Consider the following 111,435-nt stretch of genomic DNA (forward strand, 5'->3'; position numbering starts at 1 on the left):
GGCTTGCCCCGCGTTGGGCTGCGCAGCGGCCCCAAACCTGACACTCCGTTCTAACTGAACGAACGCGGCGCCCTTACTGGGGCTGCTACGCAGCCCAACGCGGGGCAAGCCCGCTCGCCACAGGGTTAGCTCACCAGACTGCGCAACGCACTGATCTGCGGGATCTCCGCCCGGCGCATATACACCCGCAGCGGCTCGGTGATGTTGATGCGGTCGTCGATGTTCTGGTCCAGCAGCAACTGGATGCGCTCGCGAGACAGGGTCATGGTCTGCTCCGGGGCCGGCAGCCAGACGAATTCGGCGGTGGGAATGATGCCGTCATCGGCCACGTCCATGCCGAAGGAATCTTCGCTGAAACGTACGATGTAGTGGCCGGTCTTGCGATTGAGGCCAACAAAACCGTGGAGTTGGTCGGCGGCCTGGCAGATAAGCTCGGAGGTGATGCGCATGGTAAACCTCACTGAAAAGTCCCACAGGGACTGGAAAGATGGTTTACACGCGTGGCGGAAAGCGCCGCCCTCTAATGGGGCAGCTTCGGCCAAGAATACTGCAATGCCTGGAAAAAAAACCGAGAAAATTGAAGCCTGCGCACGTTAATGTCGGTTTGGTGATAGCGCCTTTCGCAATCAATTGTTAAAAAGGAGGCCTTCTCAAAGCTACCTACACGAAAGGACTTCGCATATGCCTGTCACGTTTACCAAGAGTGCCCTGCTGCTCGCTCTGATGCTCGGCCTCGGCCAGGCACAGGCGCAAGACCCGATCAGCCCGGCTGAATTGGCGACAAACGAAGGCATTCCGTATCCGGCCGTGATCGCCCACCGTGGCGCGTCCTACGACGCACCGGAATCCACTGCTGCCGCCTACAAGATCGCCCGCGACCTGGGTGCCGACTACCTGGAAATGGACCTGCAACGCAGCAAGGACGGCGTGTTGTTCGCCCTGCACGACAACAACCTGCAGCGCACCACCGACGTGGCCACCAAGTTCCCGGATCGCAAGGACGCCCCGGCCAACGAGTTCACCTGGAAAGAACTGCAAACCCTCGACGCCGGCAGTTGGTTCAACGCTGCCTACCCGGACCGTGCGCGCCCAGGTTTCGTCGGCCTGAAAATCCAGAGCCTGGACGACATCATCAAGATCGCCGAGGGCAACCCGCAGCACAAACCCGGCCTGTACATCGAGACCAAGGAGCCTAAGCAATTCCCGGGCATCGAAGCCGACCTGAAGAACAAGCTGCTCGACAAAGGCTGGCTGAGCTCCGCCGGCTCCAAGCTGGGCAAGAGCAACACTGGCGTCGGCCAGGGCAAGGGTCGCGTGGTGCTGCAAACCTTCGAAGTGGCCAGCCTGAAAGAACTGCAGAGAGAAATGCCGAACACCCCGAAAATCCTGCTGCTGTGGGTGGGTCAAGGCAGCATCGAGCCGAAAAACAAGCAGACGTTCGCGGAGTCCGGTGAAACCACCAAGGCCGCCTACTACGCCAAGCAAGAGCCGAAAGACGCCGCCGAGTTCGAAAAATGGGTCGACGAAGCCAAAAACCTCGGCGCCATCGGTACCGGCCCATCCGCTGAGCTGACCAACCACGGCGACCAAAGCTATTCGGACCTGGTCAAGCCAGAGATGAACAAGCTGACCCACGACAAAGGCCTGCTGGTGCACGTCTACACTGTGGACGAGCCGGTGGACTTCGACAAAGTGATGAAGGCCGGCGTCGATGGCATCTTCACCAACCGCGCCGCCGAACTGCTGAAGTTCTACAAGCGCTGGCCGTCGTCCAGCGTGCAGGACCTGCTGAACGACTATAAGTACTGAGTGAAGGCCGAATGGTCAGGCCGCCTGTGGTTGGGGCGTGACTACGGCCTGATCCTCGGCGAGCTGGGGCGCACCGCGCCCCATGCGCACTACGCTCATCAGTTGATGATCTCCAAGGGTTCACCGATCACGGTCAGCCTTGATGGCCACGTCACAACGGCCCATCGCCTGTTTATCCCTTCGCGACAAACCCACGCCATTCTTGAAACGCAAGGTGAGGTTTCGGTGCTGTACGCCGAACCGGCCGTGTTTGATATCGCCCCTTTGTTGCACAAGGACTTATCCCTGGAGGCATTGCGTCGACTCCCTCGGCGCAGCCTGGGTGATCCGCGGCTGGAGCGCGCCCTCGCCGCGCTGGATCAACAACTCAACGGCAAAGTGTCAGCCCAGGCCCTGGCCCAGGCCGCGCACCTGTCATTGAGCCAATTGGAGCGTCTGTTCGCCCACCAACTCGGCTTACCCGTGCGTCGCCTGGTAGTGTGGCGAAGGCTGCGCGTCGCCCTGCAACTGGCGCTCGCAGGCGGCACGTTGACCGAGGCCGCCCACGGTGCGGGGTTTGCCGATTCGGCGCATTTTTCGCGGACCATGAAGCAGCTGTTTGGCGTCACGGCAGCCGCCTCATTGCGCCAGTTGGATGTTCAACTGTTAACGTAAATCGTCCGGCAGTGACGGCTCCTTGCTCAAGCCAACCGCCTTGAAGGGATCACGCAACTGCGCCCCATAGTCCACCGGAAAGTCCGGCCGACTGCCAATCCCCAGATCCCCCGGCCCCATGCGATAGCGTTCGCGGTAATACGCCGTGCCCAGCAGCCAATCCCACAGGTTGAAGAACAAACCGAAATTCACATCCCCGGCGCGGCCATATTTCATGTGGTGAAACCGATGCACCGGCGCCCAGGCGAACACCCAGCGTAACGGCCCCAGGCGCATGTCCACATTGGAATGCTGCAACAGCAATTGCAAGGCAATAGCCAACGCCAGCAACTGCGCCACCTCCAGGGGAATGCCCAGCAGGATCAATGGCAACAACCCCGCCGTGGCTTCCAGCATCTGGTGCAATGGATGCTTCATCAGCCCGTTGAAACCATACAACCGCTGCACGCTGTGATGCACCGCATGCAGTCGCCACAGCGGCCGGATGCGATGGCTGGCGTAATGCATCAAGGTGATACCGGCATCGGCCAGCACGATGGCCATCAGCAGTTGTTCCCACAACGGCCAGCCACGCGGCCAAATGCCTTCGAACGCCAACAGCGCCGTGAGCCCTGGCAGGATCAACAAGCCCACCGCGTTCAGGCTTTCGTTGACCAGGGCGTGCAACGTGTCACGTCGACGATCGCCCAGGCTGCGATTCCACTCTGGTTCATAGGGCAACCATTGTTCTGTCAGGAATGACACCCCGACCGCAATCACGAACAGCAGAATCAAGCTGTCCGGCTGCCAAAGCCCACACGCAATGAACCCCAGCAGGAATGCAGGCGCATAGAGCCAACTCACTAACCGTTTCATGCCGAATCTCCCTTTAAGTGAGCCCCCAGCATGAAATCCCCCGCGCCTGGCGGATTGAACAAACTGCGCAACCGTTTGAATTAATTAAGGGTGAATTAAGTTGCGCTGGTTAACCTGATCCCACTTAAACAGCTCACCTGAGAAGGACACACACCATGAAAACCTTGACCGCTTTGTTCGCCGCTACTGCCCTGACCCTGACCGCCGGCCTGGCCCAGGCCGATGTTCGCCCGGACCAGATTGAAGGCCTGCTCAAGTCCGGTGCGGTAATGCCTTTCGAAAAACTCAACGCCGCCGCCCTGGCCAAACACGCGGGCGCCACCATCAACGACACCGAGTTGGACCATAACAACAGCGGCGTACTGGTCTACGAAGTGGACCTGACCGACACCGCCGGCAAGAAGTTCGAAGTGAAGCTCGATGCCAAGACCGGTGCTGTGCTGGAAGACAAGATCGACAGTTGAGTCACCGCTTCACTCATAGCCGCGCGCCTTCGGGTAGCGCGGCTTTTTTGTGCCCGCGCATAGGAAATTTCCCTACTTAACGAATGAAATTACACCTACAACCCACAAGGTCGCTAAAATCCCACTCATTGGCCGGGGCATAACGCTCACCACCTTCCGGATCGAGAGTGCTGCATGGGGCAAAAAGCCGCCGACATCGCCACCATTGGCCGCATCAGTGCCGTCCCCGCGATGCTCAAGGTCATCAGCGACATGACCGGACTGCGCTTTGCCGCCGTAGCGCGGGTGACCGACGACACCTGGACCGCCTGCGCCGTATTCGACCAACTGGACTTCGGCCTCGGTGTGGGCGGCGAACTGGACCTCACCACCACGATCTGCCACGAAATTCGCGGCTCCCATGTGTCCGTGGTGATCGACAAGGCCAGCGAAGACCCGCTCTACCACGACCACCACACCCCGCGCCTCTACCAATTCGAAAGCTACATTTCTGTGCCGGTGTTCCGCACCGACGGCAGGTTCTTCGGCACTATCTGCGCCCTCGACCCCAACCCGGCCCACCTGCGCAGCAGCAGCATCCAGTCGACCATGGAGTCATTTGCCCGGGTCCTGTCCCTGCAGATCGAAGCCGAGGAAGCCGCGCTTCACACCCAAGCGCAATTGCAGGAAGAGCGCGGCACCGCCGAACTGCGCGAGCAATTCATTGCCGTGCTCGGCCACGACCTGCGCAACCCGCTGTTTGCGATCAACTTCGGTGCCGAGCGGCTGCTGCGCAAATTCCCCGAACCGGCCACCGACACCCTCGTACGCCATATCCTCGCCAGCGGTCGCCGCGCCGCGCAGTTGGTCGAAGACTTGCTGGACTTTGCCCGTGGCCGCCTGGGCAGCGGTATCCCGCTGAACATCAGCGATTGCCTGGGTTTGCAGGAGGCCTTGCTGCATGTGGTCTCGGAAGTGCAAAGCGTGCACCCGCAACGGCTGATCCACGCGGACATCGGCGACCTGCAGGGCGTAAGTGGCGACCGCGACCGCCTGGCACAGTTGCTCTCCAACCTGGTCGCGAATGCCGTCCACCATGGCTGTCACGATGGGCCGGTGGAAGTCACGGCAAAGATCGAGCAAGGTCATTTCAACCTGACGGTCAAGAACCCGGGGCAAATCGACGCACTGGCCTTGCCCCGCCTGTTCGAGCCCTACTCACGCCCCGCCAAGGAAACACCCCAGGCCGGCTTGGGACTGGGGTTGTATATCGTCAAGCAGATTGCCGACGCCCATGGCGGTGAATTGAGCGTCTCCACCACCGCCGAGCACGGCACTGTATTTACGTTCCGCCTGTCAACGGCCTGATCAAGCGCCCTGGCGGGCCGTCAACTCAGTAAACGGTCACAGAACTGTCAAATCTCCTTGCAATGATTTGCGCATGCGAACCTGTAAAATCTCCTACGGGCGCTTCTCCTGCGAGCCCTCATGAACCACAGCATTGACCACAGCCACCAGGACTCCGACCTGTTTGGCTTGCTTTACGGTTTCCGTTTTCGCCCCGGTGAAAAGGGTGAGCAGATAGATTCGGCGGCGGCGCTCCAGGCGCTACGCCAACCGGGCGACCCGGAAGAATTCCTGTGGCTGCACCTGAACCTCGCCCACGCCGCGTGCGAGCGCTGGATGCAGGCCCACCTGGACCTGCCGGAAGAGTTCTTCGAAGCCCTGCATGAAGGCTCGCGTTCCACGCGCATCGAACACGTCGACTCGGCCTTGCTGGCGGTGGTCAACGACGTGGTGTTCAACTTCAGCAGCATGGTCTCGTCGGATATTTCCACGCTGTGGGTCTGCGCCCGCAGCCGCCTGTTGATCAGCGCGCGCCTGCAACCGCTGCACTCGGTAGACAAGTTGCGCTCGTCGGTAAAGGCCGGCGAAAGCTTTCGTTCGCCGCTGGCGTTGCTCGTGCATTTACTGCGCGACCAGGGTGAAGTGCTGACGCAGATCGTGCGCAAGACCAGCATCAGCGTCGACCATATCGAAGACCAGTTGCTGTCCTCGCGCCTGTCCACCAACCGCGCCGAACTCGGCGCCGCACGCCGGGTGCTGGTGCGCCTGCAACGCCTGCTGGCGCTGGAGCCGGGCTCGCTGCTGCGCCTGCTCAACCGGCCGCCGCAGTGGTTGCAAAAGGAAGACGTGAAGGAGCTGCGCAAATCCACCGAGGAGTTTGCGTTGATCATCAACGACCTGATGGCCCTGGGTGAACGCATCAAGTTGTTGCAGGAAGAAATCGCCGCCAACCTCAACGAGCAAAGCAACCGCACGCTGTTCACCCTGACCGTGGTGACAGTGCTGGCATTGCCCATCAACATCATCGCCGGTTTTTTCGGCATGAACGTGGGCGGTGTGCCGCTTTCCCAGGACCCGGAAGGCTTCTGGATTCTGGTGGCGCTCGTCGCGACCTTCACGTTGATTGCCGGGCGCTGGGCCTTCAGAAAGCGCAAGGATTACTGACCAGCGGCCAGCTCAATCACCTAAACACTGATGTATGGCAGCATCTCTGTAACATTCTGCAATGACTATGAACGACATCCTCATCACACTGGATGCTCCGGCATGGCCACCCCTTCCCTGACTGCCTCCACCCACGCCTCACCTGCAGACCCCAAACCCAGGCTGGACAAGAAACCCGGCCTGGTGACGGTGATCATCTTCTTCGCCGTGCTCGCCATGGGCCTGTTGTTCACCGCCTACAGCCTGATGCACGACATGCACGAAATGGGCGCCCAGCTCACCACCTGGACGCCTTTTCTGCTGCTGGGTGTAGCGCTGTTGATCGCCTTGGGGTTCGAGTTCGTCAACGGCTTCCACGACACCGCCAACGCCGTGGCGACCGTGATCTACACCAATTCGCTGCCGCCACATTTTGCGGTGGTGTGGTCGGGCTTTTTCAACTTCCTCGGCGTGCTGCTCTCCAGCGGTGCGGTGGCGTTTGGCATCATTGCGTTGCTCCCGGTTGAGTTGATTTTGCAGGTGGGCTCATCGGCCGGTTTCGCGATGATCTTCGCCCTGTTGATCGCAGCGATCCTGTGGAACCTCGGCACCTGGTGGCTGGGTTTGCCGGCATCGTCGTCCCACACGCTGATCGGCTCGATCATCGGCGTCGGCGTGGCGAATGCCTTGATGCACGGGCGTGACGGCACCAGCGGCGTGGACTGGAGCCAGGCAATCAAGATCGGTTACGCCTTGCTGCTGTCGCCACTGATCGGCTTTGCCTTTGCGGCCATGCTGTTACTGGCACTGCGCGCGTTCGTCAAGAACCGCGCGCTGTACAAGGCACCAAAAGGCGACACCCCGCCGCCGTGGTGGATCCGCGGCATGCTGATCGCCACCTGCACCGGCGTGTCCTTCGCCCACGGTTCCAACGACGGGCAGAAAGGCATGGGCCTGATCATGCTGATCCTGGTCGGCACCCTGCCGATGGCCTACGCGCTGAACCGCACCATGCCCGCCGAGCAGTCGCTGCAGTTCGCGGCGGTGGCCGAAGTGACCCAAGTGGCGCTGGTGAAAAGCGCGCCGCAGGCACTGACCGGCGACCCGCGCCCGATCCTCTCGACCTACGTGCGCACCAAGGAAGCCACCCCGGAACTGGTCCCCGCCCTCGCCGCCCTGGCCGGGCAGATCGGTGATGAAGTCAAAGGCTACGGTTCCCTGGCCAAAGTACCTGCTGAAGCCGTGGGCAACGTGCGCAATGACATGTACCTGACCAGCGAAACCATCCGCCTGATGGACAAGGGCAAAGTCGGCAATTTCGACGCAGATACCCAAGGCAAGCTGCAACTGTTCAAGCAACAGATCGACAGTTCCACGCGCTTCATTCCTCTCTGGGTGAAAATCGCCGTGGCCATCGCCCTGGGACTGGGCACCATGGTCGGCTGGAAGCGCATCGTGGTGACTGTGGGCGAGAAGATCGGCAAGACCCACCTGACTTACGCCCAGGGCGCCTCGGCGGAAATGGTGGCGATGCTGACGATTGGCGCGGCGGATATGTATGGGTTGCCGGTGTCGACAACGCATGTGCTGTCGTCCGGTGTGGCGGGGACGATGGTGGCGAATGGTGGGGGGTTGCAGATGCGCACGATCCGCAATCTGGCGATGGCGTGGGTGCTCACATTACCGGCTGCGATTTTGCTGTCAGGCAGCCTCTACTGGTTGTTCACCAAACTTTTCTGACACAACACAGCGCAAAAATGTGGGAGCGGGCTTGCTCGCGAATGCGGAGTGTCAGTCACTGGAGATGTTGACTGAACTACCGCATTCGCGAGCAAGCCCGCTCCCACATTTGGATTTTTATTTCTTCAGTGGTTGAAGAGTCCAGCCATCGCGTTGACCCGCTTCTTGTACACCCGCCGCGCCTCCAACGCCTCCTCCAGCGTCACCGCCACAAACCCCGCCCGCTGGTTCGGCTGCATCTGGCCGATCAAGTCCAGGTCGGCGCTGATCACCGTGCCGATCATCGCGTAGCCACCGCCCGACACCGCATCCCGGTGCAACACAATCGGCTCCAATCCCGCCGGCACCTGGATCGAACCGATCGGGTAGCAACTGTCGACGATGTTCGACGGATCCGACCCCGCGCCAAACGGCTGCTCCCGTGGCTGGAAACTCAAGGCACTACCGCCCTTGAAGCGATAGCCGATACGGTCGGCTTCGGAACCCACGGTCCACGGCTCGGCAAAGAAGCTGCTCTTGGCCGCCTCCGTCAGGCGCTCGTAATACAGCCCCGGCACTACACGCAGGGTCACATCACCGCCCACTGATCGGCGCAGCGCCATCGGCAAACTGTTGCCCGCCCGGCCCGTGCCATTGGCTTCACCGATGGGCAGTTCATCACCTTCCTGCAAGCGCCGCCCGTGGAACCCGCCGAGGGCGCCGAGGGTGTAAGTCGAGCGACTGCCCAGCACCAACGGCACGTCAATCCCGCCGGCCACCGCGAGGTAGGTCCGTGCGCCCGCCTTGGGAAACTCGAAGCGCAAGACCTGCCCGGCGCGCACCTGAAATGCGGTGTCCTGGTGCACCACTTCACCGTCCAGGCGCGGCGACATCAAGGCGCCGCTGAGGGCCACCAGCGCGTCCTGCTGAAACTCCAGTTCGGGGCCGATCAGCGTGCATTCCAGGCCCGCCGCGCCGACTGGATTGCCGACCAGGTGGTTGGCCGCACTCAACGCGTATTGATCCAATGCACCCGACGGCGGGATGCCCAGGTGGTAATAGCCTTCGCGGCCAAGGTCCTGCACGGAGGTGGCGAGGCCGGGTTTGAGGACCTTGATCATGCCAGCGCCTCCTGCAGGGATTTCGGATAACCGATGGGGTCGGCGAGAAAGGCATCGAGGGAAAATTCCACAGGGCGGATGCGCAGGTCGAAACGTCCTGCGTCGACTTCGGCAACGGCCAGGTCGTAGGCCTCACGGTCCATGGGTTTGAACTGCACGATATCGCCAGGACGGAAGAACACCATGTGTTCCTTGAAGTACGCCAGTTGCTGCGCCGGGTCGTAGATCGGCGCCGGGGTCACGCCAAACATCTGGTAACCGCCGGCACCGCGTACCGAGTAGATGCAGCCAAAACAGCCGCCATGGCCGAGGGTGAGTTTCGGCGTGTCAGTGCGCGGTCGCAGGTACTTGGGCACCTGCAATTGCCGCTCGCGCTCGACCATCTGGAACATGAACGGCAGGCCCGCCACGAATCCGACCATCGATACAAACCACGGCGCACCACTGTGGGCGGCGATGAACGCCTCCACATCGGCCAGCCCGTTGATGCGCGCGGCGTACTCCAGGTCCGTACCGCTGGGGTCTTGGTGGCGGTCGCGAAAACGCATCAGGGTTTCGTGGGTCCACGGGTCGTTGTACAGCACCGGGATTTCGATGATGCGCGTGTGCAAGGTGCGTTCAGCCACAGCTTGGGCTTCGGCAGTCTGCACCGCATCGAGCAGCACATGCGGGGCGATGCGGTCGGGGTCGAAGCGAATCTGGAACGACGCATTGGCCAGGCACACATCCAGCACGCCTTCCAGCGCCAGGCGCTCCACGGCACGGGTCACCGCCATGCCTTTGAAAAAGGCCTCCAGGGACATGCTGTCGCTGACCTCGGCAAACAGGTGTTCATCACCGCCGAAGCTGTAGCGGATGGGAGATGTTTCAGCCATGTCTGTTCCTCTTGGAATCATTGTAGAAAGGCAGGCGAAAAAAATTAAGGAATCGTTTTTATTGGGGTGTTTTGACGGTGATGCCCGCTCGGTCCAACGCTTCGCGGGTGGCCTCTACCAGCTCCAGCGCACCCGGCGTGTCGCTGTGCAGGCAGATGGAATCGAATTCAATAAACAGGTCTTCGCCTTCCACGGTTCGCACCAGCCCGCTCTGACAAGCCCGTAGGACGCGCGCCGCCACCGTCGCCGGATCCAGTGCTCGCACATTGCGGGTAAACACGATGGAGCCGGTCAGATCGTACTCACGGTCGGCATAAAATTCCCGCACCACCGGCTGCCCCAGCTCCTTGGCCACGCGCCAGATCACCGAGTTGGGCATGCAGTACAACAGCAGCGTCGGCTCGATGATTTGCAGGTTTTGCACCAGCAGCCGCGCGGCTTCTTCATCGCGGGCCAGGTGCATGTAGAGCGCGCCATGGGGCTTGATGTGTTGCAGGGTTACGCCTTGGGCGCGGGCGATTTCCCGCAGGGCGCCGAGCTGGTAGAGCATGTCGTCCACCAGTTCCTGGGCCGGTGCGTTGATGTGGCGACGGCCAAAACCGACCAGGTCCCGAAACCCCGGATGCGCGCCGATGGCCACGCCCAGTTGCTTGGCGCGCTCGACCGTACGACGCATGGTGCCGGGGTCACCGGCATGGAAGCCGGTGGCGATGTTGGCCGAGCTGATGTAGGCCATCAGCTCCGCGTCGACGCCATCGCCGATGGTCCAGGGGCCGAAACCTTCGCCCATGTCCGAGTTGAAATCCACTGCCTGCATCCGAGTCGCTCCGCCTAAGTGATGGAGGAAAAGTAGGCTGCGGCTTGACCCCTTGGGAAGATCTATTATCAGATGGCCCATCTTCTGAAAAACAGATATCGCTATGTCCCTGACCTTGCGCCAAATTCGTTACTTCGTCGCCACCGCCGAAATCGGTCAGATTTCCCAGGCAGCCATCCACCTGAACATCTCGCAATCGGCGGTGACCACGGCGATCAAGGAGCTGGAGGCGATGCTCGGCGTACAGCTGTTCGTGCGATCGGCCCAAGGCATGAACCTGACCGACGCGGGCCGGCATTTTCTCAACCGTGCCTACGTGATCCTGCGCAGTGTCGATGACGCGCTGAACAGCCCGCTGCCCGACTACCGCGCCCGCGGCGTGCTGCGCCTGGCGGCCAGTTATACGGTGCTCGGCTACTTCCTGCCGCACCACCTGCAACGCATGGAGCACTGGCATCCGGACGTAACCATCGAAGTGTTCGAGCAGGAACGCCAGGCCATCGAACAGGGGTTGCTCGACGGCCAATTCGACATGGCGGTGGTACTCACCGCCAACCTCACTCACCCGGATATCGTTTCGGAGATTCTGTTCAATTCGGAGCGCCGCTTGTGGCTGCCCAGTCATCATCCCCTGTGCGAACGCGGCGCCGTGAGCTTGGCCGACGTAGCCCAGGAACCCTACATCCTGCTCACCGTCGACGAGGCCGAACACAGCGCCATGCGTTATTGGGAACAGGCCGGGCAGACGCCCAAGGTGCGCCTGCGCACCAGTTCGGTGGAGGCGGTGCGCAGCATGGTCGCCAATGGCAGCGGCGTGGCGATCCTATCGGACCTGGTGCACAGGCCCTGGTCCCTGGAAGGCAAGCGTATCGAAACGCTCACCGTCACCGACCCGGTCACGCCGATGAGTGTGGGCCTCGCCTGGCACCGCGAGCGTGCATTTACCCCGGCGATGCAGGCGGTGCGCGATTACTTCCACGACGCGTTCCTGGCACCGCAGCAGTTGTCGGCGCGGCGTTAGAGCTGGGCTTGCAACGTCACTGCCAGCCACTCCATGAACACCCGAACACGTTGCGGCAAATGGCGTTGGCCGGCGTACAACATCGACACGTCCAGCGCCGGCGCCGGGTACTCCGGCAACACGCTCACCAGTTCGCCTCGTGCCAATAATTCGCGGATACCGAGTAACGGCACCTGGGTAATGCCGAAACCGCCCAGGCAGGCCGCTTGGTAGGCATCGGTGCTGTTGACCGTGACCCGTCCGGCCATCGGCACGCGGTGCACCTTGTTGCCCTGCTGGTATTCAAACCCTGCCGAGCGTGAACCCAACGGCCGCACGTAATGCACCAACTGATGCTGCGCCAGGTCCGCCAGGGTCATCGGCGTACCATAGCGCTGCAAGTAGGCCGGGCTCACGCAGTTGACCATCGGCATGCTGCAGATTTTGCGAGCAACCACTGTTTGATCAGGCTGGGCACCGACGCGCAGCACGCAGTCAAAACCTTCGGCGATCAGGTCCACTTGGCGGTCGGAACTGCTGATTTCCAGGTCGATCAGCGGATGCGCGTCCATAAACGCCGGCAGACGCGGCAGGATCAATTCCCGCGCCATCACGTTGGGCATGTCCACGCGAATGCGTCCGGTCAGTTGCGCCTCATCCTGGCGAAACAACCCTTCCAACTCTTCCATGTGCGCCAGCAAGTCCTTGCTGCGCTCATACAGCACACGGCCATCCTGGGTCGCCTGCACTTTGCGCGTGGTGCGTTGCAGCAAACGCGTGCCGAGCAATTCCTCCAGCGCCTGCACATGCTCGGACACGGTAGAACGCGGCAGCCCCAGGCTCTCGCCCGCCTGGGTAAAACTCGACAGTTCAGTGACGCGCACGAAGGTGCGCAGCAGCTCAAGTTTGTTCATGGGATTGTTCGCCTTATCCGGCCAGTGATTCCGGTATAGCGCTGTTTATCACGTTATGGGCGAATAAATACACTCGCTGCCACTGATCACCTGAGAGGACTGCACCATGACCCGTAAAATCGCACTTATCACCGGCGCCAGCCGTGGCCTGGGCAAAAGCGCCGCGTTGCACCTGGCGGCACAGGGCGTTGACATCATCGGCACTTACCACAGCGCGGCGGCTGAGGCCCAGGCCGTGGTCGAGCAGGTTCAAGCACTGGGTGGCCGCGCCGCCATGCTGCAACTGGATGTGAGCCAGAGTGGCAGCTTCGATGGCTTTGTCGGTGAAGTCGGCCGCTTGCTCAAGGATGTATTTGCACAGGATCACTTCAACTTTCTGATCAACAACGCCGGCATCGGCGCCCACGCCAGCTTTGCCGAGACCACCGAAGCGCAGTTCGACCAACTGGTGGCGATTCACTTCAAGGCGCCGTTTTTCCTCACGCAAAAACTGCTGCCGCTGATCAGCGATGGCGGGCGCATCATCAATATTTCCAGCGGCCTGGCGCGGTTCAGCCTGCCGGGGTATGCGGCGTATGCGTCGATGAAAGGTGCCGTGGAAGTGCTGTCGCGATACCAGGCCAAAGAGTTGGGCTCACGCGGGATCACCGTGAACACCCTGGCCCCGGGTGCGATTGCCACTGATTTCAGCGGCGGCACAGTGCGCGACAACCCGGATGTGAATGCAATGGTGGCCAACAATACCGCCTTGGGCCGCGCCGGTTTGCCCGACGACATCGGCGGCGCGATTTCCACCTTGCTCGCCGATGGCAGCAACTGGATCACCGGCCAGCGTATCGAAGCTTCCGGCGGCATGTTTCTCTGATTTCGCACATCTCCTGTAGGAGCGAGCTTGCTCGCGAAAAACCTGAGAACACCACGTTTATCCAGGTACCCCGCGTTATCGTTAACGCTCTTCGCGAGCAAGCTCGCTCCTACAGCGGGTAGTGTTTCTGTTGAGGATTTTTTCCCGAATCACGTCATACCCCCAGTGATACACATAGGTGTACGGCAGGAAAAACAGCAGTACACCGATGTCGAGCATGAACGCCTGGACCAGGCTGATATTCAGCCACATCGCGATCAATGGCACGGCGACAATAATCAGCCCGCCTTCGAACATCAACGCATGAAGCACCCGCGTCCACCCGCCGTCGGCCAGTTGCAAGCGAACTTTCAAGCGGTCGAACAAGCTGTTGAAAATGATGTTCCAGGTCAGCGCCAGCAGGCTCAGACCCAAGGTCACCGCGCCCATTTCCAGCGCCGGCCGCCCGGTGATCCAGACCAGCAGTGGTGTACAGATCAACAACGCCAGGCCTTCAAAACCCAGGGCTTGGCAAACACGTTCAGTAATCGACTTGGTGGGGTGCATGACCCTTCTCCGTGAGTGACGATGGTTGCCATGATTACCCTTTGAATCGATACTTCATAACTAATAACCATCGATCAAGGCGATAGTCATGGCCTCCCACGAAGTGCTGCAAGCGTTTGTCCAGGCCGCGACCCAAGGCTCCTTTTCTGCCGCAGCGCGCAAGCTGGGCAAGAGCCAGTCCACTGTCAGTGCGGCAGTGGCGAGCCTGGAGATTGACCTGGATGTGGTGCTGTTCGACCGCAGCAGCCGCAAGCCGACACTGACCCCCGCCGGGCAGGTGCTGCTGCAGCGCGCCGAGCAGGTGCTGGAGGCCAGCAGCCGTCTGGAGTTGGCGGCGAGCCAGTTGGCCCAGGGGTTGGAGCCGAAGGTGACCATCGCCATGTCAGACACCTACCAGTCGGAACGTTTTGAGCTTGCGCTCAAGGCGTTCGAAAAACGCTACCCGGACCTTGAGCTGGAATGGCTGATCGCCGAGTGCGAAGACCTGATCGCCCTGGTGCAGAGCGGCCGCGCACAGATTGCCTTGATCGAAGCCCAGGAGGTTTACCCGCCCGACCTGACGCGCTCGCCTGTGGCCGAACGCACGGAAATCGCACTGTTCGTCGCGCCCACCCACGCTTTGACCCGCGTCGAAAACATCGACCCGCACGCCTTGCAGCAACACCGTGAACTGCGCCTGGGGAGCATCATCAGCCCCAACGAAACGCGCACGTCGGGCCGTGTATGGTCGGCGCCGAGTTTTCTGATGTTGATGGAGATGGCTCAACTCGGCTTCGGCTGGGCGGAGTTGCCGCGCTGGTTGGTGGAGCGTTTTGGTAATGCCGGGCTGGTTGAACTCAACGTCCGAGGTTGGCCACGCTCGGTGGCGGTGGATGCGCTGTGGTCGCGGCAATATCCACCAGGGCCGGCGGGAAGCTGGATGCTGAGCCAGATGCTCGAGTAACCCTACAGGGTTATGCGGCCGACAACTGCGGCGGGCGGTGGGTCTGGAAATACTCGTGCAGCGCACGTAATGCGGGCGACTCCAAGGCTTGCGCAGCGAAACACAAGCCCACCCGACGCGTGGGGGCCGGTAAATGCCACTCCCGAATCACCACACCGGCCCGCTCCGCCGCCAGCGACTGCGGCAACATCGCCACACCCACACCCGCCGCGACCATATGCAACGCCTGGGTCAGCGAACCGGCATGCCCGGCCACCGCTTGCGGCGAGCGACCGTACAAGGCCATCAAGCGCTGATGGGAATCGTGCTGCGGGCAGGTGATCCAGTCTTCAATCGGTGCCCAGGCCTGCTCCCTGCCCGGCTGCGCCATGGGATGCGCCGCAGGCAACACCATCACGTAGGACTCTTCCCAAAGCGGCAGGAACAACTCGTCCTCGCAGCACATTTCCTCCACGGCCAGGCGCCCTTCGCCTTCGCAGCCTTCCTGCAAGGTCAGCAGCAAACCCGGCAGGCCTTGGTGCGCCATGCGCAGGAAGGTTTCGATCTGGCTGTCGGCAATATCGCCTTCCACCCCCAGTTCCAGGGCGATGCGATTTTCGCGTCCGCGAAACAGGCGGCTCAACGCCTCGGCTTCAGCCACCATGCGCCGCGCCTGAGGGTATAGCACCCGCGCCTCGGCACTCACTTCCACACCCCGTGGCTGACGCACAAACAACGCCACGCCCAGTTCGTCTTCCAACTGCTTGATCGTCACCGACAAAGTCGGCTGGCTGATAAACAAACGCTGGGCTGCCGCAGTGATATTGCGCTCTTCAAAGACCGCGAGAAATGCCTTGAGGTGACGAACATCCATAGCTGAATCCGATGGCTGACAGAGAAATAAGGCATTTTTCAGCCTTTGAGACGGCAAATATACTGCGACCACGATTCAGTTATCGATTTTTCTTATTTCAGGAGTTCATGCATGAGCAAGCCATTGATCATCATCACCGGCGCCAGCTCCGGTATCGGCGAAGCCACCGCCCGCCTGTTGTCAGCCGCCGGCCACCCGCTGTTGTTGCTGGCGCGTCGCATTGATCGCCTCAACGATCTGGGCCTGCCGAACACCTTGAACCGTGGCGTCGACATCACCGACCGCGCCGCCCTGGTCGCCGCCGTGCAAGAAGCCGAAGCCCGGTTCGGCCCAGCCGATGCGCTGATCAACAATGCCGGCGTAATGCTGCTGGGCGCAGTCAGCGAGCAAGACCCGGCGCAGTGGGAACAGATGCTGGATGTGAACGTAAAAGGCCTGCTCAACGGCATCCACGCCGTGGCCGGCAGCATGGTTGCGCGCCGAGGCGGCACCATCATCAACGTCAGCTCGGTGGCCGGGCGCAAGACCTTCCCGAATCATGTGGCGTATGTCGGCACCAAGTTCGCGGTACACGGGATTTCGGAAAACCTGCGCGAAGAATTGTCGCCAAGCAACGTGCGCGTCATCACCATTGCCCCAGGTGCGGTGGAAACCGAACTGCTCAGCCACACCACCGATGAGGCGATCAAGACCGGCTATCAGGCGTGGAAACAGGACATGGGCGGCACCGTACTCAGCGCCGATGACGTGGCCTCGGCAATTGCCTATGCCTACCAGCAGCCGCAGCATGTGTGCATTCGCGAGATCGTATTGGCGGCAACGCGTCAGCAGCCTTGATTCAGCGTTCAGCCAGACGCTTTTCGATAAACCTGCGTTCGGGTGCTTGTTGGGCCAAGGCCAGCGCCCGTTCGTAGGCGACTCGCGCCTCTTCGACACGACCCAATTGCCGGTAAAACTCCCCGCACGCCGAGTGCGCCAGGTGGTAATCCAGCAACTCGCCGCGCGCCAGAATCCCTTCTACCTGCTGCAATCCCGCCAAGGGTCCATCGCGCATGGCCAGCGCTACGGCGCGGTTCAGTTCGATCACGGCTGACGGCATCATCCTGAGCAACACATCGTAGAGCCCGACGATCTGCGGCCAGTCGGTTTCACCCGCACTGGGCGCTTCGGCGTGCACCGCCGCAATTGCGGCTTGCAGGCAATAGGGACCAAAGCCCCGTGTGCTCAATGCGTGCTCTACCAGTGCGCAGCCTTCGTCGATCATGGACACATCCCACCGCGAGCGGTCCTGTTCATCCAGCAACACCAACTCCCCACTGGCCGTGGTGCGCGCCGAGCGGCGGGATTCGTGCAGCAGCATCAACGCCAGCAAGCCCATGACTTCCGGTTCGGGCAGCAACTCCATCAACAATCGGCCCAGTCGAATGGCCTCACGGGTCAAATCCTCGCGAGTCAGATCGGCCCCCATGGACGCCGAATACCCCTCGTTGAACACCAGGTAAATCACCCGCAACACGCTGTCCAGCCGCTCGGGCAATTCGTCTCGGGATGGCACTTGATAGGGGATCTTCGCCTCGCGGATCTTGCCCTTGGCCCGCACGATACGCTGGGCAATGGTGGTCGGCGTGGCCAGGAACGCCCGGGCGATTTCTTCGGTGGTGAGCTCGCAGATCTCGCGCAAGGTCAACGCCGCCTGGGCATCGGCCGCCAACGCGGGATGGCAGCAGGTGAAGATCAGGCGCAGCCGGTCATCTTCCAAGTCTTCGTCACTCCAATCAGCCGCTTCCAGCGCGTCGGCCTGCTCCTGCAGCAACGGGGTGAACCGCGCCTGGCGGCGCAGACGGTCGATGGCCTTGAAGCGCCCGGTCGACACCAGCCAGGCGCGCGGATTGTTCGGCACACCGTCTAGCGGCCAACGCTGTACTGCGACGAAAAACGCTTCGTGCAGGGCTTCTTCGGCCAGGTCGAAATCACCCAGCAAGCGAATCAGCGTCGCGAGGACTCGGCGTGATTCGCTGCGGTAAATGGCCTCGACCGACCGGGTCAATCGGGCATGCCCTGGGTCACCAGGGTGACCAGCCGATCCAGGCTCTGGCCCCAGCCGTCATGAAAGCCCATGGCTTCGTGGGCCTGCTTGTCTTCGGCACTCCAGTGCATGGCGCGGGCGGTGTAACGCGTCTTGCCGTCGACCTCTTCGAAGGTGACTTCGGCGCTCATGAACGGCTTGCCCGAGGGTATCCAGCCGGGCATGAAGGCGTCGGTAAACACCAGCCGATTGGGCGCATCGATTTCCAGAAACACACCCTGGGTCGGGTACTCTGCGCCGTCGGGCGCACGCATCAAGGTGCGAAACAGGCCGCCGACCCACAGGTTCATTTCGCATTCGGGGGTGGTCATGCCGTGGGGGCCCCACCATTGCTGGAGCAAGGCGGGTTCGGTCCAGGCACGGAACACGCGGCTGGGCGGTGCATCGATCACACGGCTGATGGACAATTCAAACTCGGCAGGTTGCGTAGACATGGGGTAAACCTCTTGAGTCTTAGGATTGTTGTGTTCAGAGATTCAATTCACGCACGGGGCGCACTTCCACACTGCCGACCCGGGCGGCCGGAATGCCGCCGGCCACTTGGATCGCCTCATTTAAATCACGGGCCTCGATCAGGTAGAACCCGGCGAGCTGCTCCTTGGTCTCGGCAAACGGCCCGTCGGTGATCGACAACTTGCCATTGCGCATGCGCACGGTGGTGGCAGTGCTCACCGGCTCCAACGGCTCGGCAGCCAGCATGCGACCGCTGGCCTGAACGGACTGCGCATAGGCGAAGCACTCCGGGTCTGCCGGGCTGTCCGGCGAGGTGTGCAGCACCTGTTCGTTGCTGTAGATCAGGCAGAGGTATTTCATGAGCTTCTCCGTTTTCGGACGACTGACTATAGATCGTGCTGGTCAAGGTTTCAGGTCGAACAGACCAGCGCCGGTTTCCATGTCGAACGGCGCGGACCAATGCTCATGCACCACTTTCCATTGGCCATCGATGCGTTGATAACCGGCACTGACGCGCATCCAGCAGGTCTTGAGCACGCCGTCCGGCCCGGTGCCGCCACAGTGGGCCAGCCAATGGGCAAAGGCGCTGTCTGCTCCGGCAACGATATGCAGCTCATGAAAGTCGAAAACGCCGGGGCCAGGGCAGAATTCCATGCAGGCCTGCCAATGCGCCTGGTAGGCGGCCTTGCCCTTGAATTGCAGGGCGCCAACGGCGTCGAACGCGACGATATCGTCGGCGTAAAAGCTGACAATCTGCTCGACATCCTTGACGGTGACAGCGTGTTTCCATTGTTCGATCAGGGTGTTGATGGCAGTGCTCATGGCGATACTCCTTGGGGTAGAAAACATCACGAAAGACACCCTTAGTCGAATGACTCATCGGCAAATCGACAGCCGTTTAAAAATAATTTCGCCCCCAACAAACCCGATAGAATCCACGCATCTTTGTAGGATTTCGGATACACCCCCGATGGAAACCCGCCTCGCCCGTTATGAGACGTTGAGCCTTGTGCAGAAACAGCAACTCGACACCCTGCAAGTGCATCCCGAGCAACTGGCCTATTCCGGCGATATCTACTGCGCGCTGAACAGCCTGCTGATCAATCCCCATCCCGATGCCATCAAAGGCTTTGCCCTGCTCGCCGACGAAACGCCCGTGGCCTTCCTGCTGCTCAAACGCCCGCCTTGCCTGCCCCACTGGGCGAATGAACACAGCGCGACCTTGCATGCGTTGCAGGTGGATCGGTATCAGCAAGGGCGTGGGTTTGGCAAAGCCTGCCTGCAAGCGCTGCCCGCAGCGGCATTGCAAGCGTGGCCGCAGATCAAGGGACTGGAGTTGTCGGTGGATGCGGACAATGTGGCGGCGATGAGGCTGTATCTGGGGGCTGGGTGGGTGGATGGCGGAGAGGCGTATAAGGGGCGGATTGGGTATGAGCGGAGGTTGAGGTGGGCCTTTGGTCAGGGCGACCTTGACAGAGCACAAATGTAACGTATACATAACTTATGACTGACAAAGTAATGAATACGTGACATGGATATTTCTGTAATCACTCAACGACTTGGCACCCAACTGCGCACCCTGCGACTCAATCGCGGCTATAAACAGGCCGATTTGGCGAAGTTGGCCGGGATTACCCGGCAAAAACTGATTGAAATCGAGAAAGGCAGCCTTTCGGTGTCGATGAGTGCCTATGCGCGAGTGGTTGCCGCGCTAGGCAGTGAATTCAAATTAGTACCTGTCACCATGCCGACCCTGGAGGAACTGGAGGACTTGTTCAATGAATAGCCCCCACTTACGCGTTCATACCCCCCAAGGCGAAAGCGGCAGTGTTTTGATGAGTGCCAACGACTATCTGTTTCGCTACGGCGAGAACACGCTGGCGCAAAGCGCAGTCAGCCTGTCGATGCCAGTCCGCGCAGAAGAATACCGTCGGCGAGAACTTCACCCGATTTTCCAGATGAATCTGCCGGAAGGCTACGTTCTCGAGCAACTACGCAACCGCCTCGCCAAGACCGTCAAAGTAGACCCGATGCTGCTCTTGGCGCTCTCGGGTAGCAGCGCACCGATCGGCCGGGTGTTCGTATCGTCAGATCAAATAAACGAGCTGATCCATCGCAACAGCCCTCCCACGACCGGAGAAAACCTCGACGAAATTCTCGCCTGGGACGGCGTGGAAGATCTGTTCGTCGAACTGGTAGATCGCTACATCCTGCGAGCAGGCATTTCTGGCGTGCAGCCCAAGGTGCTGGTGCCGGAAAAACCACAAACACCCGAACAGAAATTCACCTCGAAAACCAACGACCTGATTATCAAAAGCGGGCGCGAAGAGTTTCCGGGGCTAGCCATTAACGAATACCTCTGCATGTCCATTGCCCGTGATGCAGGACTGCCGGTGCCACCGTTTTACCTGTCAAAAAATCATAAGTTGTTCATCATGCGACGCTTTGACCGGGACGAGCACCTCAACCCACTGGGTTTTGAGGACATGACCACGCTGATGGGCCTGTCAGCCGAGCAAAAGTACACCAAGAGTTATGCGGCCATCGCCAAGGCTGTCCGCGTGTTCTGCGCCCCGGCAAACCAGCGCGCTTCGCTCGATCAATTATTCGATAGCGTGGCGCTGAGCTGCATCGTGGGTAACGGCGATGCACATCTGAAAAACTTCGGCGTGCTCTACAGCGATCCGGTGATATCGGACACGCGATTGGCACCCGCTTACGACATCGTGAACACGACTGCCTATATTCCCGAAGACTCGTTGGCGCTGGATCTGAGCGGAAACAAATCTCTGTTCGCCTCACGCCTGGGCATCCTCGAATTTGCCAGAACGTGCGAAATAGAAAATCCCGAAACGCGCATCCAGGCATTGCTCCAGACCCTGGAAGTAACGCTCAAGCGCGAAGACGATTACTGCCGCCTAGCCCCTGACGTGGCGAAAGCCATTCGGCAATCCGCGCAGGGTTATCAACACAGCTTTGGCGGCTGAACACGCGCCTGCATTCATCCAAGGACAAGGTGACTCCCATGCTGACAACCCTCGAACAACTCGAAGCGCTCTACGGCCTCCCCCACGAGCGCGCCGTACGCAAGGAAATCCCGTTTCTCAATGAGGACTACCAGTCGATGGTGCGGGCTTCACCACTGGTGGTGGTGAGTTCGTCCGGGCCCGACGGTATCGACGGTTCGCCACGCGGGGATGTGCCGGGGTTCGTGCGGATTGTGGATGAGCGCACCTTGGCAATTCCCGATCGGCCGGGGAACAACCGCTTGGATACCTTGCGCAATCTGGTGCAGGACCCGCGAATTGCGCTGCTGTTCATCATTCCGGGGATTGGCGAGACGTTGCGCGTTAATGGCCGGGCGCAGATTTCAATCGAGCCTGAACTGCTGGAGAGTTTTGCGGTGAATGGCAAGCCGGCGCGGTCGGTGATTCTGGTGCAGGTGGAGGCCGCGTATTTCCATTGTTCCAAGGCGTTTGTGCGCTCGGACTGCTGGAACCCCGAGAAGCATCTGGACCGCTCGGAATTACCGTCGGCCGGCGCGTTTCACAAACGGCTCAATGATGGGCAGTTTGACGCCGAGGCCTATGACCGGGAGATGCCGGAGCGGGTCCGAAGCACGCTGTATTGATACATCGGTAGGAGCCGGCTTGCCGGCTCCTTTGAGGGTCGTCAGCCTCTTTCGCCCACCGGCAACCAGATCTCCACGGTCCCGGTCCCCTTGCTCACGTCAAAGTCCGCGCTGTAGCGCTCGAAATCCGCGCCCATCACCTTGTAGCCCGAATGCGGCAGCCATTCGAACATGATGCGCTCGTAGGTTTGCTCAAGCGCCTGCACCGGCCCGTAATGGGGGAACACGGCATAGTTGAGCGGTGGGATTTCGATGCATTCGAAGTTGCCTGGCACATCGGCTTTGGTCGGGACTTCGACACCGGCCATGTAGTCGAATTCGCCATGCTTGGGGTTGTGGCAAACGCCATAGGTCACACCGCCCACACGCTTCTTGATGTCCTTGATGCAGGTGTCGAACAACTCCCACAGTTTGGGGATATCGCCCACGGTGGCCTTCGAATAACGCCCTTGCACCCCGGCGATCACCAGGGCTTTACCGGCTTCCATGCGTGGCTCTAACGGTTGTTTTGTCTGCTGATCCATACGAACAGTCTCCTTCTTATGAGGGAACAAACCCGCATCGAGTATAGGGGCATATCCGCACTGGACTCCATGCAGAAAATTTTCCTAGGCATCTGGACAACGGGCCATCATCGACCGTATTGTCTGCCCCGCAGGCCACCGCAGTGGCCGACGTCGCTCGGACGGTTCCGGGCGCTTACGTACTCTCGAGGCAACAATGGCAGACCAAGGTTCGCCGCGCCGCTTTGCGCGCATAGATCGACTCCCCCCTTACGTTTTCAATATCACGGCCGAGCTGAAGATGGCTGCGCGTCGGCGCGGCGAAGACATCATCGACCTGAGCATGGGCAACCCTGACGGCGCCACGCCGCAGCACATTGTCGAAAAACTCGTGCAAGTCGCCCAGCGTGAAGACACCCACGGTTACTCCACCTCCAAAGGCATTCCGCGTCTGCGCCGGGCGATTTCGCGCTGGTACAAGGACCGTTATGAAGTGGATATCGACCCCGAGTCGGAAGCCATCGTCACCATCGGTTCCAAGGAAGGCCTTGCGCACTTGATGCTGGCCACCCTGGACCAGGGCGACACCGTGCTGGTGCCCAACCCGAGCTACCCGATTCACATCTACGGTGCGGTGATTGCCGGCGCCCAGGTGCGCTCGGTGCCGCTGGTGCCGGGCGTGGACTTTTTCGCCGAGCTGGAACGAGCAATTCGCGGCTCGATCCCCAAGCCGAAGATGATGATCCTGGGCTTTCCGTCCAACCCGACCGCGCAGTGCGTGGAACTGGACTTCTTCGAACGTGTGATCGCGCTGGCCAAGCAGTACGACGTGCTGGTGATCCACGACCTGGCCTACGCCGACATCGTCTACGACGGCTGGAAAGCCCCGTCGATCATGCAAGTGCCGGGCGCCAAGGACATCGCGGTGGAGTTTTTCACCCTGTCCAAGAGCTACAACATGGCCGGCTGGCGCATCGGTTTCATGGTGGGCAACCCGGAACTCGTCAACGCCCTGGCACGCATCAAGAGCTACCACGACTACGGCACCTTTACGCCGCTGCAAGTCGCCGCCATTGCTGCACTGGAAGGCGACCAGCAGTGCGTGAAAGACATCGCCGAACAGTACCGCCAGCGCCGCAACGTGCTGGTCAAGGGCCTGCATGAGCTGGGCTGGATGGTCGAAAATCCAAAGGCGTCGATGTACGTCTGGGCGAAGATTCCCGAAGCATATGCCGCCATGGGTTCGCTGGAATTTGCCAAAAAGCTGCTGCTGGAGGCCAAGGTGTGTGTGTCGCCGGGGATTGGTTTTGGCGAGTATGGCGATGACCATGTGCGCTTTGCGCTGATCGAGAACCAGGACCGGATCCGCCAGGCGGTGCGGGGGATTCGCGGGATGTTCAGGGCGGATGGATTGCTGCCCAAGACCGGAGTCTGACTGTGAGCTGTAATGGGGCATCCGTGCCCCATTATCTTGGAAGACTAACTCACAACAAATTTTCGCTGGACCGAACCTGAAACCACCGGAAAAGAAACATACGCCCTGATGTTTTTTGCGCCCGGGGTCATAACGACGCTGAGTGACCAACTCTGCCCGGTAGCGGTGACAACCCCCAGCGTACCTGTCGAGTCCTCGACTGTTATCGTCGCACCAGACAGGGGTACTGCCCCGGAGATGGTGACGGGGCTGGTGACAGTCGCATCGACTTCCGGTTTATCGATTCTAGGTGGCAGTACCTGCGTGGGTTCGTTTTTCTCGGTCATGACCATTTCCTTTTCTGAATCACTTTTGGGGTATCCATTCCCTCATATTCAGATAAAGCCCGAACCTGTGAAAAGTAACAGTTACGACAAACGGTACTCACGGTCGCGGTCAAACCACCAATGACAACAACATGATAAAGATCAACGCCACGACGGACAGAATCGTCTCCATCGCCGTCCACGTCTTGAACGTCTCAGCCACCGTCATGTTGAAGTACTGCTTCACCAGCCAGAACCCCGCATCGTTGACGTGAGACAGGATCAACGAACCCGCGCCCGTCGCTAACACCAGCAGCTCACGGTTAACGCCCGGAATCATCCCCACCACCGGCACCACAATGCCCGCGCCAGTAATGGTCGCCACCGTGGCCGAACCGGTTGCCACACGAATCACCGCCGCCACCAGCCACGCCAACAATATCGGGTTGATCTGCGCGTTCACCGCCATATGGCCAATCACATCCCCGACGCCGCTGGTCACCAGCATCTGCTTGAAGCCACCGCCGGCACCAATGATCAGGATGATCGCAGCGGTCGGCGCCAAGCTGGCGTCGAGCAACTTGAGGATCTGCTTGGAATGGATGCCCTGGCGATGGCCAAAGGTGTACAGCGACAGCAGCAGCGCCAGCAACAGGGCAGAGATCGGGTGACCGATCATGTCCATCCAGTTGCGCACGATGTGGCCGTCCGGCAAGCCGATATCAGCGAAGGTTTTGAGCAGCATCAGGAACACCGGCAGCAGCACAGTAATCAGGGTGATGCTGAAGCTCGGCAGGTTCTTGTGTTCCGACTCACGGGCCAGTTGGTCGACCAGTTCCTGGGACGGGTTGCCCGGAATGTACTTGGCGATGAACGTACCGAAGATCGGGCCGGCGATGATGGCGGTCGGCAGTGCGACGATCAGGCCGTAGAGGATGGTCTTGCCGATGTCCGCGCCAAACACGCCGATGGCCAGCAGCGGGCCCGGATGCGGTGGCACCAGGCCGTGTACTGCCGAGAGGCCGGCCAGCAGCGGAATGCCGATCTTGATCAGCGACACGCCGGTGCGGCGCGCCACGATAAACACCAGCGGGATCAGCAACACAAAGCCGATCTCGAAGAACAGCGGGATGCCCACCAGGAACGCGGCAAACATCATGGCCCACTGGACCTTCTCTTTGCCGAAGGCGCGGATCAGGGTCTGGGCGATCTGATCGGCACCGCCGGATTCGGCCATCATCTTGCCGAGCATCGTGCCCAGCGCGAGGATGATGCCGACAAAGCCGAGCACCCCGCCGAAGCCGTCCTGGAACGCCTTGATGATCTTGTCCACGGGCATGCCCGAGGTCAGGCCGAGGAAGCCGGCCGCGATGATCAGTGCAATAAACGGATGCACCTTGAACTTGGTGATCAGAACGATCAACCCGATGATAGTGACCACTGCATCAAGCAGCAGGTAGGACTCGTGGGACATGCCAAACATGGGGGGGTCTCTCCTGTTTGTTGTTGTTATTAAAGCGGGTGTTGAATTTCCTGCCGGGGATAGCGCTATCTTTTCCGGCAAAAAATTAATGAGTAGGTTCAAAGCCGTGTTGCAGCCACCAGGCGTTGGTCTGCTCGGCCAGTTCCTCGACGCTGTCTTCACTGGCGTTCAGAGCCAGGGTCAGCGGTTCACCTTTGGGCGATTCAAGGGTGGCAAACTGGCTGTCGATGAGGCTGGCTGGCATGAAATGGCCGGGGCGATGGGACACACGGTCGGCGGCCACGGCGCGGGTCAGCTCCAAAAAGACAAACCCCAGGCCCGGCGCGGCTTCGCGCAGGTGGTCGCGGTATTTCTTTTTCAGGGCGGAACAGGTGAGCACGGGATGCTCGCCCGCTTTGAGCGAACGGCGCAGTTCATCGCAGAGGATGTCGAGCCAGCCGGCGCGGTCGTCGTCGTTGAGGGGGTGGCCGGCGCTCATCTTTTCGATATTGGCGGCAGGGTGAAAGCTGTCGCCTTCAATGGCGGTGGCACCGTTCAGGCGGCACAGGGCCTCGCTGACGCTGGACTTGCCACAGCCGGAAACACCCATGATGACCAGGGCGGTAACAGGTTGACTCATGAAACACCTCAGGACGCAGATAGCGCTACCTTTGCACGCTGTAAGGCTAGTGCAAAAACAGGCTTTTCCCGCGCCGTCTTGTCTTTTTTTATGGAGTGACGCGTGCATCCGCTCCAACGCTTTGAACAGGATCAGGCAACCCTTTGTTCAAGAATTTGCAGCCTTTTGGAGACAGCGCTACCTTAGTGCCTCGATTTTTGTTTGGCAAGCCGCCTGATGACCTCCAAGAACGATAAAAAATTGCGCACCACGGGTCGCCCGACCCTTAACGAAGTCGCCCGCCTGGCCGGCGTCAGCCCGATTACCGCCTCCCGCGCCCTGCGCGGTATCAGCACGGTGGCCACCGAACTGGTGGAAAAAGTGCAGCAGGCCGCCGCCGAACTCAACTACGTGGTCAACCCCGCCGCCCGCGCCCTGGCCTCAGCCCAGAGCCATTCGGTGGTGGTGTTGGTGCCGTCGCTGTCCAACCTGCTGTTTATCGAAACCCTCGAAGCCATCCATCAGGTGCTGCGGCCCAAGGGCTTCGAAGTGCTGATCGGCAACTTCCACTATTCGCGCGATGAAGAAGAAAACCTGCTGCGCAATTACATGGCCTACCAGCCACGGGGTTTGCTGCTGACCGGGTTTGATCGCACCGAAAGCGCCCGACGGATGGTCGAGGCCAGCAATGTGCCCTGCGTCTACATGATGGATTTGGACCCGAACGCCGGGGTGAACTGCGTGGGTTTCTCACAACTGAGCGCGGGCGAAACGGCAGCGGCGCATCTGTTGTCCCGCGGGTACAAACGCCTTGCGTACATCGGCGCGCAACTGGACCAACGCACGTTGCTGCGCGGCGAAGGTTTCCGTCGTGCGCTGCAACAGGCTGGCCTGTACGACCCGGCACTGGAACTGCTGACGCCGCGCCCCTCCTCAGTCGGCCTGGGCGGCGAACTGTTCCTGCAACTGCTGGCCGCCCATCCCGACGTGGATGCAATCTTCTTCGGCAACGATGACTTGGCCCAGGGCGCCTTGCTGGAAGCCATGCGCCATGGCATCAAAGTGCCGGAGCGCGTCGCGGTGCTCGGTTTCAACGACCTGCCTGCCTCGTCTTTCATGGTGCCGCGCCTGAGCAGCATCAGCACTCCGCGAGAAGCGATTGGGCGGCGGGCGGCGGAGCACCTATTGACGATCATGGCGGGCAACAAGATCGCCAAGCCGGTGGTGGACATGGGGTTTGAGTTGCAGGTGCGGGAGAGTACGTAGGACGCCATCTGCGGGGCGCCTGCATTTACCGAGCCGCGTCAGCGAGCGCCTGTACCAATGCAGACGCCCCCTTGTGCAGCGGTTGGTTCTTCAACCACACCGCATTCACCACCATCGCCAAACCGTTCTCGATGTTCTTGAAGTTCAACCGCCGCAATCGGCCTGCCTCAAGCAACGGCGCCACTGCCGACAGCGGGAAATTCCCCCAGCCCAAGCCCGCTTCCACCATATCCAGGGCCATGCCCAGGCTGTCGGTACGCCAATAGGATTGCCCCACCAGCGGCCGGCGGTCACTGAGGGGAATATCCCGACCGGCCACCAGAATCTGCCGTACTCGTACCAGGTCTTCCAGAAAAGGCTCACCGCCCGCCTGCGGATGTTGCGGGCTGATACAGGCGATCAATTGTTCGCTGTCAACAAACTGAAAGCGTTCCAGCACATTGACGCGAAGCCCCGCAAAAACCACGCACACCTGCACGCGCCCGAGATGTAACAGTTGCAGCACATCATCCTGCGGGGCGGTCAGCACTTCGATTTCCAACAATGGAAAGGCCTCGCCGATTTCACCGATGGCGGCCAACAGGCGGCGTGTGTTGATATCCACCCCCACGCCGATCGACAGCTTGCTCTCAAGGCCCCGGGACAGCTGCAACGCATGCACCTGCAACTGCTTGAGTTGCTCGGCCATCAGCCGTGCGTGGGGAATCAACGCCAACGCAAGATCCGTGGGGACCGGTTCACGATGACTGCGATCAAACAACGGGTAACCCAGCTCGGCCTCAAGGTTGGCAATCCCCATGCTCACCGCGGAAGGGACTTTGCCCAATGCCCGTGCGGCCGCCGAAAATGAGCCGGCCTCAACCACCGCCAGGAATAATTCAACGCTGTCGCTTGAAAAGCTCATACGCAACCTGTCAAAAAAACTGAAAGCTTCTGACTTTTTATGTCAACCATAGTGACGCTATCTTCCCTGCCAACAGACGGTCTTGTCACCTGAAAATGAGGAAGTGGCGATGCAAGGTGTGAAACGCAAGTTGGTGTATGTGTCATCGTTTGAACTGATCGGCATGACCTTTTCAGCCATCGGCCTAGCGTTGCTGTCGGGCGCTCATCCCTCCAGCACTGGGCCATTGGCCGTAGCGATCACTACGATTGCGGTCACCTGGAACTTCATCTACACCTCGCTTTTCGAGCGCTGGGAAAGCCGCCAGCGCGACCGCACGCGCACGGTCAAACGCCGCGTCGCCCATGCTGTGGGCTTCCAACTGACACTGATCGTGTTCCTGATTCCGCTGATCGCCTGGTGGATGAACGTCAGCCTGGTGCAAGCGTTCCTGCTCGACCTGGCACTGATCCTGTTCATCCCCTGCTATACCTTTGCGTTCAACTGGCTGTTCGATCGCACTTTCGGCTTGCCCGCATCGGCGTTGCCCGCAACATCTGCGTAGCTTCAACCGGGCACCGCTGTTAAATTCCCAGGGTCATCGCCACTGCCAGGGAAGCACCATGGGACATTCACTGAAAATCTTGGGTCGCACGTCCTCCATCAACGTGCGCAAAGTGCTCTGGACCTGCCAGGAACTCGGCATCGACTACCAGCGCGAAGACTGGGGTATCGGCTTCAAACCCACCCAGTCCGACGCGTTCCTCGCCCTGAACCCCAACGCCCAGGTGCCGGTGTTGATCGATGACCACGGCGTGCTGTGGGAATCCAACACCATCTGCCGTTACCTGGTCAGCCTCTACCAACGCCACGACCTGCTCCCCGCCGAACCCGCGCCACGGGCCCGGGTCGAGCAATGGATGGACTGGCAAGCCACCGAACTCAACCCGTCCTGGGGCTACGCGTTCCATGCGTTGGTGCGCCAGAACCCGGACTACCAGGACCCACAACGCATCCAGGCCGGCGTGCAGGCCTGGAACGACAAGATGAGCCTGCTCGAACAACAGCTGATCAAGACCGGCGCCTACGTCACCGGCGATGAATTCACCCTGGCCGACATCCTCGTCGGCCTCTCGGTACACCGCTGGCGCAACGCGCCGCTGGAGCATCCGCCCTACCCCGCGGTGGAAGCGTATTACCAGCGCCTCAGCCAGCGCCCCGGTTTCAAAACCTTTGCCCTCGACGGCCATAACTAAAACAAGGACTACAGCGTGAAAGGACTCAACGTACTGCTCACCGGCGCCTGCGGCAGAATCGGCAAGACGTTTTTCGACGCATCCAAAGACCGTTACCGCTTTACCCTCACCGACCGCATCGCGCCGGATTTCGACTTGGGCGAACACCGCTTCGTGCACGCCGACCTCAGCGACCCATCCAGCCTGGCGGCCTTGCTCGACGGTATCGACGTGATCGTGCATTTGTCGGGCATTCCCCACGCCAGCGCGTCGTTCGATGAGTTGCTGCCCAATAACATCCTCGCCACCACCTACCTGTTCGAAGCCGCCGTGGCTGCCGGAGTCAAGCGCCTGATCTTCGCCAGCAGCGCGCAAACCATCGAAGGCTATCCGGTGGACCGCCAGATCACGCCCGGCATGCAAGTGATGCCCGCCAATCTGTATGGCGTGAGCAAATGCTACGGTGAGGCGCTGTGCGCCTACTACGCGGCGAAAACCCCGCTATCCACCATTGCCCTGCGCATCGGCGCCTTCGAATTCCCCGAAACCCACGACCTTAACAACGCCCGCGACCTCAGCGCCTGGCTCAGCCCGCGTGATGCGGTGCAGTTGCTGCAACGTTCGGTGCAAGCCGAGGGCGTGAAGCACTTGATTGCCCATGGTATTTCCAATAACCGCTTCAAGCGCCTGGACCTGAGCGAAACCACACGGGTGCTGGGTTACCATCCCCAGGATGACGCGTTTCAAACATTTGAGATTCCGATCACTTATTGAGTTTCCCCATGCCCGCACTCTCTAGCACCGACGGCATCGATCCAATCCGCGCCGCCCACATCAGCGCACGCATCGATCGCCTGCCTGCCGTCGCCACGGTCTGGCGCCTGGTGGCGTTGCTCTCCATCGGTGGTTTTTTCGAGCTGTACGACCTGTTCCAGACCGCCTACATCAGCCCCGGCCTGATCAGTGACGGGATTTTCCACACAGGCAGCGAGGGCGTGTTCGGTTTCTCGGACCAGGCCGCCTTTGCCTCGGCAACCTTCCTCGGCCTGTTCCTCGGCGCCAGCCTGCTCAGCCCTATCGCCGACCGTTTCGGACGGCGGGCGATCTTCACCTTTGCGTTGATCTGGTACACCGTCGCCACGGTATTGATGGGCATACAGACCTCCGCCGTGGGCATCATCTGCATGCGTTTCCTGGTCGGCATTGGCCTGGGTATTGAACTGGTGACCATCGACGCCTACCTCTCGGAACTGGTGCCCAAGCGCATGCGCAGCTCGGCGTTTGCCTTTGCGTTTTTTATCCAGTTCCTGTCAGTGCCAGCGGTGGCGTTGATGTCGTGGTGGTTAGTGCCACAGGCGCCGTTCGGCGTATCTGGCTGGCGTTGGGTGGTGCTGTCGAGTGCGGTGTTTGCGCTGTTTATCTGGCAATTGCGCAAGCGTTTACCGGAGTCGCCGCGCTGGCTTGCACAGAAAGGTCGTTTCGAAGAGGCCGGTGCGATCATGGACAACCTTGAAGCGCGCTGCCAGAAGGACCATGGCAAACCGCTGGATGAGCCCGAGCCCGAAGCCGTCAGCGTGCAGGGTAGCGGCCGCTTTGCCGATATCTGGCAACCACCGTATCGCCGCCGCGCCTTGATGCTGATCGTGTTCCATGTGTTCCAGGCCATCGGCTTCTTCGGTTTTGGTAACTGGCTGCCAGCGTTGCTGTCGGGCCAGGGCGTCAGCGTGACCCACAGCTTGCTCTACGCCTTCATCATCACCCTCGCCTACCCGTTGGGGCCGTTGCTGTTCGTGAAGGTGGCCAACCGCTTTGAAAACAAATGGCAGATCGTCGGCTCGGCCTTGGGCGCGATGATCTTCGGCAGTCTGTTTGCCCTGCAAACCACGGCGGTGGGGCTGGTGATCTGCGGGGTGATGATCACCTTCTGTAACGCCTGGCTGAGCTTCAGTTATCACTCATACCAAAGTGAATTGTTCCCCACCAACATCCGCGCACGGGCGGTAGGCTTCTGTTACTCGTTCAGCCGCTTGTCCACGGTGTTCAGCAGTTTGCTGATCGGTTTTATCCTCGAACACCTGGGCACACCGGGCGTGTTGGCATTCATTGCCAGCAGCATGTTGATCGTGATGATCACCATCAGTTGGTTCGGGCCGCGCACGCGGAACCTGGCGCTGGAAAACATCGCCCACTGACGGCAATGGTTGGCCGCATGCGGGACAATGTTTGCCGCAGCGGCCAGGCGATCCCCAATAAAACCGGGCACTTCACACCCGGCACGCTATTTGCTCCACCTGTGGCACCGAACATTCCCCCAGGTGACCGATCATGCTGGTTAACAACAACACCCAAGCCGTGTCGACCGTTCAACAACTCAAACGGCCCGACATGGACCCCGCCAACGCCGCTGCCAGCGCGCTGTACAGCGGTGCCTTGCAAGCCGCGCAACAAAGCGTGACTGTGCCGGCCGCGCAGAAGGAACTGGACAAGGCCAACGACCGCATCGACGAGGCCTTCGCCAAGACCCGCGTGCAATTGCAGACCACCACAGAAGCCGTCACTGCCGCTACCACAACCCCGGACGTGCCAAAGACCGGTGCGACTGCCAGCACCGCGCGCTCCGAGTTCACGGACTACATGAGCAAATCCCCAGCCGAGCGTATCCGTGAGCAATTGCTCAAGGAACAGGGTTTGACTGAGGCGGACGTGCAGGCACTGCCGCAGGAAAAACAGGACGCCATTGCCAAGGAAGTCGCTGAACGTTTGAAGCAGCAACAAGAGCAGCAGGTAGCGGCGAAGACCGTTGACCCGCAGGCGCAGGCGCTGAAAGAGACGCTGGCTGCGATCTAAGCCGCACCGCAGATCAACTGTAGGAGCCGGCTTGCCGGCGATGCAGGCGCCTCGGTGAGTCAGATAGACCGAGGTGATGCTATCGCCGGCAAGCCGGCTCCTACAGGGATTGGGTTGTCAGATTATTGCAGTTGCAGCGTCGAATTGAACTGCCCGATCGCATCCACCACATGCCGTGACCCTTCCTGGATCTCCAGGATGACCTGCCCCGCTTCATTCGCCAATTCCACTCCCAAGCCCGTGCGGCTCAAGCTTGACTGCATGCTCGACACCGCACTCAGCGACAGGTCGTGGTTCTTGCGCACCACATCGACAATTTCCACCGTCGCCTGGCTGGTGCGCGCGGCAAGGCTGCGCACTTCGTCAGCCACCACCGCAAAACCGCGTCCGTGTTCACCCGCCCTTGCGGCTTCGATCGCGGCGTTGAGCGCCAGCATATTGGTCTGCTCGGCAATGCTGCGGATGGTCTGCACGATCGCGCCGATGATGTCCGATTGCTTGCTGACCGCGTCGATACTCACGGCCGCCTGGTTCAGGTCGTGGGAAATTTCTTCGATGATCTGCACGGTTTGCTGCACAACCTCCGAGCCCTTGCGGGCGCAGGCGTCGTTTTGCACCGAGGTGGCGTGGGCCGAGTCGGCAGCATTACGCAGGGTGGTGACTTGGTCCGTGATGTCGCTGGCGAACTTCACCACTTTGTACAGGCGGCCATTGGTGTCGAAGATTGGGTTGTAGGACGCTTCCAGAAACAGCGTCTTGCCGTACTTGTTTTTGCGCTCGAAGCGGTGCGAGTGGTATTCGCCGCGATTGAGCGACGCCCAGAACGCCTTGTAGGCCGGCGACTCCACTTCGTTGCGGTGGCAGAACATGCTGTGGTGCTGACCAACAATTTCATCCAGGGAATACTGCACGGTCTTCAGGAAGTTGTCGTTGGCGTTGAGGATCTGGCCCTGCGGGGTGAACTCGATCACCGCCATGGAACGACCGATGGCGTCGATCAGGCTCTGGTTTTCATGTTCGTGATGGACCCGCGCCGTGATGTCCGACGCGACTTTGATCACGCTCTGCACGTGGTTGTCCTTGTCCAGCACCGGCATGTAGCTGGCTTCCAGCCACACTTCCTGGCCGTGCTTGTTCAGGCGCATGAAGGTGCCGCTGAGGGCCTCGCCCCGCGCCAGGTCGCGCCAGAGCTTGGCGTAGCCGTCGGTGTGGGTGTAGGCCTCTTCGCAAAAGAGGCGGTGATGTTTGCCGCGAATCTCCTCGGCGCTGTAGCCCATGGTTTTGCAGAAGTTGTCGTTGGCGTCGAGGATCACGCCACTGGGGTCGAACTCGATCATGGCCATGGAACGGCTGATGGCGGCCAGTTTTGCGTTGGATTCGGTGAGGGCGCAGGAGAAACGTTCGATTTCTTGCAGGTCGGATTTGTGATGGCGGTTGAACATGTTCGGATCACCCTTCAATTACCAGCGCCTGGCGAGGCGCATTCCATTCACGGATTGAATATTGCTGGCAGATCTTTATGGGAACAACCATCCGAATCGCTTTATATGCCAAGCGTCATCAACGGTTCTGGATGAGCATAGACAGGGCTTGGCGCTATGCAAGGCCACTAGTCATCCAGCATTTTTAACAATGCGAGGGCGGCGGCAGACGGTGGGCGATCCGGCGCACCGACCAAGGCAAATTCACGGTGCAGCGGCACATCCAACGCCATCACGCGCAAGCCCTTGCGCTGGGCCGGCAAGGCCATTTCCGGCACCAACGTAACGCCCACGCCCTCACGCACCAGGCTGAAGGCACTGCTCCATTCACGCACTTCCACGCGGATATCGCGCAGCGTCAGCCCCGCGGCGGCGCCCAGGCTGCGAGCATTGGCGGTGCACCCTCCGGTGGCGAGTACAAAAGGCTGCTCAAGCAGTTCCTCGAGCGACACCGTGGCATCCACCGGGCGCTGGGCCAGCGTATGGTCCACAGGCAGCACGGCCATCCAGAAGTCACGACCCAGCATCGTCGCATTGCGCTCCGGCTTGGGATTGAGCACCACGCCCAAATCGATGAGCCCGGTGTCGAGCAAGGTGAGCACCTCGTTGTCAGTGACATCCAGGGTAGTGACCTCTATCCCGGGATAGAGCTGCGCAAAACGCTGTAACGCGGGTGTCAGAAACGTCGCCAGCACCATGGGGAAACTGGCGATGCGAATCGTCCCACGCAACATGGGCCGGGCTTCGTCCACGGTGCTACGAATCGTCTGCAAGGCCCCAAGCATGACTCGCGCCTGCTCAATCACACTCAAGCCCAGGGCGGTGGGCAAGGTCTTGCGCGGTTCGCGGGTAAACAGCTGCGCGCCCAACGTCGCTTCCATACCGGCCATGGCCTGGCTGGCGGCAGATTGGGTCATGCCCACGCGCTCGGCGGCGGCGGTGATGCTGCCGTGATCGGCCACGGCCACCAGCAAGCGCCAGTGCATCAGGTTCATCATCGCAGTAGCTGTCCTTATGGCAGGGGTCTGAACGTTTAATTTTACGCACGGTGCCACGCCCGCGAGACTGGCGCAAATTCAACGGAGCTGCCCCAGATGAAACTGTATTTCTTCCCCCACGCCTGTTCCCTCGCCCCGCATATCGTGCTGCGCGAATTGGCGCTGCCGTTCGACCTGGTCCTGGTGGATAACCAGGCCAAGACCACCGCCGACGGCGAAGACTTCCTGCAGATCAACCCCAAGGGCTACGTCGCGGCGCTGAAACTGGACAATGGCCAGGTACTGACCGAAGCCAGTGCAATCCTGCAATATCTGGCCGACCTGAAACCCGCCGCAGGCCTGGCGCCGGCCAATGGCAGCTGGGAGCGCGTGCGTCTGCAAGAATGGCTGAATTTCATTGCCACCGAGATTCATGGCGGCTTGGCGGTGTTCTTCAACAACGCGATTCAAGGCGAAGTAAAAGCCTCATTCCAGGCCACGCTGTTCAAGCGCTTCGCGGTGTTGGTGCACACGCTGGAGCGCCAGGACTACCTACTGGGCACGCAGTACTCGGTGGCGGATGCCTACCTGTTCGTGGTGCTGCGCTGGGCGGCGTTTCACGCGATTGATCTGGGCGACTGGCCAGCGCTGGCGGCGTTTCAGCAGCGGGTGGGTGAGCGACCGGCGGTGATTGCGGCGTTGGCCGCCGAAAACCCATGAGTCGAGATGAAGGCGCTTAGCGCCAGCACATCTACCGAACCCGCACGATCCTTATCCAGATGAGCCACCTGGCTGCGCACGGTTTCATGGATCTGCCGAGCGCCGTCCCCCAGACGCAGCTCACCGCGCAGGTCCACTGCCTGCGCGGCGACGATCAGTTCAATACTGGCCAGCCACAACACCCGCTCGGTCAAGCGACGAGTCTTGTCGACCGCAGCCAAGGCCTGGCCCGCATAATCTTCAACGCGGTCCGCCACCGGCACGCTCACCGCCGGCAATGGATTGGCCAGATGGCCGATTTCCGCGACCAACGCCGAACTGGTGCGCTGCAAGGCGGCCAGGCCGACATGACCGGGTTGAGTGATCAGGAAGCGCGGCAGATCGCTGGACGCCGGGGACAGCAACTTAGCAATCCGTTCAGCGCTGCACACGGCCACTCGATTCAACGCCAGGCCTAACCCTTCAGCAGCCAGCGCCAAATGCGTGCTGTCAAAATTCGCTGTGGCCAGCACTAACGCTTCTTCGCTGATCAGCGCCGGGTTGTCCGCCCCACTGCGCAGTTCCAGTTCGACCAGGTCATGCAACTGCTCCAACGCCTGCTGCGCCGCGCCCTGTACCACTGTGGCGCAGCGAAAGCTCAAGGGGTCCTGCAGACGACGCGGGCTGTCCGCCAACTCACCGCCCGCCAGTAACCACAACAGCGCCGCCGACTGCTCGCTTTGCCCCGGTGCAGGCCGCAAGCGAGATGCCCATGGCTGGAATGGGCTGAGATTGGCCCGGTAGCCCTCGCACGACAACGCCAGCGCCGCCAGCACCGCCGCCAACACTTGCTGCGCCTCGGCGACCAGCAACGCGCCAAGCCCGACACTGGCAGCATTGGCCGAGACCAGCGCCAGCCCGTCCTTGCCGGTCAACGGCACCGACAGTGCCAGGCTCAGGTGCGCCAATGGCGCCAGGTCGCTCTCGCCCAACGAGCCGAGCAACGGCACCTGCGGTTCGGCACCGGCGTTGAGTAAATCCAGCAACGCCTGCGCGGCCTGCGCCGAAATGCCCGAACGCCCTTGGGCTAATCCGGCCAAGCGCGCGGCGGTGATGGCGCGCAGCTCCTGACGATTGGCCAGGCGTCCAACACCCACCGCGCGCCCCAACGGAATGTTCGCCTGTACGGGCATCACCGCCGTATCCACCGCGGCACCGAGGCCGGTATTCACGCCATAAATCGGCGTGCCTTCAGCCGCCAGTTTCACCAACAACTGGTGGCCTTCATCGATGCGCTGACGGGCCTGCACAGAGAAATCCGCCGGCACATCCTGCCGGGCAATCGCCAGCAAATCTGCCAGGGCTAAACCTTGGGGATCGAAGTGAATCATGCCCAGCGCAGCCGCTGGCCAATCTCCAGGCGCTTGGCTTTCTCCAGCAGTGCATGGCCCAGCGCGATGTCACTCAGGCTCAGGCCACGGTGCCAGAACAGGATGGTTTCCTCGGCGGTTTCCCGGCCGGTTTTCAAGCCGGCCACGATCTGGCCAAGCTCGGCATGCAGGGTTTCGGCACTGAGTTTGCCAGCGTCGACATGGGCACGTAGCGAGCCAAAAAGCCCGCCTTTGCACTGGCCCCAATCATCCACCACGAGCTTGCTCATGATGTCGGTCAGCGACAACTCCACCGCACTCATGGTGCCGTAAGGCACTACGAAAGCACCGGGTTTGATCCAGTCGGTGCGCAACAAGGGTTCGGGCTGATCAAGGCGCGACGCCTCGACCACAATTTCGGCGCCACGCACGGTGGATTCCCAATCGTCGGTAACGATCACCGGCTTGCCCAGGTCCTTGCGCAGGCGCTCGGCGAAGGCTTCACGGCTTTCGCTGCGGCGTGAGTGCACACGGATTTCGTCGAAGTCGAACAGGTGATCCAGCAAGCGCACGTTCCAATACGCCGTGCCACGCGCGCCAATGTGCGCCAGCACTTTGCTGTCGGGCCGGGCCAGGTATTTGGCGCCGATGGCGGTGATGGCACCGGTGCGCATATCGGTGATCGCCGAGGCATCCAGGATCGCCTTGGGAATCCCGGTGGCAGGGTCCAGCAGGTTGAGGATCGCCAATTCCGAGGGCAAGCCCTTGCGGTAGTTATCGACAAAATCCCCCACCACTTTGACACCGGCATAGCCGATATCGCCGCCGAGTACACCGCGCAATACGTTGAAGTGGCCGTTGATCTCGCCGCCGGGAATCAGGTGGGTACGCGGCTCGATCACCGCCTCGCCACGGCCCTGGATCGCCAGGCTGGCTTCGATGGCGGTGAGGATTTCATCATTGGTGAGGTTCAGTTCGTTGATGTCGAGGCCGTTGAGAAAGTCGATGTAGATCGGTTGCATGGTTATGGCGCCTTGAAGACAGCTTGCTGTACATCGACCTTTTTCGGGATCAGGCCGTTGGCAAAAAACAGGTCGGCGGTGCGTTGCTGGTTGCCGATGTCGACCGCTTCCAGCGGGCGAATCGGCGCGGGCGAGCGGTGTTCGAAGTAGCTCTTGACCACCGCCGGTTGCAGGCCCAGGGTCTTGGCCATCAGCGCGATGCTCGCTTCGGGCTGGTCGAGGGACAGGCGCTGCGCCTTGGCCAGCGTCTGGATGATCGCGCCAATGGATTGCGGATATTGCTTGGCAAACGGGCTGCTCACCACGAAGAAACTGCCCGCCGGATTGAGGCCCTGGCCATCGCCCAACACGCGGGCGGAACCGTCGACCACGGCCGCGGAGTAGTACGGGTCCCACACCACCCACGCGTCGACTTTGCCTTGCTCGAACGCGGCCCGCCCATCGGACGGCGACAGGTACACCACATTCACGTCCTTCCATTGCAGACCGGCGCGCAGCAGGCTTTTAAGGAACAGGTTGTGGGCGCTGGAGCCCTTGAGCAGCGCCACGCGCTTGCCCTTGAGTTCGGCCACGCTGTGCACGCTGCTGGCTTTGGGCACCAACACCGCTTCGGTCTTGCCTTCGTTGGGCTCCACGGCGAAGTACTGCAAGTCGATGCCAGCGGCCTGGGCGAAGATCGGCGGGATATCACCGATATTGCCGATGTCCAGGCTGCCACCGTTCAGTGCTTCGATCAGCGGCGGGCCGCCGAGGAATTCGATCCACTCCACCTGGGTGCCGGGCAACGCGTCCTCGAAGAGTTTGTGCTCACGGGCCAAGACCATGCTCACCGAGCTTTTCTGGTAACCGATGCGTAACGTGGCCGGTTCGGCCGCCAGCACCTGACCGGCGACCAACGAAAGTACCGCAGCAGCGAAGACTTTAAGCATTAGAGCGCTCCCTTGACCTTAGCCGCCACATCGACCGGCACCCACTGTTGCCAGATGTCTGGATGGCTCTTGAGGAACGCTTCAGCGACCTGGCGTGGCGGTGTGCGTTTCTCGCTCATTTCGCCGAGGATGCCATTGAGCAGATCAATCGGCAGGTCGACCTTTTCAAACACGCTGACCAGTTGCGGGTACTGCGCCTTGAACGGCGCCGACACACCAATCGCCAGACGTGCCGGCATCGAGCGAGTGCCGATGGGGTTGGGGTTTTTCGCGTCGGACAGGGTCTTCCAGGCTTCGGCGTTGAACGGCGGCTCCTCAAGCTTGACCAGCTTGAACCGCCCTAACAGCGGCGTCGGCGACCAGTAGTAGAACAACACGGGTTTGCCACGACGGATCGACGACGCCACTTCGGCATCCAACGCCGCGCCGGAGCCGGTGCGGAAGTTGACGAAGCTGTCGGTGAGTTTGTACGCCTTTAGCTTCTGGCTGTTGACGATCTCCGACGTCCAGCCCGTTGGGCTGTTGAGGAAGCGTCCACGGCTCGGGTCTTCGGGGTCGCGGAACACGTCTTTGTAGCGCGGCAGGTCGGCCACCGACTTCAAGTCCGGCGCCAGGGGTTTGATGCCGCGCGCGGCATCGCCCTTGATCACGAACTCCGGCACCCACCAGCCTTCGGTGGCGCCTTTGACCGTGTCACCGAGGCCGAACACCTTGCCTTCATTTTCCGCCTTGACCCACGCCGGACTGCGCCCGGCCCACTCTTCACCGATCACCTGGATATCGTCCTTGGCCAGGGCGGCTTCCAGGCTCACGGTGCTACCGGGCAAGGTGTCGGTCGGCAGGCCGTAGCCTTTCTCGACGATCAGGCGCAGTACCTCGGTGATCAAGCTGCCGCTTTCCCAGGTGATGTCACCGAAGTGGATGGATTTGACGGTTTCGGCGGCGTGGGCGGTTTGGGTCAGCAGGCTCAGGGCCAGCAGACCACCGCCCAGGAGTTTTTTCAGATGCTTCATCGGCAACCTCATAGTTGTGCGGTGATGTTCGTTAAAAGTCATAACTGAGCCGCGTGTAGTAAAACGCCCCTTCCGGCGCCGACGGCGACAGGTAGCTGTACTGCTGGCCCGGGGTCTGGCGCAGGCGGGTGTTGAAGTCGTCGGGCTTGCTGTCGAACAGGTTGTTGGCGCCGACCGACAAGCGCAGTTGTTTGGTGAAGGCGTAGTTAACGTCCAGGTCGGTGTTCCACTGCGCGCCGAAGGTCTGGTCGTACTGGGCGTTGGCTTCGCTGGCGGCGTATTTGCGGTATTCGCCGTAGCGGGTTTCGCTGAGGGCGATGGTCCACGCGCCGATGCGGTGGGTCGCGCCGAGCACCAGCTTGTCTTCGGGGTAGCCGTGTTCGAGAAAGCCACGGGCTTCGCGGGTGAGGATGTCGAAACCGTTGGGGTTTTCGTGGACCTTCTCGATCGTGGTGCGCGCCTTGGTGTAGCCGGCCGACAGGCTCAACGCGCCGTACTGCGCCAGGTCCAGGTTGTACTTGCCGACGATGTCGACGCCACGGGTGCGGGTGTTGGCCGCGTTGGTCATGAACTGCGCCCAGGTGTACTGGCCAAACCCGGCTTGCTGCAGGATCTGCTCGGCGCGCGGCCCGGAAATGCCGCCGCTGTAGAGCAGGCGGTCACGAATCGAGATCTGGTAGGCGTCGATCGTCAGCGAAGCGTTTTCGACCGGACGCAGCACCAAGCCGAGTGAGTAGTTGGTGGACTTCTCGGGCTTGAGCGGCTCGGCGCCCAGCGCACGGGCGGCCGGGTTGTCGGCGGGCAACATGCGCGTGAGCACCGGGTTGCCGTTGATGTCGACGTTGGTGGTGGTGGTCCACGACGTGCCGATCTGCCCCAGGGTCGGCGCACGGAAGGAATTGTTCACCGTGGCGCGCAAACCCACCTGTGGCGTGAAGTCATACCGCGCCGACAGCTTGCCGGTGGTGGCCGATCCGAAGTCCGAATAGTGCTCGGTGCGCCCTGCCAGGCCGACCTGGAATTTATCCGTGAGCTGGTGCTCCAGACCGAAGTACACGCCGCCGACATCCCGCTTGTAAGTACCGGCGTCGTCTGGCGTGAGACCCGAGGCTTGCACCGCGCCGACCTGCACACCGTTGATGCCGCCAAACGAGTAGGACTCGTAGTCGCCCTCCTCCAGACGATACTGCTCATGGCGATAGGCAATGCCCGCCGAGACGGTCAGCGGATGGCTTGACCAGTTGACGTCCAGATCCTTGGCGTAATCCAGGCCGATGTTGGTCTGGTCGTTGATCAGGGTGGCCACGTCGAATTTGGTCGGGCTGTTCAGGCCGTAGCTCGGGTTGACGGTGTTGAAGGCCAGTTCATCGTGCTTGTCGCGACCGTAGGTGGCGCTGAGGTCAAAGCGGCCAAGCGTGTCGTCTTCATAGCGGGTGCCGACGGTGAGTGCGCCGTCTTCATAGCGGTAGCGGTATTTGGGAATGGTGCCGTTGGGGTAAATGCCCGGCACGTTGTTCGGATTGTTCGCCAGCAGCGGCGGCGTGTTGTTCACCGACTTGTCCTGGCCGAAAGTAGCGAAACTGTAGAGGCGCCACTGGTCGTTCAGGCCGACTTCGGCGTTGGCCGCCAGGTTGAACTTGTCGCGCCCGGCCCCGCCCCAGCGCGGGTCTTGCAACTGGCCGTCGGCGACGTATTTGTCACCAATGTCAGTGGGTTTGTTGTTGAGGGTGTTGAAGCTCAGGGTCAGGAAGCCATCCCCCGGCAACCCCAGGCCGTACCAACCGTCAGTGGTTTTGCTGAAACCGTCGCCCTGGGCGTATTTGCCCAGTTGGGTGTTGACCTGGCCGCCGCTGTCACGCTCCTTGAGCACGATGTTGACCACGCCCGCCACCGCATCCGAGCCGTATTGCGCCGAGGCGCCATCACGCAGCACTTCGACGTGGTCGATGCTGCTGATGGGGATCATGTCCAGGTCCACCGGCTGTGCGCCAATGAACGGCACGCCGCCGGAGATGTTCACCACCGCCGAGGCATGACGACGCTTGCCGTTGATCAGCACCAGCGTTTGGTCCGGCGCCAAGCCACGCAGGGATGCGCCCTTGGGGTTCTGGCCACGGGTGGCGCTCTGGTTCTGCGGAAAGTTGAACGACGGCAGCAGTTGGAACAGCGCCTGGTTGAGGCTGGTGGCGCCGGTCTGCTTGAGTTCTTCAGCGTTGATCACGTCCACCGGGGCGGCGCTGGTCAGGGCGGTGGCGTCACTGCGCCGGGTGCCGATGGCGACCACGCGGTCCAGGGTCGGCGCTTGCGCTGCGCTGGTTTGTGCCTTGACGTTGCTGGTCGCGTTTTTGCTCGCGCCTTCCTTGATGATGAACGCACCGTCCGGGCTCACCTGAACCTGTAGGCCGGTGCCCTTGAGCGCGGCGTCCACCGCCTGTTGCGCCGACAGCGAACCGTCCACGCTGGCCGAAGAATAGTTACCCAATTGCGGCGTAAACGAGATCACCTGGCCGCTTTGGCGACTGATGCTCAGCAGCACTTCATCCAACGGGCCAGGTGCGATGTGATAGACCTGGCGCGCCTCCTCGGCACTCGCGGCAAACGACAACAACAGACTGGCGAACGGCACCAGGGCAAAGGTTCGAAGCGGCACACGGTTGAACTGATTCACTTTGGCTCCCCCCAAGGAAACTCGACGGCGCTGCTCCCCGCAGCGCTTACGTGAGTGATGTGGGACAGCGGAGGGAAAACTTGCAGACTGTTTGGTTATGTCCTTAGAACCCACACAATCAATAAGCACCCCACCACCTGTAGGAGCCGGCTTGCCGGCGATGCAGACACCTCGGTGCCTCGGCAAGACCGAGGAGATGCCATCGCCGGCAAGCCGGCTCCTACGAGTTTCAGGTGGCATTGACAGTCACCCACAGGCCGGTGCGGCGGGTGATGTGGATCGGCAAGGTGCGCGCCAGGGTGTCGAGGATTTGCTGGGGGTTGTCCAGCCGGTACAAACCGCTGACACGCAGGCCCGCCACGGAAGGGTCCAGGCGCAGCACACCATTGTGATAGGGCCGCAGTGCGTCGATGACTTCAGCCAGCGGGCGGTCGCGCACTTGCAGGAAGCCGTCGACCCAGGCCGTGGCCCCGGAGGAGCTGGCCTGCACCGGACCGAATCCGGCGCGGTCGTAATGCACTTCATGGCCGGCGGCGAGTTGCAGGCGTTCGCCGTGCTGGCCGTCAATTTCCACTGCGCCGTTGAGGGCAACCACCTGGCCCTGCCCTTGCCGTTCACGCACCAGGAAACGGTTGCCGTAGGCGCGCAGACGCGCCTGGTCGGTCTGGATCAAAAACGGTCGGATGCGGTCGCTGGCGACCTTGGCCAGCAACTCGCCCTCGCGCAGGCGTATCAGCCGGCGTTGCGGATCAAACTGGATGTCGGCCGCGCTTTGTGCGTTGAGCAGCAATTCGCTGCCATCGTCCAACGCGACGGTGCGGCGCTCGCCAGTGCCGGTGCGGATATCCGCCGTCAGTTCAGTCAATGGCAAGCCCAGCGGCTTGGCCAGCAAGGCCGCGCCAACCGCCACACCAGCACCGGCCAGCGCGACCTGCAACACATGCCGTCGACTGGACGGTGCCTCCAGCGCCTGCTGCAACACCTTGCCAGTCACCCCTTGCGCCTGGGGAACCTGGAACACGCCCAAGCGGGTTTCCAACTGTCGGCACAGGGCGTCATGACGCGGGTCGGCGGCGCGCCATTGTTCATAGCGCTGCCAGTCGCCCGTCGAAGCTTGGCCGGAGCGCAACAGCACGTACCAGCGCGTGGCGCTGTCGATCAGTTCGTCGCTCATTCCAGGCACAGCCGCAGGCAGCGGTTGAAGGCGCGGGTCATGTAGTCACTGACCGAGCGCTGGGAAATCCCCAGTTCGCTGGCGATTTCCGGGTAGGTCAGGCCATTGAGTTGCGAGAGCAAAAAGGTCGCCTTGACCTTGGCCGGCAAGCCGTCGAGTAACTGGTCGATGGCTTGCAGGGCTTCGAGCATTTGCGCCAGCTCTTCGGGAGATGGCGCGGTGGAGGTCTCGTCGTTGTCGAGTGCGTCGAGGTAGGCCCGTTCCAGATCACGCCGGCGCCACAGTTGATACATCAGCCGCTGGGCGATGGTGGTTAGCAGCGCACGCGGCTGGCGGATGGGCACGACACCCGGCGCACTCAGCAGTTGGACGAAGGTGTCGGCGGCGATGTCTTCGGCGTGGGCACGGGAATCGAGGTGGCGGTGCAAACGGCTGCACAGCCAGTCGTAATGACTGCGGAACAATCCGCCCACGTAATCGCTGTGAGAAGTGTCGGCGCCGGACATAGTGGCTCCATCTGAGTAGGTTGCGCGTTATGTCCGGTGTTCCGGTGGAGCGATCCTAGCAAGGCCGCTTATTCTTTAATAATATTTAAAAGGTATTTTTATATAACCTTATTGAAGTATCGGGAAGCCGGCGTTGATGGCCTGTCGTTGGTAGTCCAGGAGCACTTCGTAGTCCTCTTCGCTGGCGGGGAGCACGGCCTGCAGGCCCAGCGTCTCGGCGACTTGCGGCAAGTCCTGCAACGCCCGGTTCATGGCCTGGCGGAGTTGAATCACCTGTTCATCGCTCAAGCCCAATGGGCCGATGTAGGGCAAGGTCGGGCTCGGTGCGCTACGGCTGACGATGCGCAGCCCCGCCACTTCCTGCGGCGCGAAACGGGCGAGGTAGTCGTAGGTGACGCTGTCGATGGCCGCCAGGTCGGCGCGGTCTTCGCGCAGCCAACGCAGGCTCTCGCGGTGGGCGCCGCTGATGGCGACGCTGGCGAAGAAGCGCCCGTCGCGTTGCAAGGGTGCCAGGCGTTCGCGCAGCAGGTTCATGCCGCTGTTGGAGTCGTGGCCGTTGATTACGCCACGGCTGTTGTAGAAATCCTCCAACGTGCGGCGCGGATTGTCATCGCGGGTCAGCAGCAAGCTGCAATGCTCGCCTTGGCTGCTATGGGGCAACTCGTAGCGCGGGCGGCCGATGACGCGGACCTGGCCGCGCAGTTGAGTCATTAACGGATAACCGCAGGTCTGGGTCACGACCAATTCCGGCGCAAGCCACAGGCTGTGCAGATCGAGATGATCGGCGTTGCGCCGACCCAGGTTCAGGTGTTGGAGGATGCGTGCAATCCACTGCTGGTTGGCCTGCTCGATCGGCGCAGGCGCGACATACATCAGCAGCTCGGCGTAGCGGTCACTCATGGTCATCTCTCACGCAAAAGGGTGCCGGGGGCTATCGATGGCTTTGAGGCCGTGGCGGCTGATCAACTGGCCGTAGCCCGGCACCAGGAACCCACCGCTGCGCGCCACCCATTGCTCACGCCGGGCGCGGTAGACCGTGGGCAGCAAGTACCAGGGTAGCTTCGGCAAGTCGTGGTGCACCAGGTGCAGGTTGTTGTTGAGGAACAGCCAGGTCCACGGCCAGGACGCTTCGTTGAGCACTGTACGTTGCTCCGGCTGCGGGTGCGGGCGGTGTTCATAGTAGGAACGGATCGACGCCAGCGACAAGGCCGGCACGCTGACCAGCAACAGGTAATGCCACACCGAGAGCACGCTGTAATGGGCGATGAAACCCAGCATCAATACGGTGACGGCGCCGTGGGCCAGCCACATCGGCCACACCTGGGGCAGGCGCTGGAATTCATGACGGGCCAGACGGCCGATTGCCAAGGGGGCGGCCAACACAAAGCGACCCAGAACCGTCTTGGTCAGCCAATGCACGCCACGCTCGAACAGCGAACTGTTGTCCCATTGCTGCTGGTTGAGGTATCGGCTTTCCGGGTCGATGCCCGGCAGGGTCAGGTCTTCGTCGTTGTGGTGCAGCAAGTGGCTGTCGCGGTACAGCGTGTACGGGTACCACACCGCAAAGGGCGCGTAGCCGAGCAGCTTATTGAGTCGCAACGAACGGGTGGGATGGCCGTGGAGCAATTCGTGTTGCACCGACAGCCACAGCGTCACGATAGGAATCAGCAGCAAGAGGCTCAACCCCAGGCCCAGCCAATGGCTGCCCAGGATCACGGCAAACCAACCGGCGTACACGCCGATCAGCAGCAGCCAGGTCGGCCATTCGGTTCTTGCGGTAAAGGTGCTGGCCAGGGCTTCGATTTCCCGGCGTTGGGTCAGATCAAGGTAGTTGGCCATCGGCAGCTCAGAGCAGGTGTTTCCTGCTCTGTGCAATGGGGCGGGAAAATCTTGCAGATCGTTTGGTTCTAAGCTTGTAACTCAGTGACCGAACAGGCCGGTTTCAGATTTCTTGGCCTTTTTGTCTGCGCGTTTTTCATCGGCGGTCTTTGCCGGTTTTTTCTTCGCGGCTTTCTTTGAATCCATACCTTTGGCCATGATGCATGCTCCACTGACAGGGGATGTAGCACTGGGTATACCACCTATTGCCCGGCAGAAGGCGCTTATAATCCCCAGCCCTGGATAACGCTGCCTGAACACCATGCCCGAATTGAACATCGAACCGCTGGCAGAGCCGCTGTGGCCGCTGCTGAACAAGTTTTACCGCAACCACAATTCGTCGATGAAGGCGCTCAAGGGTGGGCGCTTGTGGGTGGCGCGGGACGCTGAGATCGTCGCCGGGTTGTGCCTGACGCCCGTGGTGGGTGGGCAATGGTTGACCGGGGTGTTCGTTGACCCTGCCTATCGCGGCCAAGGGCTGGCGGCGCGGGTGATCGAGGCAGCGGTTGCCGATGTCGACGGCACCCTGTGGTTGTTGTGTCATCCAGACCTGGAAGGGTTGTATCAACGCATGGGCTTCACCCAGGACACCGTGCTGCCGCAATCCCTCAGCGAACGCTTGGTACGCTACAAGCGCAACAAGCCCATGATCGCGATGGGCTTAGATCGTTTGGTGAGGTCGACCGCGGATAATGTGTGATCGGCGACCGCAGGGCCCATGCTAGCCTCGGCAGCACAGTGGCCCTTTACAGGATGATCATGAAAACGACGCTTGCAGCCCTCTCCCTCACCGCCCTGCTCGTTCCAGTCTTGAGCCAGGCAGCCGACGCGCCCATTACCGCCAAGCAGTACCAAAGCGTGCTCGCCGGCAGTTGGCGCGATCCGGCCAACAGCGCCCGCGACGGCTATCGGCATCCGCAACAGACGCTGGAATTCTTTGGCCTGGGCGCCAAGCAGACGGTGATCGAGATCACCCCCGGTGGCGGCTGGTACAGCGAAGTGCTGGCCCCGTTGCTCAAGGATCACGGGCAGTACATTGCCGCCGTGCAGGCCGCCAGCAGCAGTGCTTACGCGCGCACGTCCGAAGAGAACCTGAAGAAGAAATTCGCGGCTGATCCGGCTCACTACGCCAAGGCCGAGGTGGTCGAGTTCGACCCCAAGGCGCCGGTGTTCGGCAAGCCGGCTTCGGCGGATGCCGTACTGACCTTCCGCAATGTGCATAACTGGGTCGAGGCAGATACTGCGCCAGCCACGTTCAGTGCGTTCTACAAGGTACTGAAACCGGGCGGCGTGCTGGGCGTGGAAGATCACCGGGCCAAGGACGGCGCGGATCTGGAAGCGATCAAGGACAGCGGTTACCTGACAACGGCGCAGGTGGTGAAGCTGGCGTCCGATGCCGGGTTCAAGCTGGCGGGACAGAGCGAGGTGAATGCTAATCCTAAGGATACCAAGGACTACCCGGCTGGCGTGTGGACGTTGCCGCCGACGTTGAGATTGGGCGAGCAGGATAAGGCGAAGTATGTGGCCATTGGCGAATCGGACCGGATGACGTTGCGGTTCGTCAAACCCACCCGATAATCCGTCTTGAATACCCAACCTGTAGGAGCCGGCTTGCTGGCGATGGCGTCCTTGAGTTCAAGGTAGAACTCAATTGGCCTATCGCCGGCAAGCCGGCTCCTACAGGGATTGGGTTGCCTAGTCGTCGGCCGTGGGATCCATGTCCGGGAACATCACCTCGATAAACCCGAACTTGGTGAAATCGGTAATCCGCGACGGGTACAACCGGCCGATCAGGTGATCACACTCATGCTGCACCACCCGCGCATGAAAACCCTCGGCAATGCGCACAATGGGCTCTCCCTTGGGGTCGAAACCTTCATAACGAATCTGCTGGTAACGGTCCACCGCACCCCGCAAACCCGGCACGGACAGGCAACCTTCATAGCCCTCTTCCAGCACCGGGCTTAACGGCGTGATCAGCGGGTTGATCAGGATTGTCTGGGGCACCGGCGGCGCGTCCGGGTAGCGCTCGCTGGCCTCGAAGCCGAAGATCACCAATTGCAGGTCGACACCAATCTGCGGTGCGGCCAGGCCGACGCCACCCACGTGTTCCATGGTCTGGAACATGTCATCGATCAATTGCCACAGCTCGGGGCTGTCGAACATTTCCGGCGGAACCGGAGGCGCGATACGCAGCAGGCGCTCGTCGCCCATTTTCAGGATTTCACGGATCATCGATCAGACTTCATCGGCAGTGGGCTTGGAGTGGTCCCGGCCGAGGCCTGAGACGTGCTGTTTTTCATCGGTGTGGCCGGGCTCATCGAACTCTTTTTCACCCGGGTCCTTGCCTTCGGCGGACATGTGCTCGATCACCGCATTCATCTCCGCGCCCAGCAACAGCACGGCGGCGGAAATGTAGAAGTACAGGAGCAACACGATGATTGCACCGATACTGCCATACATGGCGTTGTAGTCGGCAAAGGTTTTGACGTAGTAGCCGAACCCCAATGACGCGACGATCCACACCACCACCGCCAACACAGAGCCTGGGGTGATAAAGCGGAATTTCTGTTCGACATCGGGCATCACGTAGTACATGAGGGCCACGGCGAACATCAGCAGAATCACGATCAACGGCCAGCGCAGGATGGTCCACAGGGTGACCACGAACTCCTGCATGCCGATCTGCCCGGCCAGCCACTCCATCACTTGCGGGCCCAGCACCATCAGTGCGGCGGCGGCCAGCAGCATGCCGGCGATGCCGACGGTGTAGAAAATCGATAGCGGGAAGCGCTTCCAGATGGGTCGGCCTTCAACCACGTCGTAGGCGGCGTTCATCGCGCTCATCATCAAGCGCACACCGGCCGAGGCCGTCCACAGCGCGATCACGATACCCACCGACAGCAGGCCACCCTTGGATTGCTGCAATTGGTCGATCACCGGGTTGACCTGCTCCAGGGCCTGGGGCGGCAACACCAGTTCCGACTGCAGGCGCAGCCAGGTGAAGAAGTCCGGCAGGTGCAGGAAGCCGATCAGGGCAATCAGGAACAGCAGGAAGGGAAACAGCGAGAACAGCATCTGGTAGGCCAGTGCCGAGGCGTAGGTAGGCATTTCGTCATCGACGAATTCCTTGACGGTGCGCAGCAGCACTTTATGCAGCTTGAGACCATCGAGAACCGGAAAAATCATAGCGTCTCCTTTCGCCGCAAAAAGGTTGAGTTCGTGGGCGACTCAGGGGCCGTTTTCTACATCAAGGTAGCCTATTTGGCGACCTTGAAACAATTTCGAAACTTTAACCGCATCAGGTGACACAAAAACGGCCATCCGTGGATGGCCGTCGGGCTGCGTGTAACCAGCCAGCGATTCAGCGTTACTTGGTCGCTTTTTTGACCGCGTCCTTGGTGTCGCCTACTGCTTTCTGCACTTCGCCTTTCTTTTCCTGAACCACACCTTCAGCGCGCAGTTTGTCGTTGCCGGTGACTTTACCGACACCTTGCTTGATATTGCCGACCGCCTCGTTTGCCACGCCTTTAACCTTGTCAGATGTGCTGCTCATGGTATTTCTCCGAAAGAACAATCAAGGGTTTGGGTCATTACCTAAAGATTGACCCGAGGCCGTTCAGCAGAGTTTCAATTATTTTTGCCCACGCATTTCATCGCCGGCCGCAGGTTTGGCTTTATGTTTTGCCGCCAACCCACGAGAATGCCCGGCACATTCAGGCTCAAACGCTGAATAACAGATCCCGTAGGAAGGTTATGAAACTCAATAAAGCACAGGCCATCGCCCGCCGAAACACCGAACTGGGCGGTGCCGTACTCGGCGTCAATAACTGCCACTTCACCGACCTGGACCGCAAACGCAACATCTGGTGGTTCGACCTGCCGGTGGGCCGGATTGCCGTGGGCCAGTACGAGTGGATCCACCTATTGATGCACAACGCCGAGACTGACCAGTTGCTGCACCTGAAGGTGCCGACGGCGTTTTTGCGTGAACACATCGAAGGCTTGGTGGTGCGCAATGCCGGCAAGCGCAAGCCGGAGATTACGCTGGAGCTGAGTGCAGACAAGGATTCGTTCTTGAAGGATGTGCGTCCGGCGGGTGCTGGCGTGGGATTCGCGCAGTTCGCGCTGTAACCCCCCCAATAAAAAACCCCGCTTCGGCGGGGTTTTTTATTGGGTTACTTTTTAAGACCGAGTTTCTTCAACTCTTCATCGCGCAACTCACGGCGCAGGATCTTGCCCACGTTGGTAGTCGGTAATGCATCGCGGAATTCCACGGCCTTGGGCACCTTGTAAGCGGTGACGTTGGCGCGCATATGCTCCATCACCTGGTCCTTGGTCAGGGTCGCGCCCGGCTTGACCACGATAAACAGCTTGATGTGTTCCCCGGACTTCTCGTCTGGCACACCGATGGCTGCGCATTGCAGCACGCCCGGCAGGCCCGCCAGCACGTCTTCCAGCTCGTTGGGGTACACGTTGAAGCCCGACACCAGGATCATGTCCTTTTTGCGGTCGACAATGCGCATGTAGCCGTCAGGCTGGATGATCGCGATGTCACCGGTCTTGAGCCAGCCTTCGCTGTCGAGCATCTCGTCGGTAGCGTCCTGGCGCTGCCAGTAGCCTTTCATCACTTGCGGGCCCTTGACGCACAGTTCGCCGGTTTCACCCAGGGCGAGTTCAGTGCCGTCGTCGGCAATGACTTTGCACACGGTGGACGGCACCGGAATGCCGATGGTGCCGATCTGAATGTGCTGGATCGGGTTCACCGTGGCCACCGGGCTGGTTTCGGTCATGCCGTAGCCTTCGCAGATGCCACAGCCGGTCACGGCCTTCCAGCGCTCGGCGGCGGCCAATTGCAGGGCCATGCCGCCGGACAGGGTGACTTTCAGCGCGGAGAAGTCCAGCTTGCGGAATGCCTCGTTGTTGCACAGCGCCACGAACAGCGTGTTCAAGCCGACAAAGCCGCTGAACTTCCACTTCGACAGTTCCTTGACCATCGCCGGCAGGTCGCGCGGGTTGCTGATCAGGATGTTGTGGTTGCCGATCAGCATCATCGCCATGCAATGAAAGGTGAACGCATAGATGTGGTACAGCGGCAGCGGGGTGATCAGGATCTCGCAACCTTCATTGAGGTTGGAGCCCATCAGCGCCTTGCACTGCAACATGTTGGCGACCAGGTTGCGGTGGGTGAGCATCGCGCCCTTGGCCACGCCGGTGGTGCCGCCGGTGTATTGCAGCACCGCCACATCGCCACTGGCCGGGCTGGCATCGTTGACCGGTTGGCCGTTCCCCTTGGCCAGCACGTCATTGAATTTGATCGCGTTGGGCAAGTGATAGGCCGGGACCATTTTCTTCACGTACTTGATGACGCTGTTGATCAGCAGGCGCTTGAGCGGCGGCAACAGGTCGGCAACTTCGGTGACGATCACATGCTTGACGGCGGTCTTGGGCACGACCTTTTCCGCCAGGTGCGCCATGTTGGCCAGGCAGACGAGGGCCTTGGCACCGGAGTCGTTGAATTGGTGTTCCATTTCCCGCGCGGTATACAGCGGGTTGGTGTTGACCACGATCAGCCCGGCACGGATGGCACCGAACACGGCAACCGGGTACTGGAGGACGTTGGGCAGTTGCACGGCGATGCGATCGCCGGGCTTCAAGTCGGTGTGCTGTTGCAGATACGCGGCGAAGGCGCCGGACAATTCGTACAACTCACCGTAGGTGATGGTCTTGCCCAGGTTGCTGAAAGCCGGTTTGTTGGCGAAGCGCTGGCAGGACTGCTTCAGTACCGCCTGAATATTCGGATACTCGTCTGGATTGATTTCTGCAGCAATCCCGGCGGGGTACTTATCCTTCCAAAAGTCTTCGTTCATGGAAGCCCACTCCTCAGCGACGTCAGCGACGCGAATTCATCATCGCATTTGATGCGATTATTATTGGTGTATGTTTTTTTAGGTGAATCTGGCGCTTTCAAGCAGGCCGAGACGTCACAAAGCGCGCCGAGAGTAGCAGCTTTGCCAAAGGTCGCCTAGAGCCAAAGGTGGGCCCCGTGGTCATAAACGCGACTGTCCTACAATATTCGGTCACACTTTAAACATTGCTGAAATACGCCCTGAAAAGGCTCTGGAATAGGGTATTCAGGACGACACAAGACAAATGTGGGAGCGCCGCTCCCACCTTTTTGATTGCATTTCAATTCATGGTCAGGCGATGTCGCGAAGCTCACGCCGCAAGATCTTGCCCACCGGCGTCATCGGCAACGACTCCCGCAACACAATATGCTTGGGCACCTTGTACCCGGTGAAGTTGGTCTTGCAGTAGGCCTTCAACTCCTCAAGGCTCACCCCTTCGGCACGTGCCACCACAAACAGCTTCACAGCCTCCCCCGTGCGCTCGTCCGGCACACCGATTACCGCGCAGTTGGCCACGGCCGGGTGAGCCATCACCACGTCTTCGATTTCGTTGGGGTACACGTTGAAACCCGAGACGATGATCAGGTCTTTCTTGCGGTCGACGATGCGCACAAAGCCATCCTCGTCGATCACCGCAATGTCACCGGTCTTGAGCCAGCCTTCGGCGTCCAGCGCTTCAGCGGTAGCGGCCGGTTGCTGCCAGTAGCCCTTCATCACCTGTGGGCCCTTGATGCACAGCTCGCCACGTTCGCCCAAGGGCAACTCGACGCCCTGGTCATCGATCACTTTCATCGCCGTGGCCGGCACCGGGATGCCCACGGTGCCCAGGCGGGATTTATTGCCGTAGGGGTTGGTGCTGGCCACCGGCGAGGTTTCCGTCAGGCCGTAGCCTTCGCCAATCGCGCAACCGGTGATCTGCTCCCAGCGCTCGGCGGTGGCCTTGATCAATGCGGTGCCGCCGGAGTTGGTGAGCTTGAGATGGGAGAAATCCAGGGACTTGAAATCAGGATGGTCCATCAACGCCACGAACAGCGTGTTGAGCCCCAGCAGCCCGGTGAAGCGCCACTTTTTCAGCTCCTTGATAAAGCCGCCGATGTCCCGTGGGTTGGTGATCAGCACGTTGTGGTTGCCCGAGACCATCATGCACATGCAGTTCGCCGTGAACGCATAGATGTGGTACAGCGGCAGCGGCGCGATCATCACCTCCTGACCCTCCTTGATCAGCGGATGGCCGTCCTCACCGGTCTGGGACATACAGGCGCGCACCTGTTGCATGTTTGCCACCAGGTTGCCGTGGGTGAGCATCGCGCCCTTGGCCAGGCCGGTGGTGCCGCCGGTGTATTGCAGCACGGCGATATCGTCCAGGGTTACCGGATGGCGCGTCACGCCCAGGCCCGCGCCCATGCGCAGTGCGCGCTTGAACGACACCGCGCGCGGCAGGCTGTAGGCCGGGACCATCTTTTTGACCTTGTCGACCAGGGTGTTGACCAGCCAGCCTTTGGCGGCGGGCATGAAGTCGCCCATCTTGGCTTCGATCAGGTAGTCGATCTCGGTGTCGCTGCACACCTCCTGCACCCGCGAGCCGAACAGGTTGAGGTAGACCAGCGCACGTACGCCGGCGTCCTTGAACTGGTGACGCATCTCGCGCGGGGTGTACAGCGGGTTGGTGTTGACCACGATCAGCCCGGCGCGCAAGGCGCCGAACACGGCAATCGGGTAATGCAGCACGTTGGGCATCTGCACCGCAATGCGGTCGCCCGGCTTGAGGTCGGTGTGCTGTTGCAGGTAACCGGCGAACGCCGCACTCTGGCGCTCAAGCTCGGCGTAAGTCAGGGTGATCCCCATGTTGCTGAATGCCGGACGGTCGGCGAAGGTCTTGCAAGAGCGCTCGAACACTTCGATCACCGACTTGTAGGCAGACAGGTCGATATCATTGGGAACGCCCGCCGCGCGTTTGTCATTCCAGAAATCAGGTTGCATTATTCTTGTCCTCTTACCTGAGTGTGTCCGGCCGCTTTCCTAACGCTATAAAAAGCGGAGCTTTGGGGACGTTAGCAGCTATGGCCAAACAGGCAAATACGCTAAATCGTGTCATTGATTGTATGAATCTTGCCGCTGATGCGCAGGCAGATACCCAGTCCCTCAATAGATGAGCTATACACTGCAACGACCCCGAGCAAAGGAAGCGCCATGAACCACAGCACCTTCTGGCTGACCGCGAATGACCGCAGCCGCCTGTACGTCAATCAATGGATGCCCGAGGGCCCGGCCAAGGCCGTGGTGATGCTGTCCCACGGCATGGCCGAGCACAGTGGGCGTTATGCACGCCTGGCCGAGGCCCTGTGCGGCGCCGGCTACGGCCTGTATGCGCTGGACCAGCGTGGCCATGGCCGTACCGCCGATGAAGGCACCCTGGGCCTGTACGCCGAAACGGATGGATGGAACAAAGTGGTAGGCGACCTGGCCCGCCTCAACCAGCATATCGGCCAGCAGCAGCCGGGGTTGCCGATCGTTCTGCTGGGCCACAGCATGGGCAGCTACATCGCCCAAGCTTACCTGCTGCACCACAGCGCCAGCCTGCATGGGGCGATTCTCAGCGGCTCGAACTTCCAACCCGTGGCGCTCTATCGCGCCGCTCGGGTGATTGCTCGCATAGAGCGCCTGCGCCAGGGCTTGCGCGGGCGCAGTGCGCTGATCGAATTCTTGTCGTTTGGCTCGTTCAATAAAGCCTTCAAGCCCAATCGCACCGCGTTCGACTGGCTCAGCCGTGACCCGGATGAGGTGGACAAGTACATCAACGACCCACTGTGCGGGTTCCGCTGCACCAATCAGCTCTGGATCGACCTGCTCGGCGGCTTGCAGCAGATCAGCAAAGCGTCCAATCTCGCGCAGATCGATCCGGGCCTGCCGATCCTGGTGATGGGCGGCGAATGTGATCCGGTGAGTGAGGGCAAGCGTCTCAACAGTCTGGCCGACGCCTTGCGCGACGCCGGCTGCCAGCACCTGCAACTGACTGTCTACCCGCAGGCGCGTCATGAAGTGTTCAACGAAACCAACCGCGACGCTGTCACAGCGGATGTGCTGGCGTGGCTCGACCAGGCGCTGACATTACGCAGGCCGACCCGCTGCGAATAATTTTTCGTTTAAAATCAGTCAATTAAATTACCGATTAGCCACAGGATGCACCTTTAGATGACCCAGGTAACCAACACCCCGTACGAAGCCCTCGAAGTCGGCCAGACCGCCAGCTACAGCAAATTGGTGGAAGAGCGCGATATCCAGCTGTTCGCCGCGATGTCCGGTGACCACAACCCGGTGCACCTGGACGCTGAATACGCCAAGGCGACCATGTTCAAGGAGCGTATCGCCCATGGCATGTTCAGCGGCGCCTTGATCAGCGCGGCCGTTGCCTGCGAGTTGCCTGGGCCGGGCACCATCTACATCGGCCAGCAGATGAGCTTCCAGAAGCCGGTAAAGATCGGCGACACCTTGACCGTACGCCTGGAAATCCTCGAAAAGCTGCCGAAATTCCGCGTGCGCATCGCCACCCGTGTGTTCAACCAGCGTGATGAGTTGGTAGTGGACGGCGAGGCGGAGATCCTTGCGCCGCGTAAGCAGCAAGTCGTGACCTTGACCGAATTGCCGCCGATCAGGATTGGCTGATCCTTGCGCATAAAAAAGCCCCGCATCAGCGGGGCTTTTTCTATTCAGCGACGACTCAAGATTGAGCGCGAGCCTGGTTACGCAGGGCTTTCACCTGGTCGTGGTTGCGTTGTACGCCGTGGTACTGACGCTCAACCAGGTCACGAATGCCCAGCAGGTTGTGCTTGTTGATCTTCTCGATCGCTTCTTTATAAGCCTTCAGGGCATGGTCTTCACCACGCTCGGCTTCGTTGAGCACTGCCTCTTCATCCTTGCCGGTGAGCATCGACTTTACGTCGACCCAACCACGGTGCAGAGCACCAGCAACGCTACCGGAATCTTCTGGATCACCACCCAAAGCTTTAACAGCGGTTTTCAATTCGGCAGCGGCGGTGGCGCAGTCAGCGGAACGCTTGGCAAACAGGGCTTTGAGCTCTGGGTGCTTGATGTCTTCAGCGCACTCCTTGAAACCCTTTTGGCCGTCGATGCTGGTCTCGATCAGGTCGTTCAGTACGGAGATCGATTCTTTATTGATGTCAGTCATTTTTCAATTCCTTGTACGGGTTAGAAGGTTGTCTTAGTGGTTGCAGCGCTCGTGCCAGGTTTTCAAAAATATAATTAATCTTATATTTCAATAACTTACGATAAATTGAACCATCTGTATGTACGTTATTTGCATGATCTGTCATTTGGCCTTCATGCAGAATGCCTGTATTTTCCAAGCTCTCGATACAAACTCCTGAGCCTTCATGAATCCCGAAAAACTCGAACTGCTGATCACCCGCGAAATGCCCTTCGGCAAATACAAGGGACGGATCATCGCCAACCTGCCCGGCCCCTACCTGAACTGGTTTGCCCGCGAAGGTTTCCCCCACGGCGAGTTGGGCGGCCTGCTGGCGTTGATGCAGGAAATCGATAGCAACGGCTTGTCTGAATTGCTCGAACCGCTGCGCGCCAAACACGGCAAACCCGCCCCTCGTCATTAAGAGCCCAGCCCATGCCACGGAATGCAGATAACGAGCTCCACTGGAATACCGTTGCGCAGCGTTACCCGCTGGAGCCCGGCCCGATCAACCTGGAAAACGGTTACTTCGGCCGCATGAGCCAAGCAGTACAGGCGCAGTACCTGGAGCACGTGGCGTTTATCAACCGTAGCAACGCGTTGCATGTGCGCCAGCAATTCGAGCGTGGCGAAAACGACGCTATCCGCCGCCAACTGGCCGGGCTGATCGATGCCGACCCCGCCGCCGTAGCCTTCACCCGCAATGCCACCGAAGCCCTGCAATCGCTGATCCGCAACTACAACCGTCTGCAACCGGGTGACCAAGTGCTGATCAGCGACCTGGAGTACGACACGGTGAAAGGCGCCATGCGCTGGCTGGCGGGCTATCGCGGCGTGGAAGTCATCGAACTGTCCCACACGCACCCGGCAAGTTTCGACAGCCTGGTGCATACCTATCGCAATGCATTCGTGCAGTACCCGCGCTTGAAGCTGATGGCACTGACCCACGTGACCCACCGCACCGGGCTGGTCATGCCCGTGGCCGCGATTGCCCAGGCGGCGCGCGAGCAGGGCATCGATGTGATCCTCGACGGCGCCCATGCCCTGGGCCAGATCGAATTCAACCTGGCCGAATTGGGGATCCAGTTTGCCGGTTTCAACCTGCACAAATGGATTGGCGCCCCGCTGACGTTGGGCTTTCTGTACATCGCCCCGGAACGCCTGGCTGACATTGATCCGGACATGGGCGAGTTCCACTATCCCGCCACCGACGTTCGCGCACGTACGCCCTACAGCACGCCGAATTTCCCGGCGCTGATGACCCTGCCGCTGGTGCTTGAAGAGCATCGGCAACTGGGCGGCGCGGCGGCCAAGGGCGCGCGCGTGAATTACTTGCGGGACTTGTGGGTCAGCCAGGTACGGGCCCTGCCGGGGATCGAGGTGCTGACGCCGGATGATCCACGCCTGTACTGCGGTATCACGGCGTTCAAGTTCATTGGGCGGGATCAGCAAGTGATGGCGGAGCGTTTGCTCAAGGACTACAATCTGTTCACCACGACGCGCGTAGGTGCGTCGTTTGGTACCTGTATCCGGGTGACGCCAGGGTTGGTGACGTCGGCAACGGATATCAATGTCTTGGTTAAAGCCATTACCGAACTGAACACCCATACCTTGTAGGAGCCCGGCTTGCCGGCGATGAGGCCCACGGGACTTGCACCTACCTCGATCGCGCCATCGCCGGCAAGCCGGCCTCCTACAGGTTGTGGTGCACTTTTCAGCGGGCAAAAAAAAGCGGTACACCGACCAAGTGCACCGCAAAAATGCCGTTAAGCACAGCAACAACGATTCGGTAAATCAGATCAATCCAGCAGCGCCAGCGCCTCAGCGGTGACTTCCTGGATGCGGGCCCAGTCGCCGTTCTTGACCCATTCAGGGTCGAGCATCCAGCTACCGCCCACGCACATCACGTTTTTCAACGCCATGTAGTTTTTGATGTTGGCCGGGCCGACGCCGCCGGTCGGGCAGAACTTCACTTCGCCGAACGGGCCACCCAGGGCCTTGATCGCGGCCACTCCGCCGCTGACTTCAGCCGGGAACAGCTTGAAACGGCGATAGCCCAGGCCATAGCCTTCCATGATGCCAGACGCATTGCTGATGCCGGGCAGCAGCGGGATCGGGCTGTGTACCGAGGCTTCCAGCAGGTCGCGGGTGATGCCTGGGGTGACGATGAACTGCGAACCAGCCACTTCGGCGGCTTCAAGCATGTGACGATCGAGTACGGTGCCGGCACCGGTGCACAGTTCAGGGCGCTGCTCGCGCAGGACCTGAATGGCCTTGAGGCCGAACTCGGAACGCAGGGTCACTTCCAATGCGGTCAAACCACCGGCTGCCAGGGCATCGGCCAGCGGCAGGATGTCCTGTTCGCGGGCGATGGTGATCACCGGCAGGATCCGCGCCTTGGCGCAGAGGCTGTCGATCAAGGCAACTTTATCCGCCATGGACACGGTCGGTTGAGGGCTTTTCATAGCGGCTGATCCTTGGCTCATGGGCACCAGTAAATCTCTAATGTAGGTTGCAGAAACGCGCGAATTGGCATGGCAGCAACGTCGTCACTGGCCAGCGCGGCGCTCAAGGTGGTCAATTTCGAACTGCCGGAGATCGACAGCACGGTGTAGTTCGCCGTGGCCAGCAGAGCACGACTCATGGTCAGGCGCTGGTGCGGCACGGTCGGCGCCAGCATCGGCCAGCAACGGCGGGTACCGTCGGCCTTCAACGCGTCGGCGAGGTTCGGGCTGTTGGGGAACAGCGACGCGGTGTGGCCGTCATCCCCCATGCCCAACACCAGCACATCAATGGCTGGCAACTCGCCCAGCAGGCGATCGGCATACTCGGCAGCGTCTTCGAGGTTGGCGGCAGCGCTGTACAGGCTCAGGAACTTGGCCTTGGCCGCCGGGCCTTGCAGCAGGTGCTGCTTCAACAGGCCCGCATTGCTGTCGGCGTGTTCCACCGGCACCCAACGCTCGTCGGCCAGGGTGATGGTGACCTTGGACCAATCCAGCGCCTGCTTGGCCAGGTGCTGGAAAAACGCCACGGGGCTGCGGCCACCGGACACCACCAGGGTCGCTTCGCCACGGGCACTGATGGCCGTGCGCAACTGCTCGGCCACGTCATTGGCCAGGCCTTCCGCCAACAGCACCGGGGTGCGGTACTCGTGGGGGGTTACGCCCTGGGGCAGTTTCAAATCAGATATCGCCATACCACGACCTCCCATCCCGCGTGATCAGTGCAATCGAGCTCATCGGCCCCCAGGACCCCGCCGCGTACGGCTTGGGCGCATCACCGGATTTCTTCCACCCGGCGATCAACTGGTCACACCACTTCCACGCGGCTTCGATTTCATCTTTGCGAACAAACAGGTTCTGATTGCCGCGCATCACTTCCAGCAACAACCGCTCGTAGGCATCCGGGATCCGGGCGCTGCGATAGGTGTCGGAAAAATTCAGTTGCAGTGGGCCGCTGCGCAGTTGCATGCCCTTGTCCAGGCCCTGCTCCTTGGTCATCACGCGCAAGGAAATACCTTCGTCCGGTTGCAGGCGGATGATCAGTTTGTTGCTGATCTGCAGGCGCTGCTCAGGGGCAAAGATGTAGTGCGACGGTTCCTTGAAGTGGATGACGATCTGCGACAGCTTTTGCGGCATGCGCTTGCCGGTGCGCAGGTAGAACGGCACTCCGGCCCAACGCCAGTTACGGATATCGGCACGCAGGGCGACGAAGGTCTCGGTGTCGCTCTGGGTGTTGGAATTCTCTTCCTCCAGGTACCCCGGCACCGGCTTGCCGGCACTGTAGCCAGCGATGTACTGGCCGCGCACCACTTGGGTGGTCAGGCCGTCCGGGCTGATCGGCGCCAGGGCCTTGAGCACCTTGACCTTCTCGTCACGGATGCTGTCGGCAGACAGGTCGGCCGGCGGGTCCATGGCGATCAGGCAAAGCAGTTGCAGCAGGTGGTTCTGGATCATGTCGCGCAGTTGGCCGGCCTTGTCGAAATAGCCCCAACGGCCTTCGATACCGACCTGCTCGGCCACGGTGATTTCCACGTGGGAGATGTAATTCTGGTTCCACTGGGTTTCGAACAGACTGTTGGCGAAACGCAGGGCGATCAGGTTCTGAACCGTCTCTTTGCCCAGGTAGTGGTCGATGCGGTAGGTGCGGTTTTCCGGGAAAAACTGCGCCACGGCGTCGTTGACCTTGCGCGAGGACTCCAGGTCAGAACCGATGGGCTTTTCCAGCACCACGCGGGTGTTTTCCGCCAGGCCGACCTTGGACAGGTTTTCGCAGATCGCGCCATACACCGCTGCCGGCGTGGCGAAGTAGGCGATCAGGCGTTGCTCGGTGCCGGCGATGTCCGCCAAGGCCACATAGTCATCGGCTTTCAGGAAATCGACGTGCACATAGGTCAGGCGTGCCAGGAAACGCTGGGCAATGGCTTCGTCCAGCTCCTTGCCGACGAATTCGCGCAGTGCTTGCTCGATGTGCGCCAGATGCTGTTGCTCGGAACCGGCTTCACGGGCCAGGGCCAGGATGCGCGTGTCGTCGTGCAGCAGCCCGGCGCCATCGAGTTGATAGAGGGCAGGAAATAACTTGCGCAGCGCCAGATCACCCAAGGCGCCAAACAGGGCAAAGGTGCAGGGTTCTACGGTTATCGAAGGCATGATGTTTGTTCTTTTATCAAGTTAAGCTACAAATACCTTTTTTCAAGGCATCACTCAAGGAAAAATGTAGTAATAACCACAACATTTTCCCGAAATACGCATTCCGAGTGGTGGTGTTCAGCTACCCTCAGTAGGATAGGCCACCGCAAAAGGCCACTCGTCGATTGGTTGCCACCCTAATTTGCATCGTCGCCCGAAGGAAAGACTGAATGGACCGCGTGCGAAATCTTCTGGAACAGATCCAGAACCGCCTCGAAGAATTGAACAAGGCCGAGCGCAAAGTCGCCGAAGTCATCCTGCTCAACCCACAGCAGGCCACCCGCTTCTCGATCGCTGCCCTCGCCCAGGCCGCTTCGGTCAGTGAACCGACGGTCAACCGTTTCTGCCGTTCGTTCGGCGTGAGCGGCTACCCTGAACTGAAATTGCAGCTGGCGCAAAGCCTGGCCAGTGGTGCCGCGTACGTCAGCCGTGCGGTGGAGGCCGATGATAACCCTGAGGCCTACACCCAGAAGATCTTTGGCAGCGCCATTGCATCGCTGGACAGTGCTTGCCAGGCACTGGATCCGAACCTGATCAGCAAGGCCGTGGACCTGTTGATCCAGGCGCGGCAGATCCACTTCTTCGGCCTGGGCGCTTCGGCCCCGGTGGCGATGGATGCCCTGCACAAGTTCTTCCGCTTCAACCTGGCGGTGACCGCCCACGCCGACGTGCTGATGCAGCGCATGATCGCCTCGGTGGCCCATACGGGCGAGTTGTTCGTGATCATTTCCTATACCGGGCGTACCCGTGAGTTGGTTGAAGTGGCGCGCATCGCACGTGGGAATGGCGCATCCGTACTGGGCGTGACCGCCGAGAACTCACCGCTGGCCAAGGCCAGTACGGTGAGCCTGAACATTCCGTTGCCGGAAGACACAGACATCTACATGCCGATGACCTCGCGGATCATCCAACTGACGGTGCTGGATGTGCTGGCGACCGGTATGACCTTGCGTCGTGGCGTGGATTTCCAGCCGCATTTGCGCAAGATCAAAGAGAGCTTGAATGACAGCCGGTATCCGGTGGGGGATGAGTTCAACTAGGCCTGCCTTTGTGTTGGCTGTACTGACCTCTTCGGGGGCTTGCCCCCGATGAGGCCAGCAACCACACCGCTAAGCCCCAGCCCTGGCCTGCAAACTCAAATGCGCCCGCTCCCCCGGCGCCAGGCTGGCCCCGGCCATCGCCGACTCCACGCACACAAAACCCGACGCCTCGTTGAAACTCACGCCCAACAGTGGCCGGCTGCCTGGGTGCCACACCACCGTGTCGGCGCTGTCGCCCGTATCAATGCACAATTCACGCTGCCAGGCGTGGTCCTTGAGCTGTAATTCGCCTTCGTGCTGGAACACCCGCTGGCACCCACCCTCCACCCGCAACTCGCCTTCCTGCTGGCAAACCTGGCGATTGAGCTGGTCGTAACCTTGCGCGCCCTCAAGCCCAGACAGCGCTACCTCATCAACGTGACCAATACGCCAGTAAGCATGCAAAGCGTGGCTCAACTGGCACGGCAGCTCGTCCTGATGCTCGGTGCTCAAGCGCAATTCCAGGGTCTCGCCCAGGTGCGCATGCAGGTCGACTTGCCAGTCGCATAGCTGCAGTTGCCAGTGCAGGCGTACGCCGTCGTCGTCGGTGCTGCTGTCGAGCAGTTTCCAGTCGATCAGCCGCGCCCAGCCATGGGAAGGCCAGGCATTCTCGCTCGGGTGACGGCCATACCATGGCCAGCACACTGGCACGCCACCACGGATGGCGCCGACTTGTGGCCACTTGGCCGCACACCACAGCCAAGGTTTCTGGCCGGTAGGCTGAAAGTGCAGCAATTGCGCGCCCTGGCGACTGAACACCGCCTGGCACAGCGGATGGTCGATCACCAACACGTCACGCATCTGGAAGCGTTCCCAGGCGAACACCGGACGCTCGCGCAGAGATTTGAAAAAGCGTTGCAGCGGTTGCTCATGCATGTGCCACAGTCCTGAATGTCTTCACGGTGCCGCCCAAAAAAAGCGGGTAGCCATGGCTACCCGCAAAATGCGCACAGAGAGGAGGAGCTTATCGCAAAGCGTTAGAACGTAGACTGAATTTTCAGGCCCGCTACCAGTGCATTGTCGACTTCTTTTACACCGCCCGGATTCTTGACGTATTGCAGGTTGGGACGCACGGTCAGCCAGTTGGTGACGTGGAAGCCGTAGTTCAGTTCGACGTTGTACTCAGTGTTACGCAGCGGTGCGAAACCCAACTGGTCATAATCAGTGAAGCCCTTGGCCGCGTTCAACAGTTCGGCGTTTTTCTTCACGTCACTGTTGGCGTGGATACGGGAGATACCGATACCGACGTCATCCTTCGCACGCGCGTCGAATGGGCCTTTGTACACCAGCATCAGCGACTGGTAGTTGTCGACCGTGTTGGTTTCCTTGTCGTGGAAGGTGGCGTTGGCCGCGATGTTCAGGCCGCGGGAAGCGTCGCCGTTATGCGTGGTGAGTTGCTGTTGGGCAACGAACCAGTAGCCTTTCTTGCTGCTGCGGGTACGGTAAGCTGCGCCAGTGGTCGCTGCATCGTTGCCGTTGATGTCTTCACGAACGTCCGAAGCATCGGCGGCGCTTTTGTAGTAGCCCACACGGTATTCGCCCGGCAGGTTGTTGACCTTCGGCGACCAGACCAATTCCACCGGAATCACGGTGCCCTTGGTGCCACTGCCGCTGAGTTTGAAGCCGTTGCCGTGCTCCAGCTGCGATGGGTTCTGGTTGTACGCACCGATTTGCGCATACAGCTCAGGCGTGATGTTGTACTTCACGCGGATCGCGGCCTGGCTGACGGGCCAGTTGTACCAGGTGTTTACATAGTTACCCACTTGCGAGCCGCAGAACGACAGATTCTGGAAGTCGCACGGGAAGGTGTTGAAGTCTTCGCCTTCGCCGAAGTAACCGAGTTTCACGTCCAGCTTGTTGTCGAACATCTGGTGCTGGATCCAGAACTGGGTCAGACGCACCATGTGGCCACGACCGTAGACTTCTTGAGACGAGCTCAAGGTGCCGGCACGCGGGTCGCCAATGCGGTCATTGGAGATGTTCTGGCCATTCCGGCTGGTCAGTTGGATCTTGGCCTGGGTGTTATCCCAGCCCCACAGCTTTTGCAGGTCGAGTGCCACGCCCAGACCAAACTGGTCAGCATAACGACCGGTTTTGTCGTCGTTGTAGCCGCCGTGGGCGTTGTAGCCCGCTTCCCCAACGTAGTCAGCCTTGATGTCGATACCTTGCTCGATCAGCTTGGTACGCTCGCCACCCCAGTCGCCGGTCATCCACTTCGAATCAGCACTGAATGCATCGGCCGCCATCGCATTGGCGGACAGAACCAGGGCTGCTGCAGCTGACATTTGGCAGATCAGCCGAGTGTTGTTGTGTTGCTTTTTCATCCCTACATCCTCGTCTTTATTGTTATTAAACTGTTTTTATCTAACGCGGTTTACTTTTTTTATCTAAAACAACAACTTAAATCCAAATTACTACCCTGTAGGAGCGAGCTTGCTCGCGAAGAACTCAAGGCCACCGCTTTCGTCCAGAAAGCGCGCGTCATCGTTAACGACCTTCGCGAGCAAGCTCGCTCCTACCTGCTTCATCGGCCTTTGAATTGGGCCACATTGTCGGCATGCCCCTGTGCGGGCAATGAAGAAGCAGTGCCCAGTCGCTCGCCGGTGTTGGCGTCGAACAGCAATACCTTGGAAGGATCGAATTGCAGGGTCAGGGTCTCGCCCACCTGCGGTGCCACGTCGGGTGCCAGGCGGCAGCAGACCTTGGTGTCATTCAGTTGCACGAACACCAGGGTGTCCGGGCCGGTCGGCTCGGTCACCTGCACTTCGGCACGGATGCTCGACGCACTGTCGCCCTCGCCCGAGGCCAACATGATTTGCTCCGGACGCAAGCCCAGGATCACGTCACGGTCTTCAAGGCCGGCATCGTTCGTGTTCAGCGCCAGCTCGCAACGGGCCTGGCCGCTGTCGAGCAAGGCCACCAGGCGACCGTCCTTGCGTTGCAGGCGCAGCGGCACAAAGTTCATCGGCGGCGAACCGATGAAGCTCGCCACGAACTGGTTGGCCGGGTTGTTATAGATCTCTTTCGGGGTGCCGAACTGCTGGATGATGCCGTCCTTCATCACCGCTACCTTGTCACCCAGGGTCATCGCTTCGATCTGGTCGTGGGTCACGTAGACCGTGGTGGTCTTGAGACGCTGGTGCATCAGCTTCATTTCGGTACGCATCTCGACACGCAGCTTGGCGTCGAGGTTGGACAACGGTTCGTCGAACAGGTAGATCTTCGGCCGACGCGCCAGGGCACGGCCCATGGCCACGCGCTGTTGCTGGCCGCCAGAGAGCTGGCCTGGCTTGCGGTTGAGCAGGTGTTCGATCTGCAACAGCTTGGCCACGCGCGCCACTTCGGCGTCGATATCGGCCTGGGGCATCTTGCGGATCTTGAGGCCGAACTCGATGTTCTCGCGCACGCTCATGGTCGGGTACAGCGCGTAGGACTGGAACACCATGGCGATGTCACGGTCCTTGGGGCTCATGCCGCTCACGTCCTGGTCGCCGATCATGATCGCGCCACCGGTGATGGTCTCAAGACCGGCGATGCAGTTCATCAGCGTGGATTTGCCGCACCCCGAAGGGCCGACCAGGATCAGGAATTCGCCTTCCTTGATCGACAGTTCGATGTTCTTCAAGGTGTCGGGCAGGCCGGCGCCATAGGTCTTGTTTACATTGCGAAGTTCAAGCGTAGCCATGATTACCCCTTGACCGCGCCGGCCGTGAGGCCGCGCACGAAATACTTGCCTGCGATCACATAGACCAGCAGGGTCGGCAGCCCGGCGATCATCGCCGCCGCCATATCCACGTTATATTCCTTGGCCCCGGTGCTGGTGTTGACCAGGTTGTTCAGCGCCACCGTGATGGGCTGGGAGTCACCACTGGAGAACACCACGCCGAACAGGAAGTCGTTCCAGATCTGGGTGAACTGCCAGATCAGGCAGACCATGATGATCGGGGTCGACATCGGCAGAATGATCTGACGGAAGATGGTGAAGAAACCTGCACCGTCCAAACGCGCGGCCTTGATCAGCGCATCCGGAATGCTCACGTAGTAGTTACGGAAGAACAGCGTGGTGAACGCCAGGCCGTAGACCACGTGCACAAACACCAGGCCGGTGGTGGTGCTGGCCAGGCCCATCTTGCCGAGGGTGAACGACGCCGGCAGCAGCACGGTCTGGAACGGCAGGAAGCAGCCGAACAACAGCAGGCCGAAGAACAGCTGCGAGCCTTTGAAGCGCCAGAACGACAGCACATAACCGTTCAATGCACCGATGGCGGTGGAGATCAGTACGGCCGGAACGGTGATCTTGATCGAGTTCCAGAAGTAACCGTCTACCGTGGCCCAGGCCTTGACCCAGCCGATGCCGGTGACCACGGTCGGCCAGCTCAGCAGGTTGCCGGAGCTGATGTCTTCCGGGGTCTTGAAGCTGGTGAGCAGCATCACCACCAGCGGCACCAGGTACAGCAGCACGGCGAGGATCAGCACCGCGTAGATCGCGATGCGACTCAGGCTGATGGGTGATTTGGAGGCGAGACTAGTCATTACGTTTGGTCCTCAGCTCGGAGTAGAGGTAAGGCACGATGATCGCGAGGATCGCACCGAGCATCAGGATGGCACTGGCCGAACCCATGCCCATCTGGCCACGGCTGAAGGTGAACGAGTACATGAACATCGCCGGCAGGTCGGACGAGTAGCCCGGGCCGCCAGCCGTCATCGCTGCTACCAGGTCGAAGCTCTTGATCGCAATGTGCGCCAGGATCATCACCGCACTGAAGAACACCGGACGCAGGCTGGGCAACACCACGCTCCAGTAGATGCGCGGCAGGCTCGCGCCATCGATCTGTGCAGCACGCACGATGGATTGATCGACACCGCGCAGGCCAGCCAGGAACATCGCCATGATAAAGCCCGAGGCTTGCCAGACGGCAGCGATCACCAGGCAGTAGACCACGCGATCCGGGTCGATCAGCCAGTCGAGACGGAAACCTTCCCAGCCCCAGTCACGCAGGAGTTTGTCCAGGCCCATGCCTGGGTTGAGCAGCCATTTCCAGGCCGTACCGGTGACGATCATCGAGAGCGCCATCGGGTACAGGTAAATGGTGCGGATAAAGCCTTCGCGACGGATTTTCTGGTCGAGGAAGATCGCCAGGGTTACGCCGATAACCAGCGTGATACCGATGAACATCCCGCCAAACACGGCCAGGTTCTTGCTCGCTACCCACCAGCGGTCGTTGTCGAACAACCGCGCGTATTGCGCAAGGCCCGCCCATTTGTAGGTGGGCAGGAATGTGGAATTGGTGAACGACAGCACAAACGTCCACAGGATGTAGCCGTAGAAGCCCACCAGCACGATGAACATGCTGGGCGCCAGCACCAGTTTGGGTAGCCAGCGCTGCAGTGCATCGAACGGCGAGGCTTTGCTGAACACAGCAACAGAACTCATGGGAAAATCCAGTACAGGGAAAAAGGACTAGCAGATGAACCGCCCCCTGTAGGAGCGAGCTTGCTCGCGAAGGACTTCAACGATAACGCGTGCATACAGGATGAACGCGGTGATCTTGAGTTTTTCGCGAGCAAGCTCGCTCCTACAGATGGGTTGTGTTACTTGGCAGACTTGATCGCAGCGCCCAACTTCTTGGCGGTGTCGGCCGGGTCGGCTTTCGGGTCGTTGATGTAGTTGGTCACGACATCAAAGAACGCACCTTGCACCGCCAGGGTAGTGGCCATGTTGTGCGCCATGCTTGGCTGCAGGCCGCCGGTCTTGGCGTCTGCCAGGAAGTCCTTGGCTGCGGTCTGGGCGCAGGAGTCGAAGCCATAGGAATCCATTTTGTTCAGCATGTCGTTGCGAACAGGGATCGACCCCTTGTTGATGCTGAACACTTTCTGGAAGTTTTCACCCAGTACGACTTTGGCAATGTCCTGCTGGCCAGCAGCGGTGCCTTTGTCTTTCTGCTTGAACACCGCCAGGGAGTCGATGTTGTAGGTGAAGGCTTTGTCGGTGCCAGGGAAAGCTACGCACTCGTAGTCCTTGCCGGCGACTTTCTTGGCCGCGGTCCATTCGGACTTGGCCCAGTCACCCATGATCTGCATGCCGGCCTTGCCGTTGATGACCTTGCCCGCTTCGAGGTTCCAGTCCTGGCCTTTACCGTCGACGTCCATGTAGGTCGCGACTTTCTTCAGTTCGGTCAGCGACTTGACCATTTCCGGACCGGTCAGCGCAGCGTTATCCAGGTCAACCAGGGCTTTCTTGTAGCCATCGGCACCCATCACCGACAACACGACCGCTTCGAACACGGTGCTGTCCTGCCAAGGCTGGCCACCGTGAGCGAGCGGAATGAAGCCCGCGGCTTTCAGCTTGTCGCCGGCTGCGTAGAATTCTTCGAGGGTGGTCGGGTTCTTGGTGATACCGGCTTTCTTGAAGACTTCCGGGTTGATCCACAGCCAGTTCACGCGGTGGATGTTGACCGGTACGGCGACGTAGTCACCTTCGTACTTCACGGTGTCGGAGACTTTCTTGTCGAGCAGGGAGTCCCACTTCTCTTCTTTGGCGACGTCTTTGAGCACGTCGGTGTCGAGCAGGCCGGTGGACGCCCATTCCTGAATGTCAGGGCCTTTGATCTGGGCAACACCGGGCGGGTTGCCGGCGACCGCGCGGCTTTTCAGCACGGTCATGGCGGTGGCGCCACCGCCACCTGCGACGGCGCCGTCTTTCCAGACGAAGCCATCTTTCTCAACTTGGGCCTTCAGGACATCTACGGCCGCCTTCTCACCGCCCGAGGTCCACCAATGCACAACTTCAACCGTCCCTTTCGAGTCGGCGGCAAATGCACTGAGGGGAAACAACGAGGCAATGGAAATAGCAACGGCGAGGCGATTAATCGCGTTCATCTGAGTACCTTTTCTTGTTGTTATGCATGCAAGTCTTAGGCTTGCGCTGCACGGAGTTTAAACATGGATTTTTCAGGCGCAGGTAACAAAGGGATGCACAAATGTCACCAACTGGTGACATAGCGCCCAGCCCCGATGGCACTGGCCATGCTTGGCGCCAGCGGCAGCGCAGGCAGCAATACCGCTTGCCAGGCATGGTACAGGTCCGGCTTGCCACCCCAGATATTGCTGCTGGGTTGGTTGTGTGGACTGAGTTCGTGGTGCCAACTGCCGTGGAGACGGTCGATGAAGTGGGTTTCGCAGAACTCCCAGAAACGCCGGTACCAGGTTTCGTAGTGCAACTCGCCGGTGCGTTTGAGCAAGGCCTGGGCTGCGGCGCTGGCTTCGGCGTGGGTCCAGTGCAGGCGTTCGCGCACCACCGGGCGCTGGTTCCAGTCGAGGGTGTAGACAATGCCAGGGGCACCATCCACGGACCAGGCGTATTCGCAGGCGCTGGCGAACAGGCCTTTGGCGTCGGTCACCAGCCACTCGGGGGTGGCGAGCCCGGCTTGCAAGCGCGCGGCTTCCAGGTGCAACACCAGTCGCGCCCACTCAAAACCGTGGCCGGGGGTGATGCCGTAGGGGCGGAAGCCGTCGGCGGGGTTGTCTTCGTTGTAACCGAGCAAAGGTTGCCAGTGCGTGTCGAAATGTTCGATCACCATGAACTGGTTGCCCGCCGCGTGGATGTGGATAACCCGCTCGACGATGCGCAACGCCCGGTCCAGCCAGCGAGTATCGCCGGTCACATCGGCCAGCGCGAGGAAGGCTTCGGTGGCGTGCATGTTGCTGTTGGCGCCGCGATAGGCTTCAACGCCGCTCCAGTCCTGGGCGAACGATTCGAGCATTACGCCCTCCTCCTCGCTCCAGAAAAACTGGTCGATGATATGGACGGCGTCGGTCAGAAGAGTGTGCGCGCCGGGCGCGCCAGCCACCACCGCCGAGCTGGCGGCCAGGGCAACAAACGCATGCAGGTAGGCGGCCTTGCCACGGTTGCCATCGAGGGCGTGGGGCGTGGCAAACCAGCCACCGTGTTCACTGTCACGCAGCGGGCCACTGAGGGCAGCAACGCCATGTGCAACCAGATCGGCATATCCCGGCAAACCCAGGGCGTGAGCCATGGCGAAGCTGTGGGTCATGCGGGCGGTGTTCATGGTTTCGGCGTGAGCATCGGCTGGCAATTGGCCTTTGTCGTCCAGGTTGCCAAAGCCGTCGGGCAGTCGGGACGCCTTGGCAAATGCCAGCAGGCGCTGGCCTTCTGCGGCGAGCCAGGCGTGATGGGCAGGCGCGTTCAGCCAACTGCTGGCAGGCAGTGGTTGCGTGGTCATGGGTAGCCCTTATTGTTTTTTGTGGGATGACCGGAGTCTAAACAAGGGCGCGGTGACGGCAAGTAACGAAGGGGATGGGAAATGTCACCAAGCGGTGACATTTCCGTTACACCCTTATTGGCCGAGAGGGGTGATCTTCGCCGGCGCGTTAAGTTGCTGGTTCAGATTCTGCACCTGGCTTTGCAACGTGGTGATGTTGCGCGTGGTCTGGATGCGGAACACGTCGAACTCTTTATTGGTCGGTGCATCGCTATTGGCCGGCTGGTTCTCCTGGGCGCTCTTGAGCACCACAAGGTCCTGCTCTATACGGGCGATGGCGGCACTCGGGTTGCCCTGTTTCTTCAAGGCGGCCACGTCAGCGGAAAGCTCCTTGATTTCAGTATCACGCTTGCCGACATCACCTTGCGACGCTTTAAGTGTCGCCACGGCGTCGGTCAACGCCTGGACCTGGCCCTGCAGCTTGCTGTTGGCATTGGACAGGTCGGTGGTGCTGGCGGTCATTTGCGCCAGACGCTTATCCAACTCGGTGGCTTGTCCGGCCACGCCGACTTGCTGCTTGCCCTGCTCCAGCAACTGGCTTTCAAGTTGCTTGATCTGCAGTTTCAGCGCTTCGCTGCCGTTGTTGACGCTGGCCTCGCTGGCCACCACCTTGCCGGAAATGTCCTGCAGGCGCCCCGCCGCTTCCTCGCTGATGCGCGCGAAGCTTTCCTGGGTAGCCACCAACTGCTGGCCCATCAGGGAGATCTGCTGGAAGCTCCACCAGGCCAGGCCCGCAAAGGCGATCAGCAGCGCGCCGATCAAGGCCCACAATGGCCCGGTGCTGGCGCTCTTGACCTTGACCACCTGGGGGTTGCGCGAGCGCACCGAGGTGGCTGGGGTGGATTCGAAATCATCGTCATCCCCGACATCGGCCCGCAGGCTGGGAACGTTGTCGAAGTCGTCTTTAGCATCGTTGCGCATGTATCAACCCTGAATCGGTGAAGTGGCTAGCGACGGGAGTATAAACCGCGTTCCCGGCGCACTGATCGACCCGGAACGCCAGATTCGGTTCCCGAAGTGTTGCCGCTTGTGTGCTTACTTGAACCCCGGGTCCTGGGCTTTCCACCAACTGCAAAACTCGTCGAGGGCGGTCCACAGGCTGACTTTGGGCTCATAGTCCAGATAATGCCTGGCGCGGCTGATGTCGAGGGTGAAATCTTTGTTCATCACTTGCATGCCCAGGCGCGACAGTGACGGTTCCGGACGCCCGGGCCACATCGCACAAAACGCTTCGTTGAGCGCCGCCACGCTGTAGGACAAACCGTAGGACCGGTAGCGCGTCACCTGGGGCAGTTGCATTTGACGCATCACATAATTCACCACATCCCACACGGGCACCGGCGCACCGTTGCTGATGTTGTAGGCCCGGCCCAGCGCGGAGCCCGGCGCGAGCAAACTGCTGAGCAGCGCTTCGTTGAGGTTGTGCACGCTGGTGAAATCGACCTTGTTCAGGCCGTCGCCGACGATGGCCAGGCGGTTCTTGCGCTGCATGTTCAGCAGGCGCGGGAAAATGCTCATGTCGCCGGCGCCCGTGACGAATCGCGGGCGCAAGGCAATCACTTCGAGGCCAAACTCCTGGGCACCGAACACCTTCTGCTCGGCCAGGTATTTGGTGGCGGCATAAGGGTGCTTGAAGCGCTTTGGCACTTGCTCTTCGGTCAGGCCCAGGTGGTCGCGACCGTCGAAGTAAATGGAGGGCGACGACAGGTGCACCAAACGCCCGACGTGCTGCTTGAGGCAGGCCTCGACGACGTTTTCGGTGACCAGCACGTTGCCTTGGTAAAAGTCCTGATACTTGCCCCACAAGCCGACGGCACCGGCGCAATGCACCACGGCTTCGACGTCGCGGCACAGGTGGCGCACCAGGTCGGCGTCATTCAGATCACCCTGGATAAACTCGGCGCCGCGCCTGACCAGGTGCTCCACACCTTCGGCACGTCGCCCGTTGACCCGCACGTCCAGGCCCTGCTCCAGGGCGAAACGCGCAAAGCGTCCGCCAATGAAGCCGCTTGCGCCGGTGACCAGAATCTTCATGTATTACCCCATGTTCTTTCGTTTTTCATCGCTGTTGCCTTGACGCGCGCCATCACTCCAACGGCACCAACCATTGACCACAGGCCTGGGCCAGATGGTCGGTCAGCAAGCCCAACAGTTGCCCGCCACTGCGCCAATGATGCCAGTACAACGGCACATCGATGGGCTTATCTGGCAATAACTCGACCAATATGCCCTTTTCCAGCTGGTCGCGAACCTGCAATTCCGGCACCAGCCCCCAGCCCAGGCCCGCCTCTGTCAGGCGGATAAAGCCTTCGGACGATGGGCATAAATGATGCTCGAAACCGCCGTCCACACCGAGGGAGGCCAGGTAGCGGTGCTGCAGGAAATCATCCGGCCCGAACACCAATGCCGGGGTGCGCGCCAGTTGATCCGCACGTACGCCCTGGGGAAAATGCCGGGCGATAAACGCCGGGCTGGCCAGCGCCCGATAGCGCATGGCGCCCAGCAACAAGCTGCGCGCGCCCGCCACCGGACGCTCGCTGGCGCAGATACAAGCCGCTACCTCACCCGCGCGCATGCGTTTGAGGCCGACGGTCTGGTCTTCCACCACCAGGTCCAGCAGCAGGTGCTGTTCGGCGCAAAAGCCACTGACGGCCTCGGCCCACCAGGTGGCAAGGCTGTCGGCGTTCAACGCGATGCGCAGGCGCTCAGGCATACCTTCCTCATCCAGCGCCGGCACCTGGCTTTGCAGGTCACGCTCCAGCAAGCGCACCTGTTGCACATGGTTGAGCAGGCGCCGGCCGATATCGGTGGGCGTCGGCGGTGTGGCCCGTACCAGTACCGGCTGGCCAATACGTGCCTCCAGCAACTTGATGCGTTGGGAGATTGCCGATTGCGACAGTCCCAGCACTTGGGCGGCGCGTTCAAAGCCTGCCTGTTCCACCACGGCCGCCAGGGCAGAGAGCAATTTATAGTCGAACATCAGTTTCTCTAATGAGCGATCAGCAATATTGGTTTTTCTTATACAGCCTGCCCCCTGAGAATAGCCAGCATCGCGTCTCTCTTTATAAGGAACCCCACATGGCTGGCGAAACCGCCCTGGCAACCCTGCTGCGCAGCATGAGCCCCCAGCTCAATGACGGCGACTATGTGTTCTGCACCGTGCCCGACAACCGCATCCCTGCCGGCTGCGAAGTGATCGGCAGCTTTCGCGAGCAGGAAGGCCTGACCCTGATCGTTGAACGCCAACACGCGGAACAGGCCGGCCTGGCATTTGACTACGTCGCCGCGTGGATCACCTTGAACGTGCATTCGGCCCTGGAAGCCGTGGGCCTCACCGCCGCCTTCGCCAGTGCGCTGGGCCAGGCCGGCATCAGTTGCAATGTGATTGCCGGCTATTACCACGACCACCTGTTCGTCGGGCGTACCGATGCCGAGCGCGCTCTGCAGGTGTTGCGGCAACTGGCAGCAGACGCGGAGTAAACGCTATGTGGCAGAGTTATCTGAATGGTTTGCTGGTGGCGCTGGGCCTGATCATGGCCATTGGCACTCAGAATGCCTTTGTACTGGCGCAGAGCCTGCGTCGTGAACATCACCTGCCAGTAGCCGCGCTGTGCGTGGTGTGTGATGCCCTGTTGGTGGCCGCCGGGGTGTTCGGCCTGGCGACGGTGCTGGCGCAAAGCCCGGTGCTGCTGGCGGTGGCCCGCTGGGGCGGCGCGGCGTTCCTGATCTGGTACGGCGCGTGTGCACTGCGCCGGGCGTTTTCGAAACAAAGCCTGGACCAAGGTGACAATCTCAAGGTGCGCTCACTGCGCGCGGTGATGCTGAGCGCACTGGCCGTGACCCTGCTCAACCCGCACGTGTACCTGGACACCGTGTTGCTGATCGGCTCACTCGGCGCCCAACAGACCGAGCCCGGCGCCTACGTGGCCGGTGCCGCCAGCGCGTCGTTCCTGTGGTTCGCCACCCTGGCACTCGGCGCGGCGTGGCTGGCACCCTGGCTGGCACGCCCGGCTACCTGGCGTTTGCTGGACCTGTTGGTGGCCGTAATGATGTTCAGCGTGGCCTATCAACTGATCAGCGCCTGAGGAATATTCCAAAACGCTCTGGAACCTCTATCCCACACAGTTGTTGCGTGGTTTTGCCGCACCCCCGGTGCTATGATCCGGACCCTGCGCCGCAAAGAGTACAAACTCCCCGGCGCTTGTTTGGCCGCCCGTGATCGGCCTTGCGCTCACCGCAACTGACCTGATTAGGAGAATCATCATGGCTTTCGAATTGCCGCCGCTGCCCTACGCACACGATGCCCTGCAGCCGCACATCTCCAAGGAAACCTTGGAATATCACCACGACAAGCACCACAACACCTACGTCGTGAACCTGAACAACCTGGTGCCAGGCACCGAGTTCGAAGGCAAGACCCTGGAAGAGATCGTCAAATCCTCTTCGGGCGGCATCTTCAACAACGCCGCTCAGGTCTGGAACCACACCTTCTACTGGAACTGCCTGGCGCCAAACGCCGGTGGTCAACCAACCGGCGCGCTGGCTGAAGCCATCAACGCTGCGTTCGGTTCGTTCGACAAGTTCAAGGAAGAGTTCACCAAGACGTCCGTCGGCACCTTCGGTTCCGGTTGGGGCTGGCTGGTGAAAAAGGCTGACGGTTCCCTGGCCCTGGCCAGCACCATCGGCGCCGGCAACCCGCTGACCAACGGCGACACCCCGCTGCTGACCTGCGACGTCTGGGAACACGCCTACTACATCGACTACCGCAACGTGCGTCCAAAGTACGTGGAAGCGTTCTGGAACCTGGTCAACTGGAAGTTCGTGGCTGAGCAGTTCGAAGGCAAGACCTTCACTGCCTAAGCAACGCTTGCAGTAGTAGAAAGAGCCCGGCGAATGCCGGGTTTTTTTATGCGCGTCATTTCACACGGCGAGCGAAGAATCATGGAACCCATCCTGGAAACATCTCCACTCAAGTCGCGGGAGGAATAAACCTCTTAATCAAATGTGGAGAATCACTATGGATCCTATTTCGTTGGCGGCAGGCGCAGTCCCCATGGTTTCGGGCCTTCTTGATAAAGGCATGGATCTGATAAAGGGTGGCATGGACCTGGCAGGCAAACTGCTGAACAAGTTTCCTGACGCAGCACAAAAACCAGGAGATACCGGGGTGCAGTCACAAGCTCAGATTACTTACGACTGACTCCGGGCACCTCACCCTGGAAGGCCGGCCCGCCCGGCCTTCTAAACAACCTGGCCTTAGCGCCTTGGCGCCCTCTGACACGCACCGCCCCTTCTTGATCCCTCCCAAACCCCTCGCGCCAAAAACTCAATTGAGCCTATCCCCCAATGTCCCTTTGACTGCCCTCACCAGATTGCCAATACTCATGGCATATTGAGGCTACCCGCATGGAACAAGGAATGACCCTTTGAAGCTGGAACTCAAGAACAGCTTGTCGGTGAAGTTGCTACGGGTTGTGCTGCTGTCGGCATTGATCGTGGGCGTGGCGCTGAGCGTGGCGCAGATCGTTTTCGATGCCTACAAGACGCGCCAGGCCGTGGCCGGCGATGCCCAGCGCATCCTCGACATGTTTCGCGACCCCTCGACCCAGGCCGTCTACAGCCTGGACCGCGAGATGGGCATGCAAGTGATTGAGGGCCTGTTCCAGGATGACGCGGTGCGCATGGCGTCCATCGGCCATCCCAACGAAACCATGCTCGCCGAAAAAAGCCGCGCCCTGCAGCAATCGCCGAGCCGTTGGCTGACCGACCTGATTCTCGGCCAGGAACGCACGTTCACCACCGCATTGGTCGGCAAAGGCCCCTACAGCGAGTATTACGGTGATCTGAGCATCACCCTCGACACGGCCACCTACGGCAAGGGGTTTATTGTCAGCTCGGTGATCATCTTTATTTCCGGGGTGTTGCGCGCCCTGGCGATGGGCCTGGTGCTGTACCTCGTCTATCACTGGCTACTGACCAAGCCGCTGTCGCGGATCATCGAGCACCTGACCTCAATCAACCCGGACCGCCCCAGCGAACACAAGATCCCGCAGCTCAAGGGTCACGAGCGCAACGAGCTGGGGCTGTGGATCAATACCGCCAACCAGTTGCTCGAATCTATCGAACGCAATACCCACCTGCGCCATGAAGCCGAAAGCAGCCTGCTGCGCATGGCCCAGTACGATTTCCTGACAGGTCTGCCGAACCGCCAGAAGCTGCAGGAGCAACTGGATAAGATCCTCATCGACGCCGGCCGCCGCCAACGCCGGGTGGCCGTGTTGTGCGTAGGGCTGGATGACTTCAAAAGCGTCAACGAGCAGTTCACCTACCAGGCCGGCGACAAACTGCTGCTGGCCCTGGCCGATCGTTTGCGCGCTCACAGCGGACGCCTCGGCGCCCTGGCCCGGCTGGGCGGCGACCAGTTCGCCCTGGTGCAGGCCGATATCGACCAGCCCTACGAGGCCGCCGAACTGGCGCAAAGCATCCTGGATGACCTGGAAGCGGAGTTTGCCCTGGAACATGAAGGAATCCGCCTGCGAGCCACCATCGGCATCACCCTGTTCCCGGAAGACGGCGACAGCACTGAAAAGCTGCTGCAGAAAGCCGAACAGACCATGACCCTGGCCAAAACCCGTTCGCGCAACCGCTATCAGTTCTACATCGCCAGCGTCGACAGCGAAATGCGCCGTCGCCGTGAGCTGGAAAAAGACCTGCGCGACGCCCTCAGCCGCGACCAGTTCCACCTGGTGTACCAACCGCAGATCAGCTACCGCGATCACCATGTGGTCGGCGTGGAAGCGCTGATCCGCTGGCAGCACCCGGAACACGGCCTGGTGCCGCCGGATCTGTTTATCCCCTTGGCCGAGCAGAACGGCACCATCATCCCGATTGGCGAATGGGTGCTGGATCAGGCCTGCCGGCAGTTGCGCGAATGGCATGACCTGGGCTTCACCGAGCTGCGCATGGCGGTCAACCTGTCCACCGTGCAGTTGCACCACACCGAGTTGCCGCGGGTGGTCAACAACCTGATGCAAATCTACCGCCTGCCGCCGCGCAGCCTGGAACTGGAAGTCACCGAGACCGGCCTGATGGAAGACATCAGCACCGCCGCCCAGCACCTGCTGAGCCTGCGCCGTTCCGGGGCATTGATTGCGATTGATGACTTCGGCACCGGCTACTCATCCCTCAGCTATCTAAAAAGCCTGCCACTGGACAAGATCAAGATCGACAAGAGCTTCGTGCAGGACCTGCTGGATGATGATGATGACGCCACCATTGTGCGGGCGATCATCCAACTGGGCAAAAGCCTGGGCATGCAAGTGATCGCCGAAGGCGTGGAAACCGCTGAGCAGGAGGCCTACATCATCTCCGAAGGCTGCCATGAAGGTCAGGGTTACCACTACAGCAAACCCTTGCCGGCCCGGGAGCTGGCGGCTTTTTTGAAGCAGTCGCAGCGCAATAACGCGATGATTCTCTGACATGGCAAAACGATACTGAATATTTCCCGCGTATAACCCTTTACACAAAATGCAAATCTTTCGCATTATGTCGCAGTTTTTGCGCTCCCCCGCGCGCCCCATCAACAACCGAAGCAGGATGTTCGCCATGATTCGTATGCCCCTGGCCACCGCCAGTCTGCTGGCCATTGCCATTTCTCTCGCCGGTTGCGGCGAAGGTAAAGACAAGGCCGCCGCGCCCCAGGCGCCGACCCCGGCTGCCAGCACTACCGCTCCAGCGGCTGCCACGCCTGCCGGCCAGGTCGACGAAGCCGCCGCCAAGGCCGTGGTCGCGCATTACGCTGACATGGTGTTCGCGGTCTACAGCGATGCCGAGTCCACCGCGAAAACCCTGCAAACCGCGATCGACGCATTCCTCGCCAAACCGAACGACGAAACCCTGAAAGTCGCGCGCACCGCCTGGATCGCCGCCCGCGTTCCTTACCTGCAAAGTGAAGTGTTCCGCTTCGGCAACACCATCATCGACGACTGGGAAGGCCAGGTGAACGCATGGCCGCTGGACGAAGGCCTGATCGACTACGTCGACAAGTCCTACGAACACGCCTTGGGTAACCCAGGCGCCACCGCAAACATCATCGCCAACAACGAAATCCAGGTCGGCGAAGACAAGGTCGACGTGAAAGACATCACCCCGGAAAAACTCGCCAGCCTCAACGAGCTGGGCGGTTCCGAGGCCAACGTCGCCACCGGCTACCACGCTATCGAATTCCTGCTCTGGGGCCAGGACCTGAACGGCACCGGCCCAGGCGCCGGCAACCGTCCTGCGTCGGACTACCTGACCGGCGACGGCGCCACCGGCGGCCACAACGAACGTCGCCGCGCCTACCTGAGCGCTGTGACCCAACTGCTGGTCAGCGACCTGGAAGAAATGGTCGGCAACTGGAAACCCAACGTCGAAGACAACTACCGCGCCACCCTGGAGGCAGAACCTGCCACCGACGGCCTGCGCAAAATGCTGTTCGGCATGGGCAGCCTGTCCCTGGGCGAACTGGCCGGTGAGCGCATGAAGGTTTCCCTGGAAGCCAACTCGCCGGAAGACGAGCAGGACTGCTTCAGCGACAACACCCACAACTCGCACTTCTACGACGCCAAGGGCATCCGCAACGTCTACCTGGGCGAGTACACCCGCGTCGACGGCACCAAAATGACCGGCGCCAGCCTGTCGTCCCTGGTGGCCAAGGCCGACCCGGCAGCCGACACCGCACTGAAAGCGGACCTGGCGGCCACCGAAGCGAAGATTCAGGTCATGGTTGACCACGCGGGCAAAGGTGAGCACTACGACCAATTGATCGCTGCCGGTAACGATGCCGGTAACCAGATCGTGCGTGACGCCATCGCGGCACTGGTCAAGCAGACCGGTTCGATCGAAGCGGCGGCGGGCAAGCTGGGCATCAGCGACCTGAACCCGGACAGCGCTGATCACGAATTCTGATCAGTACAGTGTTGAAAAGGCGGCCTTCGGGTCGCCTTTTTTATGCCTGCCATCCCCTCCCCTGTAGGAGCTGGCTTGCCAGCGATGGTCGTGAACGATGACGCGGGAAATCGGGGAGACGCGGCGCCTGTAGGTTTTTCGCCGGCAAGCCGGCTCCTACAGGGTCTGCGGATACCACGCCCTCGGTTTACAAGACCTGCACCGCAGGTAGAATGGCGCCACCTCAAACATCCGAGCGAATTTCATGGCGTTGCCGACCCTGCGCATCATCGGTTTCATCATCGGCATCTTCCTGATCACCCTCGCGATCGCGATGGTCGTGCCCATGGCCACCCTGGTGATCTTCGAACGCACCAGCGACCTGCCGTCGTTCCTGTGGGCCAGCATGATCACTTTTATCGCCGGCCTGGCCCTGGTGATTCCCGGCCGTCCCGAGCATGTGCACCTGCGCCCGCGGGACATGTACCTGCTGACCGTGACAAGCTGGGTGGTGGTGTGCATCTTCGCCGCGCTGCCATTCCTGCTGACCCAGCACATCAGCTACACCGATTCGTTTTTTGAAAGCATGTCAGGCATCACCGCCACCGGCTCCACGGTGCTGAGCGGCCTGGACGCGATGTCGCCGGGTATCCTAATGTGGCGTTCGCTGCTGCACTGGCTGGGCGGTATCGGCTTTATCGGCATGGCAGTAGCGATCCTGCCGCTGCTGCGCATCGGTGGCATGCGCCTGTTCCAGACCGAGTCCTCGGACCGCTCGGAAAAGGTCATGCCCCGCTCGCACATGGTGGCGCGGCTGATCGTGGCGGCCTACGTGGGCATCACCATCCTCGGCAGCCTGGCGTTCTGGTGGGCCGGCATGGGCTTGTTCGATGCGATCAACCACGCGATGTCGGCGATCTCCACGGGCGGGTTCTCCACCTCCGATGAGTCCCTGGCGCACTGGAAACAACCGGCGGTGCACTGGGTGGCGGTGGTGGTGATGATCCTCGGCAGCTTGCCGTTCACCCTGTATGTGGCCACGTTGCGCGGCAACCGTCGGGCGCTGATCAAGGACCAACAGGTTCAAGGCCTGCTCGGTTTGTTGATCGTGACCTGGCTGGTGCTCGGCACCTGGTACTGGTGGACCACCAACCTGCACTGGCTGGACGCACTGCGTCATGTGGCGCTGAACGTCACGTCAGTGGTGACGACCACGGGGTTTGCACTGGGGGACTACAGCCTCTGGGGCAATTTCTCCCTGATGCTGTTCTTCTACCTCGGTTTTATCGGCGGCTGCTCGGGCTCCACGGCGGGCGGGATCAAGATCTTCCGGTTCCAGGTCGCCTATATCCTGCTCAAGGCCAACTTGAACCAGCTGATTCACCCACGTGCGGTGATCAAGCAGAAGTACAACGGCCACCGTCTCGACGAAGAGATCGTACGCTCGATCCTGACCTTTTCGTTCTTCTTCGCCATCACCATCTGCGCCATTGCCCTGGCCTTGTCGCTGCTCGGCCTGGACTGGATGACTGCCTTGACCGGTGCCGCGAGTACCGTCTCGGGCGTGGGCCCGGGCCTGGGCGAAACCATTGGCCCGGCGGGTAATTTCGCCAGCCTGCCGGATGCGGCCAAGTGGATCCTGTCGCTGGGCATGCTGCTCGGCCGACTGGAGATCATTACGGTCTTTGTTCTGTGCATTCCGGCGTTTTGGCGCCACTGACGCCCGACACTTCCAGCAACCGCGCCCGGTATTCGCCGGGCGTGGCATCAAACCAGCGTCGAAACGCGCGGAAGAAGTTGCTCGGGTCGGCAAAGCCCAGGAGGTAGGCAATTTCCAGCAGGGTCATGCTGGGTTGCGCCAGATATTGCTCGGCCAGTTCGCGACGGGTGTCATCAAGCAGGGTCTGGAAGCTGGTGCCCTCCTCCTGCAAGCGACGCTGCAAAGTGCGCTGGGACAAGTGCAGCGTCTGGGCTACCACTTCACGCTTGGGCTCGCCCTGGGGCAACAGGCGGCACAACACCTGCCGCGCCTTGTGGGTCACGCGGCTTTCCGAGAAACGCGCCAGGTATTCACCGGCAAAGCGGTCATGCAGCAGGGCCATGGCTTCATTGGCCGTGGGCAGCGGAGCGTCCATGTCGGCCCGTTCGAAAATCAGCGCGTCATAGGGCGCATTGAACTCCAGCGGCGCATGGAAAGCTTGTTTGTACGGGGCCAGGTCCACCGGTTGCTCACCTTGCAGCACCACTTTGCGCGGCTGCAGCGTGCGGCCGGTCAGCCAGCCGCACAGGGCCAAGGCACTGGCCAGCGAGGCTTCGGCACTTTGCCGGGTGGGCGGCAGGTGGTCACCGTGTACCGTCAGAATCAGTGCATAACCTTCGGGGATCAGCCGGAAACTCAGGTCGGCACTCTCGGCGATAATCCGCTGGTAGCGCACCAGGCGCATGAAGCCTTCGGCGAGGGTATTGCTGGACATCAGCGCATAACCGGCCACATGAAACGACGCCGGGCGCACCACTTTGCCCATGTTCAGGCCGATCGCCGGGTTGCCCGACAGCTCCACCGCCCGCTGCCACAGGCGGGTCATGGAATCCTGCGGGAACCGCGCATCGGGATCGTTCAGGGCGGCGTAGTCGAGGCCGAGCTGCTTGAACAAGGCGCGGCAATCCAGGCCGTCCATTTCCAATGCCTTGACTATCCCCATCGCCCAGCTTGCAGAAGTTGTTCGTTCGCTCATGGCGTCTTCTTAATAAAGCAGGCTCAAACGGCAGCCAGGAAGCCAAGGATACTAAAGTGGCATCTATTGTCACTGGCTGTTACCACTGATCACTCTAGACTCAAATAAGCTCCCCGCCGAACATCTGTTGGGCGGCACAACAATCAAAGGGCCGGTCACCGTGGAAAACGTCAAGCGATTCAACAGCTTTGCTGAGTTCTACCCCTATTACCTGGCCGAGCACGCCAACAGCACGTGCCGACGCCTGCATTTTATCGGCACCACGCTGGTGATCGGCATTCTGGCGTATGCCATTGGCAGAGGTTCGCTTCTCCTGTTGATCGCCTTGCCGATTGCCGGTTACAGCTTTGCCTGGATCGGCCACTTCTTCTTCGAAAAGAACCGCCCAGCGACCTTTCAACACCCGTTCTACAGCCTTTTGGGGGATTTCGTGATGTACCGCGACATGATCCTGGGCAAGGTGCCGTTCTAACCGAACGACCGTTTAAACGATGAAAGTTCATCCATCTGCCGACATTAAAATCTTTTTGTCATTTGCAGTGCTGTATCCTGCCAAGGCTTTTTGAGAGCGCGGAATCACCTGCGATTGAAAAAACAGACCTTGCGAGGAGCGACGACGATGCACGAGATACCTAATCTCCCCTTCCCAAGCCTGCACCCAACAGAGCAGCCAACACCGCAGCAGGCCAGTGACAAACAGCCTGAGGCCAAAGAAGCAAAACCAGTCGACAGCGAAAGCCAGGACTGACGCCGTACCAGACCGTGTGGAAAGCGCAGCTTTGAGCGCTTTCCACACTGCCTGAATCAATCGAGACGCCCGCCATGACCGATACCCTCCCCGACAACCCGGACACCGCTGTACTCGACGCGGCCTTGCAGATGGTCGAGATCTGGAACCGCCTCAGCGCCGATAAACAAGCGCTGCTGCTCAAGCGTTTCGGCACCCAGGAAAACGCCCTGGCCGCTCTGGTCACCACCCAATTGCTCGCCCCTACCCAAGCCTGACGTCTTTCTGAGTTGAGGTTTTTGCGTTTTACCGCCCTGCGCGAGCCAAACCACCGGTATCATTAGCAGCCTATCTTTACCTGCCGCGACAGTGGACCTCTCCCATGCCCGATACCCAGCGCCCCATGGCGGTCACGCTGCAAGTTGTTTCCATCGTGTTGTTCACCTTCATTGGCTACCTGAACATCGGCATTCCCCTCGCCGTATTGCCGGGCTATGTCCATAGTGAACTGGGTTACGGCGCGGTGATTGCCGGCCTGGTGATCAGCGTGCAATACCTGGCCACCCTGCTGAGCCGCCCGTATGCGGGCAAAATCATCGATAACCTTGGCAGTAAGCGCGCGGTGTTGATCGGTTTGGCGGGCTGCGGCTTGAGCGGTGTGTTCATGCTGCTGGCTGCGTGGTTCGCCAGCCTGCCGGCCTTGAGCCTGGGCAGCCTGTTGATCGGCCGCCTGGTCCTTGGCAGCGCCGAAAGCCTGGTGGGTTCGGGCTCGATTGGCTGGGGGATTGGCCGTGTCGGCGCAGAGAATACCGCCAAGGTCATCTCATGGAACGGCATCGCCAGTTATGGCGCACTGGCCGTCGGCGCGCCGCTCGGGGTACTGCTGGTAAAAAACTTCGGACTGTGGAGCATGGGCGTCAGCATCATCCTGCTGGCCATCGTCGGCCTGCTGCTGGCCTGGAACAAAGTCGCCGCACCGATTGTTGCCGGCGTGCGCCTGCCCTTCATGAACGTGCTGGGCCGCGTATTGCCCCACGGCTGCGCCTTGGCGCTGGGCTCCATCGGCTTTGGCACCATCGCCACCTTCATCACCTTGTATTACACCACCCAGCATTGGGATAACGCGGTGTGGGCCCTGAGCCTGTTCGGCGCCAGCTTTATCGGCGCGCGGTTGTTGTTCGGCAACCTGATCAACCGGATCGGCGGTTTTCGCGTGGCGATTGCCTGCTTGTCAGTGGAGATCCTCGGCCTGCTGCTGCTGTGGCTGGCACCGGACGCAAACCTGGCCCTGGCGGGTGCGGCGTTGAGTGGGTTCGGCTTTTCCCTGGTGTTTCCGGCCTTGGGCGTCGAAGCCGTCAACCTGGTGCCGGCGTCCAGCCGCGGCTCGGCGGTGGGCGCCTACTCGCTGTTCATCGATCTGTCACTGGGCATCACCGGACCACTCGCCGGGGCTGTGGCAGCCGGCTTCGGCTTTGCGTCGATCTTCCTGTTCGCCGCCCTTGCCGCCCTCGGTGGTCTGTTGCTGAGCGTGTATCTGTACCGTCAGGCACCCAAGGCGCGCGAGGCGCGTAGCGACTAGAAGTCGACCTTGCCACGCCCGGCCTTGATACTGCCGCGCTTGGTCTTGGATTCGAGGCGGCGCTTCTTCGACCCCAGGGTCGGCTTGGTCGGTCGGCGTTTCTTCTCTACCTTGGTGGCGCTGAGGATCAACTCCACCAGACGCTCCAACGCATCCGCGCGATTCTGCTCCTGGGTCCGGTATTGCTGGGCCTTGAGCACCAGCACGCCTTCACTGGTGATGCGGCTATCGCGCAGCGCCAGCAAGCGCTCCTTGTAGAACTCGGGCAGCGACGACGCAGGGATATCAAAGCGCAGGTGCACCGCACTCGACACCTTGTTGACGTTCTGCCCACCGGCGCCCTGGGCGCGAATGGCGGTCAGCTCGATCTCGGCGTCGGGTAGGTGGACATTGTTGGAAATCACCAGCATGGGCAGCGGAAACCTCTGTGGGGGCAATCAAGGATACGCGAATGCGCGCGCCCATTCCTGAAACAACAAACCCGGCACAAGGCCGGGTTTGGTTTATCTCACGCACGCCTCACTTCACTGCTGGAGCAGCCACCTCCAAGGCTCGCTGCGCAACGCGCTTGTTCTTGATGCCGTAACACACCCACATGAACGCCACCCACACCGGGATCGCGTACACCGACACCTGGATCCCCGGAATCATCAGCATGATCACCAGGATAAACACCACGAACGCCAGGCACACATAGTTGCCGTACGGGTACCACAGCGCCTTGAACAATGGCACCTGCCCGGTACGGTTCATGTGTTGGCGGAACTTGAAGTGCGAGAAGCTGATCATCGCCCAGTTGATCACCAACGTGGCCACCACCAGGGACATCAGCAGTTCCAGCGCGTGTTGCGGGATCAGGTAGTTCATCAACACGGCGACCAGGGTAATCGCCGCCGACGCGAGGATGGAACGCACTGGCACACCGCGCTTGTCGATCTTCGCCAGGGCCTTGGGCGCGTCGCCCTGCTCGGCCATGCCCAGCAGCATACGGCTGTTGCAGTAGGTGCCACTGTTGTACACCGACAGCGCCGCCGTCAGGACCACGAAGTTGAGGATATGCGCAGCGGTGTTGCTGCCCAGCATCGAGAACACCTGCACGAACGGGCTGCCGCTGTACGCATCTCCGGAGGCGTTGAGGGTGGTCAGCAGGCTGTCCCATGGAGTCAGCGACAACAGTACGACCAGCGCACCGATGTAGAAGATCAGGATGCGGTAGATCACCTGATTGATCGCTTTCGGGATCACGGTGCGTGGCTGGTCCGCTTCAGCGGCGGTGAAGCCGAGCATTTCCAGGCCGCCGAAGGAGAACATGATGATTGCCATGGCCATCACCAACCCACCGACACCATGGGGGAAGAAACCGCCGTGCTCCCACAGGTTGGTCACCGAGGCCTGTGGCCCGCCGCTGCCGCTGACCAGCAGATAACTGCCCAGGGCGATCATGCCGACGATGGCCACCACCTTGATGATGGCAAACCAGAACTCGGCCTCACCAAACACTTTGACGTTGGCCAGGTTGATCAGGTTGATCAGCACGAAGAACGCCGCGGCCGAGACCCAGGTCGGGATCTCCGGCCACCAGTAATGCACGTATTTGCCGACGGCCGTCAGCTCCGACATGCCCACCAGAATGTACAGGATCCAGCAGTTCCAGCCCGACAGGAAGCCGGCGAAACCGCCCCAGTACTTGTGGGCAAAGTGGCTGAAGGAACCGGCAACCGGCTCTTCGACGATCATTTCGCCGAGCTGGCGCATGATCATGAAGGCAATGAAGCCGCAGATGGCATAGCCCAGGATCATCGACGGGCCGGCGGATTTGAGCACCCCGGCCGAACCGAGGAACAGGCCGGTACCGATGGCGCCACCCAGGGCGATCAGCTGGATATGCCGGTTTTTCAGGCCGCGTTTCAGCTCGCCTGAAGAGGAAGGGGGAACACTCATGAAAAGGCTCTCACGCAAGGTTTGATGATGTTGAATGCAGGTTGCTGCCTTGAATTACCGACTCAAGCAGCGCCGCTCAAACCCCAGCGCAGGCACCAGGAGTACAGCGTCTTTCTAACGGTCATGCGTCACCTGTTTGTTTTTATCTGTGACGAAATCGAACCCGTCCGGCTCGTGGCCAGGCGGAGTGATCAGGGTGGGTAAACCCTGAGGTCTTGGCCTTTTGCGTGATTACGCAAGGGGGTCACAGTAAAACGCGGCGGATTGTACACCGCTCGACAGCTTGCGGCCGACCCCAAGGGGCGTGTGCGACGATCTGTCAGCAAATCCTTACGGGGTAGCGCCGAGCAATTATGCCGCCATTTTCTCGTAAATTAATCGTTACAGCATGGAAAATTAACGTTACAGCCGTGATCTGAAGAAAAATTGTCGCTCGAAAATTTCCTACAACTCAGCTTCCGCAGCTGCCTGAATTTCCTCAAGAAAAAATCAAACCCGAAAAACAGAACAAAAAATCCAAATGAAACCGTGTCAATAAAAATTTTGCATTTTGAAACACTCTCTCCTAGGTTCTTCCCACTTGCCAGCGAAGCCCGTTGGCAAGCCGTTCTCAAACAACGTCCTCTAGGAGATACACCATGCAAGCACTGGAAAACGACCTGGAAACCGAACTGCAACTCGACGATTGGTTTGAAGCGCCGACCCATGAGGCCGCCGTTGAAATGATGCAAGCCGACGCCGTTGTGCCGTTCGGCACCGCGATGTGGCCATTCTAAATACCGACAGGCATCCGGCAGGTGCTGTGCACGGCATCTGCCTCCTTACCCAAGGCACAGAAGGAAACACGTCATGGACAAGGCCCGCGCCGTCGAACATTTTCTCTACTACCTCGCGCACCATCCGGCCCTCAATGGCCTGAGCCGCCCCACCGTGCTGCTGGGCCATACCGAGCGCTACGACGCCATCGCCCAGGCGATCACCCACAGCAGCGCCGCCCGCTTCAACTTCCAGGTGCAGCGCCTGGACCTGGCCGCCAGCGACACCTTGGCCGAGTCCATCGAAGCCTGCGACCTCTACCTGTTTCTCTACGACTCTTCCACCTTGCCCAACCCTCGCGCCGAAGGCCCGGACTTTATCCGCGCCCTGCAGGGTGTGATGGCCGAACACTGGAAAAAATCCCTGCTGTTCAAGGATTACGGCGACTACTTCTACGACACCTTCAGCGTCGAACCCCAGCGTATTGCCGACCTCAACGCCACGTTGATCCGGCGCATGTCCCAAGCCACCGTGCTGAGCTTTACCGACAAGCACGGTTCACGCCTGGAAGCGCCGATGAGCAGCATCAAGAAGTGGACCAATATCAACGGCATCGGCAACCACGACCTGGCCCCCGGCGAGATCGCCACCCACAGCGAAGCTATCAATGGCCAAGTGAGGTTTGTCGGCACCTTTCTCAGCACCATCCCGTTCGCACGTAAATATGGCGTGCTGGCGTCACCGCTGGAGTTGTGGATCGAGAACTCGACCATTTGCAGCGTGGCCAGTGACGTGCCGGGGCTGGCAGATGATTTCAACAAGTACCTGAATGCCAACCCGTCAAATCGACGCGTCGAGGAATTGGGGATTGGCACCAATGAAGGCGTGAAAGATCTGTATGCGCGCAATGCCGGGTTTGAGGAGCGCCATTGTGGGTTGCACCTGGGCTTGGGCGGCGGGCAGAAAGGCAGTCATCACCTGGACCTGATCTTTGCCAGTGGGGTGTTGGCGTTGGATGACAAGCCAGTATTCGATGGGACTTTTGCGTTCTGACAAATGCTGTGCATAAAAAAACGCCAACCCGAGGGTTGGCGTTTTTGTGCAGCCCTTACATCACTGCGGCTTCTTGCGACCAAAACCAGGACGCTGACCCGAACCGGCCGGGGCGCCACGGCGCTTGCCCGACGGCTCGTCGGCGACCAGCTTCGGGCCAGGGCGCTTGTTCGCCGCCGGCTTGGCTGGACGCTTGGTGCTGGCGTTATCAGCCGGGCGATCCGCTTCACCCCGGTTGCTGCGACCACCGGCCGGAGCCGGGCGCGGTGCACGTGGCGCACGTTCGCCTTCCTGGCGCGATGGCGCGGTTGGACGACGCTCACCTTCGATCTGCGGCTCCCGGGAGATACGACCGCCGGTTGCCGGTGCATTCAGCGCAGGGCGCAGGGTGCGGGCCACACGCTCGGTGCGCGCCACAGGACGCGACGATTTGCGCTGCATACGCTCAAGCTTGTCTTTGCTCTTGGCGTTCATCTGCGGCATCGCGACCGGCGTCAGGCCGACTTCGGCACTGAGGATGTCGACTTCGTACTGGCTCATTTCGCGCCAGCGGCCCATCGGCAGGTCGGAGTTCAGGAACACCGGGCCGAAACGCACGCGCTTCAGACGGCTGACCACCAGGCCCTGGGATTCCCACAGGCGACGTACTTCACGGTTACGGCCTTCCATCACCACGCAGTGGTACCAGTGGTTGAAACCTTCGCCACCTGGCGCCTGCTTGATGTCGGTGAACTTGGCCGGGCCGTCTTCGAGGACAACCCCTGCTTTCAAACGCTCGATCATCTCGTCATCGACTTCGCCACGCACACGTACGGCGTATTCGCGGTCCATCTCGTAGGACGGGTGCATCAGGCGGTTGGCCAGTTCGCCGTCAGTGGTGAACATCAGCAAGCCGGTGGTGTTGATGTCCAGGCGTCCGATGTTGATCCAGCGGCCTTCTTTGGGCTTGGGCATCTTGTCGAACACAGTCGGACGGCCTTCCGGGTCGTCACGGGTGCAAATTTCACCGTCCGGCTTGTTGTACATGATCACGCGGCGCACCGATTCGGCGGCCTCTTCACGCTTGATGACCTTGCCATCAATGGTGATTGCATCGTGCAGGTCGACGCGCTGGCCGAGGGTGGCCTCGACGCCGTTGACCTTGATGCGCTTCTGGGTGATCCAGGCTTCGACGTCGCGGCGCGAGCCCACGCCGATACGCGCCAGCACCTTTTGCAGTTTTTCGCCTGCTGGGCCGATTTCCTGGCTGTCGTTCTGGTCTTTGTCGTTCATCTTAAGCACCTCCCGGTGGGTCGATTCAGGCGTGGCCTGAAGAGTGTTGAAAGCGGGGCTTTGGCCGAACAGATCGGCAAAGGGTCGCGAATCATACGCGCATGGTGCGCGTTGCGCATCAGAGACTAGTCGATAAGGCCGTAATCATTTGCTTTTCCGCCGACCGGTGGCGCCCAGGGCCAGCAATCGGAGTTCGGCTTCGGCCAGGACCGTGCGTTTGTCGGCCTTGTCGAGTTTCTTCCAGGCGCGGATCTCGCGCTTGCTGCGGCCACAGCCGACGCAGATATCGGCGTTGAATTTGCAGAGGCTGATGCAAGGGTCTTTGGTGGAACTCATGGGCAATCCTTTTTAAGGACAGTCAGATTGCGTCAGTCTTCGAACTGGCGGCGTTCGGCTTCGATGGCTTCTGCCAGGGCGCGGGCTTCGTCTTCCTCGTCGCTCAGGGGCGGTTGTTCGAGAGCGGCGACGGCGGCGAGGAGCTTTGCACGGGCTTCAGCCACGCCAAGGATGTCTTCCTCTGGCTCCGGCTCCGGTTCTGCTTCGACTTCAGGCTCAACTTCCACGTTCGGTTGAGTTTCAGGTTCGGCTGCACCGTCACGCAGCAGGTCATCAAAGTCAGTCTTGATGCCCTGCTCCATGTCGTCCAATTCCAGCAACAACGTATGAAAACTGGTCTCGTCCTTCGGCTCTTCCGGCTCGGCACTGGCGTCGGCCAATTCCTGCAGGCTGGCGGGGACGGGTGCGTCGTCGAAATCGAGCACTGGTTCGGCTTCCATCTCGCGCAGTTCGGCCAGCGGCGGCAGGTCGTCGAGGTTTTTCAGGTTGAAATGGTCGAGAAACACCTTGGTGGTGGCGAACATCGCCGGTTTGCCGGGCACGTCACGGTAGCCGACGATGCGGATCCACTCGCGTTCCAGCAAGGTCTTGACGATATGGCTGTTGACCGCCACGCCCCGCACATCTTCGATCTCGCCACGCGTAATCGGCTGGCGATAGGCGATCAGCGCCATGGTTTCCAGCATCGCCCGCGAATAACGTTGCGGACGCTCTTCCCACAAACGGCCGACCCACGGGGAAAACTTCTCACGGATCTGCAGGCGGTAACCCGACGCCACTTCGCGCAGTTCAAAGGCGCGGCCATCGCAGGACTTGCGCAGGATCTCCAGCGCCTTCTTGAACACCGGCGGCTCAGGGCGCTCGGCTTCTTCAAAGAGTTCGAACAGGCGTTCCAGGGATTGCGGCTTACCTGAGGCCAGTAGGAAGGCTTCCAGCAACGGCGCCAGTTCGCGGGGTTCAGTCAGATTCATCGATTCAGCTCTTTATTCGGCTCGCGCCCGCACGTGGATAGCCGCAAAAGGCTCATTCTGGACCAGCTCGACCAAGGATTCCTTGACCAATTCAAGGATCGCCATAAAGGTCACCACCACGCCCAGGCGACCTTCTTCGGCGGTGAACAGCTCGACAAAAGGTACGAAACCGCCGCCCTTGAGGCGCTCCAGCACGTCGCTCATGCGCTCGCGGGTCGACAGCGCTTCACGGCTGACCTGGTGGCTTTCAAACATATCGCCTCGGCGCAGCACCTCGGCCATGGACATCAGCAATTCTTCCAGGCTCACGTCCGGCAGCAGTTTGCGTGCGCGGGCTTCGGGGGCGTCGAGCTTGGGCACTACGACGTCGCGGCCCACGCGGCTCAAGCCGTCGATGCCTTCGGCGGCGGCCTTGAAGCGTTCGTACTCTTGCAGGCGGCGGATCAGTTCGGCGCGAGGGTCGTCTTCTTCGGCTTCCACCGTTTCCGAACGCGGCAGCAGCATGCGCGACTTGATCTCGGCGAGCATGGCGGCCATCACCAGATACTCGGCGGCCAGCTCCAGGCGCACCGACTGCATCAGCTCGACATAGCCCATGTACTGACGGGTGATTTCCGCCACCGGGATGTCGAGGATGTTGATGTTCTGTTTACGAATCAGGTACAGCAGCAAGTCCAGCGGCCCCTCGAACGCTTCAAGGAAGACTTCCAGCGCGTCCGGCGGAATGTACAGATCCAGGGGCATTTCCATGACCGCCTGGCCATACACCATGGCAAACGGCAGTTCCTGCTGGGCGTCGGCCTGGGGATCAACGGTTTCCACGGCTGACATTCAGGCCTCGACCATGAACGGGGCCGGGTCGCCGCAACCCACGCGGATCACTTCGGGTTCGCCGTCGGCCAGGTTGATCACGGTCGAGGCTTTGTTGCCGCCGTAGCCGCCGTCGATGATCAGGTCGACATGCTTTTCCAGCAGGCGGCGCATTTCGTAAGGGTCGTACAACGGCTCATCTTCGCCCGGCATGATCAGCGACACGCTCATCAACGGCTCACCCAGCTCTTCGAGCAGCGCCAGTGCGATGGGATGTTCCGGCACCCGCAGGCCGATGGTGCGCTTCTTGGGGTGCAGCAACAGGCGCGGCACTTCGCGGGTGGCGTTGAGAATAAAGGTGTAGGGCCCCGGCGTATGGGCCTTGAGCAGGCGGAAGGTGCCGGTATCGACCTTGGCGAACAGGCCGAGCTGGGACAGGTCGCTACAGATCAGCGCGAAGTTGTGCTTGTCGTCCAGCTGGCGCAGGCGTCTTACACGCTCCACCGCGCCCTTGTCGCCGATCTGGCAACCGATGGCGTAGGACGAATCAGTCGGGTAGATCACCACGCCGCCGGCGCGAATGATCTCGACGGCCTGTTTGATCAGGCGCGCCTGGGGGTTTTCCGGATGAATCTGGAAAAATTGACTCACGTGTTCTACCTGTTCAGACGGTGGCAGTAATGGGGTCATGCTTGAATCGCCCCGACAAGAGCGGCAGGTCTTCGGGTACCTGGCGATACTCGCCGATTTCGGACCACCCACCTGGGCCATGAAAATCACTGCCGGCGCTGACCAGCAGACCAAATTCGCGGGCAAGGATCGCCAGGCTGCCGACCTGCTCGGCAGGTTGGTGCCCATTAACCACTTCGATCGCGTGGCCGCCCGCTCCAATATAGTCGCTGATCAGCTTGCGGCGCTTGCTGCGGGTGAAATCGTAATGCCAGGGATGCGCCAGGCTCACCCAGGCCCCGGAGGCACGCAGGGTCGCCACGGTATCCTCCAGGGTCGGCCAGTGTTGCTTCACATCCCCCAACTTGCCGGCGCCCAGCCATTTGCGGAAGGCTTCGGCGCGATCCTTGACGAACCCTTCACGCACCATCCAGTCGGCAAAGTGCGGCCGGGCCGGTGCATTGCCGCTGTCGCCCAGTTCCTGCTGGATGGCGCGGGCGCCGTCGAGAGCGTTCGGCATGCCTTTAAGGCTGAGCTTGCGACTTATTTCTTCGGACCGCAGCCAGCGGCCATCGTGCAAATCGGCGATGGCCTGCACCAGCGGCGGGGCCTGCTGATCGAAACCGTAGCCGAGCACATGAATGGTGGCGCCGCCCCAGGTGCAGGACAATTCCACGCCGTTGACCAGTTGCATGCCCAATGAATGCGCGGTTTCGCGGGCTTCGTCGAGGCCTTCGAGGGTGTCGTGGTCGGTCAAGGCCAGGACTCGCACGCCTTTTTCAAACGCACGCGCAACCAGTACCGCGGGCGCCAGGGCGCCGTCGGAGGCCGTGCTGTGGCAGTGCAAATCAACATTCACGGGGATGTGTAACCTCAAGTCAGCTGGCGCTTTCGCTACCAAGGATGTTTGTTATTATGCCGCCACATCCAGCTTCTGGCTCTTACTGTGAAACAATTCATCGACTTCATCCCGCTGTTGCTGTTTTTCATCGTTACCAAACTCGACCCCAGGGTCATCGATATCGCCGGTCACCCAGTGTCGTTCGGGGGCATCTACAGCGCCACCGCCGTCCTGATCATCAGCTCTATCGTCGTCTACGGCGCTATCTTCATCTCCCAGCGCAAGCTGGAAAAAAGCCAATGGCTCACCCTCATTGCCTGCCTGGTATTCGGCGGACTGACCCTGGCCTTTCACAGCGAAACCTTCCTCAAATGGAAAGCGCCGGTGGTGAACTGGCTGTTCGCGCTGGTGTTTACCGGCAGCCACTTCATCGGTGATCGCCTGCTGATCAAGCGAATCATGGGCCATGCGCTAACCCTGCCAGAGCCGGTGTGGACACGCCTGAACGTGGCCTGGATCGTGTTCTTCCTGTTCTGCGGCGCCGCCAACCTGTTCGTGGCCTTTACCTTCCAGGATTACTGGGTCGACTTCAAAGTGTTCGGCAGCCTGGCCATGACCGTGTTGTTCCTGGTGGGCCAGGGTATCTACCTGTCGCGCCACCTGCATGACGTTGCCCCTACCACGCCTAAAACCGAGGACTGACATGCTCTACGCCATCATTGCCACCGACGTGGCCAACTCGCTGGAAAAGCGCCTGAGCGTACGCCCGGCGCATGTCGAGCGCCTCAAGCAGCTGCAGGCCGAAGGCCGTATCGTGCTGGCCGGCCCGCACCCTGCGGTAGACAGCAACGACCCAGGCGATGCCGGTTTCACCGGGAGCCTGATCGTCGCCGAATTCGCCTCCCTGGCCGATGCCCAAGCTTGGGCCAAGGCTGATCCTTATGTGGCCGCCGGCGTTTACGCGGACGTCGTGATCAAGCCGTTCAAGCAAGTCCTGCCTTGACTCAGGTCACGCCGAACCATTTCGGTTCGGCGCGCTCCTAATTGCTCATTATTCTCGGTACCCTGCCGACAACGTTCTGAATATTCGTGTGGAATCAGGAGTTCCGATGCGCTTACGTCAGTTGTGTCTGTTGGCAGTGGTAATGATCGGGGCTACGGCCCACGCTGAAGAAACCTCGAACACCGGCAGTTCCACGCCCCTGTCCTTGAGTGCCGGCGCCCAGATCACCGAGTTGCAGCAACGTTTGAAAGAAAGCGAACGCCAGCGTGAAGAACTGAGCAAGCAACTGCAAAGCGCAGATGCTGCCCGCGAAAGCGCCCAATTGAGTCGCCTTCGCCAAGAGAACCAACGCCTGGCCCAGCAACTCAAAGATACACAGGGCGGCGCCTTGACCCGCTGGCTGACCGAGCAACAACAGTGGTTCGTCACCGGTGGGGCCGTCGCGCTGATCGCCCTGCTGTGCGGGATCTTCGCCAGCGGGGGGCACCGTCGCCGTCGACAATGGCTAAATTGAGTGAGTCATGAGCGAGCTGTTACTGATAGATGATGACCAGGAGCTCTGTGAGCTGCTGACCAGTTGGTTGAGCCAGGAAGGCTTTCAGGTGCGTGCCTGCCATGACGGCCTGAGTGCGCGCAAAGCCTTGGCCGACAGCGCCCCGGCTGCGGTGGTGCTCGACGTGATGCTGCCCGACGGCAGTGGCCTTGAGTTGCTCAAGCAATTGCGCAACGACCACCCGGAACTGCCGGTGCTGATGCTCTCGGCCCGTGGCGAACCGCTGGACCGCATCCTCGGCCTCGAACTGGGCGCCGACGACTACCTGGCCAAGCCCTGCGACCCACGCGAGCTGACCGCCCGCCTGCGTGCCGTTTTGCGGCGCAGCCATCCGGCTGCCGTGTCGACCCAGTTGGAATTGGGCGACCTGTGCTTCAGCCCGGTGCGCGGCGTGGTCAGCATCGACGAACAGGAGTTCGCCCTCACCGTTTCCGAAAGCCGCCTGCTGGAAGCCTTGCTACGTCAGCCTGGCGAGCCGCTGGACAAGCAGGAACTGGCGCAGATCGCCCTGGGCCGCAAGCTGACCCTTTACGATCGCAGCCTGGACATGCACGTCAGCAACCTGCGCAAAAAGATCGGCCCACACCCGGATGGCCGGCCGCGGATCGTGGCGTTGCGTAGCCGGGGCTACTATTACAGCCTTTGAAATCGGGAGCCCTGGGCTCCTGGTTTTGTCAGCCCTCACTCAAATCGTCTTTACCCAAGCTTTACCCACACCTGACCGCCGCTGACCTTGATCTCCGTAATCTACTCACATCCGGACTCACCGGAATAGAGACAGGAGAATCACCATGCGCAAGACCCTTATCGCTTTGATGTTCGCCGCTGCCCTGCCCACCGTTGCCATGGCGGCAATGCCTGAAGGCCCAGGCCCGATGGGCGGCCCGGAAGGCCACATGATGGGTGGCCCGGGCCACGGTGGTGAACACGGTCCGCGTGGCAAAGGCGGCCCCTTCAGCCAACTGGACCTGAGCAAGGAACAGCGCCAGCAGATCGGCAAATTGATGGGCGACCAATGGCACGCCCGCAAAGACTTGACCAAGAAGTACTTGGACAAACTGCCAGCCGCTGACCAGAAAGCCATGCAGGACGAAATCGCCGCCGGTAAGCAGAAAACCCAGGCGGACATCCGCGCTGTGCTCAAGCCTGACCAGCAGAAGAAATTCGACGAAATCGTCAAACAGCAAGAGCAGCGCCGCGCTGAATGGAAGGAATTCCAGGCCTGGAAAGCGCAACAGCCGCAAAAAGCGCAATAATGCATCTGCGTTAACGCTCCCAGCCCAGTGGCCCTCGCCACTGGGCTTTTCCTGTTTGAGGGTTTCCTGTGCGTTCATTGTTCTGGCGCATCCTGGCCAGTTTCTGGCTGGCCATCGCCTTGGTTGCCGGGCTGTCGATCCTGCTTGGGCACATGCTCAATCAAGATGCGTGGATTCTCAGCCGTCACCCCGGCCTCAATAACCTGGCCGAAGAGTGGACCCAACTCTACGAAACCCAGGGTGAGGACGCGGCCCAGGATCTGCTGCAACAGCGCAAGCGCCAGTACCACATCGACGTGCAGGTGCTGAATGAAAGTGGCGAGCCGGTGGTGCGCGGCACCTTTCCGCGCCGCGCAGCCGCCTTCGAAGCGCGCCAGAATGACAGCCAGGACGGTCACCTGCCCTGGCGTCGCCTGACCGCCGAGTACACCAGCGAAAAGACCGGCGACACCTACCTGCTGATCTACCGCATCCCCCACCCGGAACTCGACGCCTGGCACCGCAGCAGCCTTTTGTGGCCGCTGAGCGCGCTGGCGATTGCGCTGGTGGTGCTGACCCTGTTCAGCCTGTTGGTGACGCTGTCCATCACCCGGCCACTCAGCCGGTTGCGCGGCGCGGTACACGACCTTGGCCAGGCCACCTATCAGCAAAACAGCCTGGCGCGCCTGGCCAACCGTCGCGACGAATTCGGCGTGCTGGCCACCGATTTCAACCGCATGGGCGCCCGCCTGCAAAGCCTGATCGGCAGCCAGCGCCAGTTGCTGCGCGACGTGTCCCACGAACTGCGCTCGCCCCTGGCGCGTCTGCGTATCGCCCTGGCGTTGGCCGAACGCGCCAGTCCCGAAGAGCGGGAAAAACTCTGGCCGCGCCTGACCCGTGAGTGCGACCGACTGGAAGCCTTGATCAGCGAAATCCTGGTACTGGCCCGTGTCGATGCCGATAACGCCAGCGCCGAAGAGGTCGACCTCACTTCTCTGCTCAAGACCCTGCAAAAGGACGCCCAACTCGGCGCGCCGGACCAGCTAGTGCAACTGAACGCCGAAACGGACCTGCACCTGAAGGGCTGGCCGACCATGATCGAACGCGCAGTGGATAACCTGCTGCGCAATGCCCAACGCTTCAACCCACAGGGCCAGCCGATTGAACTGCACGCCCAGCGCCAGGGTGATCGGATCCTGATCAGCGTGCGCGACCACGGCCCCGGCGTTGAGGCCGAACACTTGAGCCAGCTCGGCGAACCCTTCTACCGCGCCCCCGGCCAGACCGCACAAGGCCATGGCCTGGGCCTGGCGATTGCGCGTCGCGCCGCCGAACGCCATGGCGGCAGCCTGATCCTGGCCAACCATCCCGAGGGCGGTTTTGTTGCCAGCATCGACCTGCCATTGGAACCTGGGGTTGTCACACTGGCCTGATGATCTTCTATAGTGGCCCTTCTCTTATGGAGGGCCTTTGATGACTGACCTGCTGACTCCCATCCAAGCCGCACTCGCTCTACCACAAACGCCACTGGCCTTTACCTCAGCCGGCGCCCTGCCCTCGACCTTCGCCGTGACTGAGCTGGCCAGCGCCAGCATCGGCGCTGCCGGCCAAGCGGTGGCGCAACTGATCCAGCAACAGACCGGGCGCCTGCCCAGCGTCAGCGTGGACCGGCGCCTCGCGTCCTTTTGGTTTTCTTCTTCGATCCGCCCGGTAGGCTGGGAAACACCACCGCTGTGGGACCCGGTGGCCGGCGACTACGCCAGCGCCGATGGCTGGATTCGCCTGCACACCAACGCGCCTCATCACCGCGCAGCGGCCGAGCGTGTACTCGGCAAAGTGACCGACCGAGCTGAAATGGCCGCCAAGGTTGCCAAATGGAACGCCGCCGAACTGGAGCAAGCGATTGTCGATGAGGGTGGTTGCGCCGCGCAGATGCGTGACTGGCAAGCCTGGCAGGCACACCCCCAAGGACTGGCGGTGAATGCCGAAGAATTGGTGCAGCGCCAGACCTTTGCAACCACCACCGACAAGCCCTGGCTCGGATCGGCTGCGCGGCCATTGGCGGGCCTCAAGGTACTGGACCTGACCCGTGTATTGGCCGGCCCCGTCGCCAGTCGCTTTCTCGCAGGCCTGGGTGCTGACGTGCTGCGCATCGATTCGCCCACCTGGAATGAGCCCGGCGTAGTACCGGAAATGACCCTGGGCAAACGTTGCGCCCGCCTGGATTTGAAAAGCCCGGAAGGCCGACAGGTTTTCGAAGGCCTGCTCAAGGATGCCGACATCCTGTTCCATGGTTACCGCGCCGATGCCCTGGAACAGCTGGGCTACACCGCCGACGCCCTGCAAACCCTCTCCCCAGGCTTGATCGATGTAAGCCTCAACGCCTACGGCTGGAGCGGCCCGTGGCGCAATCGCCGGGGTTTCGACAGCCTGGTGCAGATGAGCAGCGGGATCGCCGCCGCCGGCATGGCCTGGAAACGGGCGGACAAACCAGTGCCGCTGCCGTTGCAGGCGTTGGATCACGCCACCGGGTATTTGATGGCAGCCAGTGCGATTCAAGCATTGAGCGAACGGTTGAAGTCCGGGCGTGGTGGCGCGGCGCGGTTGTCATTGGCACGAACGGCGAGCTTGTTGGTGGAGGCTGGACAAGTGCCGGAGCAACCAGCGTTACGCGCCGAAGCGCCAACGGATCAAGGCGTATTGGTGGAGCAGACAGCCTGGGGCCAGGCACATCGATTATTGCCACCGGTGACCATCAGCGGCACGCCGTTGCAGTGGGATTTGCCGGCTGGGGAGTTGGGCTCACATCGGCCTCAGTGGTGACCTTGAGTCCGCATTCGCGAGCAAGCCCGCTCCCACATTTTGACCGAGTACCTCCATGGAATGCGGTCGAATGTGGGAGCGGGCTTGCTCGCGAAGAGGCCGGTACAGGCACTCTTAATCCGCCCGCTGCAACGACGTCCACAAGTGCTGCGCCGCATACGCCCTGAGCGGTCGCCAAGCCTCAGCCCGCGCCAGCAACTGGCGTGGGCTCACCGGCCCACCTTCCAACGCCGCCAGCGCATTGATCAACCCGATATCCCCCGAGGCAAATGCATCCGCCTCGCGCATCTGGCGCATGGCGACGTACTGCGCGGTCCAATCACCAATGCCTGGCAACGCCACCAACCGCGCCACACCGGCCTTGAGGCTGGCCTGGGGTTCGAACAATCGAGGATCATCCAGCAACGCCTGGGCCACACCCGACAAGGTCCGCCCACGTGCCTTGGGCATGCCCAGCGTCGCCAGGTCAGCCGCCGCCAACACCTCGGCGGTGGGAAATACATGGGTGATACCGGCGTGCGGGGTTTCCAATGGCTGGCCGTATTGAGTCACCAACTTGCCCGCCAGACGAATCGCGGCCACCACGGTGATTTGCTGGCCCAGCACCGCGCGAATCGCCAGTTCCAGGCCATCCCAGGTGCCCGGTACACGCAAGCCCGGACGCGCCGCAACCAACTGCGCCATCAATGGGTCCGTCGCCAGTTGCGGGTTGATCAACTGGGGTTGGGCATCCAGATCAAACATAGCGCGCAGGCGACGCTCGATCTCAGGCAAAGCCGCCGCTTCTGGAAAATCCACCTCCACGTCGAGCCAATCGCCATCCCCCATTGCCACGCTGATCCAGCCATGCTGTGCGCCGAGGCGGATACTGCGCCGGTACACGCCCGCCTCGACCGTCTCCATCCCGCCGATCGCCCGCGCCGACAGAAACCCCACCATTGCCGCCCAATCGTAGGGCGGCTGATACGCCAGTCTCACAACGACAACACCCCGCTGTACAAGCCATACGCCGCCAACCCTGCGCCGGCGATCACGCAGCTGAAAATGCCTTTTTCCATGTGGGTAAACAAGGGCTGGCCCTGCTCACGTTTGGCGAGGGCAAACAGGATCACGCCCGGCGCATACAACAGCGCCGACAGCAGCAGGTATTTCAAGCCCCCGGCGTAGAGCAGCCACACGGCGTAGCCGAGGGCAATCAGGCCTACCAGCAGGTCCTTCATGCGCTGGCCGTGGGCGCCTTCATAGGTTTCGCCGCGCCCGCTCAACAGCACCGCATAGGCGGCCGACCACAGGTAGGGCACCAGGATCATCGAGGAAGCCAGGTAGATCAGGGTGGTGTAGGTGCTGTGGGAAAACAGCGTGATCACCAGAAAGAGCTGGATCATCACATTGGTCAGCCACAGCGCATTGACCGGCACCTGGTTGACGTTTTCCTTTTTCAGGAAGGCCGGCATGGTCTTGTCATGGGCGGTGGCGTAGAGGATTTCCGCGCAGAGCAGCGCCCACGACAACAAGGCGCCGAGCAGCGACACCGCGAGGCCGATGCTAATCGCCATCGCCCCCCAGGGGCCGACGATATGTTCCAACACACCCGCCAGGGACGGGTTTTGCAATTGCGCCAATTCCGGCTGGCTCATGATCCCCAGGGACAGCACGTTAACCAGCACCAGCAACGCCAGCACCCCCAGGAAGCCAATCACCGTGGCGCGGCCCACATCCGAGCGTTTCTCAGCCCGCGCCGAGTAGACACTGGCGCCTTCGATGCCGATAAACACAAACACGGTGACCAGCATCATGTTGCGCACCTGGTCCACCACGCTGCCGATCTTAGGGTTGCCCAGGCCCCAGATATCGCGGGTGAAGATATCCGCCTTGAACGCCACGGCGGCGATCACGATGAACATCAGCAACGGCACGATCTTGGCCACGGTGGTGATCTGGTTGATGAACGCCGCCTCCTTGATCCCGCGCATCACCAGGAAATGCACGGCCCACAGCAGCAGCGACGCACAGCCGATGGCCACCGGTGTGTTGCCCTGGCCGAACACCGGAAAAAAGTAGCCGAGGGTACTAAACAGCAACACGAAGTAACCAACGTTGCCCATCCAGGCGCTGATCCAGTAGCCCCAAGCCGATGAAAACCCCATGTAGTCGCCGAAACCCGCCTTGGCGTAGGCGTACACCCCTGAATCCAACTCGGGCTTGCGGTTGGCCAAGGTCTGGAACACGAATGCCAGGGTCAACATGCCGACGGCGGTGATTGCCCAACCGATCAGCACGGCCCCCACCTCGGCGCGGGCAGCCATGTTCTGCGGCAAGGAAAAAATCCCGCCACCGATCATCGAGCCCACCACCAGGGCGATCAAGGCGCTGAGTCGAAGTTTCTGGGCCGGTTGGGACATACACACTCCTGGTCAATAACTGTTTGAGCCGACAACCGTGCACTCAACTAATTAACTCAGCGAGTGTAGCGTTTATTAGAGAAGGCGATAAAACTGACACGGTCATAACGTAATGGCATGTCAGTTACACACAATTAGGCTTATTTAGAATTTAAATACTGCACACGCATTACGCTTATAGCGCTTTGGTGAAACTTCGTTCAAAAAGTTTGCACATCTGGAAATACGGTCTAGCTTCAAACGTCCACGGACCTGACTAATAGATTAACCATAAAGCGAGAGAAGCGCTCTGCAAAGCACCTCTCCGAGGATTTATATCGCCCACGAGTTTCCAGCCTAAGTCATTAATTCACAATGGAATGTGCCAATGAAGTGATCTGAGTCAGCTGTTTGAATAGCGCACGGAATTATTCTGTGGTCTCTCTTCTCCTGCATTGGAGTTATGCAATGTCTGAATCTCCCGGAAAACTTCGACTCGGCGCACTGGTTGCACTTGTCGTGGGCTCGATGATCGGCGGCGGGATCTTCTCACTGCCGCAGAACATGGCCGCCAGCGCCGATGTCGGCGCGGTGTTGATTGGTTGGGTGATTACCGCCATCGGCATGTTGACCCTCGCGTTTGTGTTCCAGACCCTCGCCAACCGCAAGCCCGACCTCGACGGCGGGGTCTACGCCTACGCCAAGGCCGGTTTCGGCGACTACATGGGTTTCTCGTCCGCCTGGGGTTACTGGATCAGTGCCTGGCTGGGCAACGTGGGGTACTTCGTACTCTTGTTCAGCACCCTCGGTTATTTCTTCCCGCTATTTGGAGAGGGAAATACCCCTGCTGCAGTAATCGGTGCCTCAGTGCTGCTGTGGGCCGTACATTTCCTGGTGCTGCGCGGCATCAAGGAAGCGGCGTTCATCAACCTGGTGACCACAGTCGCCAAGGTCGTGCCGCTGGTGCTGTTCGTGTTGATCGCGCTGTTTGCGTTCAAGCTGGAGATCTTCACGGCTGACATCTGGGGTGTGAAAAACCCCGACCTGGGCAGTGTGATGAACCAAGTGCGCAACATGATGCTGGTCACCGTCTGGGTGTTCATCGGCATCGAAGGCGCGAGCATCTTCTCGTCCCGTGCGGAAAAACGCTCCGACGTGGGCAAGGCCACGGTGATCGGTTTTATCACCGTGCTGTTGTTCCTGATGCTGGTGAACGTGCTGTCCCTGGGCATCATGACCCAACCCGAACTGGCCAAGCTGCAAAACCCATCGATGGCCGCCGTGTTGGAACATGTGGTGGGCCACTGGGGCGCGGTGCTGATCAGCGTCGGCCTGATCATCTCGCTGTTGGGAGCGCTGCTGTCGTGGGTGCTGCTGTGTGCGGAGATCATGTTCGCCGCCGCCAAGGACCACACCATGCCGGAGTTCCTGCGCAAGGAGAACGCCAACCACGTGCCGGTCAACGCCCTGTGGCTGACCAACGCCATGGTGCAACTGTTCCTGGTGATCACGCTGTTTTCCGCCAGCACTTACCTGTCACTGATCTACCTCGCCACCTCGATGATCCTGGTGCCTTACCTGTGGTCGGCGGCCTACGCCCTGTTGCTGGCGGTGCGTGGCGAGACCTACGAAAACGCGCTGAAAGAGCGCAAGAAAGACCTGTTCATCGGCGCCATCGCCCTGATCTACGCGATCTGGCTGCTGTATGCCGGCGGCACCAAATACCTGCTGCTCTCCGCCCTGCTCTATGCGCCCGGCGCGATTCTGTTCGCCAAGGCCAAGCGTGAACTGGGCAAACCGATTTTCACCAACGTCGAGAAGCTGATTTTCGCCGCAGTGGTCATTGGCGCCCTGGTGGCGGCCTATGGGCTCTACGACGGCTTCCTGACCCTGTAACACCTGAATCTTTTGTTCACTGGAGGATCTGTAATGACCACGGAAAAAGTGAAGTACGGCGTACATTCCGAAGCCGGCAAACTGCGCAAAGTCATGGTGTGCTCCCCAGGCTTGGCCCACCAGCGGCTAACCCCCAACAACTGCGATGAACTGCTGTTCGATGACGTGCTGTGGGTGGCCCAGGCCAAGCGCGACCATTTCGACTTTGTGACCAAGATGCGCGAGCGGGATATTGATGTGCTGGAAATGCACAACCTGCTCACCGATATCGTCGCCATCCCCGACGCGCTGGACTGGATCCTGGAGCGAAAAATCACCGCCAACACCGTCGGCCTGGGCCTGGTGGATGAAGTCAGCTCCTGGCTGCGCAGCCTGGAGCCGCGCAAAATCAGTGAATTCCTGATTGGTGGCGTGTCGGCCGATGACCTGCCGAGCAGCTTCGGTGGCAAGACCATCGAGATGTTCCGCGACTTCCTCGGGCATTCCAGCTTCATCCTGCCGCCGCTGCCCAACACTCAGTTCACCCGTGACACCACCTGCTGGATCTACGGCGGCGTGACGTTGAACCCGATGTACTGGCCGGCGCGACGCCAAGAGACCCTGCTGACCACCGCCATCTACAAATTCCACCCCGAGTTCACCAACGCGGACTTCCAGATCTGGTACGGCGACCCCGACCAGGAACACGGCGCCTCCACCCTGGAAGGCGGCGACGTAATGCCCATCGGCAACGGCGTAGTCCTGATCGGCATGGGCGAGCGTTCGTCCCACCAGGCGATCGGCCAACTGGCGCGCAACCTGTTCAAGAACAAGGCAGTGGAAAAGGTCATCGTGGCCGGCCTGCCGAAATCCCGCGCCGCGATGCACCTGGACACCGTGTTCAGCTTCTGCGACCGCGACCTGGTCACCATCTTCCCCGAAGTGGTCAACCAGATCGTCGCCTTCACCCTGCGCCCTGACGAGAGCAAGCCTCACGGCATCGATATCCAACGCGAGAAAACCAACTTCCTCGACACCGTCGCCGCGGCCCTCGGCCTCAAGGCGCTGCGCGTCGTCGAGACCGGCGGCAACAGCTTCGCCGCTGAACGCGAGCAGTGGGACGACGGCAACAACGTGGTGGCCGTGGAGCCCGGCGTGGTGATCGGTTATGACCGCAACACCTACACCAACACCCTGCTGCGCAAGGCTGGTGTGGAAGTCATCACCATCAGTGCCGGTGAACTGGGCCGTGGCCGTGGCGGCGGCCACTGCATGACCTGCCCGATCATCCGCGACCCTATCGACTACTAAGCGACCATCCCTGGCCGGCGTCCATAAGACACCGGCCAGGCAGATCACCGAATCCTAGGAGAATCATCATGGCGTTCAACATTCACAACCGCAGCCTGCTCAGCCTGGAACACCACACCCCGCGCGAGCTGCGCTACCTGCTGGACCTGTCCCGCGACCTCAAGCGCGCCAAGTACACCGGCACCGAACAGCAACACCTCAAAGGCAACAACATCGCGCTGATCTTCGAAAAAACCTCCACCCGCACCCGCTGCGCCTTCGAAGTGGCCGCCTATGACCAAGGCGCCAACGTCACCTACATCGACCCGGGCTCCTCGCAGATCGGCCACAAGGAAAGCATGAAGGACACCGCCCGCGTACTCGGGCGCATGTATGACGCCATCGAATACCGTGGCTTCAAGCAGGAGATCGTTGAAGAGCTGGCCAAGTTCGCCGGCGTGCCGGTGTTCAACGGCCTGACCGATGAATATCACCCGACCCAGATGATCGCCGACGTGCTGACCATGCGTGAACACGCCGACAAGCCGATCCATGAGATCAGCTACGCCTACCTGGGCGATGCCCGCAACAACATGGGCAACTCGCTGCTGCTGGTGGGCGCGAAGCTCGGCATGGACGTGCGCATCTGCGCGCCGAAAGCCCTGTGGCCTCACGATGACCTGGTCGGCCGCTGCAAAAAATATGCGGAAGAAAGCGGCGCGCGCATCACCCTCACCGACGACCCGAAAGCCGCGGTCAAAGGCGTGGACTTCATCCATACCGACGTGTGGGTATCCATGGGTGAGCCCGTGGAAGCCTGGGCCGAGCGTATTGAGCAACTGCTGCCGTACCAAGTGAACGCCGAGCTGATGAAAGCCACCGGCAACCCACGCACCAAGTTCATGCACTGCCTGCCGGCGTTCCACAACAGCGATACCAAGGTCGGCAAGCAGATTGCCGAGCAGTATCCGCACCTGGCCAATGGCATTGAAGTGACAGACGACGTGTTCGAGTCGCCGGCCTGCATCGCCTTCGAGCAAGCGGAAAACCGCATGCACACCATCAAGGCGATCCTGGTGTCGACCTTGGCCGACCTGTAACCCTTTCTTCGGGGGAGCCCGCTCCCCCGCTGCTTTGAAAAAGGACAGACGCTATGCGTATCGTCGTTGCACTGGGCGGTAACGCCCTGCTCCGCCGTGGTGAACCCATGACGGCGGACAACCAACGCGCCAATATCCGGATCGCCACCGAACAGATCGCCAAGATCCACCCCGGCAACGAACTGGTGATCGCCCACGGCAATGGCCCGCAGGTCGGCCTGCTCTCATTGCAGGCTGCGGCCTACACCCAGGTCTCGCCGTACCCGCTGGACGTGCTCGGCGCCGAGACCGAAGGCATGATCGGCTACATCATCGAACAGGAACTGGGCAACCTGCTGGACTTTGAAGTGCCCTTCGCCACCCTGCTCACCCAGGTCGAAGTGGACGCCAAGGACCCGGCTTTCAAGAACCCGACCAAGCCTATCGGCCCGGTGTATTCCAAGGCCGAAGCGGAGAAGCTCGCCGCCGAAAAAGGCTGGGCCATTGCACCGGACGGCGACAAGTACCGTCGCGTGGTCGCCAGCCCGCGTCCGAAACGCATCTTTGAAATCCGCCCGATCAAGTGGCTGCTGGAAAAAAGCAGCATCGTGATCTGCGCGGGTGGCGGCGGCATTCCTACGATGTACGGTGAGGACGGCAAGCTCAAGGGCATCGAAGCGGTGATCGACAAAGACCTGTGCTCGTCGCTGCTGGCCTCGCAGTTGGACGCCGATCTGCTGGTGATCGCCACCGACGTCAACGCGGCTTTTATCGACTTCGACAAACCGACCCAGAAGGCCATCGGCCAGGCCCACCCCGACGAAATGGAAAAACTCGGCTTCGCCGCCGGTTCCATGGGCCCCAAGGTACAAGCCGCCTGCGAGTTCGCCCGCCAGACTGGCAAAACCGCCGTCATCGGTTCACTCTCGGACATCGAAGCCATCGTCCAGGGCAGCGCCGGTACGCGCATCAGCACGGCAACACCTGGCATCACCTATCTGTGAAGTAGAGGAGAGACGCCTATGGCCACCTTTGAACCGGGTCACTTGCACGTTGAACGCCACGCGCTGAATGCGCAGGACTACAGCTACAACCTGTGCATCGACTACGAAGTCAGCCAGGACCCCAAGGAAGGCAAGGGGATGCTGTTCAAGCTGCATGGCTCGGTGCAGGGCAAGGACCTGAAGGAGGAGTTTTTCCTGCCCAAGGACCAGGCGTTCGACTTTGCCCGGCATGCGATGAACATCGCGCAGAAATACGGCATGCCGAAGATTGCCGTGTTGAACGGCTCGATGCACAAGCAGTACGACCTGATGTTCGAGGATGTTCGGCATCAACTGGATGTGAAACCTGGGGACCCGGTAAAACCCGAGCACCTGGAATAACCGCCCCCCTGTAGGAGCGAGCTTGCTCGCGAAGAACGCAAGATCAACGCGTGCATTCAAGCAACCCGCGTTATCGTTGACGTTTTTCGCGAGCAAGCTCGCTCCTACAGTTTTCACCTCTGGCATACTTGCCGCCTCTCGCTCCCCAGAATTGTTAGCGCCCCATGCGTATCCACGTCAGCTTCATCGACCGCGTCGGCATTACCCAGGAAGTCCTGGCCCTGCTCGGTGGGCGCAATCTCAACCTGGATGCGGTAGAAATGGTGCCGCCCAATGTCTACATCGACGCACCGACCCTCAGCGCCGAGGTGCTTGAAGAACTGCGCGACGCCCTCTTCAGCGTGCACGGCGTACAGGCCGTCACCGTGGTGGACATCCTCCCAGGCCAACGCCGCCACCTGCAACTCGACGCCCTGTTGGCCGCCATGACCGACCCGGTGCTGGCGCTGGACAGCGCGGGCAAGATCCTGCTGGCCAACCCGGCGCTCATCGCCCTGTATGGGCGTGAACCAGCCGGCGAAAGCATCAGCGAGCTGTTCAATGACCCGGCGCTGCTCGACACCTTGCTGGAACATGGCTTTCGCCTGCCCCTGCGGGAGATCAGCGTCAACGGCCAGACCCTGCTGCTGGACGCCACGCCGATCACTGACGCCGGCGCCCTGCTCACCCTCTACCAACCCAATCGCATCGGCGAACAACTGTCGGCGCTGCACCATGACCACGCCGAAGGCTTTGATGCACTGCTCGGTGAATCCCCGGTCATCCGCACGCTCAAGGCCCGCGCGCAGCGGGTGGCGGCGCTGGACGCACCGTTGTTGATCCAGGGCGAAACCGGCACCGGCAAAGAGCTGGTGGCGCGTGCCTGCCATGCGATCAGCGCGCGCCACAGTGCGCCCTTTCTGGCGTTGAACTGCGCGGCACTGCCGGAAAACCTCGCGGAAAGCGAGTTGTTCGGTTATGCGCCGGGCGCCTTTACCGGCGCACAACGCGGTGGCAAGCCGGGGCTGATGGAGCTGGCCAACCAGGGCACGGTGTTTCTGGATGAGATCGGTGAGATGTCACCGTACTTGCAGGCCAAGCTGCTGCGGTTTCTCAACGACGGCAGCTTCCGGCGCGTCGGCGGCGACCGTGAAGTGAAGGTCAATGTGCGCATCCTCAGCGCCACCCACCGCGACCTGGAAAAAATGGTCAGCGAAGGCACCTTTCGCGAAGACTTGTTCTACCGCCTCAACGTGCTCAACGTCGAAGTACCGCCGTTGCGCGCACGCGGCCAGGACATCCTGTTGCTGGCCCGCTACTTCATGCAGCAGGCCTGCGCGCAGATCCAGCGCCCGGTGTGCCGCCTGGCACCCGGTACTTACCCGGCACTGCTGGGCAACCGCTGGCCGGGTAACGTGCGCCAATTGCAGAACGTGATCTTCCGCGCCGCTGCCATCTGCGAAAGCAGCCTGGTGGACATTGGCGACCTGGACATCGCCGGCACGTCAGTGGCGCGCCAGAGCGACGGTGAAATCGACAGCCTGGAACAGGCGGTGGAAGACTTCGAGCGTAATCTGCTGGAAACGCTATACACCAGCTACCCCTCGACCCGCCAACTGGCCAGCCGGTTGCAGACCTCGCACACGGCGATTGCCCATCGTCTGCGCAAGTACGGCATTCCCAATAAGCCCTGAACTGGGGTTAGAAAAGGCTCCTACAGAAGGTTGCATTCCAGATTTTGGTCTGAGAACGACATCGGCTGTACTGAAAGCGCTACAGCGGAACGATATCGATACAGCCCTATTTTTTACGTGCCATGCAAGGCTTTGATCCGCATAGGCTTTTTTTCGCCTGCCCAACTGTAGCGAAATCGCTACAGACAATTGGCATCGTGCAATAACCAATTTTATTAACTTATTGATTTATAACGAATTAATGAGATTGGCCGCGATATTGCTAAGCAACTCCCCATTATTCCAATCCCGTCCACCAGACGAATCTGGCCCTGAGGAGTTTCCATGAGCGAGTTGCGTTTCACTGAAGATCACGAATGGCTGCGCACCGAAGCCGACGGCAGCGTCACCGTGGGTATCACCGCTTTCGCGCAGAACGCGCTGGGTGATGTGGTTTTCGTGCAACTGCCGGAGTTGCAGGCCTATGACAAGGGCGCCGAGGCGTCCACCGTTGAGTCGGTCAAAGCGGCCAGCGGCGTGTACATGCCTTTGGACGGTGAAGTCCTTGAAGTGAACGACAAATTGGATGGCAGCCCGGAGCTGGTCAACGAAGACCCGATGGGCGAAGGTTGGTTCTTCCGCTTTAAACCGGCCGATGCCGGTGCGGTCGCTAAACTGTTGGATCAGGACGCGTACGACCGCCTGATCAAAGCCAACGCTGAAGCCTGAGGAGCGCGCCATGACTGTTCAACTGACCACCGCCAATGAGTTCATCGCCCGCCACATCGGCCCGCGCGCGGAAGACGAGCAGCAGATGCTCGCCAGCCTGGGCTTTGACTCCCTGGAAGCCCTGAGCGCCAGCGTGATCCCGGAAAGCATCAAGGGCACCAGCGTGCTCGGCCTGGAAGACGGCCTGAGCGAAGCCGAGGCCCTGGCCAAGATCAAGGCCATCGCCGGCAAGAACCAACTGTTCAAGACTTACATCGGCCAGGGCTACTACAACTGCCACACGCCGTCGCCGATCCTGCGCAACCTGCTGGAAAACCCGGCCTGGTACACCGCCTACACCCCGTATCAACCCGAGATTTCCCAGGGCCGCCTGGAAGCGCTGCTGAACTTCCAGACCCTGATCAGCGACCTCACCGGCCTGCCGATCGCCAACGCCTCCCTGCTCGACGAAGCCACCGCCGCCGCCGAAGCCATGACCTTCTGCAAGCGCCTGAGCAAGAACAAGGGCAGCAACGCCTTCTTCGCCTCGATCCACAGCCACCCGCAAACCCTCGACGTGCTGCGTACCCGCGCCGAGCCCTTGGGCATCGACGTGGTGGTGGGCGATGAACGTGAACTGACCGACGTCAGCCCGTTCTTCGGCGCCCTGCTGCAGTACCCGGCGAGCAACGGTGACGTGTTCGACTACCGCGCACTGACCGAGCGCTTCCATGCCGCCAATGCCTTGGTGGCCGTGGCCGCCGACCTGCTGGCCCTGACCCTGCTGACCCCTCCGGGTGAGTTCGGCGCCGACGTGGCCATCGGCAGCGCGCAACGCTTCGGCGTGCCGCTGGGCTTCGGTGGCCCGCACGCGGCGTATTTCTCCACCAAGGATGCGTTTAAACGCGACATGCCGGGCCGTCTGGTCGGCGTGTCGGTCGACCGTTTCGGCAAGCCGGCCCTGCGCCTGGCCATGCAGACCCGCGAGCAACATATCCGCCGCGAGAAAGCCACGTCGAATATCTGCACCGCCCAGGTGCTGCTGGCCAACATCGCCAGCATGTACGCCGTGTACCACGGTCCCAAAGGCCTGACCCAGATTGCCCAGCGTGTGCACCAGCTGACCGCGATCCTGGCCAAGGGCCTGACCGCCCTGGGCCTGAAGGTCGAGCAGGAAAACTTCTTCGACACCATCACCCTCAACACCGGCACCAACACTGCCGCGCTGCACGACAAGGCCCGTGCCCAGCGCATCAACCTGCGTGTGGTGGATGGCGAGCGTGTGGGTGTGTCGGTGGACGAAACCACCACCCAGGCCGATATCGAAACCCTGTGGGCGATCTTTGCCGACGGCAAGGCCCTGCCCGCTTTCGCCCAAACTGAAAGCACGCTGCCAGCCGCCCTGCTGCGCCAGTCGCCAGTTCTCAGCCATCCGGTGTTCAACCGTTATCACTCCGAAACCGAGCTGATGCGCTACCTGCGCAAACTGGCCGACAAGGACCTGGCGCTGGACCGCACCATGATCCCGCTGGGCTCGTGCACCATGAAGCTCAACGCCGCCAGTGAAATGATCCCGGTGACCTGGGCCGAGTTCGGCGCCTTGCACCCGTTCGCCCCGGCCGAGCAAAGTGCCGGCTACCTGGAGCTGACCAGCGACCTGGAAGCCATGCTCTGCGCGGCGACGGGTTACGACGCGATCTCCCTGCAGCCGAACGCCGGTTCCCAAGGCGAATACGCAGGCTTGCTGGCTATTCGTGCCTATCACCAGAGCCGTGGCGATGAGCGCCGCGACATTTGCCTGATCCCCTCGTCGGCCCACGGCACCAACCCGGCCACCGCCAACATGGCAGGCATGCGCGTGGTCGTGACTGCGTGCGATGCACGCGGCAACGTCGACATCGAAGACCTGCGCGCCAAGGCCATCGAGCACCGCGAGCACCTCGCCGCGCTGATGATCACCTACCCGTCCACCCACGGCGTGTTCGAAGAAGGTATCCGTGAAATCTGCGGCATCATTCACGAAAACGGCGGCCAGGTGTACATCGACGGCGCCAACATGAACGCCATGGTCGGCCTGTGCGCACCGGGCAAGTTCGGCGGCGACGTGTCCCACCTGAACCTGCACAAGACCTTCTGCATCCCCCACGGCGGTGGCGGCCCGGGCGTCGGCCCGATTGGCGTCAAGTCGCACCTCACGCCGTTCCTGCCCGGCCACGCGGCCATGGAACGCAAGGAAGGCGCGGTGTGTGCGGCGCCGTTTGGCAGCGCGAGTATTTTGCCGATCACCTGGATGTACATCGGCATGATGGGCGGCGCAGGCCTCAA

At 60.8% G+C, this 111,435-nt stretch carries 115 protein-coding genes and 1 pseudogene (1 of these 116 running past the window's edge); 57 read left to right on the plus strand and 59 right to left on the minus strand.

Going from position 1 to position 111,435, the window contains the following annotated elements; all coding sequences use genetic code 11:
- Nucleotides 1-125: 125 nt before the first annotated feature.
- Complete coding sequence (locus CI807_RS30140; RefSeq protein WP_095017347.1) at nt 126-449, minus strand: DUF2025 family protein; 324 nt, start codon at nt 447-449, stop codon at nt 126-128.
- A 232-nt stretch (nt 450-681) separates the two neighbouring features.
- Here CI807_RS30140 and CI807_RS30145 point away from each other — a divergent pair, with 232 nt between their 5' ends.
- Together CI807_RS30145 and CI807_RS30150 are read left to right on the plus strand one after the other, a co-directional pair.
- Nucleotides 682-1,809, plus strand: coding sequence for a glycerophosphodiester phosphodiesterase family protein (locus tag CI807_RS30145; RefSeq protein WP_095017348.1), 1,128 nt, complete (start codon nt 682-684; stop codon nt 1,807-1,809).
- Entirely contained in the window at nt 1,810-2,463 is a 654-nt protein-coding gene (locus CI807_RS30150; protein WP_095017349.1) for an AraC family transcriptional regulator, read from the plus strand.
- Here CI807_RS30150 and CI807_RS30155 read toward each other — a convergent pair.
- Complete coding sequence (locus CI807_RS30155; protein WP_095017350.1) at nt 2,455-3,318, minus strand: sterol desaturase family protein; 864 nt, start codon at nt 3,316-3,318, stop codon at nt 2,455-2,457. The two genes, CI807_RS30150 and CI807_RS30155, sit on opposite strands and share 9 nt — an antisense overlap.
- 155 nt (nt 3,319-3,473) lie before the next feature.
- Between CI807_RS30155 and CI807_RS30160 the strand changes: the two genes are divergently transcribed.
- From CI807_RS30160 to CI807_RS30175, 4 genes are all read left to right on the plus strand, one after another.
- On the plus strand, nt 3,474-3,782 hold the full coding sequence (locus CI807_RS30160; protein WP_095017351.1) for a PepSY domain-containing protein: 309 nt from the start codon (nt 3,474-3,476) through the stop codon (nt 3,780-3,782).
- Between the two features lie 174 nt (nt 3,783-3,956).
- Complete coding sequence (locus CI807_RS30165; RefSeq protein WP_095017352.1) at nt 3,957-5,129, plus strand: GAF domain-containing sensor histidine kinase; 1,173 nt, start codon at nt 3,957-3,959, stop codon at nt 5,127-5,129.
- Nucleotides 5,130-5,249: 120 nt separating this feature from the next.
- Complete coding sequence (locus CI807_RS30170) at nt 5,250-6,272, plus strand: transporter (protein ID WP_016978332.1); 1,023 nt, start codon at nt 5,250-5,252, stop codon at nt 6,270-6,272.
- A gap of 102 nt (nt 6,273-6,374) precedes the next feature.
- Complete coding sequence (locus CI807_RS30175) at nt 6,375-7,991, plus strand: inorganic phosphate transporter (RefSeq protein WP_016978331.1); 1,617 nt, start codon at nt 6,375-6,377, stop codon at nt 7,989-7,991.
- A 125-nt stretch (nt 7,992-8,116) separates the two neighbouring features.
- Here CI807_RS30175 and CI807_RS30180 read toward each other — a convergent pair whose 3' ends face one another.
- The 3 genes from CI807_RS30180 to CI807_RS30190 are packed head-to-tail and all read right to left on the minus strand — an operon-like array spanning nt 8,117 to nt 10,783.
- Entirely contained in the window at nt 8,117-9,091 is a 975-nt protein-coding gene (locus tag CI807_RS30180; RefSeq protein WP_095017353.1) for a biotin-dependent carboxyltransferase family protein, read from the minus strand.
- The gene (locus CI807_RS30185) at nt 9,088-9,966 is read right to left on the minus strand and encodes an allophanate hydrolase subunit 1 (RefSeq protein ID WP_095017354.1); all 879 of its coding nucleotides are present in this window, start codon (nt 9,964-9,966) and stop codon (nt 9,088-9,090) included. The genes CI807_RS30180 and CI807_RS30185 overlap by 4 nt, the downstream gene beginning before the upstream one ends.
- Before the next feature lie 58 nt (nt 9,967-10,024).
- Nucleotides 10,025-10,783 (minus strand): 5-oxoprolinase subunit PxpA, encoded by a 759-nt coding sequence (locus tag CI807_RS30190; RefSeq protein ID WP_095017355.1) that lies wholly within the window; start codon nt 10,781-10,783, stop codon nt 10,025-10,027.
- 103 nt (nt 10,784-10,886) lie between these two features.
- Between CI807_RS30190 and CI807_RS30195 the strand changes: the two genes are divergently transcribed.
- A complete protein-coding gene (locus CI807_RS30195) occupies nt 10,887-11,804 on the plus strand; it encodes a LysR family transcriptional regulator (protein ID WP_095017356.1) in 918 nt (305 codons plus the stop codon).
- Here CI807_RS30195 and CI807_RS30200 read toward each other — a convergent pair.
- Nucleotides 11,801-12,697, minus strand: a complete 897-nt coding sequence (locus tag CI807_RS30200; RefSeq protein WP_095017357.1) for a LysR family transcriptional regulator — start codon at nt 12,695-12,697, stop codon at nt 11,801-11,803. The genes CI807_RS30195 and CI807_RS30200 overlap by 4 nt on opposite strands.
- A 106-nt stretch (nt 12,698-12,803) precedes the next feature.
- On the opposite strand from CI807_RS30200, the gene CI807_RS30205 reads away from it, so the two are divergent.
- A complete protein-coding gene (locus CI807_RS30205) occupies nt 12,804-13,562 on the plus strand; it encodes an SDR family NAD(P)-dependent oxidoreductase (protein WP_095017358.1) in 759 nt (252 codons plus the stop codon).
- Nucleotides 13,563-13,643: 81 nt separating this feature from the next.
- On the opposite strand, the gene CI807_RS30215 is transcribed toward CI807_RS30205, so the two are convergent.
- Entirely contained in the window at nt 13,644-14,108 is a 465-nt protein-coding gene (locus CI807_RS30215; RefSeq protein ID WP_095017359.1) for a multidrug/biocide efflux PACE transporter, read from the minus strand.
- A gap of 88 nt (nt 14,109-14,196) precedes the next feature.
- Between CI807_RS30215 and CI807_RS30220 the strand changes: the two genes are divergently transcribed.
- Complete coding sequence (locus CI807_RS30220; protein WP_095017360.1) at nt 14,197-15,051, plus strand: LysR family transcriptional regulator; 855 nt, start codon at nt 14,197-14,199, stop codon at nt 15,049-15,051.
- 10 nt (nt 15,052-15,061) lie between these two features.
- Here CI807_RS30220 and CI807_RS30225 read toward each other — a convergent pair whose 3' ends face one another.
- A complete protein-coding gene (locus CI807_RS30225) occupies nt 15,062-15,904 on the minus strand; it encodes a LysR family transcriptional regulator (protein WP_095017361.1) in 843 nt (280 codons plus the stop codon).
- A 111-nt stretch (nt 15,905-16,015) separates the two neighbouring features.
- Between CI807_RS30225 and CI807_RS30230 the strand changes: the two genes are divergently transcribed.
- On the plus strand, nt 16,016-16,741 hold the full coding sequence (locus tag CI807_RS30230) for an SDR family oxidoreductase (RefSeq protein WP_016978321.1): 726 nt from the start codon (nt 16,016-16,018) through the stop codon (nt 16,739-16,741).
- A 1-nt stretch (nt 16,742) separates the two neighbouring features.
- On the opposite strand, the gene CI807_RS30235 is transcribed toward CI807_RS30230, so the two are convergent.
- The 4 genes from CI807_RS30235 to CI807_RS30250 are packed head-to-tail and all read right to left on the minus strand — an operon-like array spanning nt 16,743 to nt 19,265.
- Nucleotides 16,743-17,951 carry an RNA polymerase sigma factor gene (locus CI807_RS30235; RefSeq protein WP_095017362.1) on the minus strand — a complete coding sequence of 403 codons (1,209 nt, stop codon included), beginning with the start codon at nt 17,949-17,951 and terminating at the stop codon, nt 16,743-16,745.
- Complete coding sequence (locus CI807_RS30240; RefSeq protein ID WP_095017363.1) at nt 17,948-18,424, minus strand: SRPBCC family protein; 477 nt, start codon at nt 18,422-18,424, stop codon at nt 17,948-17,950. Before CI807_RS30240 ends, CI807_RS30235 begins: the two co-directional genes overlap by 4 nt.
- A gap of 34 nt (nt 18,425-18,458) precedes the next feature.
- Complete coding sequence (locus CI807_RS30245) at nt 18,459-18,803, minus strand: YciI family protein (protein ID WP_095017364.1); 345 nt, start codon at nt 18,801-18,803, stop codon at nt 18,459-18,461.
- 42 nt (nt 18,804-18,845) lie between these two features.
- Entirely contained in the window at nt 18,846-19,265 is a 420-nt protein-coding gene (locus tag CI807_RS30250; protein ID WP_095017365.1) for a nuclear transport factor 2 family protein, read from the minus strand.
- 148 nt (nt 19,266-19,413) lie between these two features.
- Here CI807_RS30250 and CI807_RS30255 point away from each other — a divergent pair, with 148 nt between their 5' ends.
- Genes CI807_RS30255 through CI807_RS30270 form a run of 4 tightly spaced genes read left to right on the plus strand, consistent with a single transcriptional unit; the run spans nt 19,414 to nt 22,074 of the window.
- Nucleotides 19,414-19,932, plus strand: coding sequence for a GNAT family N-acetyltransferase (locus CI807_RS30255; protein ID WP_095017366.1), 519 nt, complete (start codon nt 19,414-19,416; stop codon nt 19,930-19,932).
- 42 nt (nt 19,933-19,974) lie between these two features.
- Nucleotides 19,975-20,229, plus strand: coding sequence for a helix-turn-helix domain-containing protein (locus tag CI807_RS30260; RefSeq protein ID WP_095017367.1), 255 nt, complete (start codon nt 19,975-19,977; stop codon nt 20,227-20,229).
- Nucleotides 20,222-21,430: a type II toxin-antitoxin system HipA family toxin gene (locus CI807_RS30265; protein WP_095017368.1), complete on the plus strand. Its 1,209-nt coding sequence runs from the start codon at nt 20,222-20,224 to the stop codon at nt 21,428-21,430. Before CI807_RS30260 ends, CI807_RS30265 begins: the two co-directional genes overlap by 8 nt.
- 38 nt (nt 21,431-21,468) lie before the next feature.
- Complete coding sequence (locus CI807_RS30270; protein WP_095017369.1) at nt 21,469-22,074, plus strand: pyridoxamine 5'-phosphate oxidase family protein; 606 nt, start codon at nt 21,469-21,471, stop codon at nt 22,072-22,074.
- Between the two features lie 41 nt (nt 22,075-22,115).
- Here CI807_RS30270 and CI807_RS30275 read toward each other — a convergent pair whose 3' ends face one another.
- The gene (locus CI807_RS30275; RefSeq protein WP_016978312.1) at nt 22,116-22,598 is read right to left on the minus strand and encodes a GyrI-like domain-containing protein; all 483 of its coding nucleotides are present in this window, start codon (nt 22,596-22,598) and stop codon (nt 22,116-22,118) included.
- Nucleotides 22,599-22,794: 196 nt separating this feature from the next.
- Here CI807_RS30275 and alaC point away from each other — a divergent pair, with 196 nt between their 5' ends.
- Complete coding sequence (gene alaC, locus CI807_RS30280) at nt 22,795-24,012, plus strand: alanine transaminase (RefSeq protein ID WP_095017370.1); 1,218 nt, start codon at nt 22,795-22,797, stop codon at nt 24,010-24,012.
- Between the two features lie 44 nt (nt 24,013-24,056).
- Here the strand turns inward: alaC and CI807_RS30285 are convergent, their stop codons facing one another.
- The 3 genes from CI807_RS30285 to CI807_RS30295 form a co-directional block, all read right to left on the minus strand.
- On the minus strand, nt 24,057-24,338 hold the full coding sequence (locus CI807_RS30285; RefSeq protein ID WP_095017371.1) for a hypothetical protein: 282 nt from the start codon (nt 24,336-24,338) through the stop codon (nt 24,057-24,059).
- Between the two features lie 109 nt (nt 24,339-24,447).
- Entirely contained in the window at nt 24,448-25,800 is a 1,353-nt protein-coding gene (locus CI807_RS30290) for a GntP family permease (RefSeq protein WP_017738791.1), read from the minus strand.
- An 85-nt stretch (nt 25,801-25,885) separates the two neighbouring features.
- Nucleotides 25,886-26,419: a gluconokinase gene (locus CI807_RS30295; RefSeq protein ID WP_033896292.1), complete on the minus strand. Its 534-nt coding sequence runs from the start codon at nt 26,417-26,419 to the stop codon at nt 25,886-25,888.
- A 213-nt stretch (nt 26,420-26,632) separates the two neighbouring features.
- Here CI807_RS30295 and CI807_RS30300 point away from each other — a divergent pair, with 213 nt between their 5' ends.
- Nucleotides 26,633-27,664, plus strand: coding sequence for a LacI family DNA-binding transcriptional regulator (locus tag CI807_RS30300; protein ID WP_177004864.1), 1,032 nt, complete (start codon nt 26,633-26,635; stop codon nt 27,662-27,664).
- Nucleotides 27,665-27,689: 25 nt separating this feature from the next.
- Here CI807_RS30300 and CI807_RS30305 read toward each other — a convergent pair whose 3' ends face one another.
- Nucleotides 27,690-28,568 (minus strand): LysR family transcriptional regulator, encoded by an 879-nt coding sequence (locus tag CI807_RS30305; RefSeq protein WP_095017373.1) that lies wholly within the window; start codon nt 28,566-28,568, stop codon nt 27,690-27,692.
- A gap of 109 nt (nt 28,569-28,677) precedes the next feature.
- On the opposite strand from CI807_RS30305, the gene CI807_RS30310 reads away from it, so the two are divergent.
- The 5 genes from CI807_RS30310 (at nt 28,678) to CI807_RS30330 (ending at nt 32,629) form a co-directional block, all read left to right on the plus strand.
- Nucleotides 28,678-29,112 carry a PACE efflux transporter gene (locus CI807_RS30310; protein WP_095017374.1) on the plus strand — a complete coding sequence of 145 codons (435 nt, stop codon included), beginning with the start codon at nt 28,678-28,680 and terminating at the stop codon, nt 29,110-29,112.
- A gap of 58 nt (nt 29,113-29,170) precedes the next feature.
- Nucleotides 29,171-29,803, plus strand: a complete 633-nt coding sequence (locus CI807_RS30315) for a glutathione S-transferase family protein (protein WP_095017375.1) — start codon at nt 29,171-29,173, stop codon at nt 29,801-29,803.
- Nucleotides 29,804-29,818: 15 nt separating this feature from the next.
- Entirely contained in the window at nt 29,819-30,556 is a 738-nt protein-coding gene (locus tag CI807_RS30320) for an NAD(P)-dependent oxidoreductase (RefSeq protein WP_095017376.1), read from the plus strand.
- Nucleotides 30,557-30,564: 8 nt separating this feature from the next.
- On the plus strand, nt 30,565-31,974 hold the full coding sequence (locus CI807_RS30325; protein ID WP_095017377.1) for an MFS transporter: 1,410 nt from the start codon (nt 30,565-30,567) through the stop codon (nt 31,972-31,974).
- Between the two features lie 133 nt (nt 31,975-32,107).
- Nucleotides 32,108-32,629, plus strand: coding sequence for a hypothetical protein (locus CI807_RS30330; protein WP_095017378.1), 522 nt, complete (start codon nt 32,108-32,110; stop codon nt 32,627-32,629).
- Nucleotides 32,630-32,751: 122 nt separating this feature from the next.
- Here the strand turns inward: CI807_RS30330 and CI807_RS32225 are convergent, their stop codons facing one another.
- From CI807_RS32225 to CI807_RS30340, 3 genes and pseudogenes are all read right to left on the minus strand, one after another.
- Nucleotides 32,752-33,321 (minus strand): methyl-accepting chemotaxis protein, encoded by a 570-nt coding sequence (locus CI807_RS32225; RefSeq protein WP_371858026.1) that lies wholly within the window; start codon nt 33,319-33,321, stop codon nt 32,752-32,754.
- Nucleotides 33,295-34,071: pseudogene (locus CI807_RS32230) on the minus strand (PAS domain-containing protein); the annotation flags it as partial. The pseudogene CI807_RS32230 and the gene CI807_RS32225, both read right to left, overlap by 27 nt.
- Before the next feature lie 167 nt (nt 34,072-34,238).
- Nucleotides 34,239-35,108 (minus strand): LysR family transcriptional regulator, encoded by an 870-nt coding sequence (locus tag CI807_RS30340; protein WP_095017380.1) that lies wholly within the window; start codon nt 35,106-35,108, stop codon nt 34,239-34,241.
- Nucleotides 35,109-35,204: 96 nt separating this feature from the next.
- Between CI807_RS30340 and gstA the strand changes: the two genes are divergently transcribed.
- The gene (gene gstA, locus CI807_RS30345) at nt 35,205-35,807 is read left to right on the plus strand and encodes a glutathione transferase GstA (RefSeq protein ID WP_095017381.1); all 603 of its coding nucleotides are present in this window, start codon (nt 35,205-35,207) and stop codon (nt 35,805-35,807) included.
- Here gstA and CI807_RS30350 read toward each other — a convergent pair.
- The 9 genes from CI807_RS30350 to CI807_RS30390 all read right to left on the minus strand — a co-directional run bounded on the left by CI807_RS30350 (nt 35,747) and on the right by CI807_RS30390 (nt 46,307).
- The gene (locus CI807_RS30350) at nt 35,747-37,177 is read right to left on the minus strand and encodes an aromatic amino acid lyase (RefSeq protein WP_095017382.1); all 1,431 of its coding nucleotides are present in this window, start codon (nt 37,175-37,177) and stop codon (nt 35,747-35,749) included. The genes gstA and CI807_RS30350 overlap by 61 nt on opposite strands.
- Complete coding sequence (locus CI807_RS30355; RefSeq protein ID WP_095017383.1) at nt 37,174-38,178, minus strand: ornithine cyclodeaminase family protein; 1,005 nt, start codon at nt 38,176-38,178, stop codon at nt 37,174-37,176. Before CI807_RS30355 ends, CI807_RS30350 begins: the two co-directional genes overlap by 4 nt.
- Before the next feature lie 2 nt (nt 38,179-38,180).
- The gene (locus CI807_RS30360; RefSeq protein ID WP_095017384.1) at nt 38,181-39,107 is read right to left on the minus strand and encodes an aliphatic sulfonate ABC transporter substrate-binding protein; all 927 of its coding nucleotides are present in this window, start codon (nt 39,105-39,107) and stop codon (nt 38,181-38,183) included.
- Nucleotides 39,107-40,120, minus strand: a complete 1,014-nt coding sequence (locus tag CI807_RS30365) for an ABC transporter substrate-binding protein (RefSeq protein ID WP_095017385.1) — start codon at nt 40,118-40,120, stop codon at nt 39,107-39,109. The genes CI807_RS30360 and CI807_RS30365 overlap by 1 nt, the downstream gene beginning before the upstream one ends.
- A 31-nt stretch (nt 40,121-40,151) precedes the next feature.
- Entirely contained in the window at nt 40,152-42,788 is a 2,637-nt protein-coding gene (locus CI807_RS30370) for a TonB-dependent receptor (RefSeq protein ID WP_095017386.1), read from the minus strand.
- A gap of 229 nt (nt 42,789-43,017) precedes the next feature.
- The gene (locus CI807_RS30375) at nt 43,018-43,962 is read right to left on the minus strand and encodes a FecR domain-containing protein (RefSeq protein ID WP_095017387.1); all 945 of its coding nucleotides are present in this window, start codon (nt 43,960-43,962) and stop codon (nt 43,018-43,020) included.
- Complete coding sequence (locus CI807_RS30380) at nt 43,959-44,468, minus strand: sigma-70 family RNA polymerase sigma factor (RefSeq protein ID WP_016975977.1); 510 nt, start codon at nt 44,466-44,468, stop codon at nt 43,959-43,961. Before CI807_RS30380 ends, CI807_RS30375 begins: the two co-directional genes overlap by 4 nt.
- Before the next feature lie 108 nt (nt 44,469-44,576).
- The gene (locus CI807_RS30385; RefSeq protein ID WP_095017388.1) at nt 44,577-45,368 is read right to left on the minus strand and encodes a phosphate/phosphite/phosphonate ABC transporter substrate-binding protein; all 792 of its coding nucleotides are present in this window, start codon (nt 45,366-45,368) and stop codon (nt 44,577-44,579) included.
- Nucleotides 45,369-45,377: 9 nt separating this feature from the next.
- On the minus strand, nt 45,378-46,307 hold the full coding sequence (locus CI807_RS30390) for a fatty acid desaturase (RefSeq protein WP_095017389.1): 930 nt from the start codon (nt 46,305-46,307) through the stop codon (nt 45,378-45,380).
- Between the two features lie 301 nt (nt 46,308-46,608).
- Between CI807_RS30390 and CI807_RS30395 the strand changes: the two genes are divergently transcribed.
- On the plus strand, nt 46,609-47,046 hold the full coding sequence (locus tag CI807_RS30395; RefSeq protein WP_095017390.1) for a GNAT family N-acetyltransferase: 438 nt from the start codon (nt 46,609-46,611) through the stop codon (nt 47,044-47,046).
- 59 nt (nt 47,047-47,105) lie between these two features.
- Nucleotides 47,106-47,924: a class I SAM-dependent methyltransferase gene (locus tag CI807_RS30400; RefSeq protein WP_095017391.1), complete on the plus strand. Its 819-nt coding sequence runs from the start codon at nt 47,106-47,108 to the stop codon at nt 47,922-47,924.
- Nucleotides 47,925-48,041: 117 nt separating this feature from the next.
- Here the strand turns inward: CI807_RS30400 and def are convergent, their stop codons facing one another.
- From def to CI807_RS30415, 3 genes are all read right to left on the minus strand, one after another.
- On the minus strand, nt 48,042-48,581 hold the full coding sequence (def, locus tag CI807_RS30405) for a peptide deformylase (RefSeq protein WP_016975972.1): 540 nt from the start codon (nt 48,579-48,581) through the stop codon (nt 48,042-48,044).
- A gap of 3 nt (nt 48,582-48,584) precedes the next feature.
- Nucleotides 48,585-49,535: a YihY/virulence factor BrkB family protein gene (locus tag CI807_RS30410; RefSeq protein ID WP_016975971.1), complete on the minus strand. Its 951-nt coding sequence runs from the start codon at nt 49,533-49,535 to the stop codon at nt 48,585-48,587.
- A gap of 181 nt (nt 49,536-49,716) precedes the next feature.
- Nucleotides 49,717-49,902, minus strand: coding sequence for a CsbD family protein (locus tag CI807_RS30415; protein WP_028617689.1), 186 nt, complete (start codon nt 49,900-49,902; stop codon nt 49,717-49,719).
- A 200-nt stretch (nt 49,903-50,102) separates the two neighbouring features.
- Here CI807_RS30415 and CI807_RS30420 point away from each other — a divergent pair, with 200 nt between their 5' ends.
- Entirely contained in the window at nt 50,103-50,480 is a 378-nt protein-coding gene (locus tag CI807_RS30420; protein WP_010208214.1) for a hypothetical protein, read from the plus strand.
- A 44-nt stretch (nt 50,481-50,524) separates the two neighbouring features.
- Here the strand turns inward: CI807_RS30420 and fadD1 are convergent, their stop codons facing one another.
- Nucleotides 50,525-52,216 (minus strand): long-chain-fatty-acid--CoA ligase FadD1, encoded by a 1,692-nt coding sequence (fadD1, locus tag CI807_RS30425; RefSeq protein ID WP_028617690.1) that lies wholly within the window; start codon nt 52,214-52,216, stop codon nt 50,525-50,527.
- Between the two features lie 330 nt (nt 52,217-52,546).
- On the minus strand, nt 52,547-54,235 hold the full coding sequence (gene fadD2, locus CI807_RS30430; protein WP_095017392.1) for a long-chain-fatty-acid--CoA ligase FadD2: 1,689 nt from the start codon (nt 54,233-54,235) through the stop codon (nt 52,547-52,549).
- Nucleotides 54,236-54,445: 210 nt separating this feature from the next.
- Here fadD2 and CI807_RS30435 point away from each other — a divergent pair, with 210 nt between their 5' ends.
- Nucleotides 54,446-55,390, plus strand: coding sequence for an alpha/beta hydrolase (locus tag CI807_RS30435; RefSeq protein WP_095017393.1), 945 nt, complete (start codon nt 54,446-54,448; stop codon nt 55,388-55,390).
- Nucleotides 55,391-55,447: 57 nt separating this feature from the next.
- Entirely contained in the window at nt 55,448-55,918 is a 471-nt protein-coding gene (locus CI807_RS30440; RefSeq protein WP_095017394.1) for a MaoC family dehydratase, read from the plus strand.
- Between the two features lie 55 nt (nt 55,919-55,973).
- Here the strand turns inward: CI807_RS30440 and CI807_RS30445 are convergent, their stop codons facing one another.
- Nucleotides 55,974-56,441 (minus strand): PA2169 family four-helix-bundle protein, encoded by a 468-nt coding sequence (locus CI807_RS30445; RefSeq protein ID WP_095017395.1) that lies wholly within the window; start codon nt 56,439-56,441, stop codon nt 55,974-55,976.
- A gap of 205 nt (nt 56,442-56,646) precedes the next feature.
- Between CI807_RS30445 and CI807_RS30450 the strand changes: the two genes are divergently transcribed.
- Together CI807_RS30450 and CI807_RS30455 are read left to right on the plus strand one after the other, a co-directional pair.
- Nucleotides 56,647-56,883 (plus strand): DUF3820 family protein, encoded by a 237-nt coding sequence (locus CI807_RS30450; RefSeq protein WP_095017396.1) that lies wholly within the window; start codon nt 56,647-56,649, stop codon nt 56,881-56,883.
- Nucleotides 56,884-56,894: 11 nt separating this feature from the next.
- Nucleotides 56,895-58,076 (plus strand): aminotransferase class V-fold PLP-dependent enzyme, encoded by a 1,182-nt coding sequence (locus CI807_RS30455; RefSeq protein ID WP_095017397.1) that lies wholly within the window; start codon nt 56,895-56,897, stop codon nt 58,074-58,076.
- Nucleotides 58,077-58,258: 182 nt separating this feature from the next.
- On the opposite strand, the gene CI807_RS30460 is transcribed toward CI807_RS30455, so the two are convergent.
- The 3 genes from CI807_RS30460 to zwf are packed head-to-tail and all read right to left on the minus strand — an operon-like array spanning nt 58,259 to nt 61,108.
- Nucleotides 58,259-58,924, minus strand: a complete 666-nt coding sequence (locus tag CI807_RS30460; protein ID WP_025858441.1) for a bifunctional 4-hydroxy-2-oxoglutarate aldolase/2-dehydro-3-deoxy-phosphogluconate aldolase — start codon at nt 58,922-58,924, stop codon at nt 58,259-58,261.
- 17 nt (nt 58,925-58,941) lie between these two features.
- Nucleotides 58,942-59,655, minus strand: coding sequence for a 6-phosphogluconolactonase (gene pgl / locus CI807_RS30465; RefSeq protein WP_095017398.1), 714 nt, complete (start codon nt 59,653-59,655; stop codon nt 58,942-58,944).
- Nucleotides 59,642-61,108 carry a glucose-6-phosphate dehydrogenase gene (gene zwf, locus CI807_RS30470; RefSeq protein WP_095017399.1) on the minus strand — a complete coding sequence of 489 codons (1,467 nt, stop codon included), beginning with the start codon at nt 61,106-61,108 and terminating at the stop codon, nt 59,642-59,644. Before zwf ends, pgl begins: the two co-directional genes overlap by 14 nt.
- Before the next feature lie 218 nt (nt 61,109-61,326).
- On the opposite strand from zwf, the gene CI807_RS30475 reads away from it, so the two are divergent.
- Nucleotides 61,327-62,187 carry a MurR/RpiR family transcriptional regulator gene (locus CI807_RS30475; protein ID WP_174890969.1) on the plus strand — a complete coding sequence of 287 codons (861 nt, stop codon included), beginning with the start codon at nt 61,327-61,329 and terminating at the stop codon, nt 62,185-62,187.
- A gap of 69 nt (nt 62,188-62,256) precedes the next feature.
- On the opposite strand, the gene CI807_RS30480 is transcribed toward CI807_RS30475, so the two are convergent.
- The 10 genes from CI807_RS30480 to CI807_RS30525 all read right to left on the minus strand — a co-directional run bounded on the left by CI807_RS30480 (nt 62,257) and on the right by CI807_RS30525 (nt 73,488).
- Nucleotides 62,257-63,102, minus strand: coding sequence for a D-hexose-6-phosphate mutarotase (locus CI807_RS30480; RefSeq protein WP_095017400.1), 846 nt, complete (start codon nt 63,100-63,102; stop codon nt 62,257-62,259).
- A gap of 101 nt (nt 63,103-63,203) precedes the next feature.
- A complete protein-coding gene (locus tag CI807_RS30485; RefSeq protein ID WP_095017401.1) occupies nt 63,204-64,550 on the minus strand; it encodes a carbohydrate porin in 1,347 nt (448 codons plus the stop codon).
- A 200-nt stretch (nt 64,551-64,750) separates the two neighbouring features.
- A complete protein-coding gene (locus CI807_RS30490) occupies nt 64,751-65,911 on the minus strand; it encodes an ABC transporter ATP-binding protein (protein WP_095017402.1) in 1,161 nt (386 codons plus the stop codon).
- Between the two features lie 2 nt (nt 65,912-65,913).
- Nucleotides 65,914-66,759 carry a carbohydrate ABC transporter permease gene (locus CI807_RS30495; protein ID WP_016975397.1) on the minus strand — a complete coding sequence of 282 codons (846 nt, stop codon included), beginning with the start codon at nt 66,757-66,759 and terminating at the stop codon, nt 65,914-65,916.
- Nucleotides 66,752-67,660: a carbohydrate ABC transporter permease gene (locus CI807_RS30500; RefSeq protein ID WP_033896325.1), complete on the minus strand. Its 909-nt coding sequence runs from the start codon at nt 67,658-67,660 to the stop codon at nt 66,752-66,754. Before CI807_RS30500 ends, CI807_RS30495 begins: the two co-directional genes overlap by 8 nt.
- 158 nt (nt 67,661-67,818) lie before the next feature.
- Nucleotides 67,819-69,105 (minus strand): ABC transporter substrate-binding protein, encoded by a 1,287-nt coding sequence (locus CI807_RS30505; RefSeq protein ID WP_095017403.1) that lies wholly within the window; start codon nt 69,103-69,105, stop codon nt 67,819-67,821.
- Nucleotides 69,106-69,209: 104 nt separating this feature from the next.
- Nucleotides 69,210-70,469, minus strand: a complete 1,260-nt coding sequence (locus CI807_RS30510; protein ID WP_095017404.1) for an AGE family epimerase/isomerase — start codon at nt 70,467-70,469, stop codon at nt 69,210-69,212.
- Between the two features lie 114 nt (nt 70,470-70,583).
- Nucleotides 70,584-71,429, minus strand: a complete 846-nt coding sequence (locus tag CI807_RS30515) for an ATPase (protein ID WP_095017405.1) — start codon at nt 71,427-71,429, stop codon at nt 70,584-70,586.
- Between the two features lie 114 nt (nt 71,430-71,543).
- Nucleotides 71,544-72,542 carry an NAD(P)-dependent oxidoreductase gene (locus CI807_RS30520; protein ID WP_095017406.1) on the minus strand — a complete coding sequence of 333 codons (999 nt, stop codon included), beginning with the start codon at nt 72,540-72,542 and terminating at the stop codon, nt 71,544-71,546.
- Between the two features lie 52 nt (nt 72,543-72,594).
- Nucleotides 72,595-73,488: a LysR family transcriptional regulator ArgP gene (locus CI807_RS30525; protein WP_016975403.1), complete on the minus strand. Its 894-nt coding sequence runs from the start codon at nt 73,486-73,488 to the stop codon at nt 72,595-72,597.
- A 98-nt stretch (nt 73,489-73,586) separates the two neighbouring features.
- On the opposite strand from CI807_RS30525, the gene CI807_RS30530 reads away from it, so the two are divergent.
- The 7 genes from CI807_RS30530 to CI807_RS30560 all read left to right on the plus strand — a co-directional run bounded on the left by CI807_RS30530 (nt 73,587) and on the right by CI807_RS30560 (nt 81,156).
- A complete protein-coding gene (locus CI807_RS30530) occupies nt 73,587-73,988 on the plus strand; it encodes an ACT domain-containing protein (protein ID WP_095017407.1) in 402 nt (133 codons plus the stop codon).
- A 5-nt stretch (nt 73,989-73,993) separates the two neighbouring features.
- Nucleotides 73,994-74,593, plus strand: a complete 600-nt coding sequence (locus CI807_RS30535) for a LysE/ArgO family amino acid transporter (RefSeq protein WP_095017408.1) — start codon at nt 73,994-73,996, stop codon at nt 74,591-74,593.
- A gap of 178 nt (nt 74,594-74,771) precedes the next feature.
- The gene (locus CI807_RS30540; protein WP_003175739.1) at nt 74,772-75,368 is read left to right on the plus strand and encodes a superoxide dismutase; all 597 of its coding nucleotides are present in this window, start codon (nt 74,772-74,774) and stop codon (nt 75,366-75,368) included.
- A 157-nt stretch (nt 75,369-75,525) separates the two neighbouring features.
- Nucleotides 75,526-75,708, plus strand: coding sequence for a hypothetical protein (locus tag CI807_RS30545; RefSeq protein ID WP_095017409.1), 183 nt, complete (start codon nt 75,526-75,528; stop codon nt 75,706-75,708).
- 226 nt (nt 75,709-75,934) lie between these two features.
- Nucleotides 75,935-77,986, plus strand: a complete 2,052-nt coding sequence (locus tag CI807_RS30550) for a bifunctional diguanylate cyclase/phosphodiesterase (RefSeq protein WP_095017410.1) — start codon at nt 75,935-75,937, stop codon at nt 77,984-77,986.
- Nucleotides 77,987-78,113: 127 nt separating this feature from the next.
- Nucleotides 78,114-79,457, plus strand: coding sequence for an imelysin family protein (locus CI807_RS30555; protein WP_095017411.1), 1,344 nt, complete (start codon nt 78,114-78,116; stop codon nt 79,455-79,457).
- A gap of 244 nt (nt 79,458-79,701) precedes the next feature.
- Complete coding sequence (locus tag CI807_RS30560; RefSeq protein ID WP_028617711.1) at nt 79,702-81,156, plus strand: TrkH family potassium uptake protein; 1,455 nt, start codon at nt 79,702-79,704, stop codon at nt 81,154-81,156.
- On the opposite strand, the gene CI807_RS30565 is transcribed toward CI807_RS30560, so the two are convergent.
- Nucleotides 81,113-82,171 (minus strand): AraC family transcriptional regulator, encoded by a 1,059-nt coding sequence (locus CI807_RS30565; protein ID WP_095017412.1) that lies wholly within the window; start codon nt 82,169-82,171, stop codon nt 81,113-81,115. The genes CI807_RS30560 and CI807_RS30565 overlap by 44 nt on opposite strands.
- A gap of 160 nt (nt 82,172-82,331) precedes the next feature.
- Here CI807_RS30565 and CI807_RS30570 point away from each other — a divergent pair, with 160 nt between their 5' ends.
- The 3 genes from CI807_RS30570 to CI807_RS30580 all read left to right on the plus strand — a co-directional run bounded on the left by CI807_RS30570 (nt 82,332) and on the right by CI807_RS30580 (nt 84,477).
- The gene (locus tag CI807_RS30570; protein WP_038851615.1) at nt 82,332-82,643 is read left to right on the plus strand and encodes a DUF962 domain-containing protein; all 312 of its coding nucleotides are present in this window, start codon (nt 82,332-82,334) and stop codon (nt 82,641-82,643) included.
- A 350-nt stretch (nt 82,644-82,993) separates the two neighbouring features.
- Nucleotides 82,994-83,176, plus strand: coding sequence for a hypothetical protein (locus tag CI807_RS30575; protein WP_095017413.1), 183 nt, complete (start codon nt 82,994-82,996; stop codon nt 83,174-83,176).
- Between the two features lie 104 nt (nt 83,177-83,280).
- Complete coding sequence (locus tag CI807_RS30580; RefSeq protein ID WP_095017414.1) at nt 83,281-84,477, plus strand: MFS transporter; 1,197 nt, start codon at nt 83,281-83,283, stop codon at nt 84,475-84,477.
- Here CI807_RS30580 and arfB read toward each other — a convergent pair.
- Nucleotides 84,474-84,887 carry an alternative ribosome rescue aminoacyl-tRNA hydrolase ArfB gene (arfB, locus tag CI807_RS30585; protein ID WP_016975416.1) on the minus strand — a complete coding sequence of 138 codons (414 nt, stop codon included), beginning with the start codon at nt 84,885-84,887 and terminating at the stop codon, nt 84,474-84,476. The genes CI807_RS30580 and arfB overlap by 4 nt on opposite strands.
- Before the next feature lie 109 nt (nt 84,888-84,996).
- Nucleotides 84,997-86,418: an amino acid permease gene (locus tag CI807_RS30590; protein ID WP_095017415.1), complete on the minus strand. Its 1,422-nt coding sequence runs from the start codon at nt 86,416-86,418 to the stop codon at nt 84,997-84,999.
- Nucleotides 86,419-87,056: 638 nt separating this feature from the next.
- Here CI807_RS30590 and CI807_RS31540 point away from each other — a divergent pair.
- Together CI807_RS31540 and CI807_RS30595 are read left to right on the plus strand one after the other, a co-directional pair.
- Complete coding sequence (locus CI807_RS31540) at nt 87,057-87,194, plus strand: hypothetical protein (protein ID WP_003175756.1); 138 nt, start codon at nt 87,057-87,059, stop codon at nt 87,192-87,194.
- Between the two features lie 73 nt (nt 87,195-87,267).
- Entirely contained in the window at nt 87,268-88,227 is a 960-nt protein-coding gene (locus CI807_RS30595; protein ID WP_095017416.1) for a leucyl aminopeptidase, read from the plus strand.
- Between the two features lie 60 nt (nt 88,228-88,287).
- Here CI807_RS30595 and rluB read toward each other — a convergent pair whose 3' ends face one another.
- The 6 genes from rluB to CI807_RS30625 form a co-directional block, all read right to left on the minus strand.
- Nucleotides 88,288-89,499, minus strand: a complete 1,212-nt coding sequence (gene rluB, locus CI807_RS30600) for a 23S rRNA pseudouridine(2605) synthase RluB (RefSeq protein ID WP_010208149.1) — start codon at nt 89,497-89,499, stop codon at nt 88,288-88,290.
- 144 nt (nt 89,500-89,643) lie between these two features.
- Nucleotides 89,644-89,835 carry a DUF1289 domain-containing protein gene (locus tag CI807_RS30605; protein WP_033896343.1) on the minus strand — a complete coding sequence of 64 codons (192 nt, stop codon included), beginning with the start codon at nt 89,833-89,835 and terminating at the stop codon, nt 89,644-89,646.
- Between the two features lie 32 nt (nt 89,836-89,867).
- Nucleotides 89,868-90,806 carry an SMC-Scp complex subunit ScpB gene (gene scpB, locus CI807_RS30610; RefSeq protein ID WP_095017417.1) on the minus strand — a complete coding sequence of 313 codons (939 nt, stop codon included), beginning with the start codon at nt 90,804-90,806 and terminating at the stop codon, nt 89,868-89,870.
- Between the two features lie 12 nt (nt 90,807-90,818).
- Nucleotides 90,819-91,517, minus strand: coding sequence for a ScpA family protein (locus CI807_RS30615; RefSeq protein ID WP_164365898.1), 699 nt, complete (start codon nt 91,515-91,517; stop codon nt 90,819-90,821).
- Between the two features lie 120 nt (nt 91,518-91,637).
- Nucleotides 91,638-92,267: an L-threonylcarbamoyladenylate synthase gene (locus CI807_RS30620; protein WP_016975422.1), complete on the minus strand. Its 630-nt coding sequence runs from the start codon at nt 92,265-92,267 to the stop codon at nt 91,638-91,640.
- A gap of 13 nt (nt 92,268-92,280) precedes the next feature.
- Complete coding sequence (locus CI807_RS30625; RefSeq protein WP_038851593.1) at nt 92,281-93,144, minus strand: PHP domain-containing protein; 864 nt, start codon at nt 93,142-93,144, stop codon at nt 92,281-92,283.
- A gap of 87 nt (nt 93,145-93,231) precedes the next feature.
- Here CI807_RS30625 and CI807_RS30630 point away from each other — a divergent pair, with 87 nt between their 5' ends.
- The 7 genes from CI807_RS30630 (at nt 93,232) to CI807_RS30660 (ending at nt 98,740) form a co-directional block, all read left to right on the plus strand.
- The gene (locus CI807_RS30630; RefSeq protein ID WP_016975424.1) at nt 93,232-93,828 is read left to right on the plus strand and encodes a septation protein A; all 597 of its coding nucleotides are present in this window, start codon (nt 93,232-93,234) and stop codon (nt 93,826-93,828) included.
- A gap of 1 nt (nt 93,829) precedes the next feature.
- Nucleotides 93,830-94,129, plus strand: a complete 300-nt coding sequence (locus tag CI807_RS30635) for a YciI family protein (protein ID WP_015885584.1) — start codon at nt 93,830-93,832, stop codon at nt 94,127-94,129.
- Between the two features lie 106 nt (nt 94,130-94,235).
- Entirely contained in the window at nt 94,236-94,643 is a 408-nt protein-coding gene (locus CI807_RS30640; RefSeq protein WP_095017418.1) for a translation initiation factor 2, read from the plus strand.
- A gap of 7 nt (nt 94,644-94,650) precedes the next feature.
- Nucleotides 94,651-95,328, plus strand: a complete 678-nt coding sequence (locus CI807_RS30645; RefSeq protein ID WP_003193803.1) for a response regulator transcription factor — start codon at nt 94,651-94,653, stop codon at nt 95,326-95,328.
- Between the two features lie 145 nt (nt 95,329-95,473).
- Entirely contained in the window at nt 95,474-95,938 is a 465-nt protein-coding gene (locus CI807_RS30650; protein ID WP_016975427.1) for an LTXXQ domain-containing protein, read from the plus strand.
- A gap of 68 nt (nt 95,939-96,006) precedes the next feature.
- Nucleotides 96,007-97,350, plus strand: a complete 1,344-nt coding sequence (locus CI807_RS30655) for a HAMP domain-containing sensor histidine kinase (protein WP_095017419.1) — start codon at nt 96,007-96,009, stop codon at nt 97,348-97,350.
- 40 nt (nt 97,351-97,390) lie between these two features.
- Nucleotides 97,391-98,740, plus strand: coding sequence for a CoA transferase (locus CI807_RS30660; RefSeq protein ID WP_095017420.1), 1,350 nt, complete (start codon nt 97,391-97,393; stop codon nt 98,738-98,740).
- A 114-nt stretch (nt 98,741-98,854) separates the two neighbouring features.
- Here CI807_RS30660 and CI807_RS30665 read toward each other — a convergent pair whose 3' ends face one another.
- Together CI807_RS30665 and arcD (CI807_RS30670) are read right to left on the minus strand one after the other, a co-directional pair.
- Entirely contained in the window at nt 98,855-99,718 is an 864-nt protein-coding gene (locus CI807_RS30665) for a DNA-3-methyladenine glycosylase (protein ID WP_095017421.1), read from the minus strand.
- Nucleotides 99,715-101,142: an arginine-ornithine antiporter gene (gene arcD, locus CI807_RS30670; protein WP_095017422.1), complete on the minus strand. Its 1,428-nt coding sequence runs from the start codon at nt 101,140-101,142 to the stop codon at nt 99,715-99,717. The genes CI807_RS30665 and arcD (CI807_RS30670) overlap by 4 nt, the downstream gene beginning before the upstream one ends.
- Nucleotides 101,143-101,589: 447 nt before the next feature.
- Between arcD (CI807_RS30670) and arcD (CI807_RS30675) the strand changes: the two genes are divergently transcribed.
- The 8 genes from arcD (CI807_RS30675) to gcvP all read left to right on the plus strand — a co-directional run.
- Nucleotides 101,590-103,017 carry an arginine-ornithine antiporter gene (gene arcD, locus CI807_RS30675; RefSeq protein ID WP_095017423.1) on the plus strand — a complete coding sequence of 476 codons (1,428 nt, stop codon included), beginning with the start codon at nt 101,590-101,592 and terminating at the stop codon, nt 103,015-103,017.
- Between the two features lie 33 nt (nt 103,018-103,050).
- On the plus strand, nt 103,051-104,307 hold the full coding sequence (gene arcA, locus CI807_RS30680; RefSeq protein WP_016975433.1) for an arginine deiminase: 1,257 nt from the start codon (nt 103,051-103,053) through the stop codon (nt 104,305-104,307).
- Between the two features lie 68 nt (nt 104,308-104,375).
- Nucleotides 104,376-105,386 (plus strand): ornithine carbamoyltransferase, encoded by a 1,011-nt coding sequence (locus CI807_RS30685; protein WP_095017424.1) that lies wholly within the window; start codon nt 104,376-104,378, stop codon nt 105,384-105,386.
- A 53-nt stretch (nt 105,387-105,439) separates the two neighbouring features.
- Nucleotides 105,440-106,369 carry a carbamate kinase gene (gene arcC / locus CI807_RS30690; RefSeq protein WP_095017425.1) on the plus strand — a complete coding sequence of 310 codons (930 nt, stop codon included), beginning with the start codon at nt 105,440-105,442 and terminating at the stop codon, nt 106,367-106,369.
- Nucleotides 106,370-106,387: 18 nt separating this feature from the next.
- Nucleotides 106,388-106,750, plus strand: a complete 363-nt coding sequence (locus tag CI807_RS30695; RefSeq protein WP_095017426.1) for a DUF5064 family protein — start codon at nt 106,388-106,390, stop codon at nt 106,748-106,750.
- A gap of 164 nt (nt 106,751-106,914) precedes the next feature.
- Complete coding sequence (locus tag CI807_RS30700; protein ID WP_095017427.1) at nt 106,915-108,423, plus strand: sigma-54-dependent transcriptional regulator; 1,509 nt, start codon at nt 106,915-106,917, stop codon at nt 108,421-108,423.
- 324 nt (nt 108,424-108,747) lie between these two features.
- Nucleotides 108,748-109,131 carry a glycine cleavage system protein GcvH gene (gcvH, locus tag CI807_RS30705; RefSeq protein ID WP_095017428.1) on the plus strand — a complete coding sequence of 128 codons (384 nt, stop codon included), beginning with the start codon at nt 108,748-108,750 and terminating at the stop codon, nt 109,129-109,131.
- A gap of 10 nt (nt 109,132-109,141) precedes the next feature.
- Nucleotides 109,142-111,435, plus strand: the 5' portion of a protein-coding gene (gcvP, locus tag CI807_RS30710) for an aminomethyl-transferring glycine dehydrogenase (protein ID WP_095017429.1). 544 nt of this gene lie beyond the right edge of the window; 2,294 of the gene's 2,838 nt are visible here — the first part of the coding sequence; it begins with the start codon at nt 109,142-109,144; the stop codon falls past the right edge of the window.

Origin of the sequence: Pseudomonas sp. NS1(2017), assembly GCF_002269425.1 — a bacterium.
GTDB lineage: Bacteria > Pseudomonadota > Gammaproteobacteria > Pseudomonadales > Pseudomonadaceae > Aquipseudomonas > Aquipseudomonas reactans.

What these genes read in the sequence shown, in the direction of transcription:
- CI807_RS30195 (WP_095017356.1), top strand. Translation starts at nt 10,887, where the DNA reads ATGTCCCTGACCTTGCGCCAAATTCGTTACTTCGTCGCCACCGCCGAA.
- CI807_RS30245 (WP_095017364.1), bottom strand. Translation starts at nt 18,803, where the DNA reads ATGAAATACCTCTGCCTGATCTACAGCAACGAACAGGTGCTGCACACC.
- CI807_RS30510 (WP_095017404.1), bottom strand. Translation starts at nt 70,469, where the DNA reads ATGACCACGCAACCACTGCCTGCCAGCAGTTGGCTGAACGCGCCTGCC.
- CI807_RS30285 (WP_095017371.1), bottom strand. Translation starts at nt 24,338, where the DNA reads ATGACCGAGAAAAACGAACCCACGCAGGTACTGCCACCTAGAATCGAT.
- pgl (WP_095017398.1), bottom strand. Translation starts at nt 59,655, where the DNA reads ATGGCGATATCTGATTTGAAACTGCCCCAGGGCGTAACCCCCCACGAG.
- CI807_RS30155 (WP_095017350.1), bottom strand. Translation starts at nt 3,318, where the DNA reads ATGAAACGGTTAGTGAGTTGGCTCTATGCGCCTGCATTCCTGCTGGGG.
- gcvH (WP_095017428.1), top strand. Translation starts at nt 108,748, where the DNA reads ATGAGCGAGTTGCGTTTCACTGAAGATCACGAATGGCTGCGCACCGAA.
- CI807_RS30545 (WP_095017409.1), top strand. Translation starts at nt 75,526, where the DNA reads ATGGATCCTATTTCGTTGGCGGCAGGCGCAGTCCCCATGGTTTCGGGC.
- CI807_RS30440 (WP_095017394.1), top strand. Translation starts at nt 55,448, where the DNA reads ATGACCCAGGTAACCAACACCCCGTACGAAGCCCTCGAAGTCGGCCAG.
- zwf (WP_095017399.1), bottom strand. Translation starts at nt 61,108, where the DNA reads ATGCCTTCGATAACCGTAGAACCCTGCACCTTTGCCCTGTTTGGCGCC.
- CI807_RS30355 (WP_095017383.1), bottom strand. Translation starts at nt 38,178, where the DNA reads ATGCAACCGATCTACATCGACTTTCTCAACGGCCTCGACATCAACGAA.
- CI807_RS30325 (WP_095017377.1), top strand. Translation starts at nt 30,565, where the DNA reads ATGCCCGCACTCTCTAGCACCGACGGCATCGATCCAATCCGCGCCGCC.
- CI807_RS30160 (WP_095017351.1), top strand. Translation starts at nt 3,474, where the DNA reads ATGAAAACCTTGACCGCTTTGTTCGCCGCTACTGCCCTGACCCTGACC.
- gstA (WP_095017381.1), top strand. Translation starts at nt 35,205, where the DNA reads ATGAAACTGTATTTCTTCCCCCACGCCTGTTCCCTCGCCCCGCATATC.
- CI807_RS30375 (WP_095017387.1), bottom strand. Translation starts at nt 43,962, where the DNA reads ATGAGCGACGAACTGATCGACAGCGCCACGCGCTGGTACGTGCTGTTG.
- CI807_RS30560 (WP_028617711.1), top strand. Translation starts at nt 79,702, where the DNA reads ATGGCGTTGCCGACCCTGCGCATCATCGGTTTCATCATCGGCATCTTC.
- CI807_RS30385 (WP_095017388.1), bottom strand. Translation starts at nt 45,368, where the DNA reads ATGAGTGACCGCTACGCCGAGCTGCTGATGTATGTCGCGCCTGCGCCG.
- CI807_RS30565 (WP_095017412.1), bottom strand. Translation starts at nt 82,171, where the DNA reads ATGAGCGAACGAACAACTTCTGCAAGCTGGGCGATGGGGATAGTCAAG.
- CI807_RS30145 (WP_095017348.1), top strand. Translation starts at nt 682, where the DNA reads ATGCCTGTCACGTTTACCAAGAGTGCCCTGCTGCTCGCTCTGATGCTC.
- CI807_RS30685 (WP_095017424.1), top strand. Translation starts at nt 104,376, where the DNA reads ATGGCGTTCAACATTCACAACCGCAGCCTGCTCAGCCTGGAACACCAC.
- rluB (WP_010208149.1), bottom strand. Translation starts at nt 89,499, where the DNA reads ATGAACGACAAAGACCAGAACGACAGCCAGGAAATCGGCCCAGCAGGC.
- CI807_RS30410 (WP_016975971.1), bottom strand. Translation starts at nt 49,535, where the DNA reads ATGATTTTTCCGGTTCTCGATGGTCTCAAGCTGCATAAAGTGCTGCTG.
- CI807_RS30360 (WP_095017384.1), bottom strand. Translation starts at nt 39,107, where the DNA reads ATGCTTAAAGTCTTCGCTGCTGCGGTACTTTCGTTGGTCGCCGGTCAG.
- CI807_RS30310 (WP_095017374.1), top strand. Translation starts at nt 28,678, where the DNA reads ATGCAAGGTGTGAAACGCAAGTTGGTGTATGTGTCATCGTTTGAACTG.
- CI807_RS30215 (WP_095017359.1), bottom strand. Translation starts at nt 14,108, where the DNA reads ATGCACCCCACCAAGTCGATTACTGAACGTGTTTGCCAAGCCCTGGGT.
- CI807_RS30230 (WP_016978321.1), top strand. Translation starts at nt 16,016, where the DNA reads ATGAGCAAGCCATTGATCATCATCACCGGCGCCAGCTCCGGTATCGGC.
- fadD1 (WP_028617690.1), bottom strand. Translation starts at nt 52,216, where the DNA reads ATGAACGAAGACTTTTGGAAGGATAAGTACCCCGCCGGGATTGCTGCA.
- CI807_RS30205 (WP_095017358.1), top strand. Translation starts at nt 12,804, where the DNA reads ATGACCCGTAAAATCGCACTTATCACCGGCGCCAGCCGTGGCCTGGGC.
- CI807_RS30400 (WP_095017391.1), top strand. Translation starts at nt 47,106, where the DNA reads ATGAAAACGACGCTTGCAGCCCTCTCCCTCACCGCCCTGCTCGTTCCA.
- CI807_RS30290 (WP_017738791.1), bottom strand. Translation starts at nt 25,800, where the DNA reads ATGTTTGGCATGTCCCACGAGTCCTACCTGCTGCTTGATGCAGTGGTC.
- CI807_RS30140 (WP_095017347.1), bottom strand. Translation starts at nt 449, where the DNA reads ATGCGCATCACCTCCGAGCTTATCTGCCAGGCCGCCGACCAACTCCAC.
- CI807_RS30220 (WP_095017360.1), top strand. Translation starts at nt 14,197, where the DNA reads ATGGCCTCCCACGAAGTGCTGCAAGCGTTTGTCCAGGCCGCGACCCAA.
- CI807_RS30605 (WP_033896343.1), bottom strand. Translation starts at nt 89,835, where the DNA reads ATGAGTTCCACCAAAGACCCTTGCATCAGCCTCTGCAAATTCAACGCC.
- arcD (WP_095017422.1), bottom strand. Translation starts at nt 101,142, where the DNA reads ATGTCCCAACCGGCCCAGAAACTTCGACTCAGCGCCTTGATCGCCCTG.
- CI807_RS30660 (WP_095017420.1), top strand. Translation starts at nt 97,391, where the DNA reads ATGACTGACCTGCTGACTCCCATCCAAGCCGCACTCGCTCTACCACAA.
- arcC (WP_095017425.1), top strand. Translation starts at nt 105,440, where the DNA reads ATGCGTATCGTCGTTGCACTGGGCGGTAACGCCCTGCTCCGCCGTGGT.
- arcA (WP_016975433.1), top strand. Translation starts at nt 103,051, where the DNA reads ATGACCACGGAAAAAGTGAAGTACGGCGTACATTCCGAAGCCGGCAAA.
- CI807_RS30200 (WP_095017357.1), bottom strand. Translation starts at nt 12,697, where the DNA reads ATGAACAAACTTGAGCTGCTGCGCACCTTCGTGCGCGTCACTGAACTG.
- CI807_RS30645 (WP_003193803.1), top strand. Translation starts at nt 94,651, where the DNA reads ATGAGCGAGCTGTTACTGATAGATGATGACCAGGAGCTCTGTGAGCTG.
- CI807_RS30390 (WP_095017389.1), bottom strand. Translation starts at nt 46,307, where the DNA reads ATGGCCAACTACCTTGATCTGACCCAACGCCGGGAAATCGAAGCCCTG.
- CI807_RS30590 (WP_095017415.1), bottom strand. Translation starts at nt 86,418, where the DNA reads ATGAGTGTTCCCCCTTCCTCTTCAGGCGAGCTGAAACGCGGCCTGAAA.
- CI807_RS30175 (WP_016978331.1), top strand. Translation starts at nt 6,375, where the DNA reads ATGGCCACCCCTTCCCTGACTGCCTCCACCCACGCCTCACCTGCAGAC.
- arcD (WP_095017423.1), top strand. Translation starts at nt 101,590, where the DNA reads ATGTCTGAATCTCCCGGAAAACTTCGACTCGGCGCACTGGTTGCACTT.
- CI807_RS30185 (WP_095017354.1), bottom strand. Translation starts at nt 9,966, where the DNA reads ATGGCTGAAACATCTCCCATCCGCTACAGCTTCGGCGGTGATGAACAC.
- CI807_RS30275 (WP_016978312.1), bottom strand. Translation starts at nt 22,598, where the DNA reads ATGGATCAGCAGACAAAACAACCGTTAGAGCCACGCATGGAAGCCGGT.
- fadD2 (WP_095017392.1), bottom strand. Translation starts at nt 54,235, where the DNA reads ATGCAACCTGATTTCTGGAATGACAAACGCGCGGCGGGCGTTCCCAAT.
- CI807_RS30340 (WP_095017380.1), bottom strand. Translation starts at nt 35,108, where the DNA reads ATGATGAACCTGATGCACTGGCGCTTGCTGGTGGCCGTGGCCGATCAC.
- CI807_RS30395 (WP_095017390.1), top strand. Translation starts at nt 46,609, where the DNA reads ATGCCCGAATTGAACATCGAACCGCTGGCAGAGCCGCTGTGGCCGCTG.
- CI807_RS30535 (WP_095017408.1), top strand. Translation starts at nt 73,994, where the DNA reads ATGTGGCAGAGTTATCTGAATGGTTTGCTGGTGGCGCTGGGCCTGATC.
- CI807_RS30480 (WP_095017400.1), bottom strand. Translation starts at nt 63,102, where the DNA reads ATGCATGAGCAACCGCTGCAACGCTTTTTCAAATCTCTGCGCGAGCGT.
- CI807_RS30455 (WP_095017397.1), top strand. Translation starts at nt 56,895, where the DNA reads ATGCCACGGAATGCAGATAACGAGCTCCACTGGAATACCGTTGCGCAG.
- CI807_RS30165 (WP_095017352.1), top strand. Translation starts at nt 3,957, where the DNA reads ATGGGGCAAAAAGCCGCCGACATCGCCACCATTGGCCGCATCAGTGCC.
- CI807_RS30460 (WP_025858441.1), bottom strand. Translation starts at nt 58,924, where the DNA reads ATGAAAAGCCCTCAACCGACCGTGTCCATGGCGGATAAAGTTGCCTTG.
- CI807_RS30445 (WP_095017395.1), bottom strand. Translation starts at nt 56,441, where the DNA reads ATGACTGACATCAATAAAGAATCGATCTCCGTACTGAACGACCTGATC.
- CI807_RS30555 (WP_095017411.1), top strand. Translation starts at nt 78,114, where the DNA reads ATGATTCGTATGCCCCTGGCCACCGCCAGTCTGCTGGCCATTGCCATT.
- CI807_RS30265 (WP_095017368.1), top strand. Translation starts at nt 20,222, where the DNA reads ATGAATAGCCCCCACTTACGCGTTCATACCCCCCAAGGCGAAAGCGGC.
- CI807_RS30365 (WP_095017385.1), bottom strand. Translation starts at nt 40,120, where the DNA reads ATGAAGCATCTGAAAAAACTCCTGGGCGGTGGTCTGCTGGCCCTGAGC.
- CI807_RS30255 (WP_095017366.1), top strand. Translation starts at nt 19,414, where the DNA reads ATGGAAACCCGCCTCGCCCGTTATGAGACGTTGAGCCTTGTGCAGAAA.
- CI807_RS30450 (WP_095017396.1), top strand. Translation starts at nt 56,647, where the DNA reads ATGAATCCCGAAAAACTCGAACTGCTGATCACCCGCGAAATGCCCTTC.
- CI807_RS30260 (WP_095017367.1), top strand. Translation starts at nt 19,975, where the DNA reads ATGGATATTTCTGTAATCACTCAACGACTTGGCACCCAACTGCGCACC.
- CI807_RS30315 (WP_095017375.1), top strand. Translation starts at nt 29,171, where the DNA reads ATGGGACATTCACTGAAAATCTTGGGTCGCACGTCCTCCATCAACGTG.
- CI807_RS30330 (WP_095017378.1), top strand. Translation starts at nt 32,108, where the DNA reads ATGCTGGTTAACAACAACACCCAAGCCGTGTCGACCGTTCAACAACTC.
- CI807_RS31540 (WP_003175756.1), top strand. Translation starts at nt 87,057, where the DNA reads ATGCAAGCACTGGAAAACGACCTGGAAACCGAACTGCAACTCGACGAT.
- CI807_RS30500 (WP_033896325.1), bottom strand. Translation starts at nt 67,660, where the DNA reads ATGAGTTCTGTTGCTGTGTTCAGCAAAGCCTCGCCGTTCGATGCACTG.
- CI807_RS30490 (WP_095017402.1), bottom strand. Translation starts at nt 65,911, where the DNA reads ATGGCTACGCTTGAACTTCGCAATGTAAACAAGACCTATGGCGCCGGC.
- CI807_RS30305 (WP_095017373.1), bottom strand. Translation starts at nt 28,568, where the DNA reads ATGAGCTTTTCAAGCGACAGCGTTGAATTATTCCTGGCGGTGGTTGAG.
- CI807_RS30420 (WP_010208214.1), top strand. Translation starts at nt 50,103, where the DNA reads ATGAAACTCAATAAAGCACAGGCCATCGCCCGCCGAAACACCGAACTG.
- CI807_RS30700 (WP_095017427.1), top strand. Translation starts at nt 106,915, where the DNA reads ATGCGTATCCACGTCAGCTTCATCGACCGCGTCGGCATTACCCAGGAA.
- CI807_RS30520 (WP_095017406.1), bottom strand. Translation starts at nt 72,542, where the DNA reads ATGAAGATTCTGGTCACCGGCGCAAGCGGCTTCATTGGCGGACGCTTT.
- CI807_RS30435 (WP_095017393.1), top strand. Translation starts at nt 54,446, where the DNA reads ATGAACCACAGCACCTTCTGGCTGACCGCGAATGACCGCAGCCGCCTG.
- CI807_RS30190 (WP_095017355.1), bottom strand. Translation starts at nt 10,783, where the DNA reads ATGCAGGCAGTGGATTTCAACTCGGACATGGGCGAAGGTTTCGGCCCC.
- CI807_RS30635 (WP_015885584.1), top strand. Translation starts at nt 93,830, where the DNA reads ATGCTCTACGCCATCATTGCCACCGACGTGGCCAACTCGCTGGAAAAG.
- CI807_RS30495 (WP_016975397.1), bottom strand. Translation starts at nt 66,759, where the DNA reads ATGACTAGTCTCGCCTCCAAATCACCCATCAGCCTGAGTCGCATCGCG.
- CI807_RS30695 (WP_095017426.1), top strand. Translation starts at nt 106,388, where the DNA reads ATGGCCACCTTTGAACCGGGTCACTTGCACGTTGAACGCCACGCGCTG.
- CI807_RS30240 (WP_095017363.1), bottom strand. Translation starts at nt 18,424, where the DNA reads ATGTCTACGCAACCTGCCGAGTTTGAATTGTCCATCAGCCGTGTGATC.
- CI807_RS30415 (WP_028617689.1), bottom strand. Translation starts at nt 49,902, where the DNA reads ATGAGCAGCACATCTGACAAGGTTAAAGGCGTGGCAAACGAGGCGGTC.
- CI807_RS30250 (WP_095017365.1), bottom strand. Translation starts at nt 19,265, where the DNA reads ATGAGCACTGCCATCAACACCCTGATCGAACAATGGAAACACGCTGTC.
- CI807_RS30270 (WP_095017369.1), top strand. Translation starts at nt 21,469, where the DNA reads ATGCTGACAACCCTCGAACAACTCGAAGCGCTCTACGGCCTCCCCCAC.
- CI807_RS30530 (WP_095017407.1), top strand. Translation starts at nt 73,587, where the DNA reads ATGGCTGGCGAAACCGCCCTGGCAACCCTGCTGCGCAGCATGAGCCCC.
- CI807_RS30225 (WP_095017361.1), bottom strand. Translation starts at nt 15,904, where the DNA reads ATGGATGTTCGTCACCTCAAGGCATTTCTCGCGGTCTTTGAAGAGCGC.
- CI807_RS30525 (WP_016975403.1), bottom strand. Translation starts at nt 73,488, where the DNA reads ATGTTCGACTATAAATTGCTCTCTGCCCTGGCGGCCGTGGTGGAACAG.
- alaC (WP_095017370.1), top strand. Translation starts at nt 22,795, where the DNA reads ATGGCAGACCAAGGTTCGCCGCGCCGCTTTGCGCGCATAGATCGACTC.
- CI807_RS30180 (WP_095017353.1), bottom strand. Translation starts at nt 9,091, where the DNA reads ATGATCAAGGTCCTCAAACCCGGCCTCGCCACCTCCGTGCAGGACCTT.
- CI807_RS30650 (WP_016975427.1), top strand. Translation starts at nt 95,474, where the DNA reads ATGCGCAAGACCCTTATCGCTTTGATGTTCGCCGCTGCCCTGCCCACC.
- arfB (WP_016975416.1), bottom strand. Translation starts at nt 84,887, where the DNA reads ATGCTGGTGATTTCCAACAATGTCCACCTACCCGACGCCGAGATCGAG.
- CI807_RS30505 (WP_095017403.1), bottom strand. Translation starts at nt 69,105, where the DNA reads ATGAACGCGATTAATCGCCTCGCCGTTGCTATTTCCATTGCCTCGTTG.
- CI807_RS30580 (WP_095017414.1), top strand. Translation starts at nt 83,281, where the DNA reads ATGCCCGATACCCAGCGCCCCATGGCGGTCACGCTGCAAGTTGTTTCC.
- CI807_RS30350 (WP_095017382.1), bottom strand. Translation starts at nt 37,177, where the DNA reads ATGATTCACTTCGATCCCCAAGGTTTAGCCCTGGCAGATTTGCTGGCG.
- CI807_RS30540 (WP_003175739.1), top strand. Translation starts at nt 74,772, where the DNA reads ATGGCTTTCGAATTGCCGCCGCTGCCCTACGCACACGATGCCCTGCAG.
- CI807_RS30640 (WP_095017418.1), top strand. Translation starts at nt 94,236, where the DNA reads ATGCGCTTACGTCAGTTGTGTCTGTTGGCAGTGGTAATGATCGGGGCT.
- CI807_RS30595 (WP_095017416.1), top strand. Translation starts at nt 87,268, where the DNA reads ATGGACAAGGCCCGCGCCGTCGAACATTTTCTCTACTACCTCGCGCAC.
- CI807_RS30575 (WP_095017413.1), top strand. Translation starts at nt 82,994, where the DNA reads ATGACCGATACCCTCCCCGACAACCCGGACACCGCTGTACTCGACGCG.
- CI807_RS30515 (WP_095017405.1), bottom strand. Translation starts at nt 71,429, where the DNA reads ATGCGCAACGATGCTAAAGACGACTTCGACAACGTTCCCAGCCTGCGG.
- CI807_RS30170 (WP_016978332.1), top strand. Translation starts at nt 5,250, where the DNA reads ATGAACCACAGCATTGACCACAGCCACCAGGACTCCGACCTGTTTGGC.
- CI807_RS30380 (WP_016975977.1), bottom strand. Translation starts at nt 44,468, where the DNA reads ATGTCCGGCGCCGACACTTCTCACAGCGATTACGTGGGCGGATTGTTC.
- def (WP_016975972.1), bottom strand. Translation starts at nt 48,581, where the DNA reads ATGATCCGTGAAATCCTGAAAATGGGCGACGAGCGCCTGCTGCGTATC.
- scpB (WP_095017417.1), bottom strand. Translation starts at nt 90,806, where the DNA reads ATGAATCTGACTGAACCCCGCGAACTGGCGCCGTTGCTGGAAGCCTTC.
- CI807_RS30295 (WP_033896292.1), bottom strand. Translation starts at nt 26,419, where the DNA reads ATGAGTCAACCTGTTACCGCCCTGGTCATCATGGGTGTTTCCGGCTGT.
- CI807_RS30485 (WP_095017401.1), bottom strand. Translation starts at nt 64,550, where the DNA reads ATGAAAAAGCAACACAACAACACTCGGCTGATCTGCCAAATGTCAGCT.